Annotated in this window: 101 protein-coding genes and 3 tRNA genes (2 of these 104 cut by a window edge); 50 read left to right on the top strand and 54 right to left on the bottom strand. The window is 44.2% G+C overall.

Annotation, left to right across the window (positions count from 1 at the left end):
• The 5 genes in view from Q1A18_RS12085 to Q1A18_RS12065 are tightly spaced (at most 15 nt apart) and all read right to left on the bottom strand, a layout consistent with a single transcriptional unit that may run on beyond the window.
• Positions 1 to 198, bottom strand: partial view of a phospho-sugar mutase gene (locus Q1A18_RS12085; RefSeq protein ID WP_299580285.1) — the start only. Its footprint begins 1,551 nt before the window's first position; the window shows 198 of its 1,749 coding nt (coding positions 1–198); its start codon is at positions 196 to 198; its stop codon lies beyond the left edge, outside the window.
• A gap of 6 nt (positions 199 to 204) precedes the next feature.
• The gene (gene rfbD / locus Q1A18_RS12080; RefSeq protein ID WP_299580282.1) at positions 205 to 1,077 is read right to left on the bottom strand and encodes a dTDP-4-dehydrorhamnose reductase; all 873 of its coding nucleotides are present in this window, start codon (positions 1,075 to 1,077) and stop codon (positions 205 to 207) included.
• A 3-nt stretch (positions 1,078 to 1,080) separates the two neighbouring features.
• Entirely contained in the window at positions 1,081 to 1,629 is a 549-nt protein-coding gene (gene rfbC, locus Q1A18_RS12075; protein WP_299580278.1) for a dTDP-4-dehydrorhamnose 3,5-epimerase, read from the bottom strand.
• 15 nt (positions 1,630 to 1,644) lie between these two features.
• Complete coding sequence (gene rfbA, locus Q1A18_RS12070) at positions 1,645 to 2,526, bottom strand: glucose-1-phosphate thymidylyltransferase RfbA (protein ID WP_299580275.1); 882 nt, start codon at positions 2,524 to 2,526, stop codon at positions 1,645 to 1,647.
• Position 2,527: 1 nt separating this feature from the next.
• Positions 2,528 to 3,484 (bottom strand): UDP-glucuronic acid decarboxylase family protein, encoded by a 957-nt coding sequence (locus tag Q1A18_RS12065; protein ID WP_299580273.1) that lies wholly within the window; start codon positions 3,482 to 3,484, stop codon positions 2,528 to 2,530.
• Positions 3,485 to 3,807: 323 nt separating this feature from the next.
• On the opposite strand from Q1A18_RS12065, the gene rpsA reads away from it, so the two are divergent.
• From rpsA to Q1A18_RS12045, 4 genes are all read left to right on the top strand, one after another.
• Positions 3,808 to 5,679 (top strand): 30S ribosomal protein S1, encoded by a 1,872-nt coding sequence (gene rpsA / locus Q1A18_RS12060; RefSeq protein ID WP_299580271.1) that lies wholly within the window; start codon positions 3,808 to 3,810, stop codon positions 5,677 to 5,679.
• Positions 5,680 to 5,725: 46 nt separating this feature from the next.
• A complete protein-coding gene (locus tag Q1A18_RS12055; RefSeq protein ID WP_299580268.1) occupies positions 5,726 to 6,079 on the top strand; it encodes an STAS domain-containing protein in 354 nt (117 codons plus the stop codon).
• Positions 6,080 to 6,093: 14 nt separating this feature from the next.
• Complete coding sequence (locus Q1A18_RS12050; protein ID WP_299580265.1) at positions 6,094 to 7,026, top strand: ribonuclease Z; 933 nt, start codon at positions 6,094 to 6,096, stop codon at positions 7,024 to 7,026.
• 95 nt (positions 7,027 to 7,121) lie between these two features.
• Positions 7,122 to 8,453, top strand: a complete 1,332-nt coding sequence (locus Q1A18_RS12045) for an alpha-L-fucosidase (protein ID WP_299580262.1) — start codon at positions 7,122 to 7,124, stop codon at positions 8,451 to 8,453.
• A 50-nt stretch (positions 8,454 to 8,503) separates the two neighbouring features.
• Here Q1A18_RS12045 and Q1A18_RS12040 read toward each other — a convergent pair whose 3' ends face one another.
• The gene (locus Q1A18_RS12040) at positions 8,504 to 9,928 is read right to left on the bottom strand and encodes an AAA family ATPase (RefSeq protein ID WP_299580259.1); all 1,425 of its coding nucleotides are present in this window, start codon (positions 9,926 to 9,928) and stop codon (positions 8,504 to 8,506) included.
• Positions 9,929 to 10,018: 90 nt separating this feature from the next.
• On the opposite strand from Q1A18_RS12040, the gene Q1A18_RS12035 reads away from it, so the two are divergent.
• Genes Q1A18_RS12035 through rsmD form a run of 3 tightly spaced genes read left to right on the top strand, consistent with a single transcriptional unit; the run spans position 10,019 to position 12,032 of the window.
• The gene (locus Q1A18_RS12035; RefSeq protein WP_299580256.1) at positions 10,019 to 10,651 is read left to right on the top strand and encodes a hypothetical protein; all 633 of its coding nucleotides are present in this window, start codon (positions 10,019 to 10,021) and stop codon (positions 10,649 to 10,651) included.
• An 8-nt stretch (positions 10,652 to 10,659) separates the two neighbouring features.
• Positions 10,660 to 11,487, top strand: a complete 828-nt coding sequence (locus Q1A18_RS12030; RefSeq protein WP_299580253.1) for a DUF3822 family protein — start codon at positions 10,660 to 10,662, stop codon at positions 11,485 to 11,487.
• Positions 11,484 to 12,032, top strand: a complete 549-nt coding sequence (gene rsmD, locus Q1A18_RS12025; RefSeq protein WP_299580250.1) for a 16S rRNA (guanine(966)-N(2))-methyltransferase RsmD — start codon at positions 11,484 to 11,486, stop codon at positions 12,030 to 12,032. Before Q1A18_RS12030 ends, rsmD begins: the two co-directional genes overlap by 4 nt.
• A gap of 15 nt (positions 12,033 to 12,047) precedes the next feature.
• Here the strand turns inward: rsmD and Q1A18_RS12020 are convergent, their stop codons facing one another.
• Positions 12,048 to 12,326, bottom strand: a complete 279-nt coding sequence (locus Q1A18_RS12020) for a tetratricopeptide repeat protein (RefSeq protein ID WP_299580247.1) — start codon at positions 12,324 to 12,326, stop codon at positions 12,048 to 12,050.
• A 214-nt stretch (positions 12,327 to 12,540) separates the two neighbouring features.
• Between Q1A18_RS12020 and Q1A18_RS12015 the strand changes: the two genes are divergently transcribed.
• Entirely contained in the window at positions 12,541 to 13,131 is a 591-nt protein-coding gene (locus tag Q1A18_RS12015) for a nitroreductase (protein ID WP_299580244.1), read from the top strand.
• Here the strand turns inward: Q1A18_RS12015 and Q1A18_RS12010 are convergent.
• Entirely contained in the window at positions 13,121 to 13,618 is a 498-nt protein-coding gene (locus Q1A18_RS12010; RefSeq protein WP_299580241.1) for a glutathione peroxidase, read from the bottom strand. The two genes, Q1A18_RS12015 and Q1A18_RS12010, sit on opposite strands and share 11 nt — an antisense overlap.
• Before the next feature lie 564 nt (positions 13,619 to 14,182).
• On the opposite strand from Q1A18_RS12010, the gene Q1A18_RS12005 reads away from it, so the two are divergent.
• Both Q1A18_RS12005 and Q1A18_RS12000 read left to right on the top strand, forming a co-directional pair.
• Positions 14,183 to 14,830, top strand: a complete 648-nt coding sequence (locus Q1A18_RS12005) for a hypothetical protein (RefSeq protein ID WP_299580238.1) — start codon at positions 14,183 to 14,185, stop codon at positions 14,828 to 14,830.
• Positions 14,831 to 14,957: 127 nt separating this feature from the next.
• A complete protein-coding gene (locus Q1A18_RS12000; RefSeq protein ID WP_299580235.1) occupies positions 14,958 to 16,091 on the top strand; it encodes a 6-bladed beta-propeller in 1,134 nt (377 codons plus the stop codon).
• A 141-nt stretch (positions 16,092 to 16,232) separates the two neighbouring features.
• Here the strand turns inward: Q1A18_RS12000 and Q1A18_RS11995 are convergent, their stop codons facing one another.
• The 4 genes from Q1A18_RS11995 to Q1A18_RS11980 form a co-directional block, all read right to left on the bottom strand.
• Positions 16,233 to 18,419: a RelA/SpoT family protein gene (locus Q1A18_RS11995; protein ID WP_299580232.1), complete on the bottom strand. Its 2,187-nt coding sequence runs from the start codon at positions 18,417 to 18,419 to the stop codon at positions 16,233 to 16,235.
• A gap of 93 nt (positions 18,420 to 18,512) precedes the next feature.
• Positions 18,513 to 19,025 (bottom strand): ferritin, encoded by a 513-nt coding sequence (locus Q1A18_RS11990; protein ID WP_299580229.1) that lies wholly within the window; start codon positions 19,023 to 19,025, stop codon positions 18,513 to 18,515.
• A gap of 114 nt (positions 19,026 to 19,139) precedes the next feature.
• Positions 19,140 to 19,691, bottom strand: coding sequence for a hypothetical protein (locus tag Q1A18_RS11985; protein WP_299580226.1), 552 nt, complete (start codon positions 19,689 to 19,691; stop codon positions 19,140 to 19,142).
• A gap of 92 nt (positions 19,692 to 19,783) precedes the next feature.
• On the bottom strand, positions 19,784 to 20,887 hold the full coding sequence (locus Q1A18_RS11980; protein ID WP_299580223.1) for a DNA polymerase III subunit gamma/tau: 1,104 nt from the start codon (positions 20,885 to 20,887) through the stop codon (positions 19,784 to 19,786).
• A gap of 152 nt (positions 20,888 to 21,039) precedes the next feature.
• Between Q1A18_RS11980 and Q1A18_RS11975 the strand changes: the two genes are divergently transcribed.
• Entirely contained in the window at positions 21,040 to 21,582 is a 543-nt protein-coding gene (locus Q1A18_RS11975) for a glutathione peroxidase (RefSeq protein WP_299580220.1), read from the top strand.
• Positions 21,583 to 21,769: 187 nt separating this feature from the next.
• Here Q1A18_RS11975 and Q1A18_RS11970 read toward each other — a convergent pair whose 3' ends face one another.
• From Q1A18_RS11970 to Q1A18_RS11960, 3 genes are all read right to left on the bottom strand, one after another.
• Entirely contained in the window at positions 21,770 to 22,771 is a 1,002-nt protein-coding gene (locus Q1A18_RS11970) for a hypothetical protein (protein WP_299580217.1), read from the bottom strand.
• Between the two features lie 18 nt (positions 22,772 to 22,789).
• Complete coding sequence (locus Q1A18_RS11965; RefSeq protein WP_299580214.1) at positions 22,790 to 23,059, bottom strand: hypothetical protein; 270 nt, start codon at positions 23,057 to 23,059, stop codon at positions 22,790 to 22,792.
• A gap of 396 nt (positions 23,060 to 23,455) precedes the next feature.
• Entirely contained in the window at positions 23,456 to 24,760 is a 1,305-nt protein-coding gene (locus tag Q1A18_RS11960) for a deoxyribodipyrimidine photo-lyase (RefSeq protein ID WP_299580211.1), read from the bottom strand.
• Positions 24,761 to 24,991: 231 nt separating this feature from the next.
• On the opposite strand from Q1A18_RS11960, the gene Q1A18_RS11955 reads away from it, so the two are divergent.
• The 8 genes from Q1A18_RS11955 to Q1A18_RS11920 all read left to right on the top strand — a co-directional run bounded on the left by Q1A18_RS11955 (position 24,992) and on the right by Q1A18_RS11920 (position 30,933).
• Positions 24,992 to 26,017, top strand: a complete 1,026-nt coding sequence (locus Q1A18_RS11955) for a low specificity L-threonine aldolase (protein ID WP_299580208.1) — start codon at positions 24,992 to 24,994, stop codon at positions 26,015 to 26,017.
• On the top strand, positions 26,017 to 26,751 hold the full coding sequence (locus Q1A18_RS11950) for a rhomboid family intramembrane serine protease (protein ID WP_299580205.1): 735 nt from the start codon (positions 26,017 to 26,019) through the stop codon (positions 26,749 to 26,751). The genes Q1A18_RS11955 and Q1A18_RS11950 overlap by 1 nt, the downstream gene beginning before the upstream one ends.
• Positions 26,752 to 26,817: 66 nt before the next feature.
• A complete protein-coding gene (gene nusB, locus Q1A18_RS11945) occupies positions 26,818 to 27,783 on the top strand; it encodes a transcription antitermination factor NusB (RefSeq protein ID WP_299580202.1) in 966 nt (321 codons plus the stop codon).
• A complete protein-coding gene (locus tag Q1A18_RS11940; protein WP_299580199.1) occupies positions 27,780 to 28,214 on the top strand; it encodes a DUF1573 domain-containing protein in 435 nt (144 codons plus the stop codon). Before nusB ends, Q1A18_RS11940 begins: the two co-directional genes overlap by 4 nt.
• 8 nt (positions 28,215 to 28,222) lie before the next feature.
• Positions 28,223 to 28,540, top strand: coding sequence for a preprotein translocase subunit YajC (yajC, locus tag Q1A18_RS11935; RefSeq protein ID WP_299580196.1), 318 nt, complete (start codon positions 28,223 to 28,225; stop codon positions 28,538 to 28,540).
• A gap of 66 nt (positions 28,541 to 28,606) precedes the next feature.
• Complete coding sequence (locus Q1A18_RS11930; protein ID WP_299580193.1) at positions 28,607 to 29,608, top strand: hypothetical protein; 1,002 nt, start codon at positions 28,607 to 28,609, stop codon at positions 29,606 to 29,608.
• Positions 29,609 to 29,612: 4 nt separating this feature from the next.
• Positions 29,613 to 30,200 (top strand): dephospho-CoA kinase, encoded by a 588-nt coding sequence (gene coaE, locus Q1A18_RS11925; protein ID WP_299580190.1) that lies wholly within the window; start codon positions 29,613 to 29,615, stop codon positions 30,198 to 30,200.
• Entirely contained in the window at positions 30,193 to 30,933 is a 741-nt protein-coding gene (locus tag Q1A18_RS11920) for a TerB family tellurite resistance protein (RefSeq protein ID WP_299580187.1), read from the top strand. The genes coaE and Q1A18_RS11920 overlap by 8 nt, the downstream gene beginning before the upstream one ends.
• Before the next feature lie 61 nt (positions 30,934 to 30,994).
• Here Q1A18_RS11920 and Q1A18_RS11915 read toward each other — a convergent pair whose 3' ends face one another.
• The 6 genes from Q1A18_RS11915 to Q1A18_RS11890 form a co-directional block, all read right to left on the bottom strand.
• Positions 30,995 to 31,387 (bottom strand): DUF3276 family protein, encoded by a 393-nt coding sequence (locus tag Q1A18_RS11915; protein ID WP_299580184.1) that lies wholly within the window; start codon positions 31,385 to 31,387, stop codon positions 30,995 to 30,997.
• Between the two features lie 119 nt (positions 31,388 to 31,506).
• On the bottom strand, positions 31,507 to 32,325 hold the full coding sequence (locus Q1A18_RS11910; RefSeq protein ID WP_299580181.1) for a M48 family metallopeptidase: 819 nt from the start codon (positions 32,323 to 32,325) through the stop codon (positions 31,507 to 31,509).
• A 91-nt stretch (positions 32,326 to 32,416) separates the two neighbouring features.
• Positions 32,417 to 33,292: a bifunctional methylenetetrahydrofolate dehydrogenase/methenyltetrahydrofolate cyclohydrolase FolD gene (gene folD, locus Q1A18_RS11905; RefSeq protein WP_299580178.1), complete on the bottom strand. Its 876-nt coding sequence runs from the start codon at positions 33,290 to 33,292 to the stop codon at positions 32,417 to 32,419.
• 18 nt (positions 33,293 to 33,310) lie between these two features.
• Positions 33,311 to 34,639 (bottom strand): signal recognition particle protein, encoded by a 1,329-nt coding sequence (gene ffh / locus Q1A18_RS11900; RefSeq protein ID WP_299580175.1) that lies wholly within the window; start codon positions 34,637 to 34,639, stop codon positions 33,311 to 33,313.
• Between the two features lie 445 nt (positions 34,640 to 35,084).
• The gene (gene argS / locus Q1A18_RS11895) at positions 35,085 to 36,878 is read right to left on the bottom strand and encodes an arginine--tRNA ligase (RefSeq protein WP_299580173.1); all 1,794 of its coding nucleotides are present in this window, start codon (positions 36,876 to 36,878) and stop codon (positions 35,085 to 35,087) included.
• A gap of 116 nt (positions 36,879 to 36,994) precedes the next feature.
• Entirely contained in the window at positions 36,995 to 38,299 is a 1,305-nt protein-coding gene (locus Q1A18_RS11890) for an OmpA family protein (protein WP_299580170.1), read from the bottom strand.
• A gap of 200 nt (positions 38,300 to 38,499) precedes the next feature.
• On the opposite strand from Q1A18_RS11890, the gene Q1A18_RS11885 reads away from it, so the two are divergent.
• A complete protein-coding gene (locus Q1A18_RS11885; RefSeq protein ID WP_299580167.1) occupies positions 38,500 to 39,036 on the top strand; it encodes a 3'-5' exonuclease in 537 nt (178 codons plus the stop codon).
• 116 nt (positions 39,037 to 39,152) lie between these two features.
• Positions 39,153 to 40,151 carry a Gfo/Idh/MocA family oxidoreductase gene (locus Q1A18_RS11880; RefSeq protein WP_299580163.1) on the top strand — a complete coding sequence of 333 codons (999 nt, stop codon included), beginning with the start codon at positions 39,153 to 39,155 and terminating at the stop codon, positions 40,149 to 40,151.
• Positions 40,152 to 40,214: 63 nt separating this feature from the next.
• Here Q1A18_RS11880 and rplT read toward each other — a convergent pair whose 3' ends face one another.
• The 5 genes from rplT to Q1A18_RS11855 form a co-directional block, all read right to left on the bottom strand.
• A complete protein-coding gene (gene rplT, locus Q1A18_RS11875; protein WP_299580160.1) occupies positions 40,215 to 40,559 on the bottom strand; it encodes a 50S ribosomal protein L20 in 345 nt (114 codons plus the stop codon).
• Between the two features lie 98 nt (positions 40,560 to 40,657).
• Positions 40,658 to 40,855 carry a 50S ribosomal protein L35 gene (gene rpmI / locus Q1A18_RS11870; protein ID WP_299580157.1) on the bottom strand — a complete coding sequence of 66 codons (198 nt, stop codon included), beginning with the start codon at positions 40,853 to 40,855 and terminating at the stop codon, positions 40,658 to 40,660.
• A gap of 27 nt (positions 40,856 to 40,882) precedes the next feature.
• Complete coding sequence (gene infC, locus Q1A18_RS11865) at positions 40,883 to 41,404, bottom strand: translation initiation factor IF-3 (RefSeq protein ID WP_299580154.1); 522 nt, start codon at positions 41,402 to 41,404, stop codon at positions 40,883 to 40,885.
• 60 nt (positions 41,405 to 41,464) lie between these two features.
• Complete coding sequence (gene thrS / locus Q1A18_RS11860; RefSeq protein ID WP_299580151.1) at positions 41,465 to 43,414, bottom strand: threonine--tRNA ligase; 1,950 nt, start codon at positions 43,412 to 43,414, stop codon at positions 41,465 to 41,467.
• Between the two features lie 161 nt (positions 43,415 to 43,575).
• Complete coding sequence (locus tag Q1A18_RS11855) at positions 43,576 to 44,643, bottom strand: DUF6588 family protein (RefSeq protein ID WP_299580148.1); 1,068 nt, start codon at positions 44,641 to 44,643, stop codon at positions 43,576 to 43,578.
• 205 nt (positions 44,644 to 44,848) lie between these two features.
• On the opposite strand from Q1A18_RS11855, the gene Q1A18_RS11850 reads away from it, so the two are divergent.
• Complete coding sequence (locus Q1A18_RS11850; protein WP_299580145.1) at positions 44,849 to 47,041, top strand: S9 family peptidase; 2,193 nt, start codon at positions 44,849 to 44,851, stop codon at positions 47,039 to 47,041.
• Between the two features lie 80 nt (positions 47,042 to 47,121).
• Here Q1A18_RS11850 and Q1A18_RS11845 read toward each other — a convergent pair whose 3' ends face one another.
• Positions 47,122 to 48,363: a class 1 isoprenoid biosynthesis enzyme gene (locus Q1A18_RS11845; protein WP_299580142.1), complete on the bottom strand. Its 1,242-nt coding sequence runs from the start codon at positions 48,361 to 48,363 to the stop codon at positions 47,122 to 47,124.
• Positions 48,364 to 48,568: 205 nt separating this feature from the next.
• On the opposite strand from Q1A18_RS11845, the gene Q1A18_RS11840 reads away from it, so the two are divergent.
• The gene (locus Q1A18_RS11840) at positions 48,569 to 49,216 is read left to right on the top strand and encodes a YkgJ family cysteine cluster protein (RefSeq protein ID WP_299580139.1); all 648 of its coding nucleotides are present in this window, start codon (positions 48,569 to 48,571) and stop codon (positions 49,214 to 49,216) included.
• Here Q1A18_RS11840 and Q1A18_RS11835 read toward each other — a convergent pair.
• The 3 genes from Q1A18_RS11835 to Q1A18_RS11825 are packed head-to-tail and all read right to left on the bottom strand — an operon-like array spanning position 49,213 to position 50,244.
• On the bottom strand, positions 49,213 to 49,392 hold the full coding sequence (locus Q1A18_RS11835) for a hypothetical protein (RefSeq protein WP_299580136.1): 180 nt from the start codon (positions 49,390 to 49,392) through the stop codon (positions 49,213 to 49,215). The genes Q1A18_RS11840 and Q1A18_RS11835 overlap by 4 nt on opposite strands.
• A gap of 3 nt (positions 49,393 to 49,395) precedes the next feature.
• Complete coding sequence (locus Q1A18_RS11830) at positions 49,396 to 49,809, bottom strand: hypothetical protein (protein WP_299580133.1); 414 nt, start codon at positions 49,807 to 49,809, stop codon at positions 49,396 to 49,398.
• Between the two features lie 21 nt (positions 49,810 to 49,830).
• Positions 49,831 to 50,244: a hypothetical protein gene (locus Q1A18_RS11825; RefSeq protein WP_299580130.1), complete on the bottom strand. Its 414-nt coding sequence runs from the start codon at positions 50,242 to 50,244 to the stop codon at positions 49,831 to 49,833.
• Positions 50,245 to 50,340: 96 nt separating this feature from the next.
• Between Q1A18_RS11825 and Q1A18_RS11820 the strand changes: the two genes are divergently transcribed.
• The 10 genes from Q1A18_RS11820 (at position 50,341) to Q1A18_RS11775 (ending at position 60,170) form a co-directional block, all read left to right on the top strand.
• Positions 50,341 to 52,758: a carboxypeptidase-like regulatory domain-containing protein gene (locus tag Q1A18_RS11820; RefSeq protein ID WP_299580127.1), complete on the top strand. Its 2,418-nt coding sequence runs from the start codon at positions 50,341 to 50,343 to the stop codon at positions 52,756 to 52,758.
• A 2-nt stretch (positions 52,759 to 52,760) separates the two neighbouring features.
• Entirely contained in the window at positions 52,761 to 53,549 is a 789-nt protein-coding gene (locus Q1A18_RS11815) for a PhzF family phenazine biosynthesis protein (RefSeq protein WP_299580124.1), read from the top strand.
• A 95-nt stretch (positions 53,550 to 53,644) separates the two neighbouring features.
• Positions 53,645 to 55,669: a thioredoxin domain-containing protein gene (locus Q1A18_RS11810; RefSeq protein ID WP_299580121.1), complete on the top strand. Its 2,025-nt coding sequence runs from the start codon at positions 53,645 to 53,647 to the stop codon at positions 55,667 to 55,669.
• A gap of 158 nt (positions 55,670 to 55,827) precedes the next feature.
• The gene (locus Q1A18_RS11805) at positions 55,828 to 56,745 is read left to right on the top strand and encodes a DMT family transporter (protein ID WP_299580118.1); all 918 of its coding nucleotides are present in this window, start codon (positions 55,828 to 55,830) and stop codon (positions 56,743 to 56,745) included.
• Between the two features lie 250 nt (positions 56,746 to 56,995).
• Entirely contained in the window at positions 56,996 to 57,634 is a 639-nt protein-coding gene (locus Q1A18_RS11800; RefSeq protein WP_299580115.1) for a nitroreductase family protein, read from the top strand.
• A gap of 25 nt (positions 57,635 to 57,659) precedes the next feature.
• A complete protein-coding gene (locus tag Q1A18_RS11795; protein ID WP_299580112.1) occupies positions 57,660 to 57,977 on the top strand; it encodes a hypothetical protein in 318 nt (105 codons plus the stop codon).
• 87 nt (positions 57,978 to 58,064) lie between these two features.
• Positions 58,065 to 58,256, top strand: a complete 192-nt coding sequence (locus Q1A18_RS11790; protein ID WP_299580109.1) for a CsbD family protein — start codon at positions 58,065 to 58,067, stop codon at positions 58,254 to 58,256.
• A gap of 90 nt (positions 58,257 to 58,346) precedes the next feature.
• Complete coding sequence (locus tag Q1A18_RS11785) at positions 58,347 to 58,820, top strand: MgtC/SapB family protein (RefSeq protein WP_299580106.1); 474 nt, start codon at positions 58,347 to 58,349, stop codon at positions 58,818 to 58,820.
• A 57-nt stretch (positions 58,821 to 58,877) separates the two neighbouring features.
• A complete protein-coding gene (locus tag Q1A18_RS11780) occupies positions 58,878 to 59,885 on the top strand; it encodes a phosphotriesterase (RefSeq protein ID WP_299580103.1) in 1,008 nt (335 codons plus the stop codon).
• Between the two features lie 6 nt (positions 59,886 to 59,891).
• Complete coding sequence (locus tag Q1A18_RS11775) at positions 59,892 to 60,170, top strand: hypothetical protein (RefSeq protein ID WP_299580100.1); 279 nt, start codon at positions 59,892 to 59,894, stop codon at positions 60,168 to 60,170.
• Positions 60,171 to 60,204: 34 nt separating this feature from the next.
• Here the strand turns inward: Q1A18_RS11775 and Q1A18_RS11770 are convergent, their stop codons facing one another.
• Positions 60,205 to 61,530, bottom strand: coding sequence for a hypothetical protein (locus Q1A18_RS11770; RefSeq protein ID WP_299580097.1), 1,326 nt, complete (start codon positions 61,528 to 61,530; stop codon positions 60,205 to 60,207).
• A gap of 13 nt (positions 61,531 to 61,543) precedes the next feature.
• Positions 61,544 to 62,962 (bottom strand): porin family protein, encoded by a 1,419-nt coding sequence (locus Q1A18_RS11765; RefSeq protein ID WP_299580094.1) that lies wholly within the window; start codon positions 62,960 to 62,962, stop codon positions 61,544 to 61,546.
• 189 nt (positions 62,963 to 63,151) lie between these two features.
• On the opposite strand from Q1A18_RS11765, the gene Q1A18_RS11760 reads away from it, so the two are divergent.
• The 10 genes from Q1A18_RS11760 to Q1A18_RS11715 all read left to right on the top strand — a co-directional run bounded on the left by Q1A18_RS11760 (position 63,152) and on the right by Q1A18_RS11715 (position 73,338).
• Positions 63,152 to 64,051, top strand: coding sequence for an EamA family transporter (locus tag Q1A18_RS11760; protein WP_299580091.1), 900 nt, complete (start codon positions 63,152 to 63,154; stop codon positions 64,049 to 64,051).
• Between the two features lie 50 nt (positions 64,052 to 64,101).
• Positions 64,102 to 64,617: an O-acetyl-ADP-ribose deacetylase gene (locus Q1A18_RS11755; RefSeq protein ID WP_299580088.1), complete on the top strand. Its 516-nt coding sequence runs from the start codon at positions 64,102 to 64,104 to the stop codon at positions 64,615 to 64,617.
• A gap of 197 nt (positions 64,618 to 64,814) precedes the next feature.
• Complete coding sequence (locus tag Q1A18_RS11750) at positions 64,815 to 65,312, top strand: hypothetical protein (protein WP_299580085.1); 498 nt, start codon at positions 64,815 to 64,817, stop codon at positions 65,310 to 65,312.
• An 18-nt stretch (positions 65,313 to 65,330) separates the two neighbouring features.
• On the top strand, positions 65,331 to 67,775 hold the full coding sequence (locus Q1A18_RS11745) for a response regulator (protein WP_299580081.1): 2,445 nt from the start codon (positions 65,331 to 65,333) through the stop codon (positions 67,773 to 67,775).
• Between the two features lie 256 nt (positions 67,776 to 68,031).
• On the top strand, positions 68,032 to 69,390 hold the full coding sequence (locus Q1A18_RS11740) for a sigma-54 dependent transcriptional regulator (protein ID WP_299580078.1): 1,359 nt from the start codon (positions 68,032 to 68,034) through the stop codon (positions 69,388 to 69,390).
• A 158-nt stretch (positions 69,391 to 69,548) separates the two neighbouring features.
• Entirely contained in the window at positions 69,549 to 70,478 is a 930-nt protein-coding gene (locus Q1A18_RS11735) for a hypothetical protein (RefSeq protein ID WP_299580075.1), read from the top strand.
• A 67-nt stretch (positions 70,479 to 70,545) separates the two neighbouring features.
• Positions 70,546 to 71,457 carry a DUF4382 domain-containing protein gene (locus Q1A18_RS11730; protein WP_299580072.1) on the top strand — a complete coding sequence of 304 codons (912 nt, stop codon included), beginning with the start codon at positions 70,546 to 70,548 and terminating at the stop codon, positions 71,455 to 71,457.
• Between the two features lie 318 nt (positions 71,458 to 71,775).
• Entirely contained in the window at positions 71,776 to 72,324 is a 549-nt protein-coding gene (locus Q1A18_RS11725; RefSeq protein ID WP_299580069.1) for an RNA polymerase sigma factor, read from the top strand.
• Positions 72,275 to 72,823 (top strand): hypothetical protein, encoded by a 549-nt coding sequence (locus tag Q1A18_RS11720; RefSeq protein WP_299580066.1) that lies wholly within the window; start codon positions 72,275 to 72,277, stop codon positions 72,821 to 72,823. Before Q1A18_RS11725 ends, Q1A18_RS11720 begins: the two co-directional genes overlap by 50 nt.
• A 2-nt stretch (positions 72,824 to 72,825) precedes the next feature.
• The gene (locus tag Q1A18_RS11715) at positions 72,826 to 73,338 is read left to right on the top strand and encodes a DUF4252 domain-containing protein (protein WP_299580063.1); all 513 of its coding nucleotides are present in this window, start codon (positions 72,826 to 72,828) and stop codon (positions 73,336 to 73,338) included.
• 79 nt (positions 73,339 to 73,417) lie between these two features.
• Here the strand turns inward: Q1A18_RS11715 and Q1A18_RS11710 are convergent, their stop codons facing one another.
• The gene (locus Q1A18_RS11710; RefSeq protein ID WP_299580060.1) at positions 73,418 to 73,687 is read right to left on the bottom strand and encodes an HU family DNA-binding protein; all 270 of its coding nucleotides are present in this window, start codon (positions 73,685 to 73,687) and stop codon (positions 73,418 to 73,420) included.
• Positions 73,688 to 73,962: 275 nt separating this feature from the next.
• Here Q1A18_RS11710 and Q1A18_RS11705 point away from each other — a divergent pair.
• The 4 genes from Q1A18_RS11705 (at position 73,963) to Q1A18_RS11690 (ending at position 78,297) form a co-directional block, all read left to right on the top strand.
• Positions 73,963 to 74,047, top strand: a tRNA-Ser gene (locus tag Q1A18_RS11705).
• A gap of 260 nt (positions 74,048 to 74,307) precedes the next feature.
• Positions 74,308 to 74,392: transfer RNA gene (locus Q1A18_RS11700), tRNA-Ser, on the top strand.
• 342 nt (positions 74,393 to 74,734) lie between these two features.
• Positions 74,735 to 77,119, top strand: coding sequence for a TonB-dependent receptor (locus tag Q1A18_RS11695; RefSeq protein WP_299580057.1), 2,385 nt, complete (start codon positions 74,735 to 74,737; stop codon positions 77,117 to 77,119).
• A 65-nt stretch (positions 77,120 to 77,184) separates the two neighbouring features.
• Positions 77,185 to 78,297, top strand: a complete 1,113-nt coding sequence (locus tag Q1A18_RS11690) for a PepSY-associated TM helix domain-containing protein (protein ID WP_299580054.1) — start codon at positions 77,185 to 77,187, stop codon at positions 78,295 to 78,297.
• A gap of 233 nt (positions 78,298 to 78,530) precedes the next feature.
• On the opposite strand, the gene bglX is transcribed toward Q1A18_RS11690, so the two are convergent.
• The 8 genes from bglX to Q1A18_RS11650 form a co-directional block, all read right to left on the bottom strand.
• Positions 78,531 to 80,819: a beta-glucosidase BglX gene (gene bglX / locus Q1A18_RS11685; RefSeq protein WP_299580051.1), complete on the bottom strand. Its 2,289-nt coding sequence runs from the start codon at positions 80,817 to 80,819 to the stop codon at positions 78,531 to 78,533.
• A 30-nt stretch (positions 80,820 to 80,849) separates the two neighbouring features.
• Positions 80,850 to 81,854 (bottom strand): metallophosphoesterase, encoded by a 1,005-nt coding sequence (locus Q1A18_RS11680; protein WP_299580048.1) that lies wholly within the window; start codon positions 81,852 to 81,854, stop codon positions 80,850 to 80,852.
• Position 81,855: 1 nt separating this feature from the next.
• Positions 81,856 to 83,673: a family 43 glycosylhydrolase gene (locus Q1A18_RS11675; protein WP_299580045.1), complete on the bottom strand. Its 1,818-nt coding sequence runs from the start codon at positions 83,671 to 83,673 to the stop codon at positions 81,856 to 81,858.
• 47 nt (positions 83,674 to 83,720) lie between these two features.
• Positions 83,721 to 86,132 carry a glucoamylase family protein gene (locus Q1A18_RS11670; protein ID WP_299580042.1) on the bottom strand — a complete coding sequence of 804 codons (2,412 nt, stop codon included), beginning with the start codon at positions 86,130 to 86,132 and terminating at the stop codon, positions 83,721 to 83,723.
• Positions 86,133 to 86,310: 178 nt separating this feature from the next.
• Positions 86,311 to 87,642: a glucoamylase family protein gene (locus tag Q1A18_RS11665; protein ID WP_299580039.1), complete on the bottom strand. Its 1,332-nt coding sequence runs from the start codon at positions 87,640 to 87,642 to the stop codon at positions 86,311 to 86,313.
• A gap of 231 nt (positions 87,643 to 87,873) precedes the next feature.
• Positions 87,874 to 88,968 (bottom strand): LamG domain-containing protein, encoded by a 1,095-nt coding sequence (locus tag Q1A18_RS11660; protein ID WP_299580036.1) that lies wholly within the window; start codon positions 88,966 to 88,968, stop codon positions 87,874 to 87,876.
• Positions 88,969 to 88,992: 24 nt separating this feature from the next.
• Positions 88,993 to 90,531 carry a RagB/SusD family nutrient uptake outer membrane protein gene (locus Q1A18_RS11655; protein WP_299580033.1) on the bottom strand — a complete coding sequence of 513 codons (1,539 nt, stop codon included), beginning with the start codon at positions 90,529 to 90,531 and terminating at the stop codon, positions 88,993 to 88,995.
• Positions 90,532 to 90,552: 21 nt separating this feature from the next.
• The gene (locus Q1A18_RS11650) at positions 90,553 to 93,570 is read right to left on the bottom strand and encodes a TonB-dependent receptor (protein ID WP_299580031.1); all 3,018 of its coding nucleotides are present in this window, start codon (positions 93,568 to 93,570) and stop codon (positions 90,553 to 90,555) included.
• Between the two features lie 438 nt (positions 93,571 to 94,008).
• Between Q1A18_RS11650 and Q1A18_RS11645 the strand changes: the two genes are divergently transcribed.
• From Q1A18_RS11645 to Q1A18_RS11635, 3 genes are all read left to right on the top strand, one after another.
• On the top strand, positions 94,009 to 96,849 hold the full coding sequence (locus Q1A18_RS11645; protein WP_299580028.1) for a triple tyrosine motif-containing protein: 2,841 nt from the start codon (positions 94,009 to 94,011) through the stop codon (positions 96,847 to 96,849).
• A gap of 86 nt (positions 96,850 to 96,935) precedes the next feature.
• Positions 96,936 to 97,008 (top strand) — tRNA-Trp (locus Q1A18_RS11640).
• Positions 97,009 to 97,144: 136 nt separating this feature from the next.
• Positions 97,145 to 97,573, top strand: coding sequence for a GFA family protein (locus tag Q1A18_RS11635; RefSeq protein ID WP_299580026.1), 429 nt, complete (start codon positions 97,145 to 97,147; stop codon positions 97,571 to 97,573).
• A gap of 195 nt (positions 97,574 to 97,768) precedes the next feature.
• Here Q1A18_RS11635 and Q1A18_RS11630 read toward each other — a convergent pair whose 3' ends face one another.
• The 13 genes from Q1A18_RS11630 to Q1A18_RS11570 all read right to left on the bottom strand — a co-directional run.
• Positions 97,769 to 98,623 carry a sugar phosphate isomerase/epimerase family protein gene (locus tag Q1A18_RS11630; protein ID WP_299580023.1) on the bottom strand — a complete coding sequence of 285 codons (855 nt, stop codon included), beginning with the start codon at positions 98,621 to 98,623 and terminating at the stop codon, positions 97,769 to 97,771.
• Between the two features lie 38 nt (positions 98,624 to 98,661).
• Positions 98,662 to 100,383, bottom strand: coding sequence for an FAD-dependent oxidoreductase (locus Q1A18_RS11625; protein WP_299580020.1), 1,722 nt, complete (start codon positions 100,381 to 100,383; stop codon positions 98,662 to 98,664).
• A 119-nt stretch (positions 100,384 to 100,502) separates the two neighbouring features.
• Positions 100,503 to 101,645, bottom strand: coding sequence for an SGNH/GDSL hydrolase family protein (locus tag Q1A18_RS11620; RefSeq protein ID WP_299580017.1), 1,143 nt, complete (start codon positions 101,643 to 101,645; stop codon positions 100,503 to 100,505).
• Positions 101,642 to 102,826: an AGE family epimerase/isomerase gene (locus Q1A18_RS11615; RefSeq protein ID WP_299580015.1), complete on the bottom strand. Its 1,185-nt coding sequence runs from the start codon at positions 102,824 to 102,826 to the stop codon at positions 101,642 to 101,644. The genes Q1A18_RS11620 and Q1A18_RS11615 overlap by 4 nt, the downstream gene beginning before the upstream one ends.
• 11 nt (positions 102,827 to 102,837) lie before the next feature.
• Entirely contained in the window at positions 102,838 to 103,773 is a 936-nt protein-coding gene (locus tag Q1A18_RS11610) for a DUF4434 domain-containing protein (protein WP_299580012.1), read from the bottom strand.
• Positions 103,774 to 103,929: 156 nt separating this feature from the next.
• The gene (locus Q1A18_RS11605) at positions 103,930 to 105,762 is read right to left on the bottom strand and encodes a sodium:solute symporter family protein (RefSeq protein WP_299580009.1); all 1,833 of its coding nucleotides are present in this window, start codon (positions 105,760 to 105,762) and stop codon (positions 103,930 to 103,932) included.
• Positions 105,763 to 105,826: 64 nt separating this feature from the next.
• Positions 105,827 to 107,245 (bottom strand): DUF5009 domain-containing protein, encoded by a 1,419-nt coding sequence (locus tag Q1A18_RS11600; RefSeq protein ID WP_299580007.1) that lies wholly within the window; start codon positions 107,243 to 107,245, stop codon positions 105,827 to 105,829.
• 11 nt (positions 107,246 to 107,256) lie between these two features.
• Entirely contained in the window at positions 107,257 to 108,702 is a 1,446-nt protein-coding gene (locus tag Q1A18_RS11595; protein WP_299580004.1) for a calcineurin-like phosphoesterase family protein, read from the bottom strand.
• 67 nt (positions 108,703 to 108,769) lie between these two features.
• On the bottom strand, positions 108,770 to 110,083 hold the full coding sequence (locus tag Q1A18_RS11590; RefSeq protein ID WP_299580001.1) for an alpha amylase family protein: 1,314 nt from the start codon (positions 110,081 to 110,083) through the stop codon (positions 108,770 to 108,772).
• 10 nt (positions 110,084 to 110,093) lie between these two features.
• Complete coding sequence (locus tag Q1A18_RS11585; RefSeq protein WP_299579998.1) at positions 110,094 to 111,434, bottom strand: alpha amylase family protein; 1,341 nt, start codon at positions 111,432 to 111,434, stop codon at positions 110,094 to 110,096.
• A gap of 52 nt (positions 111,435 to 111,486) precedes the next feature.
• A complete protein-coding gene (locus tag Q1A18_RS11580; protein ID WP_299579995.1) occupies positions 111,487 to 113,157 on the bottom strand; it encodes a family 10 glycosylhydrolase in 1,671 nt (556 codons plus the stop codon).
• A gap of 122 nt (positions 113,158 to 113,279) precedes the next feature.
• Positions 113,280 to 115,010, bottom strand: coding sequence for a RagB/SusD family nutrient uptake outer membrane protein (locus Q1A18_RS11575; protein WP_299579992.1), 1,731 nt, complete (start codon positions 115,008 to 115,010; stop codon positions 113,280 to 113,282).
• Between the two features lie 108 nt (positions 115,011 to 115,118).
• A protein-coding gene (locus Q1A18_RS11570) for a TonB-dependent receptor (protein ID WP_299579989.1) crosses the window boundary here: on the bottom strand, positions 115,119 to 115,343 show its final stretch. The gene runs 2,949 nt beyond the window's last position; the window shows 225 of its 3,174 coding nt (coding positions 2,950–3,174); its start codon lies beyond the right edge, outside the window — the gene reads right to left on this strand; it ends in the stop codon at positions 115,119 to 115,121.

Here is a 115,343-nt window from a genome sequence, read left to right as displayed (position 1 = left end):
CGAGCCGGCTCCCATAATCCCCCTTAATCCACCGGTTCCAAACTCCAGATCCCGGTAAAAGGAGTCAATCAATTCGGTTTTGTCTTCCTGCTCAAGCATGCGTTTTACTTCATCCCTTGTTGCTTGGTCATACACCTCGCTTAACCAGGTTTTTGCTTTACTAACAACTGCGTCCAGAACTTCGTTATTTGTTGCCATCTCTTTCTATTTTTTTAGTTCGGTAATACATTTTTTGAGGCTGTCGCGCCAATATGGAATCTGAACCCCAAAAATACGCTTAATTTTGGATTTATTCAGCACACTGTAGGGCGGACGGGCTGCCGGCGTTGGGTATTCTTCCGTTGCAATTGGATGAACATGGCAGGAAATTCCCGCCAATTCGTGTATGGCCTTGGCAAAATCGTACCAACTACACACGCCTTCATTGGAATAGTGGTAGATTCCCGGCTTCCAGTCACAACGTTTATTTTCAGTTTTTGAAATAATTGTTAAAATCACCTCTGCCAAATCATCGGCATAAGTTGGTGTTCCTACCTGGTCGCATACCACCCGAAGTTCATCGCGCTCCTCGCCCAGCTTCACCATGGTTTTCAAAAAGTTTTTACCGTGAATGGAATACAACCACGAAGTCCGGATTACCAACGATGATGGGGCCTCCTTCAGCAATGCAATTTCCCCATTCAGTTTGCTTTTGCCATAAACCGACTCAGGGTTCACCAAATCGTTTTCGGTGTAGGGTGTATAGGAAGTTCCGTCAAACACATAGTCGGTTGAAACGTGAATCACTCTTGCCTGATGCTTCTGCCCCACTTTTCCGAGGTAAGCCGGAACTTTAGTATTAATCAACCGTGCTAAATCAGCTTCTTTCTCCGCAATATCAACAGCCGTATAAGCAGCACAATTGATGATATAAGCAGGCTTTTCCGTTTCAACAAACAGCGCCACAGCGGCCTGGTTGGTTAAATCCAACTCCTGGATGTCTGTAAACAAAAACTCAAATTCATTGTAATTGGCTGCCAGTGCTTTAATTGCTGCCCCTAACTGACCATCGGCTCCTGTAACTAGAATTTTTTTCATAGCTTAGAAATTGTATTCGGCATCCCGAAACAAGGGATTCGCCTGATCTTTTTCTGAAATTAATGCCTCTTGCTTGTCAATCCGCCAATCAATTTGCAATTCCGGGTCGTTGTATGAAATCCCCCGTTCCGACTGTGGATGATAATACCCATCACACTTATACGCAAAGACGGCTGTCTCGCTCAACACCGAAAAGCCATGCGCAAATCCGCGAGGCACATAAAATTGTTTCTTGTTTTCGCCGCTTAACTCCACGCCATACCATTGTCCAAAAGTGGGCGAATCCTTGCGCAAATCAACCGCCACATCAAATACATTACCTTCAATAACCCGAACCAGTTTGGCCTGTGCATACGGGGCCAGCTGGTAATGCAAACCACGAATAACCCCTCGCGAGGATTTCGATTCGTTATCCTGCACAAAAGGCCGGTCTATGCCTGCCTTTACGAGTTCTTTCGCGTTAAATGTTTCTAAAAAATAACCCCGTTCATCCTGAAATACGCGGGGTGTTAAGACCAATAGCCCGGCTATTGGTGTTTCTGTAATTTCCATGAATTCAAATTCTGTTTAAAACGATGCAATTTTCTTATGAGCCAAATTGTATAAATATTGACCGTATTGGTTTTTCATCAAAGGTTCGGCCAGCTTCAGCAACTGTTCTTTGTCGATATATCCCTTTTTGAATGCAATTTCTTCAAGACATGACACTTTTAAGCCTTGGCGCTGCTCAATGGTGGCGATGAAGTTGGAAGCCTGCAACAAACTATCGTGCGTACCAGTGTCCAGCCAGGCAAATCCCCGTCCAAGCAGCTGCACCTTCAGCCGTTGCTCTTCCAGGTAAAGCCGGTTAAGGTCAGTAATCTCATACTCCCCGCGGGCGGATGGTTTCAACGACTTGGCCTTTTCAACCACATCGTTGGAATAAAAGTACAAGCCGGTTACGGCATAGTTTGATTTAGGCTCTTTGGGTTTCTCCTCCACTGAAAGCACCTGTCCCTGCTCATCAAAATCAACCACGCCATAGCGCTCCGGATCGTTCACGTAATACCCAAACACCAAAGCGCCATCTTCCAGCTCACCAGCCTCAGTCAATATCTGGCTGAAATTGTATCCATAGAAGATGTTATCGCCTAAAATCAGACACACCTGGTCATCACCAATAAATTCTTCGCCAATCACAAAGGCCTGGGCCAATCCATCGGGTGAAGGCTGAACAGCATAACTTAGCTGAATACCAAACTGCGAACCATCGCCCAGCAAATCTTCATACAAAGGAATATCTTGGGGCGTTGAAATAATCAAAATTTCGCGAATACCTGCCAACATCAAAACCGACAACGGGTAATAAATCATCGGTTTATCGTAAACCGGAATAATTTGTTTTGAAATCGATTTCGTAATTGGATATAAACGTGTACCGGAACCTCCGGCCAAAATAATGCCTTTCATACTAGCTTGTCTTTAATAATTCGTCAAAATAAGCAATTGTTTTCTGCAAACCCTCTTCCAACTCCACTTTAGGCTGCCAGCCACCCAGTTTCTCCTTGGCCAGTGCAATGTCGGGCTGACGCTGAATCGGATCATCCTCCGGCAAGGGCAGATGAGTAATTCTGGAGCGGCTACCTGTCAGTGAAATAATTTTCTCAGCCAATTCCAACATGGTAAATTCATTGGGATTTCCAATATTAACCGGCCCTATAAAATCCGGGGGCGTCTGCATCAGTCTTTTCAAACCATCAACCAAATCATCTACATATTGGAAACTACGACTTTGTGTACCATCACCAAAAATGGTAATATTTTCATTGCGTAGTGCCTGAACAATGAAGTTAGAAACCACGCGTCCGTCGTCGGGCTCCATTTTAGGACCGTAGGTATTAAATATGCGAGCTATTTTTATGGCTACCTGGTTTTGTACATGATAATTTACAAATAAGGATTCCGCGCAACGCTTACCTTCATCATAGCACGAGCGGACACCAATCGGATTTACATTCCCCCAATACGATTCCGGCTGCGGATGCAGTTCCGGGTCACCATACACCTCGCTGGTCGAGGCCTGCAAAATCCTAGCATTAACACGCTTGGCCAGCCCGAGCATATTAATCGAGCCCATTACCGAAGTTTTAATGGTTTTAATGGCATTTTGCTGATAATGCACAGGCGAAGCCGGACAAGCCAGGTTGTAAATTTCGTCTACTTCAATGTAAAAAGGCATAATCACATCGTGTCGTACCAGTTCGAAGTAAGGATTCTCCAACAGGTGAACCACTTTTTGTTTCGCCCCGGTGAAAAAATTATCCAGACAAATTACCTCATTTCCTTCGGCCAACAGCTGCTCGCAAAGGTGCGAACCAATAAAACCAGCCCCCCCGGTCACCAAAATTCGTTTTTTCCGTCCGTCCATTTTTATTTATTTTTCAACGATCCTTTAAGCCGCTTAACCAGCACGCAATCAAGCACTGTGTAGCACGCCATTCGGTAAAGCACACCAAAATAAGGAATTTAATCGATCCTAACCATAAAAAACCGGATGCAAAACTAAGCAGATCATCGAATTGTTAACGAATAAAACACCGGATAATTTGAAAAAACAGCAAGATCACAAAAAACTGCCCCCAAACATCCAAAAAAGAACTGAAAACCTTTGATTTAAAGCATATAAATCCTAATTTTGCGGCGCATTTTAACAAATATAAAGTCTAACTTATTAATTAATTGATTATTAGAATGACAGAAGAAAAAAAAGAGAACCTTGAGCAAAAGGAAGAACTCGAACAACCTCAGGTTGTAGAAAACGCTCAGCAAGCTGAAGCTCCAGCCGTTGCTGAAACTGAAGAATTTGACTGGGATGCACTGGAAGCCGACGATGAAGGTTTTGCAGGTGCGAAAAAACAAGAATTAGTTGATCTTTACGACAACACTTTGAACACTGTTCAGGAAAAAGAAGTACTGGAAGGTACCGTTATTTCAATGAACAAACGCGAAGTAGTTGTTGACATCGGCTACAAATCTGACGGTATTGTAAGCTTAAACGAATTCCGCTACAACCCTGAGTTGAAAGTTGGTGATTCAGTTGAAGTTTACGTTGAAAGTCTGGAAGACAAAAAAGGACAAATGATCCTGTCGCACAAAAAAGCACGTGCAGTCCGTTCTTGGGACCGTGTTAACGCTGCGCTGGATAACGACGAAATTATTAAAGGATACATCAAATGCCGCACGAAAGGTGGTATGATCGTTGACGTATTCGGAATTGAAGCTTTCTTGCCAGGTTCTCAAATTGATGTGAAACCAATCCGCGACTACGACATGTACGTGGGTAAAAACATGGAATTCAAAGTGGTTAAAATCAACCAGGAATTCCGTAACGTGGTGGTATCACACAAAGCATTGATTGAGGCTGAACTGGAACAACAGAAAAAAGAAATCATCTCTAAACTGGAGAAAGGCCAAGTATTGGAAGGAACTGTTAAAAACGTTACTTCTTACGGTGTATTCATCGACTTGGGTGGTGTTGACGGATTGATCCACATTACTGACCTGAGCTGGGGACGTATTTCTCATCCGAACGAAATCGTAGAATTGGATCAAAAACTGAACGTTGTAATCCTTGACTTCGATGATGACAAAAAACGAATTGCACTTGGCTTGAAACAATTGACTCCTCACCCATGGGATAACTTGGATGCTGAGTTGAAAGTTGGCGACAGCGTGAAAGGAAAAGTTGTGGTTATGGCTGACTACGGTGCGTTTGTTGAAATCGCTCCTGGAGTTGAAGGTCTGATCCACGTATCAGAAATGAGCTGGTCACAGCACTTGCGCAGCGCTCAGGACTTCCTGAAAGTTGGCGACGAAGTAGAAGCTCAAATCCTGACATTGGACCGCGACGAGCGCAAGATGTCACTGGGTATCAAACAACTGAAAAAAGATCCATGGCAAGAAGTGGATACTAAATTTGGTATCGGAACAAAACACAACGCTACAGTTCGCAACTTCACCAACTTTGGTGTATTTGTTGAGATCGAAGAAGGTGTTGACGGTTTGATCCACATTTCAGACTTGAGCTGGACGAAGAAAATCAAACACCCATCTGAGTTTACTGCAATTGGTGCAGATATCGAAGTTGTTGTATTGGACATCGACAAAGACAACCGTCGCTTGAGCCTTGGCCACAAACAACTGGAAGAGAACCCATGGGATGTGTTTGAAACAATTTTCTCTGTTGATTCAATCCACGAAGGTACCGTTGTTGAGTTGTTCGACAAAGGAGCTACAATCGCTCTTCCATACGGTGTTGAAGGATTCGCAACTCCTCGCCACCTGGTAAAAGAAGACGGTTCAAAAGCCAGCCTGGAAGAAAAACTGGATTTCAAAGTAATCGAATTCTCAAAAGCTGCCAAGCGTATCATTCTTTCTCACTCACGTGTATTCGAAGATGAGAAAAAAGGCGAAGACACAGCTAAGAAGAAAGCACAAAGCAAGCAAACTGCCAAAGCAATGAAAGCAGTTAAAGATAGCCAGGAAAAAACAACTCTTGGTGACATCAGCGAGCTGGCTGCCTTGAAATCTCAGATGGAAGCTGAAGAGAACAAAGAAAAATAGGCCGAACGCTATCGATCGTTTCAACATAAATTCATAATTTCGTTCCATGGAATTTGAAATTACTAAGAAAGAAGATCACGTTGTTATCAGGGTCCTTTCAACAAAGCTTGATACCAATAATGCGCCCGAGCTGAAATCCGAGTTGGTTGTCTTAGGCAATGATGAAGTAAAAAACATCATACTGGATGTGAGTAACTGTAGTTACGTTGATTCATCTGGCTTAAGTGCAATTCTGGTTGCCAACCGACTTTGCGAAGATTCAATCGGAACCTTTATACTAAGTGGCCTTCAACCCGATGTTGAACACCTGATACGCATTTCGATGCTTCATACCGTTTTACTGATTACCAAAAACGTGGACGAAGCAGAGAAGTTACTGGTAGAAAAAGGTAAATTATAAACAGGTTTTCCTGTATGCAAATGCCTTTTCAACTGACAATTCTGGGAAGTAGTTCAGCAATGCCTACTTCCTTAAGATACCCAACCGCTCAAGTGCTCAATGTACTTGGGCGGTTCTTTTTAATCGACTGTGGCGAAGGAACCCAACACCAAATCCGCAAAAACAAAATCAGTTTTGGCCGGATCGACCACATTTTCATTTCGCATCTTCATGGCGACCATTTCTTTGGGCTGATTGGCTACATTTCAACCCAGGTTTTGCTGGGCAGAACCAAAGACCTGCATATTTATGCCCATTCCGAGCTTCAACGCTACACCCAATTTCAACAAGACTTTTTAGGGATGGGAGAACTGGGCTTTCGTTTGGTATTTCACCCGCTTAACTTTAAAAAGCCCCAGGTAATTCTGGATGATGTCAAGCTGACTGTCACCTCCTTTCCGCTGAAACATCGGATTCCTTGCTGCGGCTTTTTATTTCAGGAGAAAGAAAAAGAGCCCAACATCAGAAAAGAGCAGCTCAAATTCTACCAAATTCCAATTCGGGAAATTAAGAACATCAAGGACGGAGCTGATTTCACCACAGAGGACGGAGAAATTATTCCCAACAAAAAACTGGTTATTCCGGCTCCGAAACCACGTTCATATGCGTTTTGCTCCGACACAGCCTACACCGAAAAAATTCTTCCGGTCATTCAGCATGTCGACCTGCTCTACCATGAAGCCACCTTTGCCGAATCGGAGAAAGAAATGGCCAAAACTACCTTTCATTCTACCGGAAAAGAAGCGGCGCTAATTGCTCAAAAAGCCCAGGCAGGGCAATTGCTCATAGGCCATTTTTCGGCCCGCTACAAAGAGCCTACTTCCATTCTGAAAGAAGCTCAAAGCATTTTCCCCAACACTAAAGCCGTAAACGAAGGTGACGTTTATTCGGTGATCCGCAACCAATAGTTCTGCCTTAAAACCTGTTCTGCAAATCAACACAGATATTTATTCCCAAAACTTTGGGTTTTTGCTATATTTGACCCGGAAAATAAAGCAAAAAAATGAAAAAGAATTTACTACTTCTACTGACACTTGCGATCCTGACTCCTCAGCTGATTTTCGCTCAGGAAACCCCTCAGGAAAAGGAAGAACGAATGCAATGGTTTAAAGATGCCAAACTGGGTATTTTCATCCATTGGGGTATCTACTCCGTCAAAGGAATTGACGAAAGCTGGTCTTTCTTCAACAACTACATCTCGTATGACGATTACATGAGTCAGTTGGATGGCTTTACAGCCAGCAACTACCAACCCGAAGCGTGGGCCAGCCTGATCAAGGAAAGTGGAGCCAAGTACGCAGTGATAACAACCAAACATCATGATGGCGTGGCACTCTGGGACACCAAATGCAATGACTTAAGTGTTCCTAAAAAAACACCGGCCAAGCGTGATGTTCTTCAGCCATTGGTTAAAGCCTTCCAGAAAAATGATTTAAAAGTTGGTCTTTACTATTCGTTGCTGGACTGGTCACATCCTGACTACCCCAACAAAACACGGGTTGAAAAACGCTACACCAACGATCCCGAAAAATGGAACCGCTTTGTGGATTTCAATTTCTGCCAACTGGAAGAGCTTTCAAAACAGTTTAAACCCGACTTGTATTGGTTTGATGGCGACTGGGAACAATCAGCCGAGGCATGGAAAGCCAAAGAATTAAGTGAAAGCTTGCGCAAATGGAACAAAGGCGTGATTCTGAATTCACGGATTCAGGGGTATGGCGACTATGCCACTCCCGAACAAGGACTTCCTGTTACCAAGCCCAGCAGTCCCTGGTGGGAACTGTGCATGACCATGAACAATTCATGGGGTTATCAGCATAACGACCACGCGTATAAAACGCCGAACCAAATTATTCGCATTCTGGTTGACTGCATCAGCATGGGCGGCAACCTGCTTCTGGACATTGGCCCCAAAGCCGATGGAAGCATTCCGGAAGAGCAAGTAAACATCCTAAAAGAGCTGGGACGATGGACCAGCAAACACCAGGAAGCCATTTACGGAACACGTGCAGGAATTCCTCACGAACACTTCTATGGCCCTACGGCCTTGAATAAAGCAGGCGACATTTTGTACTTGTTTGTTCCTCACAAACCAAATGGTCCGTTAATGATTAAAGGACTGAAAAATAAAATTAACCGGATTTGGGTAGTTGGCAATGGCACAAAACTGAACTGGGAAATTGTAGGCAAACAATACTGGAGCGCAGTTCCCGGCATTGCTTACATCGATGTTCCTGAAAAGGTGCTGGACGAGCAGGTGACCGTTATTGCTGTTTTGCTTGACGGAAAAGTTGACTTGTACCGCGAAGAAGGCCAGGTGATTGAAAGCAACTAGTTCGCGGAAAAGATACACGAAATAAAAAAGGAGCCCAATGGGCTCCTTTTTTATTCTCCAAAAAATTCTTTATTGAAATTCACTAGGAACAACTCCTTTACCGGACGGGTAAAAGCGGTGTACAACCAGCGTAAATATTCAAGATCAATGCGCTCTTCCAACAGATAGCCCTGATCTACAAAAACAGCATCCCACTGCCCGCCTTGCGCTTTATGGCAGGTAACCGCGTAAGCAAACTTCACCTGCAAGGCATTGAAGTATTCATTCTCCTTGATTTTCTCCCATCGCTTTTTCTTACTCCGAATATCGGCATAATCCTCGGCCACTGATTCAAACAAGCGCTGGCTTTCCTCATAGCCTAACGAGGCTGTTTCAATATTAAGGGTTTCCAACAGAATTTTGCAGTCAATTTCCAGGTCGTCATAATCCATAAACCGAAGACAAACGTTGGCAAAGCGGAAACCATACAATTGCTCATACCCGTAAATGGACTGGATTTCAACAATGTCGCCATTGGCAATAAAATCAAGGCGCTCATCATCGCCAGGCCAGAAGTAGTTGTTTTTAACCACCATCAACAAATCACCAACCGTAATGTCGGCTTCCTTATACAGAATGGTGGAGCGAATTCCTTCATTAAACTTATTGGCGCGTTTGTTCGACCGGGTAATGACCATGGTTTGTTGTTCGCCATATTTGTCGTAACAATCCGAAATTTTCTCAATAAGGTCTCCGCCACTAATCCGCTGAATATCCTCAAAATCTTCGATTTCAATGGGGAAATAAGCCGGATGAAAATACGAATCACTGATTAACGAGCGGATATTGGTGGCATTGTGCAAAATACCGGAGTCAAATTCCTGCCTCACCACATCAACCAATTCATGATGAAACACCTGTCCGCCGTACATTTCCAACTCCGACACATCCAGTGCCGGACTGATATCCATCCCTACCGGTGGCAACTGAGCCGTGTCGCCCACCAAAATAAGCTTGCAGTTATGCCCACTGTATACATACTCATACAGGTCATCCAACAAGCGCCCGGTTCCGAAAACCGAACTATCGAGCGATGAATTGGAAATCATCGAAGCTTCATCGACAATAAAAAAACAATTTTTGTGAAAATTTTTATCCAGCGAAAAATGCCCAAATCCATCCGTTGTAGCCTGCTGCCGATAGATCTTTTTATGGATGGTGTAAGCACTTTGCCCGGCATAAGAAGTAAGCACTTTCGCTGCCCGGCCAGTGGGTGCCAGCAAGACCGTTTGGAATTTAAAAACTTTAAGTGTTTTAACCAATGCACTTAGCATACTTGTCTTCCCCGTACCGGCATATCCTTTCAGTAAAAAAAGCACATCCGAATCCGGGTGCGTAATGAATTCAGCAAACTTCTCCGAGAGCACTTTTTGCCCTTCCGTGGGTTCAAAGCCCAGCTTCTGACAAATATGTTCTATAAGGTGTTTTTTTAACATTCCTGCGAAATTAAAACTATTCCACGGATAGTAATTTAATTTTTTTTATAAATTTGCATGCAAACATAAACTAATCTTAAAAGGATACAGATGAAGACAGTAATTCAGATCGTATTAATAGTGGCTGCAATCATCCTTGCATACTTTATTTACCAAAGTATTGAGAGGCCTATTGAGTTTGAAAAGGCCAAAGACGCCAGATATGAAGTTACAGTTGAACGACTAAAAGATATTCGGAAAGCACAACTGGCATTTAAAGATGTAAATGGACATTTTACAGGTGATTGGGACTCATTGATCAACTTTGTAAAGCATGATTCACTACCATTGGTACGTAAAATTGGAATGCTTAACGACAGTATGCTTGAAGCAGGCCTGACAGAAGAAACAGCCATCAAAAAAGGCTTAATCATCCGTGATACGCTTAAAGTTAGTGTAATGGACACTTTGTTTGGCGCTTCGTATCCAATTGATCGAATTAAAATGGTGCCCGTAAAAGACACCGTTGCTGAATTTCATCTTGGAGCAACCGTCATTACAACAGGTTCAGGAATTAAAGTTCCTGTATTTGAAGCGAAGGCGCACAACAACACCATCCTGAAAAACCTGGATCGTCAAATGGTAATTAACCTGAACGACCAGCGCAGAACCAACGGCAAATACCCCGGACTAAAAGTTGGGTCATTAACTGAAACCAATAGTAATGCAGGTAACTGGGAGTAAAAAATGGTATGCAACATTTATTGCTTGTTGACGAAACCTTTGATTTAAATTTCACACAAGAATATCATTTATCCATCCAGATTAGTCTGGATGGATTTTCTTTTTGTATCCGGGATGGATTGCAAAACAAATACATCTATCTTTTTCACAAGGAATTTTCAGGCAATCCGAAGTTAATGCACCGTAAGCTGCAGGACATCTATGCGGAATTTGATATTCTGCAGGCCGATTTCAAAAGCATCCGGATTCATTATTCATCACCCGGCAAGATGACCTTGCTGCCGGAAGCTTATTTCGATGAGCAGGAAGGGCGCACAGCTTATGCCTTAAACATGGATTTAGGCAATGATGAAGCGCTTCATTACCTTCCGGTGAAAGCCTACCAGATGGTTTTGCAGTTCGCCATTCCGAAGAAAGTTAAGCATTTCCTGAGCGATAAACATCCGGGGATTCTGATTCAGAATGAACTGATTGCACAACTGGATAAAAATGCCGATCAAGCCAGTGCTCAGCCGCGCATCGACGTTCAGGTTTATCGCAACCAGCTAACGATGACTTTGGTTGACCAGTCCATCCGGTTCTGCAATTCATTCATGTACCGCAACGACACGGATTTGCTGTACTATATTCTGAACCTGGTTCAAACCGAAAAAATGGATGCCCCGCGGATACAGCTAAACGGACGGGTAAACAAACGGTCTCCGATTTACCACCAGCTTCGCCAGTATTTTAAAGACGTGAGCATTGCCCAGCGAAGCACAGAAGTGTATTACAGCTACCTGTTTGATCAACTTCCGGATGCCCGCTTTGTGAATCTTTTAAACAATTACGCATGAGAATAGTAGGAGGAATACACCGCGGACGTCAATTCAGTCCCGGGAAAAGTTTTAAGGCCCGCCCAACCACCGATATGGCCAAGGAAAGCCTGTTCAATATTTTAACCAATCAAATTGATTTTGAAGAGGTGAAGGTGCTTGACTTATTTGCCGGAACCGGAAGTATTTCATTTGAATTTTTATCGCGGGGATGCACCGACATTACAGCTATTGAGCTCAACTTTCAGCATCACCAATTTATCCGCAGCGTGATTCAAAAGCTGGATGCAGCCCAAGAAATTCGCGCCATCAAAGGCAATGTTTTCAAATTCTGTGAGCAGTGCGTTGATCAGTTTGACGTCATTTTTGCCGATCCGCCCTACGACCATCCGCAGTTTAATGAGATTCCTTCGCTGGTTCTTCAGAATAAACTCCTCAAGGAAGATGGTTTATTCATCCTGGAACATGGCAAGCAGTCCAATTTTTCCGATCAGGAACAGTTTGTAGAAACCCGCCACTACGGCAGCGTTTACTTCAGTTTCTTCAGGCCGAAGCCAGTGGTTTAAAACCGCTGGAATAGCCTAAGGGTTGAACATATCGGGATTAAAATAGCCCAAAATACTGTTGGCTAAATCAATATGTGTTTGCGCATCGGGGTGTTTCGGATCCAAAGCCAGGGCCTCGTTAAAAGCGTTGATGGCCTTGCCCCACTGCTGCTGTTTGTAATAAATCAGTCCCGATAAATAGTGAAGCTCGGCAGAATTGGCTTGCTGCCCGATTAGCCGGGTTAATTGCTGCTGCGCCTGATCAAGCTGATGGGCCTCGATTAATTCCTTTACTTGCTTTATTTCCTCTGTCATCTTTCCGTTCTTTTAGGGATGGGTTAAACCAATGCTGCAAATTTACAGAAAGTATTTCATTGCCAAAGCCGGTTGACGATAAGGAGGAGCAACTCCGCTCCTACCCGAAAGGAAACCGTGGCCTGTAAAATGAAAGTCGGAGAACTTGTTTGCAAAACCATTCAGCCCATATGTTGTTCTAGAGTTTCAGATATCAACCAGAGAAAACATGGAAATGACGGAGCAAACAGTATCCGATTGGATCAAAAAACGACAATCAACATTTGTAAATGGTTTAAAAGAAGGCAGTACAATCCCCGATTCGGTGATTGAAAAACTTTTGGAGAATGCCAGCTGGGCCCCATCGCATGGCTTGGTACAGGCCTGGAATTTTAAAGTATTTGCCGGTGAAGGCGTCAAACGCTTTTTCAAGGCGCAACAGGAAATTTACAAGCAGATTACACCACCCGACAAGTTTTTCGATTTCAAGTACGAGGCCTACAGTGAAAAGTGGAAGCGCGTGTCGCACATTGTTGTGGTTATTGCCCGGCGCGATCCGTATAAACGTTTCCCCGAGCAGGAAGACCTGGTGTCGGTGGCCTGTGCCATTGAAAATATCTACCTCAGTTTGGCGGCCTTCGGAATAGGTGGTTACCTGAGTACCGGCGACATTTGCTACTCCAACGAAATGCGCGACTTTTTAAAGCTGGAAGACGACGACACCCTCATGGGCTTTTTTGTGCTGGGTGAGCCGGATGAGTCGTTTCAACGTCCGCCACGCACCCGCATTGCTGCGGCAGATAAAACCGAGTGGATCAGGAAGTAGGCTCGGAGGAAAGCAATCGGAGAATATCCTGCTCCATTTTTTCGGGCTTGGTCATTGGAGCATAACGCTTGACGGGAGTTCCATTCCGGTCAAGCAAAAACTTCGTGAAATTCCATTTAATCCGGCCGCCCAACACGCCCGGCAACTGACGCTTTAAATAACGAAACACCGGATGTGCCTGGGCGCCATTGACGGCAACTTTGTCGAATACCTGAAACGAAACCCCATAGTTGACCAAACACCCCCGGGCAATTTCATCGGCGGTTCCGGGCTCCTGCTTGCCAAACTGGTTGCAGGGAAAAGCCAGAATGGTTAAGCCTTGGGATTGATACTTCTCATGAAGTGTCTGCAACCCTTCGTACTGTGGCGTAAAACCACATTGGCTGGCCGTATTCACCACCAACACCACCTGCCCTTGGTAAGCCGAAAAATCGATCTCTTCGCCTTGCAGCGACCGCGCTTTAAAATCATAAAAATGAGCTGTCATCTATTCCTGGTATTTGCTGTTTCATCCTTTTATCGTCGTTTTTCCAGACAGCTAAGTCGGCAAATTGTTCTCCAGGCCTTCCCTTTCCATCCCCGACTGGATGACTTTAAGCATAAACCGAATGAGTTTGAACAATGACTGCTTCAAGTGAAACAATGCCTGCTTCCCGCGATGCAATGACTGCTCAAAATCAAACAGAAAGTGATTCGAGTCGTGCAAAAGCATCTTTGGTTCGTGCAGAAAGAAGTTCTTTTGGTGCAATACATGCTTCAAGTTGTACAATAAGTACTTGAAGGGCTGCAACAACAAGTTCAATTGAAACAGCAAGCACTTGCTGCCAAACAAGCTGAAACCTGAAAGTGAAAACGGCCCAAGCACCGCCAGCAACAGCCGGTTTCGTATTGTTCCATTTTGTTAGCTATTGGGTTTTATGATTGAATATCCCCGGTCGATTGAAATCATATTTTACTGGCAGTGAACGTTTAACAATTCATGTTTTACAAAACATTCCTTGTTTTTTTAATTACATTTCATTAACTAGCAATAAATCAACACCATAAAACTATGAACAGAAGTCAAATCAACCGAAAAGAGATGTACGATGCCGTCCTCTCCTATTTCGACAATTCTCCTGAGAAATGGTCGGCCATCCCCAAAGTAGGCGAGTTTAAGAACACATTATCAGAGCTTGTCAACCAAATTAATGAAGCACAGTTGGCTCAACAAGAAGCCCAGGTGTTTTTGAGCAAGAACAAAACGCAGTTAAAAAGCATGATTGCTCAAAAAGGCGATATTCTGAATGACTGCATAGAGGCCTTTGCCTTAGTTACCGATAATGATGAACTTGCCCATAAAATGGGTGCCACCTATTCGGACCTCAACCGGGCGCGCAACGTCGATTTTATTCCTGCCATACAAGTCATTATCTCGGAAGCTGAAGCAAACAAACTGGTTTTGGAAGCAGAATACGGAGTAACTGCCGAACAGGTGGAAGATTTGAAATCAAACCTCGATGATTTTTTAGCAATCAATGGGAAACCACGGGCATACCGCATTGCATCGGTTCAGGCCACCAAAGATCTGGAACAACTTTTTGCAGACGCAGAAGCACTATTGGACAACAAGCTGGATAAAGTGATGAGTATTTTTAAACGTCGCGACCAGAACTTCTACAATGGTTACCAAGCTGCCCGGGTGGTGGTCGACAACTAGCATCAAGTATATCGACTCGTTAGAGCTGACAGCTGACAGCAGCTGAGTTAAAGAGTACTCCTAAAGATCGGATGGCTTGGAGACATCCGATCTGTTAATTTACTAACTTAAATTTTCAAAAAATGCCATGAAGAAAAAACTAATCACCTATTCGCTTCTAATATTAGGACTAGTGGGAAGTACGAAATTAGTGTATTGTCAGTCAACCTTTGACAAAATACTCAAGCTCACATATCGTTTTGAGGAAGCGGAACCACTTAAAATGTCAGAATTTATTTCAGAAATAAGTTACATTCCTTTGGAAACAAATTCCCAATGCCTTCTTGGCAATATGTGGATTTTTGCTTTTGATAAGGACATACTTATAATATCAAATGATAGTAGCGAAGGAATTTATCGTTTCAATGCTCAAGGAGAATATCTTAATAAAATTGGCAGGAAAGGACGTGGTCCTAACGAATACTATGGGTGTAGTGATATCTTTTTACAGAACGACACTGTATATGTTGTCTCAAATTTTTCAAAGGCGATATTATGCTATTCGCTTTCTGGTGAATTTCTGAAAAGATATAAATTGGATATTGAGAACCGTCCTAAACATATGGTTCAGCTTCCCAATAAGTCTTATATGATTTCGCTTAGCACAACCAGCAAATTTGGAAACCTTTTAAAAACGGATAGAAAGTTCGAGATTCAAACCGGTTTTCTAAAAGAACTTCCTATGGCAAATAGTCCTCAACCTAGCAGATTTCAGAAGACAAAAAACAGTATCTATTATTTCCATAATTTCCATGATACCATTTATGATATCACCAATGGATCTCCGATTCCATCAATTGTTATTGACTATGGGAAATACAGAATTGCTAACCAAAAGCGATCTGTTGATCCTCAAAATAACCTCATCCTTAACACTCCTAGTATTCTGGATTTTAACGCTAGTGACAATTATTTCAAACTAAACCTTTTTTACCCATATAAGGAAGGTATTTATTCAACACTATACCGGATTTCTGATGGCAAACAGTTTATATGGTCCAAACTAATAAACGACGTTGATGATGGAACACTAGACAGATGGTTTGGATTCCTGGCAGGAGATCGACTCATTTTTCATTTGATGCCTTTAACTATTCTTGAGAGGTATGGAAAGATGACAAAAGAGGAGAAACTTAATCCGGCAAACTCAGGCTTTGTAAAAATGGCATCTAAGATTTCAGCAGAATCAAATCCAGTTATTATGGTATGTAAAATTAAATAGAACTAAAATGTCTAACACTTCACCTTTTGGCAAAGGCTCAACAACGCAAATAAGATCAATAATACAGACCGGACAACTTAAAGTCATCCGGTCTGTTTATTTCTTTGCTTAAAATGGAAGGTAGGTTTCGGAGAGGCAGAATTAGGTATCGGCTCGCGATACATTAATCACGCCTTTGATGTTTTGAAGCTTATGCATCAGAAAGTCCAGATGCTCCAGGTTGTTCACAAAAATTCGCAGGGTTCCTTCAAAAGCGCCATTCACCGAATCAATATTGATGGAGCGCATCTGTACGCTCACATCCTTGGCAATCACATATGAAATTTGTCCAACAATTCCGGCCTCATCGGTTCCCGACAGGCGGATGGTTGCCTGAAAAGAGCTGCGTTTTTTAGAGTCGCGCCATTTGGCCGGAATCACCCGGTAAGGATAGCGCTCGAACAGTTGTTTGGCATTGGGACAAGTCCGGCGGTGTATTTTAATCCCGTCATTGATGGTTACAAAACCAAAGATGGCATCGCCAAAAATCGGGTTACAACACGGAGCCAGTTTGTGGTTCACGTTCTTGATGTTGTTATCAATTACCAGGTAGTCATTGCCACTCGAAAAGTCGAGGTCCTTGAGCTGATCCACTGGCAGAATTTCTTCCACCTTTTGCCGGGCTGTAGCTTCAGCTTCCTTCTCGCCCACCAACTCTTTAATGGCCAGTGGCTCAATTTTACCAACCGAAATGTTGTAGTATAAGTCCTGAGCCAATTTCAGATTGTAGTGCTTAAGCAGCATCCGGATAAGATCATCGTTGTACTCAATCTTCCAGTTTTTCAACTTCCGAAGCAGGATTTCCTTGCCATTTTCAGCCTCAATCTTGCGCTCTTCATTTACACTAACTTTAATGCGGGTTTTGGCTTTGGTGGTAATGACAAAATCCAGCCAGTCGAGTTTGGGTTTTTGTTTGACGGAAGTATCCACCGACACCTGGTCGCCGTTTTTCAGCTTGTGGCGCAAGGTCACCTTCCGCCCATCCAGCATGCCGCCCACACAATGGTCGCCCACTTCCGAGTGTATTTCATAGGCAAAATCCAGCAGCGTGGCTCCTGCCGGCAAGCGCTTCAAATCACCTTTAGGCGTGAATACAAAAATCTCATCGGTATAAATATTGGTGCTGAAATCGTCGATAAAATCCACAATATTCAAATCCGGATTCTCCAAAATCTCCCGCACATTGGCCAGCCAGTTTTCCATTTCGGAACTGGCCGACCCGCCTTTGTATTTCCAGTGAGCAGCCAGTCCCTTTTCGGCCACTTCATCCATCCGCTTGGTTCGAATCTGAATCTCCACCCATTTTTTGTGAGGCCCCAGCACCGTGGCATGCAAACTTTCATAGCCATTCGACTTGGGAACTGTAATCCAGTCGCGCATCCGCTCGGGATTCGACTGGTACTCGTCGGTAACAATCGAATAAACCTGCCAGCAATCTGATTTTTCCATCTCCAGCTCCGACTCCAGAATCACACGAATGGCAAACAAGTCATACACTTCATCGAAGCTCACCTTCTTGTTCTGCATCTTTTTCCAGATCGAGTTGATGGCTTTTGTGCGGGCCTTCATTTCAAAACGAAAACCACGCGCTTTCAGCTTCGCCTCGATGGGTTTAACAAACTCGGCAACAAAAACTTTACGTTCTTCTTTACTTTCATCCAAGCGGTCGGCCACATACTGATACGACTCCGGATTGGTATGCTTCAGGCACAAGTCCAGCAATTCGGAATTGACGTAGTACAAACCCAAACGGTGAGCCAATGGCGCGTAGAGGTGAGCCGTCTCCATGGCAATTTTATGCTGCGCTTCTAGCGTGTAGCTGCTCAAATGACGCATCACATGCAGGCGGTCAGCAATTTTCACCAAAATTACCCGAACATCGCCAGCCAAAGCCAGCATCAACTTGCGGTAGTTTTCCGAGTGCAGGTCTACGGTGTCGGTTCCCAAGGCGTTGATCTTGGCCATGCCTTCCAGAATGCCGGACACAACCGGCCCAAAAAGCGCCTCGATATCTGAAATACCCGGCCGATCCTCAATCTTTTCGTAAGTCAGGTTGTGCAACATCCCTGCAATGATTGAGCTTGTCCCCAAACCTACCTCCTGAGCCACCACCTGGGCCACTTCCAGCGAGTGAATCAGGATGATCTCTCCATTGGGCCAGGTTTGTTCTCCAAGGGTTTTCAGGGCATAATCAAACGCCTTTTCAATCCCACTCATTTCTTCTACCGACGGAGAAGCTTCACAAACTTCCCTGAGTTTTAACCATGCGTTTTCAATCTGTTTATTCATGCTGCGCTTCGTGTATAAAGTCAACCGGAATTGAGTATTAACAAAAAAAGGCTACCAAACAGGCAGCCTTTTATTCACTTATAGAGAAACATTTTATTCTGCCTGTGTTGCATCTACAAAGGTACGACCTTGCAGTTCACGGTTCAACATGAACAAGCCATTTCCTTGTCCGTCAATCAACCGCAGGTTATCAAGTAGTTCGTTTACATTGGATTCTTCTTCCACTTGCTCATCAACAAACCACTGCAGGAAACTTTGTGTTGCATGATCGCTGGCGGCTACGGCAACATCCATCAGTTCGTCAATCATTTGAGTCACTTTTTGTTCGTGTGCCAATGTTTTTTCAAAAACATCAATAATTCCACCAAAATCAGTTGGAACACCATCAATTGGCTCCAACAATACGCGACCATTGCGCTCGTTTACAAAGTCAAATATTTTTAAGGCATGTGAAAGTTCTTCTTTGTACTGAACTTTCATCCAATTGGCAAATCCACCCAGCCCTTTATCTTCAAAATAAGCTGACATGGATAAGTATAAGTAAGCAGAATGCATTTCTGCATTAATTTGTTTGTTCAGAGCTTTTAAAACTTGATCTTTAAGCATAGTGACCTCCTTTTTTTTACGTTTCAACCAAAAATACTAAAAAATTATGGACTCCTTCTTATTTAGGCATAATTTCCTTAACGATTAACAGTACCTTAAACCTTTTCGGAACCACTACTCGCCAAAATCCAGGTTAAAGCGCTGCTTCAAAAGCGCCAGCGTTGGATTTTTCTTCACCATTTCGGCCAGTTTTTCCGTTTCTGAATACGGCTTGTACTCGGTTTCCTGCACCACAATATCAGTGATCAACTCAATGCGGGTATTGCGCAATTCGCGGCGCAACCAGGAAACCAAATCGGGTTTGATTTTATTAATTTCCTCCAATTGCACCGAGTTGTCAATCGGCAAATTCAATTTATAATCCTTGTTGATTTTAATGGGCCGAGAGAGCGTGGCTTTCAGGTTGGGACGATCCTCCAGTTTAAGCAGGTACTCCTGCCATTTTACTTTAAACTGTTCTTCCGTGAAATGTTCTTCCAGCTGCTCACCCGTATAGTACTTGAGTTTTTCGGTGGCATCTTCCTCGCCTTCTTCAGTCATCTTACCCGACAAGGCATCTTTAATAGAGGGAGTATAACCACTTCCATGCCGTTTAATTCTTCGCTTAGTCGGCACTTTTACGGGAGGCTGAGGCTCCACATCCGTTTTGGGAGCTGTGGCCTGCACTTTAGCTGCTTGCGAACGTGGCTGAGGAGCCGCTGTAGCCGGGGCATGTTCGGAGAAAATAGGGGCTAAAACCGACGAATCAGCTTCGTCAACTATTTTTTTTTTACTGTAAGCTGCGCCATTTTAATCAGGCTCAACTCCACCAGCAAACGTTTGTTTTGGCTGGCCTTGTATTGCATGTCACAATCATTGCTGATGGTTAAGGCCTCCAGCAGAAAGTCCGGATTGCAAGCCGCGCCCTGCGCTTTGTATTTTTCTTTGATTTCGCCACCTACCTCAAGCAGCTGCAAAGTAACCGGATCTTTACAAACCAGCAAATCGCGGATGTGGCTGCTCAACCCGTTGATAAAGTGATGACCATCAAATCCATGGTTCAGAACCTCGTTGAAAAGCAACATGGCATTGGGCACATCATTTTTCAAAAGCAAATCGACCAGGCGGAAGTAATAATCATAGTCCAGCACATTCAGGTTTGAAATCACATCCTTGTAGCTGATTTCTTTTCCGGAGAAACTGACAATCTGGTCGAAGATGGAAAGCGCATCACGCATGGCACCATCCGCTTTATGGGCAATCACGTTCAAGGCTTCGGCCTCAATCGTTACCTGCTCACTTTGCGCCACATAGCCCAAGTGTCCCGAGATATCGCTAATCTTAATCCGGTTGAAATCGAAGATTTGGCAACGTGACAAAATCGTTGGAATAATTTTATGCTTCTCCGTAGTGGCCAAAATAAAAATGGCATGCTTGGGTGGCTCCTCCAGGGTTTTCAGGAAAGCATTAAAGGCCGCCTGCGACAACATATGAACCTCATCGATAATGTAGATGCTGTATTTCCCGATTTGTGGCGGAATGCGCACTTGGTCGGTTAAGTTCCGGATATCATCCACCGAGTTGTTGGAAGCCGCATCCAACTCATGAATATTGTAGGACCGGTTTCCGTTGAAAGCCTGACACGACTCGCAGGTGTTGCAAGGTTCGGTTTCGGCCGTCAGATTCTGGCAATTAATTGTTTTGGCGAAAATACGGGCACAGGTTGTTTTTCCCACACCACGCGGACCACAAAACAGGTAAGCATGCGCTAACTGGCTGTTTTTAATCGCGTTTTTAAGGGTCGAGGTAATCGATGCTTGTCCAACCACCGACTGAAATGTATCTGGTCTGTATTTTCGGGCGGAAACAATAAAATTCTCCATAATTTCATTTAATGAAGCTCAAAGATAAACATTTTAGGAGGAAATTAAGCGGGTTTTTATTAACAAGAATTAAGAGTCTGACGGCAAGGGCTCAACAAACATTTTCACCTCCCGACTGTTTAAAATCGTGTTAAACAAACAAAGCATAAGTCATGAAAAAAATAACATTCCTGTTTTCTTTCCTGCTGATTGCAGCCCTTGGTTTTGCACAAACCAGCTTGTACGATTTTAAGGTGAAGGATATTGAAGGTTCGGATTTTGATTTGAGCCAGTTGAAAGGGAAAAAAGTACTGATTGTCAACACCGCTTCCAAATGCGGACTAACCCCGCAGTATGAGTTGTTGCAGGAGCTTTACGAGCAATATGGCGGAGATGACTTTACCATCATTGGTTTTCCGGCCAACAATTTTGCCAACCAGGAACCCGGTTCAAACGATGACATTGCCGAGTTTTGCCAGCAAAATTATGGAGTAAGCTTTCCCATGATGTCCAAAATATCGGTTAAAGGTGATGACATGCACCCGCTTTACCAGTGGCTGACCCAAAAGGCCAAGAACGGCGTTTCGGACTCGGAAGTGAGCTGGAACTTTCAGAAATACATGATTGACAAAGAAGGTCATCTGGTAGACTATGCCAGTCCCAGAACCAAGCCCAACGATGAAAAAATAGTTAATTGGATTAAAGGCGATTCGTGAATAAACAGCAAGGGTGCCGCGGATTGGAATCCGCGGCACCCTTGCTTAAATTATAATCGTCTTGGCCGTACTGTAAATATTGTACATCCTTGTCATCCTACTAGGAATATCAAATAGAATTATAGGCTAACTACTGCACCCATGTCTCTGTTTTTAAAAGTACAATAACTAAAAAATCTGTTTTCCTTTATTCAAGATACTCAATACGAAATCTTCCATTATTTTCATTAAATATCTGACATGAACGAGGGTGCATTGCTAATTTTTTTTGCTTCATATAAATGTGTTTCACTGGTATTTCCGACGGAAAAGAAATGAAAGACAGCAGCTTATACTGATGATTGTATTTTTCAGTATCAATAACGTAATAACTTCTACTGTTTGATACTTCAACCATATTTGTTTTGTGGAAGAACTTTAGACCAAGCAAAACTTCAGAGATAGCTGACTTATAATACGTTCTTCGTCTTACTTTACCTGGAGAATCCAACATCAATGTTTCGGCTTTTAAATCTTGTAAGACAAATCGCCATTCGTATTCATTTTCCCATATTTTCTTCTTTTGCGTAGTCCATCTTAAAAACATTGGTAAAAAATCCTCATTCTCTTTAATACTATCCAAACTGAATTCATCTAACTTTGATCTTTCCAAATATTCAACTTGAAACGGTGTTCCCAAGCTTTTTCTTAAAATACAACTATCAAATTTTACTGCAAATCCCTGTTGGTTCGAATAGTACCCCCACAAGGTATCCTGACAATCATTGCTATTTAATGAAAACTCATGTAAGCAAATAATTCCCAGAGTCGCCATTCTAAATTCAAAGAAAAGATTTCGATTATGAATTGGAGACATAAAACGGTCTTCCCCGTATTTTTTAATCAAGTCTTCAAATAATGCGAAACGTTGAATATTTTCATATCTAAATGAATCAAGATTCCACAATTGAGCTGGACAATCAAAAGGATCATTGAATAACAAAGGGTTAGCAGCATACAAGTAATTATTTAATAAGGCATCAACACTGTTTGCTGAAACTGCATAGAATTTAATTAACTTATCAGGAGTTTTGACAAGCTCAGGATATTCAATTACATTTTCAATTTTAAGTGGTGATAGAGACACAATACTACACCTATGAACTCGTCCAGTATCCGATTTAAATACTTTATCTTGCCGTTTTCCCATATTGTAGTCCTTTCTATTCTATGCTTGAATTCTTTTTAACGCTTCTTCTCCTTCTGGTAAAATTCGGCCCCAATAGGTCCGCGGAGGATAAATTGGAATCTCATAGAGTAATTGTGAAAGATCATAATTTCCATCTATAAAATAGATAAAACCAAGCTCTTCCAAACGTTCAAAAGACCTTAAATATGTCTGATCTTTTCTAAAGAAATGGTTGTTAAGTTTGACATTTTGCACGCCTTGCTTTACTTCTTTTAAAAACTTTAACACCTCTACTTCTTGATCTTCCAAGTCCACCATTTTAATACTCTTTAAAGATTTAACTACTACAAGTTAACCATAAAAAAAGACTTCAAATCTTGCCTCCTTATAGTTATATATCAGACACATACAAACACAAAGCCTAAAACAAACGGAATGAAATTTCGGTCAAAACGCGTATTTCAATGCATATTCTTCAAGAAGTAATAAAAATCGCTTTTAAGCATATAATGCGTAACAGTTGGCGAAAACAACAGCGTAAAGGCCTTTTGAAAAAATCACGCTTGCTTTTACTAAAAACCACACGTGACTTTGCCTGAAATCACACGTGACTTTGATGAAAACCACACGTGACTTTGGTGGAAATCACACGTGGTTTTTTGCAGGAAGCTGAAACGCCCCATTGACAAGGCATTCAGATTGGCATCAATCCGAAGCCAGCGCCTTTTTATAGGTATCGATGGCGCGTTGCCGGGCCATTTTATGCTCAACCATGGGCTGCGGATAGCCAAACCCGTCAAACTCGGGCACCCACCGGCGGATGTAGCTGAACTTGGGATCGAACTTCTGGGTTTGCAGTGTTGGGTTAAACACCCGGAAATAAGGCGCGGCATCGCAGCCTGTTCCGGCGGCCCACTGCCAGCCCCCATTGTTCGAGGCCAACTCATAATCGAGCAGTTTGCCGGCAAAGTAAGCCTCACCCCAGCGCCAGTCAATCAATAAGTGCTTACACAAAAAGCTGGCAGTTACCATGCGAACACGGTTGTGCATGTAACCGGTTTCGTTCAACTGGCGCATACCGGCATCCACCAGCGGGTAGCCCGTAGTGCCTTCGCACCAGCGGGCAAAGTCCTTCTCCGAGTTGATCCAGGGAATGTAGTCGTAAGCCGGCTTGAAGGAGCGCTTGGCCACATGGGGGAAGTGCCACAGAATATCGGCATAAAAATTTCGCCAGATCAGCTCATTCAGAAATACCTCCGAATGCTGAACCGCCTTTTTGGTCAGACTACGGATGCTCAGGGTGCCAAAGCGCAAGTGAATGCCCAGGTGCGTGGTTCCGTTTCGGGCCGGAAAGTCACGATTGGCTGCATAGTTTTCTAAAAGTTTCGGGTCAATTTCTTTCGATGGAAACTTCAGCCCTCCCCTTCGAAATCCCAGGTCGCGCAAGGCAACAGCCTTCAAAGGTTCGGTTTTCAATAAGCCATTCAACAACTTTTGCGAGGGATACGCTTCCAGTTCCAGCTTCCCAAATTCCTCCAGCCATTTCTTTTTATAAGGAGTAAAGACCGTATAAGGCTTCCCGTCATTTTTCAAGATATCGTTTTGATGAAAAATCACCTGATCCTTGTACGCATGAAACTCAACCTGATGGGCCTTCAGGAAAGCAGCCACCTGCTCATCACGCTCACGGGCGTCCGGCTCATAATCGGTGTTGCTATAAACCGCTTCCACCTCGTACTCCACCCACAAGCGCTTAAAAGCATTAAGGGGTTTGCCATGGTAAATCCACAGGGTGCTGTTGTGGCGCTCAAACTCTTCTTGCAGGCTCTTGACCTGGTCGGTAATAAACTCAACCCGGCTGTCATCATCCTCCAGGTCGTTCAGAATGGTGGTATCGAAAATGAAAACAGGCAATACCGGTTTCCCCGCGGCCAGCGCCCGGTACAAACCATGATTGTCAGTTATTCGAAGATCGCGACGGAACCAAAACAGGTTAATTTTTTCTTTCATAAGCTGAAGTAAAACGATTCAAATTACCTTTCACTTGTTGGTTGTCCAAAAATAAAAAAACTTGTTTCCTTCTTCCCCATCCCATTTTGTTACAAGCATTTTTTTCTTTTCTTTTATAAGCCAATTTTCCTTGGCTTGCGGCAGGTTTTGCCAGGCCATTGAACAAGTAAGTTGGTTAAACTAAAACGCAGGGACCATTAATTTGTTACAACCCGATAAAAAAATCAAGAAATGAGCACCAGAGGCTTTGCCAGCGATAATAATGCCGGAGTGCATCCGGAAATTCTGAAAGCAATAGCAAGCGCCAACACCGGACACATGGTGGGCTATGGCGACGACCCGATTACCCGGGAAGCAATTCAGCTGTTTAAAAACGAGTTTGGACAGGATACCGAAGTTTTTTTTGTGTTTAACGGAACCGGTGCCAATGTGCTGGCCCTTTCCACGGTAACCCACTCGTTCAATTCAATTATTTGTGCCGACACGGCCCACATCCAGGTGGATGAATGCGGCGCTCCGGAAAAACTGACGGGATGTAAACTGCTGCCGGTTCCGAGCGAAAAAGGCAAACTAAGCCCCGAAGGCATCCAGAAGTACCTGCATGGATTCGACTTTGAGCACCACGCCCAACCCAAGGTTATTTCCATTTCGCAGGTCACTGAAATGGGCACGATTTATACCGTAGACGAAATTAAAGCCATTACCAGCCTGGCTCACCAATACGGCTTGCTGGTGCATATGGACGGTGCCCGGATTGCCAATGCTGCCGTAGCGCTTGACCTGCCTTTTCGTGCGTTTACCGTAGATGCCGGGGTGGATCTACTCTCATTTGGCGGAACAAAAAACGGCATGCTCATGGGCGAAGCCGTCCTGTTCTTCAATCCGAAACTAACGCTCAACACCAAGTACATTCGCAAGCAAAGCATGCAGTTGTTTTCCAAAATGCGTTTCGTCAGTGCGCAGTTTTTAGCCTACTTCAACCAGGAACTTTGGAAAAGCAATGCCCAACATGCCAACCAAATGGCCAAATTACTGGAGCAGGAAGTGTTAAAAACCGGCAAAGTACGATTAACCCAAAAGACCGAAGCCAACGGTGTTTTTGCCATTCTTCCGCCAGCAGTTATCCCCCGGCTTCAGGAAAAATACTTTTTCTATCTGTGGGATGAATCGGCCTCGGAAGTGCGCTGGATGACCTCATTTGATACGACTGAAGAGGATGTGTACGGATTTGTTAACCTGATTGACCAGTTACTTTAATGCCACTATTCAACTATTATCCGCCAAAACACGACACCAGTGACCCGGAGTTGGAGAAGAAAATTTTCAAGCACAGCCTGGTGTTTCCCAGCTTGTTTTTGCTGGCTTTTTGGCTGACTTTTTTAGTTGAAACCACCCTGAATTTTGACTTTGCGGTGTACGGCATTTTCCCGCTGCAGTGGGAAGGCTTGAAAGGCATTTTGTTTTCCCCCTTCATCCACAGCGGCTACAAGCACCTGGCAGCCAACTCGGCTCCCTTTTTTGTGCTTTCACTGGCCTTGTTCTATTTCTACCGGAAGCTGGCCTACCGCATTTTCCTGCTCATTTACTTTCTGTCGGGCCTGTGTGTGTGGCTGGCCGGACGCGAAGCCTGGCACATCGGAGCCAGCGGCGTGATTTACGGGCTGGCATCCTTCCTGTTCTTCAGCGGCATCTTTCGCAACGACACGCGCCTGCTGACCATCGCCATTATTGTGGTCTTCCTCTACGGGGGCATGTTCTGGGGAATGTTCCCTCTGAAGCCCGAAGTATCGTGGGAAAGCCATTTGTGGGGAGGCATCAGCGGATTAGTCCTGAGCATTTTTTACCGCAGACAAGGCCCGCAACGCCATCGCTACGACTGGGAGGAGGAAGAAGAGGACGAGGAGGAAGAAGAACCCCTCCAGCCAGGCAATTTTTACACCAGTGATCACACGGGGAATTATTTCAATCCGAAAAATGAAAAAAACGATTAGATGTTGAACAGCAGAAAAGAAATTGTGTAACTTTGCCATCTTTTAAAGAAAACTAGTTCTAAGACAATGATTAGCAGAAGAATTATTCGCATTAAAGTTTTGCAGGTTTTATACGCCTTCTATTCCTCGCCTGACAAATCGATTAACAATACCGAGAGAGAGCTTTTCTTCAGTATCCAAAAGACCTACGACCTTTACCATTATTTATTGGATTTAATAATTGAAGTCAGCAAACATGCTGAATCGGTGGTTGAGTTAAGAAAGAAAAAACACTTCCCCACAGAGGAAGATTTGCATCCCAACACCCGGTTTATCCGCAATCAGCTTATTGCCCAACTGCAAACGAACGAGAGCCTGAACAAGTACCTGGAACAATCTAAGTTAAGCTGGGTTAACGAACCCGAGCTAATCAAAAAATTGTACCTGACCTTGGTTGACAGTGACTTCTACAAGAGTTACATGAATGATGCAGAAAGCTCTTACCAATCCGACAGAAAGTTTGTTGAGCAAGTATTTACCGATATTATTCTGCAATCAGAAGACTTGATTCAACTGCTGGAAGAACAAAGTATTTACTGGAATGACGATTTGGATTTCGTGGTGAGTATGATCATCAAAACCTTTAAAAAGTTTAAAGAATACACCCGCGAAGATCAGGCCCTGCTTCCGATGTTCAAAGACGAAGAAGATCGCCAGTTTGTGAAGGACCTGTTCCGAAAAGTGGTATTAAACCACGACGAACTGAAAGAAACAGTCACTAAATACACCGTAAACTGGGATGTGGAACGCATTGCCTTTATTGATGAATTGATTCTGGAAATGGCAATTGGCGAGTTTCTATACTTCCCATCCATTCCAACCAAGGTTAGCTTGAACGAATACATCGAATTATCGAAATATTACAGCACCAAAAAGAGCCGGAACTTCATTAATGGAATTCTGGACAAAGCCCTGAAAGCCCTAAAGTCAGAAGATAAAATTATCAAGGCCGGCCGGGGGTTAATAGGAGAAGACAGCAACCTTCCCTCATGAAATATTTAGCCACCATATGTGTTTTGCTTATCGCTCTGAGCTGTCAGAACAGCAGCCGTAAAGGGGCGGTAAAAACAAGCACTAAGACGGGCACTCCAAAGTTTGAGATTCAGGAAAGATTCTATAATTTTGGTCAATTACAGGCTGGTGAGGTGGTGGCCTATAGTTTTCACTTTACCAACAGCGGAGATGGTGCTCTGCTCATTGAAAAAGTAGAAACTGATTGCGGTTGCTTAAATACGCATTTCCCAAAAGAACCTGTTGCTCCCGGAGAATCGGGTTATATTGAAGTGGTATTTAACAGCGCCGGCGAAACCGGGCGAGTGTACAAGGAGCTGCAAGTTGTGGCCAACACTCAACCCGAAATAACAAAACTGGCGGTTGCTGCAACCGTCGAAAATGAGCTAATAAATTTATACAGTAAAAACTAAAGAATAAAATGATGAACTACTTATTAATGGCTCCCCAACCCGGTGCCGAACAAAACCCAATTACAACATTTCTTCCCTTGGTCCTGATTATTGTTGTCTTCTATTTCTTTATGATCAGACCACAGGTGAAAAGGCAAAAAGAATTGAAAAAATTCCGTGAAAGCCTTAGCAAAGGGGATAAAGTAGTAACAACTGGCGGAATCTACGGAAAAGTTGCCGAGATTAAAGACAACTACATTCTGCTTCAAGTAGATGACAATGTCAAACTGCGTGTAGACAAAAGCGCTGTTGTGAAAGACATGTCAGATGTTACTCCACAAAAATAATTTTAGCATAGTAAAAGAGAGAAAGGGTCGACCGCAAGTCAACCCTTTTTTTTTATCTTTGATTTCGTGGAAAACAAATGGCTACATAAAGTAAAACAGCTTACCCAAAAGTTTCAGATTAAGAATGAACGCAGGCTCGTCATCTACTTAATGTGTGTGGGAATTGCCTCCCTTTTTTGGTTATTGAATGCGCTTGAAAAAGACTACTCCGTTGAACTGTCTTTTCCGGTTCGCTACACCAATATCCCTAAAAGCAAAACGCTGGTTAATACGCCACCCAAAAACTTTGTGTTGCAAGTGCGATCCGGAGGCTTTACTATACTGCGTTACAAGCTGAGTGTGGCCTTTTCGCCATTGGTATTTAACGTAGGTGAAATTGCCGGCGAACAGATCAATGGCACGCAAAAAAACAACTATGCGATCTCAAGCCGCTACTACCGAAAAAAGATGTCGGATCAAATCAGCAATGAATTAAACCTGATCAGTATTCAGCCAGATACCGTTTATCTTGAATTTGACCGAATACTTACCCAAAAGAAAAAAGTAGTAGCTGACGTTAGCCTGGCATTTAAGAAACAGCACTACCTGTACGATGAAATTCTAGTCACTCCCGACTCCATTGAGGTACTTGGGCCTGAATCTATTTTGGACACCTTGCCGCATGTAAAGACCAATTCGCAACACTACAAAGATTTGGAGCACCCGATTCAGCGCAATGTCTCTTTGCAGAAAATTAAAAACCTGGAGTTCAATCCCAACCGGGTAACCATACAAATTCCGGTAGAAGAGTTTACCGAAAAACAACTGGTACTACCCATCCAAATTGACAGCCTTCCCCGGAAAACACATGTTCACCTGTTTCCTGCCGAAGTAAAAGTGACGTTCCTTGTTAGCTTAAGTCGCTTTTCCGACATTCAGGCTTCCGACTTTAGGGCCTCGGTATCCTATCAGGACATCCGGGACAATCAGGATTATCTGCCGGTGCAGCTCGACCAAAGCAAGGTACCGGTTCAGTTGAAGGGGCTCACCTATGCACCAATGAAAATTGAATACCTCATCGAAAACTAACAGCATGTTTAAAGTAGGAATTACAGGTGGAATTGGAAGTGGCAAGTCAACAATATGCAATTTCTTCAGTTTAAAAGGTATTCCGGTATTCAATGCCGACCTGGAAGCCAAGCGAATCATGAACAGTTCCTCCTTGGTGCGCAGCCAAATGATGCTTCACTTTGGCAACGACATCTATCTGGCGAACCAGCAAGTGGACCGTCAAAAGTTAGCAGCGCTGATATTTAACTCCGAGCCGCTGCTGCAAAAAGTGAATGCGATTGTTCATCCCGCTGTCAGAAACTATTTTTTCGAGTGGTGCCAGAACCAACAAGCCCCTTACGTTGTTCACGAAGCCGCCATCCTTTTCGAAAGTGGTTTTTATAACATGATGGACTATACCATCTTGGTAACTGCTCCGGAGCAACAACGAATTGACCGGGTGATCCAAAGAGACCATAGCACCAGGGAACAAGTAAAGGAACGGATAGCCAAACAATGGCCGGATGAAGAGAAGATGAAACTGGCCAATACAACAATTAATAATAACAACCGGGAGTTAATACTTCCGGTATTAATCGAATTAGATCAAAAATTTAGAACACATGGGTAAATTTGCAAAATGGGTTGCCGGAGGTTTAGGATGGGCATTTTTTGGCCCGCTGGGAGGCATTCTTGGCTTTGTTGTCGGATCAATGGTTGACTCTGAAGCCGGCGCAGCTCCTCCCCCTCATCAAACAGCAACAGACGCAAGAAGAAGAACAACTACGGGTGGCTATGTCATGAGCTTACTGGTTTTGGTAGCTGCCGTGATGAAAGCGGATGGAAAGGTTTTAAAATCGGAACTAGACTACGTCAAACAGTTTTTTGTGCGCTCTTTCGGAGCCAGCTCAGCGCAAGAAGCCATCAAAATGTTGCGTGATATACTTAATCAGAATATCCCGGTAGCGGATGTTTGCCGGCAGATTCAAAAAAACATGGATTATTCTTCGCGCCTGCAACTGCTTCACTTCCTGTTTGGCATTGCTCAAGCCGACGGATCAGTTGATGAGACCGAAAAAAACATGATTCGTATGATTGCCCAAACCATGGGTATCAGTCAGAAGGATCTGGAGTCCATCCAATCCATGTTCGTTCCCAACACCGACTCAGCTTATAAGATTCTGGAAGTTGAACGATCCGCTTCAAACGACGAAATTAAAAAGGCTTACCGGAAAATGGCCATGAAATACCACCCGGATAAGGTGAGCTACTTAGGCGATGATTTTCAGAATGCCGCAAAAGAGAAGTTTCAAAAGGTAAATGAGGCCTACGAAAACATCAAAAAAGAACGAAACTTTGCCTGATATAAAAAAAGAAGGCTGCTTTAAATTAAGCAGCCTTCTTTTTTATACTTTCAATTATCAATCAGCTATTCAAGTCATCAAAGTCAACGCTGGTATAATCCTTCGTAGTCATTACCTCTTCCTCATCCTCAGAAATTGTCATTTCAATATCAATTTCTGCATCTTCAATTGACTGACTGGCTTTAATAAAGTCGATAACCTCATTTAAACCATCAGAAAACTTCTCAAAATCCTCTTTGTACAGAAAGATTTTGTGTTTCTCGAAGTGAAACTTTCCATCCTGATCGTAACGTTTCTTACTCTCAGTAATTGTTAAATAATACTCATCTTTTCGCGTTGATTTTACATCGAAAAAATAGGTTCTTTTTCCGGCTCTTACAGCTTTCGAAAAGATTTCTTCTCTAAATTTACTGTCGCCCTCTTTCATTTCATCTTTTTTATCAAAGCCTTCCATCTTGCTCGTAGTTAAGTTATTTTCCGAATTCAATGTACCAAAAATAAAAAATTATTTTGGAAATAATCGAAAACTGTTAATAAACAGCATTTTATTTTCAAGATATTGAAGCTGAAAAATTACTTACTGGCCTCATATAACCTCATGGCTTCCGGCATAATTTCGTTCAAAGCCGCAATCCGTTTGGAGTCTACAGGGTGTGTACTTAAAAACTCAGGAGGTTTTTGACCACTGTTGGCCGACATGCGTTGCCAAAAAGCAACAGCCTCTTGTGGATTATATCCGGCCATAGCCATAAAAATAAGCCCCATTTTATCCGCTTCGTATTCGTGCTGACGCGAAAAAGGCAGCATAACTCCATACTGGGAGCCCAATCCATAAGCAGCAGAAAAGATAGCCTGCGTTTCGTTGGGTTTTTGTTTAAGGGCTTCGCCCAAAGCCATTCCGCCCATTTGCACCAACATAGAGTGACTCATGCGCTCATTTCCATGACGGGCAACAGCATGGGCTATTTCATGCCCCATCACCACAGCTAACCCAGCTTCAGATTGTGTCAAAGGCAGGATTCCGGAGTAAATCACCACTTTTCCACCAGGCATACACCAGGCATTTGGCACCTCGCTTTCAACCAGGTTAAACTCCCAATCAAAGTATTGCAAATAGCTTTCGTAACCATTTTCTTTCAGGTATTTTTCTACCGCAGCTGAAATATTCCGCCCTGCCCGCTTAACCATTTCAACTTGTGGTTGATTGGTCGATACCTTATTCGAATCCAGGAACTGATCGTAGCTCGTTAAACTCATGGCTACCATATTCGACTCAGGCAATAAACTCATCTGGCTCCTTCCGGTCAAGGGCACAGTGCTGCACGACTCCATCAATACGACAAGGGCAAACAGCATAATCAAGCCGGGGATTGTAATTTTGTGTGTTCTCATCAGTACAAATATTTTTATAAAGTTAAACAATCAAATTCAAAAAAAGGTGACCGAACGAGCCACCTTTTTTAAATAATATTGTTCAAAAAAATTAGTTGTAAATTTCCTTTTTTGCCGCCAGCAGCGTGTTTTTCAACAAAGCCACACGCGTCATCGGTCCTACCCCTCCGGGCACCGGAGTAATGTATGAACACTTTGCAGCTACTTCGTCAAAAGCAACATCGCCCTTCAGCTTAAAGCCTGATTTCGTTTGGTCTGATTTTACGCGGGTTGTCCCCACATCAATAACCACCGCTCCTTCTTTAACCATATTCCCTTTAATAAACTCAGGAATACCAATAGCAGCAATCAGAATATCGGCTTTGGCACACAGGGCTTCCAAATCTTTGGTACGGCTATGAGCCACAGTTACGGTGGCGTTGATGGCTTTTTGCGACATCAGGACACTCATCGGACGTCCAACAATGTTACTCCGTCCAACAACCACACAGTCTTTCCCCGAAGTTTCAATATTGTAACGTTTCAACAATTCAACAATCCCATCGGGCGTAGCCGAAACAAAACAAGGCAAGCCAATCACCATGCGTCCAACGTTGATCGGATGAAAGCCGTCCACATCTTTCTTCGGATCGATGGCCTCAATCACTTTCTGCTCTGAAATATGTTTCGGCAGAGGAAGCTGAACGATGAATCCATCCACATCCGCATCGTTGTTCAATTCGTTTACCTTCGCCAAAAGCTGCTCTTCAGTCACATCGTCTTCGAAACGAATTAAACTTGATTTAAATCCTACCTCTTCGCAATCTTTTATCTTGAAAGCCACATAGGTCTCGCTTCCGCCATCGTGTCCAACCAGAATTGCCGCCAAGTGAGGCTTTTTAGCTCCTGCTGCAACCATTTCACGAACTTCAGCCGCGATTTCCTTCTTGATATCAGTTGCTGTTTGTTTTCCGTCAATTAATTTCATTGTATTGAATTACTGCGTTTATCTCCTTGGTAAATTCCCCATCATACGGCCCATGTTTTTCCCTTGAGACACCATCTTCATCATTTTTCGGGTCTCGGAGAATTGCTTGATCAGGCGATTGACTTCCTGTATTTCCGTTCCGGCTCCTTGGGCAATCCGTTTTCTGCGCGAACCATTCAACAAAGAAGGGTCATTACGTTCAGCCGGTGTCATGGAGTAAATAATGGCTTCAATGTGCTTAAAGGCATCATCTTCAATATCGATATTTTTAAGGGCTTTTCCCATGCCAGGAATCATCGCGGCAAGGTCTTTAATATTTCCCATTTTTTTGATTTGCTGAATCTGCTTCAGGAAATCGTCAAAACTGAATTGGTTTTTAGCCAGTTTCTTTTGAAGCTTGCGGGCTTCATCAGCATCAAATTGTTCCTGAGCTTTTTCAACCAGCGAAACAATGTCTCCCATCCCTAAGATACGATCAGCCATCCGCTCGGGGTGGAACACATCAAGGGCTTCCATTTTTTCGCCAGTACCCACAAATTTAATTGGCTTATCAACCACTGTGCGGATTGACAAGGCAGCTCCACCACGGGTATCACCATCCAGTTTGGTTAGAACAACCCCATCGAAATTTAAGCGATCGTTAAATTCTTTAGCGGTATTAACAGCATCCTGACCAGTCATGGAGTCAACAACAAACAAAATCTCGTGAGGAGAAACGGCTTTCTTCACAGCGCTGATCTCGTTCATCATTTCTTCGTCAACCGCTAAACGACCAGCGGTGTCAATGATAACAACATCGTGTCCGTTGGCTTTGGCGTGTTTAATAGCGGCCTGAGCAATTTTAACCGGCTCTTTATTGCCTTCTTCGGTATAAACCGGCACATTAATTTGCTCGCCCAATACCTTCAACTGGTCAATGGCAGCCGGACGATAAACGTCACCAGCAACCAGCAACGGGTTTTTCCCACGTTTGCTCTTGATTAACTTCGATAGTTTCCCTGAGAAAGTCGTTTTACCGGATCCTTGCAGACCAGCAATCAAAATAATGGTTGGATTTCCTGTTAAATTAATGTCAACTGACTTCCCCCCCATCAATAAGGCGAGTTCGTCATGCACAATCTTAACCATCATCTCACCTGGCTTAACAGCCGACAGGACGTCCTGCCCCAAGGCTTTTTCCTTTACTGTTTCGGTGAAAGACTTAGCGATTTTAAAATTGACATCGGCATCAAGCAATGCCCGACGCACCTCCTTTAAGGTTTCGGCTATATTAATTTCGGTGATCCGTCCCTGTCCTTTTAATAACTGAAACGACCGCTCTAATTTTTCGTTAAGATTCTCAAACATATTTTAGTAATGATAGTGATTAATTCTCAAGCTGCTGCAAAAATACAAAAATTAAATAAAGAGAAATTTTTAAAACAAAATAAAAAAAAGTGGAGTTCCCTGGGTTACCTTTTCCCCGAAAACAGGATAAAGGGGTGTAGGTTCTTATAATGGATCTTAAAGTTAAATGCTGGGATGAAAGAGGAAAACTCATATTATTACGGACTTGTATTTGGTTGCCCCATGAAGGAGGAAACAGAAACATGTGCCTACAAACATATCCGGCAATTAAGTCTTCCAGAAAGAATCGCATATCTTAATTCGCTCACTAGTTATGACCGGGCCGTTTTAATCAAAGAGCATAAAAGCTGCTTGTGTCAACGAGAAAATAAAGTCCCTTTTTCACGAATCGCAATTTTGTAAAAAGCTGGGGGTCAATTCTGACCCCCTTTTTTATTTTCGTCCTTTACATGCGCTCCGGCACGTTTATTCCCAACAGCTTCATACCCGACTCCACCACATTAGCAATGGTTTGCGAAAGCACCAAACGGAAGTTTCGAACAGCTTCATCCTCTTCACCCAAAATGGAATGATCGTGATAGAACTGATTAAACTCTTTGACCAGGCTGTAGATGTAGTTGGCAATTACTGCCGGGCTGTATGCATCGCCAGCTTCTTTGATAACGGCAGGGAACAGCGAGATCGACTTAATTAATTCCTGTTCTTTCTCTGACAGCGAGATGGATTGGGTCAGTTGTTTGTTCAATTGAATACCATTGGACTCAGCTTTCCGGATAACCGAACGAATACGGGCATAGGTATACTGGATGAATGGTCCGGTGTTTCCATTAAAGTCGATCGATTCTTCCGGATTAAACAACATGTTTTTCTTGGGGTCCACTTTCAACATGAAATATTTCAGGGCGCCCAAAGCAATGGTTTTATAGGTTTCGGCCAGTTCCGCTTCGGTATAGCCTTCAAGCTTACCAAGTTCTTCGGAAGTTTTCCGTGCCACTTCAATCATTTCAGCCATCAAGTCATCGGCATCCACCACGGTTCCTTCGCGCGATTTCATTTTTCCGTGAGGCAGTTCCACCATTCCATACGAGAAGTGATGCAGTCCTTTTCCCCAGTCAAAGCCCAGCTTATCCAGCAAAACAGATAAAACCTGAAAATGGTAATTTTGCTCGTTTCCAACAACATAAACCATTTTGTCAATTGTATAGTCGTTGAAACGTAATTTAGCCGTACCAATATCCTGGGTCATGTATACCGAAGTACCATCGCTCCGCAGAAGAATTTTCTCATCCAATCCATCAGCGGTTAAATCGGCCCAAACCGACTGATCCTCGCGCTGGTAAAAGATTCCTTCCTTTAATCCTCTTAGTACCTCCTCTTTTCCAACAAGGTAAGTGTCCGATTCGTAATAAATTTTATCAAAGTCAACGCCCAGTTCTTTGTAAGTCACATCAAATCCGTCGTACACCCACTGGTTCATCATTTCCCACAATTCGATCACCTCGGGGTCTTTGGCTTCCCACTTCAGCAACATTTCGCGCGCAGCGACAATCGAAGGCGCCTGTTGCTCGGCTTCTTCTTTGCTCAGGCCTTTTTCCTGCAGCTCACTGATTTCCTGCTTGTAGTGCTTATCAAACAACACATAAAAATCGCCTACCAGGTGATCGCCTTTAATGCCTGTATTTTCCGGTGTTTTTCCTTCACCCCATTGCTTCCAGGCATACATCGACTTGCAAATGTGGATTCCCCGGTCATTTACAATGTTAGTCTTTACTAGCTTGTTACCATTCGCTTTGATGATTTCGCCAATTGAAAAACCCAACAAGTTGTTACGAATATGACCTAAGTGCAATGGTTTATTGGTATTTGGTGAAGAATATTCAACCATTACAAGCGGCGAATTCTCATCGGCTGCCTTAAACCCGAAAGTAGGTCTATTGGCAGCATCTTCCAAAACTGATAACCAGTAGTTTTTTGAAATAAGCAGGTTTAGAAAACCTTTGATGACCGAAAAATCATCAATCAGGTCAACCTGTTCCTTGAGGTACTCGCCTAACTGCTCAGCCGTTTGCTCGGGCGATTTTTTTGAGAACCTTAAAAAAGGAAAAACGACAACCGTTACATCTCCTTCAACATCTTTCCGGGTATTTTGGAGCTGTACTGAATCGGCCTCTATTTTCTGATCATAGAGTGAATCTACAGCTTCAACAATTTTCTCTTTTATAATTTGGTCAATATGCATAGTCTATTTTTTTGAATGGCAAAGATAATAGTTTCTGCCCGAAGCTTATTCTTTAAAAAGCCAAAAAAGCCCTGCTTTCGCAAGGCTTTTTCATTCTATGTAAAACAGTTGATTGGCTATTTATCAACAACAACCTCCACACGTCGGTTTTTAGCCCGACCTTCCTCGGTGTCGTTGGGGGCAACCGGTTTTGTTTTTCCAAACCATTTCACGTCAGCAACCTGTTCCGAAGCAATTCCTTTGGCAATTAAAAACTTGCGAACAGCAATCGCCCTTCTTTCGGATAAGCCCATGTTGTAAGCTGCAGATCCAATTTCATCGGCATGTCCTGAGATGCTGATGGTCATTTCCGGATTATCTTTCATTAGCTGCGCAATGGCATCAAGTTCGTCCATCGCCGCTGCATTGATATTGCTCTTGTCAAAATCAAATAGAATGTGATTAAAGTCGGTGTTAAGCGGACAGCCATTATTTTCGGAAATGCCAGCTTCCTGCGGACATTCGTCTTCTTCATCTACAATACCGTCTCCATCCGCATCAAACGGACAACCTTTTGCGTCGACTTTATACCCTTTGGGCGTATCCGGACATTGGTCATCGGCATCGGCAACTCCATCACCATCAGCATCCGGACAACCGTTCAAGGCTTTGAGACCTTCTGTATCCGGACACTCATCATCTTTATCCGGCACACCATCCTCATCACGATCCGGACAACCATTTAAGGCAATATCACCGACCTCCGTCGGACAGTCATCCTTGTAGTCAGGCACACCATCATTGTCATTGTCAACAGGACAACCAGTTTCATCAACTGCAACCCCCTCCGGCGTATTCGGACAATCGTCTTTGCGGTCAGGCACCCCATCTCTGTCGGAGTCTTTTGACTTGCCAAAGCTAATTTCGATACCACCTGTACCTCTCCAAAAGCTTTCGGTGTAGGTTCCTTCCTCCACGGCTTTCTCTCCACGTAAGCCTTCCACAAAGCCTCCTTCAACAAACAACGACACACTGGGACTTAATGGGAATTTAAATCCTAAGCCGGCATCCCAGTTAATCCCTTCAGTTGAATTATCATAAATATATCCCGGACCAGCATAAAGATAAGGCTGTACGGCACTGTTTTCTTCAAAAATATGGCCGTTATTCAATTTGTATCTTAAATTCAAGAAGCCAGTTCCCATATCAAGCGGGTTTTTAACTTCTGAGTTGTAAAATCCAAGGTTATTCAGCAGAATCAAATCAAACGACGGGCTTAAGTACCGACTGAAGTACAGCTCAGTCATCAAGCCAATCCCTTCATTTGTATTGCCGTAATAGGCTCCGCCACCAAGGCCTACAGCCCATTTCTTTTCGGCGGTTTGAGCATGGAGCATAAGTCCAATACAAAGAAAGAAAGACATTAAAATTATCCGTTTCATAGTATAATGTAATTAATTGATTTTCGATTGAGGATGCCGCCAAAGTTCACAAAACTTATCATAACCGACCAGTTAAAGAAAGACTTTTCCCAAATTTCCCCAATGCTGTATGTATCTTGTAAACCTGAAATTGGCATTCAAATTAAAATTTTAATAAAACTAAAGCATTTTTATTATTTTCACCAAAAAAAGAGGAAAACTTGTTTAGTATTGTTGATATCGAAACAACCGGGCAGAGCGCACAACATGGAAAAATCACAGAAATTGCGATCTATGTTCATAACGGAACTGAAGTTGTCGACTCATTTGTCAGCCTGGTAAACCCGGAATGTCACATTCCTTATTTTATCACAAAACTCACCGGTATCGACAATGAGATGGTAGCGACTGCCCCCAAGTTTTACGAAATCGCCAAGAAAATTGTGGAACTCACTCAAGGTACCACTTTTGTGGCCCACAATGTGAGTTTTGACTATCGCTTTATTCAGCAAGAATACCTGCGGTTAGGCTATGAGTACAACCGCAAAACCATGTGCACCGTCAAGTTAAGCCGGAAGTATCTCCCCGGGCATCCCTCCTACTCGCTTGGTAATCTTTGCGATGATTTGGCCATCCGTATTGACGGCAGACACCGCGCGGGCGGAGATGCTCTTGCAACCGTAAAGTTGTTTGAAATCATTCTTCAAAAACACATTCAGCCCCCTGCCGGAGGAAACATCCAGCAAACGCTTTTCTAGCTTTAAAACCACAAACTCCATTCGGAAAATACTTTCATCCACATTTCTTTTTCCCTAACTTGTCAGCTGTCTGCGATGAATAATCCGACCAATGAGTATAATTTAACACCAACAGCATGACTCAAAAAATTAAATGGGGCGTTTTAAGTACGGCTAAAATTGCTTTGCAGAAAGTTATTCCCGCCCTCCAAAAAAGCCAGTATTGCGAAGTTTCAGCCATTGCTTCACGCACCCTCGAAAAGGCCAGTCAGGCAGCACATGATCTAGACATTGTCAAACACTATGGCTCGTATGAAGAACTGCTAGAGGACCCGGAAATTGAGGCCATTTACAATCCGCTGCCCAACCACATGCACGTTTACTGGACCATGAAAGCCTTGGAAGCCGGCAAGCATGTACTATGCGAAAAGCCTATTGGGATGAATACAGAAGAAGCCCAGGCACTGGCTGAAGCTCTTAAAAATTTCGCGAATTTGAAAGTGATGGAAGCATTCATGTATCGCTTTCATCCGCAATGGGAAAAAGTATTTGAACTGGTCAAAAACGGAGCTATTGGAGAGGTCAAAACCATGCAGTCATTTTTTTCCTATTTCAACATCGACCCGCAAAACATCCGCAACCAGGCTGACATTGGCGGTGGGGCTTTAATGGATATCGGCTGCTATTGCGCTTCCTTTCCCCGGTTTATCTTTGAGGAAGAGCCTGTGCAGGTGGTCGGGCACATGGAGTTTGATCCGGTTATGAAAACCGATCACCTAACCATGGGGATGCTTCAGTTCCCTTCGGGGAAAACAGCCAGCTTTACCTGCTCAACACAGCTTATCCCATTTCAGCAAACCAATATATTCGGAGACGAGGGCCACATCTGCATTCAAATTCCAGTCAATGCCCCTCCTGACGCATCTACTCAGATAACACTACGCACCAGGGAAAAAACAGAAGCGTTTACCTTTCCTCCGGTCGATCAATACACCTTGCAAGGTGATGCTTTTTCGCAGGCTATCCTTCAAAACACCACCGTTCCAACGCCTCTGACGGATGCCATTGGAAACATGAAAGTGATTGATGGGCTGGTTGAAAGCACACAAAACAGGCAATGGATTACCCTCGGTTAAGCACAAAAAAAAACCTCGCGATTTGCGAGGTTTTCCAATATTTATTGCACCTGTGATTTTTACTTACTTCACTTTATCAACTACAGCTTTGAAAGCAGCAGGTTGGTTCAGGGCTAAATCAGCTAATACCTTACGGTTAATGTCGATGTTGTTCTTTTTCAACAAACCAATTAACTGAGAGTAGCTCAAGCCTTCCTGGCGAGCTGCAGCGTTAATACGTTGAATCCACAATGCGCGGAAGTTTCTCTTTTTGGTTTTCCGGTCACGGTAAGCATAAACCAATGCTTTCTCATGAGCGTTTTTTGCTACTGTCCAAACGTTTTTACGGGCACCCCAATAACCTTTAGTTTGCTTGAGGATTTTTTTTCTACGAGCCCGAGATGCTACGTGATTTACTGATCTTGGCATAATCTTAAATTTGTGAGTGGTTAGCGTCCCAAAAGCCGGGATCTTTACAGCTAATACCCTCTGTTATAAACTCTAAATAAAATTGAAAAAGGATTTGATTACTTCATGTTAAGCATCAGCTTCACATTTTTTTCGTCAGCTTTGTCAACCGTTCCCCAGTAGGTCAGGTTTCTCTTTTGCTTCGTGCTTTTTTTAGTCAGGATGTGACTTTTATAAGCATGCTTCCTTTTCAGTTTTCCGGAGCCGGTTAATTTAAACCGTTTTTTTGCGCCGGATTTGGTCTTCATTTTTGGCATCTTTCTAAATTTTATATTCGAAGAATATTATTTCTTCTTTTTAGGTGTAATAAACATGGTCATTCTTTTCCCTTCCAGGCGAGGTAATTGTTCCACCTTTCCAAGTTCTTCCAATTCAGTGGCAAAACGCAGAAGCAAAATCTCACCTTGTTCTTTAAACAGGATCGAACGACCTTTAAAGAACACGTATGCTTTTACTTTTGCACCTTCTTTTAAGAATTTCTCAGCATGCCTTAACTTAAACTCAAAATCGTGGTCATCGGTATTCGGTCCGAACCGAATTTCTTTAACCACCACCTGCACAGCCTTGGCTTTCATTTCTTTTTGCTTCTTTTTCTGCTGATAAAGAAACTTTTTGTAGTCTATAACTTTACAAACCGGAGGATCTGCTTTCGGTGAAATTTCAACCAAGTCAAGTTCCAGTTCATCGGCAATTTTAAGCGCTTCTGACAAGGAATAAACTCCCTGGTTCTCGATATTATCACCAACTAGGCGCACCTGCTGTGCACGGATACGCTGATTGATATTATGCTGTGGAGCCGTGTCCACTCTTCGTCCTCCTCGATATGGGCGTTTTTTTATTGCGATAAGAAAAACCTCCTATTCTTTTTAGTTATAAAATGATGCTAATTGTTCTTTTACTTCTTTAGCGATGAATTCAGAAAAAGCTTCTTTGGTCATTGTTCCCTGGTCGCCTTCGCCTTGCTTGCGCACAGAAACACAACCGGTTTCAGCTTCTTTCTCACCGACTATTAATAAATACGGGATTCGTTTTAACTCGTTATCCCGGATTTTACGACCGATCTTCTCATTCCGATCGTCAATTAAGCTGCGAATATCGGAATTATTTAGAAAACTTGAAAGATTTTCGGCATATTCATTATATTTTTCACTAATTGGCAAGATGACAACCTGATCAGGTGTTAACCACAAGGGGAATTTCCCGGCCGTATGTTCAATCAGTACCGCCACAAAACGTTCCATTGATCCGAAGGGTGCACGGTGAATCATCACCGGACGATGACGGTTATCATCAGCCCCAATGTATTCAAGTTTGAATCGTTCGGGTAAGTTATAATCAACCTGAATGGTTCCCAGCTGCCAGCTTCGGCCCAAAGCATCTTTAATCATAAAATCCAGCTTGGGACCATAGAATGCAGCTTCGCCCAATTCTGTAACGGTGTTTAATCCTTTTTCCTCACAAGCCTCAATAATGGCTTGTTCGGCCTTATCCCAATTTTCAGACGAGCCGATGTACTTTTCCGGTTTTTCCGGATCGCGCAATGAAATCTGGGCCGTATAATCTTCAAAGTTCAAGGCTTTAAAAATGATGAAGATAATATCAATCACCTTTTTAAACTCATCCTTCAACTGATCCGGACGACAGTAAATATGGGCATCGTCCTGGGTGAAGCCACGCACACGAGTCAATCCATGCAACTCTCCACTTTGCTCGTAACGGTATACCGTTCCGAACTCCGCCATGCGAACCGGCAAATCCTTGTACGAGCGAGGTTTGAACTTATACAACTCACAGTGGTGGGGGCAGTTCATGGGTTTCAGCATGTACTCTTCCCCCTCAGCCGGTGTTTTTATGGTTTGAAATGAATCGGCTCCATACTTGGCATAGTGCCCCGATGTTTTATACAGGTTGATGTCTCCAATATGCGGGGTGATCACCTGTTCGTAGCCAAATTTCTTTTGCACTTTTTTCAGAAAATCTTCCAACTGCTGACGCAACATGGCACCTTTGGGCAACCACATCGGCAAGCCCTGCCCTACTTCCTGCGAAAATGTAAACAGTTCCATTTCCTTGCCAATCTTCCGGTGATCCCGTTTCTTGGCTTCTTCCAACAGTACCAGGTACTCTTCCAACAGTTTTTGTTTCGGGAAAGTTACCCCATAAACACGGGTCAGCATTTTGTTTTTCTCATCGCCGCGCCAATATGCTCCGGCAATCGATGTTAACTTAACAGCTTTGATGTAGCTGGTGTTGGGCAAGTGCGGCCCACGACACAAGTCTGTGAAGCTGCCTTGATTGTAAAGGGTAATGGTTCCGTCCTCCAGCTCGCTGATCAATTCCAGCTTCAGCTCATCATTTTTATCGGTAAACAATTTCAGGGCTTCGTCTTTTGAGATATCCGTCCGGGCAATCTCATTCTTCTGACGAGCCAGCTCAATCATTTTCTTTTCAATTTTATCCAGGTCTTTATCCGAAAGTTGTTTTCCTTCCGGCAAGTCAATGTCATAATAAAATCCGGTATCGACAGTTGGTCCAATACCAAATTTTGTTCCCGGGTAAAAACTTTCAATGGCTTCAGCCATTAAGTGAGCCGAAGAGTGCCAAAAAGTTTCTTTTCCTTCACGGTCTTCCCAGGTATGCAGTTGAATGTGGGCATCTTCTGTAATAGGTCGGTTCAAGTCCCAAACAGAACCGTTCACCGTTATTGCTAAAACGTCCTTAGCCAAACGGTTACTAATTGCCTTTGCAATCTGAAGGCCGGTAGTTCCACTTTCAAACTCCCTAACACTGTTATCTGGTAATGTTATTTTAATCATCAGTATCGAATTATGGATTTTATTTTCAGGCTGCAAAGATAAGTATTATTCGCTGACTGTGACAAGTGTTAACCAATTATTTCCATACCTGAAAACGACAAAAGGGAGGCTTTTCAGCCCCCCTTTCTTTTCTTTTACAGAAATCTAAATTTCAATATTGCTTACCGCACGCTAAGTGCAATTCCGGCATTGTAAGAAGTGTACTCTGCTTTATTAACCGACGCAAAAATATTAAAGAAAGCCAGTTTCAGACGCAAACCAGCATCCAGACTCAGGTTTGAAGACTCGAACCGCAATTTAATCGGATCGACCTGATCTTCAAAAGACAGCCCGGCATTATTAAAGTCATTAGGAACAGGATAAGTCCCCAACAAGTCCACTTTTGAACTGCTTTGGCTGTTTCCAATACTTCCGAAAATGGTTAAAATGGCAATCTTCTTGGAAACAATCAATCCAAACTTTTTCGTTTTTGTTTCAATATCTAATTCCTGATTTTCATACTGCCCTGTATTTAAGTCAGCTAAGCGACTATCGTAATCCTCAGGCGTAAACGAGATTCCGGTGTTAGCCGTAATGTTTGAGTACGAAGCAAAAACAGCAGCATCAAACGGCAGGTGTTTCAATCCCGGAATCCAATCTTTAAAACTGTGTTTTACCCCCAAACCAAACATACCAACTTTGGTTTCTTCATCACTGTCGTCTTCCAGGTTAAATTTTAGTTCGGGTACGTAGCGAACCAACACATCAGTGTGAGGCAACAAACCAATTCCTAATTGAGCAACAGGAACAGGCACAATGTCGATTTCAGTTCCGCCCGGAGCATTGAAGCTATACAGAACCTGGTTATTATTATCCGGATTCAATACATTTAACGTTGGTCCTTGAGCGTCGTTTCCCGAAATGGTTGGTGCCATGGAATTTGAAGGATCAGCCAAGGCAATGTTCTCAAAACTAAACTGACTCAAATCAAATGACTTTGCTGATCCCGGCACTTTAACCGCACTCACACTCATTGAAAAGTCAAATCCAAAGCGTTTATGTGTTTCAGCAGTATAATACCAGCCATTGTTCAAACCATCGCCCAACGACTGAGCAAATGGATTCATATAAGACTGAATTAACAGGCTGGCATCTTCCGGTCCAGCTTTCAGGTACTCCACAACATCAGACTGAGCCGAAGCCACCGAGACAAGGGCAGTCAAGCTAAGTAATACAAGTAATTTTCTCATTTTGAATAAAAATAAAATTGGTGTTAATCTTGCTATTTAAGTTTTCGTTTTTACACATCGTTCCGTCTTCACCCAATAAATTCGCAGGGAAGTCCGTTGTAATTATTCTGTAATATCGTGGACCTATTTCCCAAACTTTTATTATTATCAACTTTCTTTTTTCAAAAAAAAAACAAAGCTTTGACGGCTAAAAATAAATATTACCATGCATAAGTTTGTATTTTCTTTCTTCCTTTTTCTGACCCTTGGATTGCCTTCCATCGCGCAGAAAACATTGACGCTTGCCGATTTTTATCAGCAGCATACTTTTAACCAAAAATCAGTAAACGGACTTTATTCCTCAGCCAATGGACTTTACTGCACAGTCCTAGAGAATAATAAACAGATTGTCAAATACAACTACAAAGATGGAAAAAAAGTTGAAACAGTTTTTGATCTGGACAAGTTAGAAAACGCGCCGATCAAATATTTTTCAGCCTATTCATTCAGTCTTGACGAAACTAAAATTCTACTAACTACTGAAAGAGAAAACATTTACCGCCATTCCTACAAGGCCAATTACTATGTCTGGAATTCAGTGACTGAAGAGCTTGTGGAACTGTCGGCAAAAGGCAAGCAGCAAGAAGCCACTTTCTCGCCCGATGGCGAACGTATTGCCTTTGTGCGCGACAACAACCTGTTTATAAAAACGCTGCGTTTCGGAACAGAAAACCAGGTGACGACAGATGGTAAGAAAAATGAAATCATCAACGGAGTTCCGGACTGGGTTTATGAAGAAGAATTTAGCTTCAGCAAAGCTTTTGCCTGGTCGCCCGACAGCAAATTCCTGGCCTACATTCGTTTTGACGAAACGGAGGTCAAAGAATACAGCATGAAAAAATTTCAAGGCAAATCCCCTGCCCTGAGTGAAAATGAAACCTATCCGGGAGAATACGTTTACAAATACCCCAAAGCCGGCGAAAAAAATTCTGTGGTTTCCGTTTTTGCTTATGATATCAAGTCGAAAACCAAGGTTGAAGTTGACCTAGGAGAGGAAACCGACATCTACGTTCCCCGCATCAAATGGACCGCAGATGCCAACGATCTGGCCATTTTCCGCTTAAACAGACGGCAAAACGAAATCAACATTCTTTTTGCCAACCCATTTACCGGAGACAGCCGTTTGTTTTATTCTGAAAAGAATGAGCGCTACCTGTCGGAAGACTTTTTAGACGACTTCATTTTCCTGCCCAACAACGACTACTTTGTTGTTAACAGCGAACGCGATGGCTACTCGCACCTTTATTTATACGACCGTCAAGGTTTCGAAGTCAGACAACTTACGCAAGGCGAATTTGATGTAACCGACTTTTATGGCTTCGACCACAAGAAAAAAATATTTTACTACCAGGCTGCCAAAAAATCGCCCATGCAGCGCGAGATCTATTACACCAGCCTCGATGGTAAAAAACAAGGCATGTTAAGCCAGCAAGAAGGAACCAACAAAGCTACCTTCAGCAGTGGATTTCAGTATTTCATCAATGAATTCACCAACCTGGAAACACCCAAAACATTCAGCTTGTATGACAACAGTGGCAAGCTTGTTCGGGTGCTGGAAGACAACAACGAGCTAAAGCAAAAAGTAGCTGAATACGACATCAGCCCAAAAACTTTTTTCAGTTTTGAAACTTCGGAAGGTATCAGCCTGAACGGCTGGATGATTAAACCGTTGAATTTCGACGAATCAAAGCAATACCCAGTGGTAATGACCCAGTACAGTGGTCCTAATTCGCAGCAAGTGCGTGATGAATGGTCGGTAAGCTGGTACAATTACCTGGCCCAGGAAGGCTTCTTAGTGGTCTGTGTCGATCCTCGTGGTACGGGGGCCCGTGGTCAGGATTTCCGAAAAATTACCTACATGCAATTGGGGAAATACGAATCCGACGACCAGGTTGAAGCAGCTCGTTACCTGACAACACTTCCCTATGTTGACAAAAACAACATTTCCATTTGGGGATGGAGTTATGGCGGTTTCATGACCTTGCTTTCCATGGAAAAAGGAGGAGACCTGTTTAAAGCCGGAATTGCAGTTGCCCCGGTTTCAAACTTCAAATTTTACGACACGGTTTATACCGAACGTTTTATGCGCACCCCAATGGAAAACCCGGATGGCTATGAGGACAATGCTCCGCTAAATCACGCCGAGGACATTACCGGACACTTGCTATTGGTTCACGGATCAGCCGATGACAATGTTCATCTGCAAAACAGCATGGAAATGTCGGAAGCCTTGGTGCAGGCCAGCGTTCAATTTGACATGGCCATTTACACCAACCGCGATCACGGCATTTACGGTGGAAATACCCGCATGCATCTCTATCAACGAATGACTGATTTTCTGAAAAGAAATTTAAAATAAGCTCAAAGAAAAAAGCTGTTGCTCGTTACGAACAACAGCTTTTTTCTTTGAAATTCTTTTCTCCCTAAAACTCCAGCAGCTTACCCCTCCACGGTATTGAGTTGTGCAGCAAAAACACGTCTTTCCAACTGCGCCAACAACACATGCTTTTGCGGTATAAAGAAATTATGCCGGTCGCGCACAAAACCAAAAGACAAGGGCGACACCTCTTCCAACTGCGCCTGAAAAGACGCGCTGTAATATTGCTGATCCACAGCAACCGACTCAACAAAAAACAACAAAATACTTTTCTGCAACAACCCTTTAAAGTCAAGTTCTACCCGACTCAACAAGCTGGCAGAATCGGTCAAAACCTGTTCGCCAAAGTTGTAAGTTTTATAAATCATGGCATCCAGTTTTTGATTTCGAGCCGCTTTCGAAAAAGCGGTCATCAAACCATCCGCCGAATCTTCTTTCACGTCCTGAACATCATCCAGCAACTGCAGGTAGGCACCATAACCAAACAAGAAGTACTTTTCTTCTTCGCTTAAACTCCCGGCAATTAAATACCCATCAGCCAATACCGATGCGCCTCCTTTGGCCAGGCATATACGAATAGCCTCTTCCTCCGACATTCCTTGCCGACCAAAAAGCGCCATGCTTTGCGTTTGCGCCTGATGAATCCCTAAAAGCGAATCAAAAACCTGCGGATATTCCTGCCGGTTGTACTGGCCTTCGATCATACCTACCAAAGCATAAATTTTTTGCTCCTGTTCGTTTATTGGATCAACAGCTCTCCCTGCAAGCCGCTCGGCAAAGCGAAGGCTAAAGGCCTGCTTTTCGCTGCTTGAAATTTCAGGATCATCTACAAAATTATCGGTGTAAGGATATAACATGCTATACGCAAAAACAGAAGGTGTTAGCTCCACCAGACGTCCTAGAATAAGCTGCAGGCCGGTCATAATCCAGACATTGCGGCAGGCCTGAAAAATACTTTGAATAGGAAGTTTCGAGTCAAATTTACGGGCTTGTTTTATAAAAGCCTTCGTCGCTTTCATCATCTCGTCGGAGAACATCAAATCAATCTCCTCATGCGCATATGAAAACGCGTTTTGAAACAACTCGCGCAGCTGGCCAAGCACAAATCCATCCAAAGCATTCGATTCCGAATAGGCTTTCAGCAAGTCCCCATCCAGTTTTTTCATCGACTTAAAAAAGGCATCCACAACAACTTCTTTCCGTTGTTTCTCCTCCCGATTCACCGGAGCGCCCCAAGCCGATTGCGCTTCAGAAGTTTGATACCATAAATCGGTAAATTGATTGGTTAGCAGATTTATTTCCATTTTATTTCTTTCGTGTTTTTTCGATTTCTTTCATCAAATCAAGTGAAAATCATCAACAATTCCCTCAACTATCCGACAAACGTCAGAAATTAGTCGATAAAGCTCGGTTCCCGAAATCTGATTCCCGTTATTATTCTGAATCAGCGTTCACTCCGGGTAAGATATTCAATTTGAATGGTTAAATTGCAGCAAAATAAAATGAACTATGGATCGAGTTTTATCAGAACATGAACAGCTGTTTTTTAATGATGGTTACCAACTCGGCCAAAAGGCGGCGAAAAACGGGTACCGTGAGGAAGATTTGTTTCAGGCCTTAAAACAGCAATACAAAGCCATTGACCAATTGATTGATTCAATAGCTATGGTAGCGAAACAGCAAGACATGCCTATTCATTGCCAAAAAGGATGCAGCTACTGTTGCCATCAGGCGGTTTTTGCCAATTCTTACGAACTGCACTACCTCGGCCATTTCATGCAGCAAACACTACCGAAAGAGGAAATTCAACATGTTTACGACACGGCGCGCACCAAAAACCGGACTACCTCGAAACTGGAAGAGCAAACCATGCTGAACTACAAAAGTCCTTGCCCCTTATTAAAAGACAATGCCTGCTCGGTATATGAAGCGCGCCCCATGGCCTGCCGCATTTACCTTTCAACGAAGCTCAGTACCTGCCGGGAGTTTTATCAGAATCCGGAGAACGAAGACAACTACCCGGCCCTGTTGGATTTTCCGCTGATGGCTGGTCGCATGATGAATGAAGGATTTATGGCTGCCTTAAAAGAAAAAGACATTGAAATCGCTGAATTTCGGATGGAAGAGGGCTTGCAGAATTTACTTGCTCCCCGCTAGTCGTCTCCGGGAGGAGTTGAACCTCCCAAGCCTCGATCCACCGGTCCCGTTTTTGCCCTTCCTTCAGGTGGCGTAGTTCCACCTAAAGCCCGGTCGGTAGCTGGACTTCCTTTTAGCGAATTATCCTCATTCTCTTCAGGAACGAATGAATCATGATGCTTTTTTTGTTCTTTCATAACTTAGATGTTTAAAGTCATAAACATGACAATTGAAATAATGCCCAAGATAAGGGTGGCAATCGTTAAGCTGTTTATCCGATCAATCTGTTTCAATCGCTTAAGGGCATTGGCACGGCTGTAGTTTCCGCCATCAATTTCAGCAATGGTTTTATTGTGTTTATTTTTCGCCCATGTATGAGAAGCCAGGTTGACCAGCAAGGTAATCACCAGCAACAACCAGCCCACAACCAAAAGCAACTTAAAGCGGGAGTCTTCCAAATCGCCCGTTACATCCTTAACAAAAGCCATGGACACTCCAATCGCTCCGGCACTGAGGTATGCCAGTTGCTTTTCAAAAATCTCATTACTCCGGGTTACCAGACCCACAAGCTCGTTCCGGTATTTTTTCAAAGGTTTCGATAGTTTCTGTGCCATCGTCAAGTAAATTTTAATGGTTTAGGCATTTAACTTGGTACGAATAGTTACAATGCGTTGTTGTCGCTGCATGGAATAGCTTTGACTGTTTCGATCCACAAAGACAAGCAATTCCATGGCTTTTCGGTAATAAATCTGCTGCCGTAAAAAGGTTTCATTCTCCAGAGCCACATCTCCCAGTTGTTCCAGCAAAACGGCAAATTGCTCCATATTTTCGTCCGCCAACAACTTCTCCTGTACAAGCTCAATAAAAGCAGCATTGTCCAGAAAAAGCAAATCGTTCAACTTAAAACCAAGTTCATTCTCAAGTTCGTATGCCACCGAAGCAATTTCAGCTGATGGCTGCACCTCTTTCTTCTGAAGTCGCAAAATCAGGCGAGCCAGAAAGGCCCCCATCTCCTGAATTTGATGAATCAAGTAATCACGACGCTCCATAGCAGCAATTTACAGGTTCGATAAAATCTAAAGTTAAGTACAATTATTCAATTTGGAATAAGCTGATATAGAACAAAGAATATTATTTTTGTTTTTATGAAACCCGGAAAACCTATTCTCCTGCTACTGGCAAGCCTGCTTTTTTCAATCCAATTAGTTGCCCAACGAAACAATGCAACCCTGTGGGGAAAGGTGACCGGCGAAAATGGGCAAGCCATCGAACTGGCAAACATTGCCATTAAAAACTATCCGCTTGGAACGGTTACCGACTCTGAAGGCAACTATCTGCTGCGCATGCCTGCAGAAAAGGAACTTACCTTGATTTTTTCGTTTATGGGCTACCAAGCCATTGAAAAGGTCGTACAAGCCAAACAAGAAGAACGTTTGGAGTTGAATATCCAGCTTCGCATTCAGCCCAACACCATTGACGAGGTGCAGGTTTCGCGCCGGAAAAATGGGCACAGAACCATGACCCGCCTGAACCCGGCTTTCGCCAACCAGATGCCAGATGCCTCTTCCAGCGGTATTGAAACGCTGATCAAAACCCTGCCCGGCGTATCCTCCAACAACGAACTTACCTCACAATATTCTGTTCGCGGAGGCAATTTCGACGAAAATCTGGTGTACGTTAATGACATCGAAATCTACCGTCCTTTCCTGGTTCGCTCCGGGCAGCAGGAAGGCCTGAGCTTTATCAATCCGGACATGGTATCTAGCATCGAGTTTTCGGCAGGGGGCTTCGATGCCCGCTACGGCGACAAAATGGCTTCGGTGCTGGATATCAAATACCGAAAACCCCTTGCATTCAGCGGCAGTGCCAGCGGCAGCCTGCTGGGCGGTTCGCTGCACGTGGAAGACCTGAGCAAAAACAAAAAACTGAGCTACACCGGTGGCGTTCGCTACAAAACCAACCGCTATTTGCTGGGAAGCCTGGACGAGAAGGGAGATTACAATCCCGATTTTATTGATATTCAAACCTACATCACCTACCACTTTACCGATCACTTCGACCTGTCTTTTCTGTGGAACCTGGCAACCAACAATTACCATTTCAAACCCGAAACCCGTGCCACAAGCTTCGGAACCTTTCAAACCGTTTACAACACCAAAATCTACTTCGACGGGCAGGAAAAAGACCGCTTTGCCACCACGCTGGGCGCACTGTCAGCCAATTATCATCCCAGCAGCAAGCTCAACCTGAAGCTGATCGCCTCTGCTTTTCGAACCAAGGAAGAAGTAAACTACGATATTCTTGGACGCTATTACCTCAACGAACTTGAACAGGACATGGCTTCCGAATCTGCGGGAGACAGTGTGCTCAATCTGGGAATTGGCTCTTTTCTGAATCATGCGCGAAACAAGCTATCGGCCACAGTGGTCAGCATTGCGCACAAGGGGGCTTACAGCAGTTCCAATCATCTTTTAAACTGGGAGATCAAAGCCCAGCTGGAAAACATTGACGACCGTATCAATGAATGGGAGATGCGCGACTCAACCGGCTACTCCCTGCCCTATTCGGATGAAAAGGTAGAACTGTTTCGTGTGGTCAACACCAACAATCAGATGAACAATCTGCGATTGTCGGGTCATCTGCAAGACACCTATGCCGTACCCATAAAAAACGGTGAACTGTACCTGACCGGCGGGCTTCGATTCAATTACTGGAACTACACCAACGAATGGCTGCTGAGTCCGCGTTTTTCAGCCAGCTATTACCCCAAGGAACAATCCAGGCTTGTCTTTCGACTTGCCGGGGGAAGCTACCAGCAGCCAGCTTTTTTTAAAGAACTGAAAGACCGGGACGGCAACATCAATCCCCGGATAAAAGCGCAAAAGTCAACTCAACTGGTACTGGGAACCGACTACCTGTTTCAGGCTTGGGACCGCCCATTTAAACTAAGCTCGGAGGTGTTTTACAAATACTTTTCACACTTGATTCCTTATCAGGTTGACAATGTTCAAATCCGCTACCTGGGCGACCAGGAAGCAACGGGCTACGCTGCCGGACTTGACTTCAAGGTGAATGGCGAATTTGTGAGCGGGGTTGAATCGTGGGTGAGTGTATCGTTACTACAAACTCAGGAAGATATTATAGGCGATGGGTATGGTTGGATTCCCCGACCTACCGATCAGACACTTAACCTAAGCTTGTTTTTTCAGGATTATTTCCCCGGAAACCCCAGCTATAAAATGCACCTGGCGGCGTTTTACGGCTCACGGCTTCCTGTTGGCCCTCCCAACGGCGAACGCCATCAGGACACTTTTCGAATGCCTCCGTATCGACGGATTGATATTGGCTTTTCCAAAATTGTTATTGGTCCTCAAAACCGCAGCGCGGCCAAGCTGCTCGCTCCCATCAAAGACCTGTGGTTAAGCCTGGAAGTCCTCAACCTGCTTGGTGTTCGGAATACAGTTTCGTACTTTTGGGTATCGAGTAATAGCGGCGATCTATTTGCCGTGCCCAATTACCTGACCGACCGAAAACTAAACGTCAAATTAACCGTAAAATTCTGATCATGAAACTTCCCATTTTCCAGGTTGATGCCTTTGCTGAAAAGCTTTTTCAGGGTAACCCCGCCGCTGTTATTCCGTTGAAGGAATGGCTCAGCGATGCACTGATGCAGTCCATTGCGTTGGAAAACAACCTGTCAGAAACAGCCTTTTTTGTATCCACCAAAGCTGGCTTTGAAATTCGTTGGTTCACCCCAAAAGCCGAAGTTGACTTATGCGGACATGCCACCCTGGCCACTGCACACGTCATATTCAATGAAGCCAGCTACCCACAAGACACGCTCACCTTTAGCAGCCGAAGCGGGAAATTAACGGTGACAAAGTCAGCCAACATGCTCCAGCTCAACTTTCCGGCAGATACCATTCAGCCCATTGATGAACCGCGCGAGTTAATCCGAGCTTTAGGCAAAGCCCCCAAGGCCTGCTTCCTAGGAAAATCGGATTACCTGTTTGTGTACGACAGTCAGCACGAGCTGGAGCAAATGCAACCCGACTTCGGAACCTTAAAACATACCGGTGTTCGCGGAATCATTGTCACGGCTCCGGGCAATACCTCCGATTTTGTTAGTCGCTTTTTTGCTCCTGGCTTAGGCATTGATGAAGATCCGGTAACTGGCTCAGCTCACACCACACTGATGCCCTACTGGACCGATCGCTTACAAAAACAAGAGCTTTCAGCCCGCCAAATTTCTTCACGCGGGGGTCTACTCCAATGCGCATTGCAGGGCGACCGGGTTCTGATTGCCGGAAAAGCCAGAACCTTCCTGCGGGGCGAAATTTTCATCGATTCATAACAAAGCCCAGAACATCGCAAAAAACTTTCCTTCCCGGTCCGTGTTTCAGCTTAATAACAAAACCGGCCAGTTGGCCGCTCAGGAATGGAAAGACTATGGAAAAACACGCCTATACCAACGAACTGATTCACGAAACATCGCCCTACCTTTTGCAACATGCACACAACCCCGTGCATTGGATGCCTTGGGGCGAAAAAGCCCTGCTTCGGGCGAAGAACGAGAATAAACTTCTGCTCATCAGCATTGGTTATGCCGCCTGCCACTGGTGTCATGTCATGGAGCACGAATCATTTGAAGATCCGGATGTCGCCCAGGTCATGAATACCCATTTTGTGTGCGTCAAAGTTGACCGGGAAGAACGGCCCGATGTGGATCAAATTTACATGAGTGCCGTCCAGCTCATGACTCAACATGGAGGATGGCCATTGAATGCCATTGCCCTGCCCGACGGCCGCCCCATTTGGGGAGGGACCTATTTTCAGAAAGAAGTGTGGGTAGATGCCCTTCAGCAAATCCAGGCCTTTCATCAGCAAAACCCCGATAAAACCGAAGCCTATGCGGAGCGTCTCAGCCAGGGAATAAGGGAAAGCAACCTGATTCCCGTCAGCCAAACACCTCAGCCGTTGGACATTCATCAACTGAAACAGGCTGTTTCCCGCTGGAAACAAAACTTTGATCAGATTGAAGGAGGTCAAAAAGGAGCTCCGAAATTCATGATGCCCAACAACCTGCAATTCTTGCTACGCTGGGCACACCAGATGAACGACCACGAAACGCTTGCCTTTGTTGAAACCACTTTGAAAAAAATGGCTCGCGGGGGCCTTTACGACCAAATTGGCGGCGGATTTGCCCGCTACTCCACTGACAGCTATTGGAAAGTGCCCCATTTTGAAAAGATGCTTTACGACAACGCACAACTGTTGAGCATTTATTCGCAGGCCTTTCAAAAGACACAAAACCCGCTTTACCAGCAAGTAGTCCAGCAAACCATTGCTTTTATTGAGCGAGAGTTGCACTCGCCTGAGGGCGGCTTTTACTCGTCACTGGATGCGGACAGCGAAGGCGAAGAAGGTAAATTTTATGTGTGGCAAAAACAGGAACTTCAGGATTTACTGCAAACCGAATTTCCCTTATTTTCCGATTATTACCAGGTCAATGAAAACGGTTATTGGGAGCACGGAAATTACATCCTGCTGCGCCAACAATCCGACGAAACCTTTGCAACCAAGCACGGCTTGTCGTTGAACGAACTCAAACAACGCGTAAAAAACTGGCAACAAAAACTTCTCGCGGTGCGTGAACAACGCATCCGGCCGGGGCTTGACGATAAAATACTGACCTCGTGGAATGCCTTGACCATTTCAGGCTTAGTAGCCGCTTACCGGGCCTTTGGTGAAAATACCTACCTGCACTTAGCCGAAAGAAACCTTCAGTTTTTGAAAGCAAAACAACTGACTTCCACTGGTCTTCTGAAGCATTCCTATAAAAACGAAACCAGCAAAATTGACGGTTTTCTGGAAGACTATGCCTGTTTGATTCAGGCCTTGATTGACCTTTTTGAAACAACCGGCAACAGCAGCTACCTGAACGACGCGCAGCAGCTAACCCAAAAAACCGTTGAGTTATTTTACGATCGTGAGAAGAACATCTTCTATTTTACGGCTGAAACACAAACGGATGTCATCACCCGCAGCATTGAGGTGCATGATAATGTGATTCCAGCCTCCAACTCCGTAATGGCAAACAACTTGTTTCGACTGGGGCACTTCATCGGAGAGCAGAACTACCAGAAATTGGCAGAAGGCATGCTTGAGAAACTGGTCGAAGATTTTAAGGTTTATCCATCCGGCTATTCCAACTGGATGCAATTGGCGCTCAGCCTCACCAGCAAGCACTACGAGGTGGCGCTTGTTGGCCAACAGGCTTTAGAAAAGCTCAAGGAGCTGCAAAAACACTACTTGCCCCACTGCCTGTTTTGCGCCAGTACAGCAGCCAGCCCCCTTCCTCTGCTAAAAAACCGGTTTAGTCCTTCCAAAACCTGGCTTTATGTTTGTCAGAATAGCAGCTGCCAGCTTCCATCCGAGTTGGTTTCAGAAACATTAAAATTACTTCTACCGTAAACATGTGCTTTATATAGCAGCACAAACCCCCAAAAGGCAACGCCCTCAATCTCAAAAACAGTCTTATCTTTGCTCGGCTCTTCGCAGGCATTTTGCTTATCAAGCAATTTCTGCAGAGGACCAGCAATGATGAAGTAGTAACCGATCCGCATTCAGGCATGACAAACAATCAAAAAGGAATTCTATACGCTGTTGTAACCGCTTTCTTCTGGGGGTTTCTGGCTATTTTCCTGAAGATAGCCGTTCAGCAGGTGGCACCACAAACCATTGTTTGGTTTCGTTTTGCCATAGCCTTTGTTTTACTGGCTGGCTGGCAGTTAGCACACCAACCTCAAAGTATGCGCATACTGGCTCGTCCTCCCTGGCTGTTGGTTTTTGCCGCCATGGCCTTGTCGTGGAATTACCTAGGCTTCATGCTTGGCATTCATTATACCACTCCGAGCAATGCCCAGCTAATCATCCAAACGGGCCCGATTTTGCTGGCACTGGCCAGTGTCATTCTTTTTAAAGAAAAAATACGCAAACTCCAGCTTGTTGGCTTTATCATCGCTGCAGTCGGCTTTGTCTTCTTCTACAGTCAGCAAATTAAATTGATGATTGGACAGGAGAGCGAATACAATCTCGGCATATTACTCACCCTCAGCGGGGCCATGGCCTGGTCGGTGTATGCCATCCTTCAAAAGCGCCTGGTGCTTAGCCACTCAACGGCAAGCTTAAACTTATTTCTGTTTGGTTTTCCGGCGCTTATTTACCTGCCATTTGTCGATTTTGCCCCTTTGCTTCAGCTAAGTTGGATTTGGTGGGGCATTTTAATTTTCCTTGGGATAAACACCCTGATTGCCTATGGCAGCCTGGCACAAGCCTTAAAATACACGGAAGCCAACAAGGTAAGCATCATCATTATTCTGAATCCGATGATTACTTTTATCGTCATGGGCATACTGACCAAAATGGAAGTTACCTGGATTGAAGGAGAGCAATTTTCGCTGCTTTCGCTCCTAGGGGCCATTATTATTTTGTGTGGTGCTGTCCTTGTTGTTGGACGCAAAAAAAGAACCTCCGTTTCAAAGCGCTAAATTGGATTACCGTACAAGTACTTGCCCTGTCTGTTTCAGACTAAAATCAGAATAGCCGGATCGGGGAATTAGTTCTACATTTCCACACCTTCATCTTCAGATAACCTAAAAAAGTGACAGACTCAACTACTACCCAATCCCACACATCACACTACTAATAAGCAACCTACAGGCAACAAATAACACTTCAGACTGAGTTTGGCAAGGTTTTTTCACTTTTTAAAGTGAAACAAAAAACGAGGTACGGAGCATGAAGCGAGAGAATTCCACAAAGAAAAATATCATATCCGACGTAAATAGAGAAAGCTGCTTTCAGGAGCTAATTGAAGGTCGTTGGAGTCCACGGGCATTTTCAGATGAAGCGATTCCAAACGAAACTATTTTCAAGCTATTTGATGCCGGAAAAACCAGCATGTCCTGTTTTAATGAGCAGCCCTGGCGAGTTATTTTTGCCCACAAACAGGATGAACACTATCCTCAATTATTTGACTGTCTGGGTGAATTCAATCAGAAATGGGTACAAACGGCACCTTGTCTCGGAGTTATTCTTGGTAAAAAGCACTTTAGCCGAAATGACAAGTACAATCGCCATCATCTTTACGACTCCGGTGCATTTATGGCCACAGTCACCTTCATGGCCGCCAGCCTCAACTTGTTTGTTCACCAAATGGGTGGTTTTTCAACAGATAAAGTCATTCATCATTTTCAAGTTCCGGCTAATTACGAACCGGCAGCCATGTTTGTCATTGGCTCCCTGGGCGATCCGGATCAACTGCCAGGTGACCTTCAGGAAAAAGAACTTAAAAGATCACCCCGCCACAAAGTAGAGCAGTTTGTATTTGGCGCCCAATGGGAAGTTCCCTATTTCGCGCCTCACGAAAAAGATTAGAAAAGCACGTTAAAAACATGAAATCATGAATAAAAACAATCAATACGCCACTATGGTAGAAGCCCTGAAGGAGCTGGGCAAAAGAGGTTATACCCACAACTTCAGGGTGAACGAATACGGGCAGTTGGAAGAAAACAGAACCAGACACTACCCGCCATCCGAAGTTGAACTGCATGAATTCCATCGATTTGAAGGAGCAACCAACCCGTCAGACATGAGCATTGTATATGCCGTACAAACCAAGTCGGGAACAAAAGGAACCGTGGTAGACTCCTATGGGGCAGGCGGTTCAGCCGTAACCTCAAAATTCATGAACAGCATCGACCAAAAACAATTTGAATAAAAGAAACATCAGCACAATAACAGAAGGCTGAGCAAGCTGATGATTTCTATAAAATCTCAGCCAGAAATTTTAAAAAATTGAAACACGATGAGTGCAACAACAGACAAGATTAAAGGAAACTGGAATACCATTAAAGGAAAACTCAAGCAGAAGTATGCCGTATTAACAGAAGACGACCTGAATTATCAGGAAGGGCTGGAAGATGAACTCCTGGGCCGGATTCAACAAAAAACAGGTGAAACCAAACAGCAGATTAAAAACTTTATCGATCAGCTCTAACGATGAAAACTCCTGGCAGGAAAGAACTCTTAACTAAAGAGCCTGCCTGCCTTCGGATGACAAGGTTGAATAACCTCAAAAAGAAAGTTTATGGTGGGCTACGAAAATCAACTCTGGATTTTGCTTGACGTGCTTATTGCCGCCGTTCTTTCAAGCCTTATTGGTCTGGAAAGAGAAAAGCTTTCAAAACCGGCAGGGTTGCGCACCAACATGATTGTTGGTAGCATATCCTGCTTTTTTGTTTCGATCAGTCCCAACCTCAGCAACTTCATCCAATCGAGCATCGAAAGTGACTTAATCCGTGTTGATCCCATCCGGATTCTTCAAGCCATTATTGTGGGCATCAGCTTCATTGGTGCCGGCACTATTCTGAAATCCAAAGAAGAAAACACCGTCCAGAACTTAACTACCGCCTCCATTCTGCTTTACTCCACGGGAATAGGCATTGCCGTGGCTTTAAAAGCATACATCATCGCATTGGGCCTGGCACTAATTGGCCTACTCATCAACTCCCTTCACCATTGGCAAAGACTAAAAGCACTGTTTTCCAAACGTAAAAAATAACACGTACCGAATTGACCTACAAGAAGAATCACCTATCTTTGATTGAAAACGAAGGACATGCGACAACTCCCTTTTCTTTTTATGCTGATTTTTATGCTGGCTTGCTCCCGTCAGCCCGAAGGTAATATCATCACCGTCAATGGCATTATTCCACCCCAAGCACTTGGAAAAACACTGGAACATGAACATATCCTGGTGGACTTTTCGGGAGCCGAGAATTATCACCCCGAGAACTACAACCGACAGGAAGCTTTCAACCGAATTTTGCCTGAATTGGAAAAACTAAAACACCATGGTGTCCAATCGTTTATAGCATGCACTCCGCAATTTGTTGGCCGCGATGTGGTCTTGCTTAAGAACCTGGCTGATGCAACGGGCTTAAATATCCTAACCAACACCGGTTTTTATGGTGCTCAAAACAATAAGTTCATCCCCAAACATGTGTTTGACATGCCTGCTGAAGCTATTGCGGCCTTTTACATTGCCGAGTTTGAACAAGGTATTGAAGCCTCCGGCGTTCGTCCCGGATTTATAAAAACAGCTGTCGACAGAAAGCCGTTATCAAACTTTCACGTCAAGTTGGTGCGTGCCGCCGCCATCGCCCATAAAGCTACCGGATTGACCATCATGTCGCACACCGGACCTGCATTGCCTGCTTTTCAGCAATTGAAAATCCTTTCAGCTGAAGGCGTTGCTCCCGAAGCCTTTATCTGGACACATGCCAGTGATGAAGAAGACTGGACCAAGCTGGTAACAGCTGCCCAAATGGGGGCCTGGATTTCACTTGATAAATATGGCTGGGATGAAGAATTCTTAAAAGGTGAAGTCCTGGGTTATCTGAAAAAACAAGGGGTATTGGATAAGGTTTTAATTTCGCACGATGCCGGTTGGTACGATCCTAATCAGCCAGGCAAAACCATTCAGCCCTATACGCCGATTTTTGAAACCCTGATCCCCAACCTGAAAGCCAACGATTTTACGGCTGCTGATATTGACCAGTTGCTGATTCACAACCCGGCCAAAGCATTTACGGTTACCAAACGATTAATCTCCCAATCAAACTAAAACACCATGAAAAAAATTTTGTATCCAAGCCTTTTTCTATTGATCTCCTTGTTTCTCTTTTCGGCCTGTGCCACCCAATCAATCGGCAACGTGACCAACCCTCCCGGATTTTTACACGGCCTGCTGCATGGATTCATTATCCTGTTCAGCTTTATTGCCAGCTTGTTTACCGACTATGAAATTTATGCTTTCCCCAACACCGGTGGCTGGTACAACTTTGGGTTCCTGCTAGGGGTAATGCTGTTTTGGGGAGGCGGCGGTGCCAGCTCCAAAAAATGCCGGTAGCACTCAAACCAACCTGCCAAACCAGAAGCTTGATCTATTGCAAATAATAGTAGGCCTTATCGTGGTACCAACCTCCCATTCCAAGGAGGTTGCCGCGATGATCGGCAAACAGCTGCCTGATATCCAAAGCTGACACCTTTTCAAAGTCCATAAAATCGTGCGTACGGTAAACACCGCCTACTACAACAGCCATGTAATAATACTCTCCGACTTTCACAAAAATCTGGTTTTCCCGGTAATTGGTATGTCCGGAGTCCTGAAAAACTCGTTGCCAATTAAGTCCTGCATCCGCTGATTTATAGACATAAAAAGCGTTGTATCCCTGATCGCGCATTAACTTAATCAACTCATTTTCTTCGGTAAGGTACAACCGCTGAAGTAAAGGCGATTGCTCTATTACTTCCCAAACCGTACCTCCATTGGTTGATCTGTGTAGCGTATAATTCAACTCGACCTGCGTCAGTAAAAAGATTGTCCCGTCGGCCAGACTGCAAACGTCTACTAGCTCCTGCATAGGATCCATGCCCTCATAGTCTTCAATCCAGGTTTGCCCGCCATCAACAGAGTGTTTGATCCCCCTTTGCCAGCTAAAAGCCCACAAATAATCATTCTCACTCACATGAAAGTCAAAGGCACCATCGGCTCCATAAGGGTGGGTAAGCTCCTGCCAGCTTTCTCCCTGATCAGAACTTCGAAACAAGGGGCCCCTCCAGCCTACCCGATAGATATTGCCTTGTGAATCGATCTCCAGACTACTTACATTGCACCCTGTACCCTCCACATACACTTGACTCCAGTGGTACGGTTGTGCTCCTTGCTTATAAAGCTTACACCCTGCAACTGCGAGGGTCAATTGATTTTCAACATCAAAAATCACATCCTCAAAATCATTGTGTGGCTCAAAATCCACCTCACTCCATTCCTGCTTTTTCAAAGCATAAGCTGTTAAATCAACCTGATTCAACAATTCCCCTTGCCGACTAAACAAATGCAAACGGGCCATTTGTTTGCCCGGCGTATCTCCCAGCTTCCATCCAGTAAAAACCTGTCCTTCTGCATTAGAAAACAGCCGCTGATCGTCTAACTGCCCGCCGCCGGTAAGCACCTCCAGCTCCATCGGATAGTTGCCATGTTCCTGATGCAGTTGATCCATCAATTGCAAACCAACCTTATTATCAAGGTATTCTCCGACAAGACCAACTTGCTGATCGCCTTGCAAAACATAGTGAAGCTTAATAAGCGATTGAGTAGCTGGCCCCACATAACGGTCACAAGCCCCACCAACTATCATTAAAATACCTAAAAACAAGCACTTTCGAACGATTCTATGCCAAAATCCTTTTTCATTTAAATAGTTCATTGGTCTTGGTTTTTTAGTTTGACTGGAACAATGGAATGCACAATCCTGCTGAAAGTGTCAGAGAGCTGTTTCTGAATTTTTCACTCCCCTCATAACCTATAGAAAGCTTTTCATCCAGAATATCCAGTACCCCGTGCGTATATCGGGTTTCTAAACTCAACACCCAGGCCTGAAAAAGCTCCAGGCTGTAGCCCATCCCCACGAGCCACCCCGCATCTTTGTTGTTAAAGTTGCCCTCAACAGCATCATGCACATAAGTTCTTACATAGCGGTAGTTATTATTGTCAGCGTATTCGTAATAAATATCGCCTTTGCTTGTCGCATTCATCATAAAAGCAACATACGCGCCAAAATCAATAAAAAATCCCAACTCATCCTCATGGCCCAAACGCAGATAAACAGGCAAAGAAAGATAGTCCAAATCAACCTTAGCATCTACCTGATTGTATGCATTAGAATGATCAGCATAGGCCAAACGATAAGCATAGGGACTTTCTCCCTCAACACAATACCCCCGACGGTCAAACAAAACATCACTCATCATGGAAAGGCCATTGCCCAACTGATAGCTCAGGCTAAGTCCTGCTGAAAATCCTTGGTGCGATTCGTAGCTATGGTTGTCACTTTTATTCCGAATTGAATTCAGGTTATAGGCCAGCCGTGGCACTGCCCGCCATCGCGAAACGTGGTCTTCCGCTGCTCCTGCAACCCCATTTCCCAGCGTTGTTTTTTCGCTTTTCAATGCATAGCGAATACCAAAATTCAACTCACTTCCCTCGTTCTTTCCTTCATAACCAGATAAAAACTCATTAAGACCAACAGCATAACGTCCATCCATAAACAAGCTAAGTTGCGTAGTAAGCGGATAAGAAATTCCAGCCGAAAATAAATACCCCCAATCGTAATGATCCATCTGCTCATCCTGTATCGGGGGCAATAGATCCCGATCCTTCCCGGTAAACTCATCGTTGATCAAAAAAGAATAAAACATTCCGGCTCCCAGTTCCAACTCCAGTCTTGTTGATGTCTTATACTTCAACATCAAGGGCACACGCAAAAACTGGTAATCCCATAACTGGTTTCCCGGAACATATGTTGGCGGTCCAATAATTCCGTAGTTTGCATTGTACGACTCTGTAGGCACTGGGAAAATGTCATCCGGATAAGTCGCCTCATAACGACGAAGCTGTTTGTAGTAATAAGAAACGAAACCAACTTCGGTTTGGAGAGCTACCCGTTCATTCAACCTATAATTGAGCATTAATCCCGCTGTTGATCCGGGTTTGGCTAGCCACTTATCATGTTGTAGATTTCCATTAAGATTCGAAAAGCTGGTTCCGGAATACACCCCCACTCGTAGTTTCTGAGCCTGAAGGGAATTGCCAAAGGTTAGAAAAAATACCCCTGCAATAAGAGTTAAGATTTTTTTCATAAAGCAATGGTTTGTATAGCTGATGAATAACAAGCAGAAATAGTTGCGTCAGGAACTAGTTTTCTTGAAAATAAAACGACATCTGCACGAATTAAGGAATAATTAAACCTTGGATGTCCTTTCGTCCGGCTACAGCCTGTTCCGAAATAAGCTTATAGCTTTGCCCACTCAATAAACGATTCAGAAACTATGTGGGTACTTTTGGCCTTATTGTCGGCTTTTTTACTTGGAATTTATGATGTCTTCAAAAAGTTATCAGTCAACGGCAATGCTGTTTTCCCGGTCTTGCTAATCTCAGCCATCACCGGGGCCCTCCTGTTTCTTCCACCAACTGTTGGATCGTTCCTGTTCCCCGACTTTTTCCAATCCATCCACTTATATGTTCCTGCCATTACAGCGCGCGAACACGGTCTTATCCTTTTAAAAACACTCTTGGTCGTTTCTAGCTGGATTTTAGCTTTCAGCGCCTTAAAACACCTGCCTATCACCATCGTCACGCCCATCCGGGCAACGGGCCCCATATGGACTTTAGTTGGAGCAATCTTGCTTTTTCAGGAAAACCTGAACGCACTTCAGTGGGCTGGGGTAATTACCACCCTGATTTTTTTCTACCTGCTTTCAACCGCCGGCAAACTGGAAGGCATTCATTTTCGGAAAAACACCTGGGTGCTTTTTGTGGTTGGTGCCACATTGCTTGGTGCCTCCAGCGGATTGTACGACAAATATATCATCCGGCAAATTGACCGGCTGGCCGTGCAGGCGTGGTTTTCGTTCTACCAGGTTGTGGTTATGCTACCGGTGCTGGCCGTTGTTCGCTGGTCGCGCCCCAAAAGCAAACGTATTCCTTTTCATTGGCGCTGGAGCATTCCGGCCATCGGCGTATTCCTGCTCCTGGCTGACTTCGCCTACTTTTATGCCTTAAGCTACGAGGATTCCATGATTTCTGTCATCTCAGCTTTACGCCGAGGCGGTGTCTTGGTAGCCTTTGCCACTGGAGCTTTACTGTTTCATGAACACAATATTCGCCAAAAGGGCATCTACCTGCTTGGAATTTTAGCCGGAATTTTGTTGATTAGTCTGGGAAGTTAGTGCAGAAGGTCGTTGGACCTTTGTAAACTCATCCTCAAAACATTTGGACTATGAATCGAATTGAACTTTACCAGGGCGACATCACCGAAATGCACGTTGATGCCATAGTGAATGCTGCTAACCGAAGCCTGCTGGGCGGTGGCGGAGTTGATGGTGCCATTCACCGGGTAGCGGGTCCCAAACTGCTTGAAGAATGTAAAAAACTCAACGGCTGCGAAACCGGACAAGCCAAGATAACCATGGGCTACCGACTTCCTTCACGCTATGTGATACATACGGTAGGACCAGTGTGGCATGGGGGCGAAATCGAAGAAAAGGAATTGTTGGCCTCGGCCTACCTTTCAAGCTTAAAACTGGCCCGGGAACATCAGCTAAAAACCCTTGCTTTCCCAAATATCAGCACTGGCGTGTACGCCTTTCCTAAGCAACTGGCTGCCGAGATTGCCATCGAAACGGTTCGTAATTTTCTGGAAAACGATGATTGGTTTGAGGAAATTACCTTCTGCGTGTATGATGATGAGAATTACGAAATTTACACGAAGCTGCTCAACCAAACAGGCCATTAAAAGTTATTTAAACTGAGTCTGTGACTTCTATGCTGCTTCGGAGATAAGAAAGCTGCTTCTCAAAATGATAAAAAAGGAAATTCCGGCACAACCACAGCTATGACTCCAGAGCAGACAACAAGCGATTGACAAAACCGCATTCATTTTCGGCACAACAATTGACATTTCAAACTTAAATTCAAAATCTAAAAACTTCCATGAGAACAATTTACGTGTTACTTTTCCTTGTTTTAACTTGTTGTATTGGTTTAAAAGACAGTCAGGCCCAGCGGGACTACCGTACCGCCATTGGCTTTCGGGCCGGCCCAATGGCCGGATTAACCGTCAGGCAGTTTATCTCATCCAGCCAAGCCCTGGAGCTAAGTATTGCTTCACGCTGGAATGGCTCGCTGTACCAAGCCATGTATGAAGTACATAACGACCTGTTTAAACAAAAAAGATTCAACTGGTATTACGGCGGTGGTGCGTATATTGGGCACTGGAACTTGAAAAGTAACCTTCACCCTTGGTATAGCGAAGACGGTAAGTATACGGCTTTTGGAATCAATGCCATTGGGGGGCTCGAATACTGTATTAATGATGCACCGATTAGCTTTTCGCTCGACTGGAAGCCGATGCTGAATATGGTGAATAAATTTCATTTCAGAACCGATGACTTTGGCTTAACCATACGTGTATTTTTAGGTGAAGCCTGAATTAAACAGATCCATTAAATGAAACGAATAAAGATTGAATTCCAGGTAACTCTTTTAACGGTTTTAGTCGTTCTGGCCGTCAGCTATTCCGGTTTTCTGGTCTTCCAGAGCCTGTCGCAAATTGTGGATTCGATTCACAAGGAAGCACGGCCTGACTTCAAACTACTGCTCATTAAAGACATTGAATCGGACTTGACTGAAGTAGAAAACACCGTTCGGCTGTATACCTTAACAAGGGAAGAAAAATACTTTCATCCTTACCGGGAAATCAATCAGGAAATTCAGGACAAATTAACCAACCTGCAGGATTATGCACTCACCAGCGACGATGAAAAATTGCAAATTGATTCCATTCGATCACTGGCCAACGACAAACTTGCCATCTGGGAAAACATTTTGGCGCTGCACTACTCCAAGGTGGATGCCCATGAATCGTTTTCGGAGCTTTACAGCAAGATAGACAGCTCCATTACGGAACCCGATACCATTTTAGTGGAAGCACCAGTCGTTGAGGAGAAAGTGGGTCTTTTGAAGCGGATTTTTGGCAAAAAGAAAAAAGACAAAGACACCCTGATGGTTCAGCAGCTGCAACCGGTAGACTCCAATAAAATTGAAAAGGCAGCCATCAAACAGGAAATTGCAGAAATTGAACAACGCATAAAAACCTCCAACCAAGCACTCTCTGTTAAAGAAAAAGCCTTGCTTGAGAAAAACATTGAGCTGACGGAATTATTAAAAACACAAATCACCGAGCTTGAAACCAAGGAGCAAAAAAAGCTGCTAGTCAAAACTCAGGAAGCCGACCGGCTGGCAGCCATCACTTATAAACGACTTTCACTGTTCACGATTGGTGCTGTCATTCTCTTGCTGTTGGTGCTGTTCATCTTTTACCGCTACCTGAATAAATCACGGGCCTATCAAACGATTTTGCGCCAGGCAAAAACCGAGGCCGAAAAGCTGGCACGAGCCAAAGAGCTATTTGTTGCCACGGTAAGTCACGAAATGCGTACTCCCATCAACGCCATTTATGGCTTAGCCGAACAGCTGCTGCAAAGAACGGACTCTTCTGACCAGAAAAAGGACCTTGAAATTATCTACAATTCGACCGAACACCTGATTGCACTGGTAAACGACACGCTTGATTTTTCCAAAATAGAAAGTCAGAAGCTGCAACTCGATCAAGTGGATTTCTCACTGGACAAGCTGCTTTCAGAAGTCATTACCTTAAACCGGAGAAACGCCGAAGCCAAACAGCTGGAGCTTATTCTGGACACCCGGCAACTTCCTCCGTTGGTACTTTCCGGCGATGCTTTCCGGCTAAAACAAGTACTGATTAACCTGCTCAACAACGCCATCAAATTTACAGACCAAGGCAGCGTAAGTCTGAAGGTTTCGGCCAACGCTATGGACCATAATAACCCAGTTTGGGTGAACTTTCAGATTATTGACACCGGAATCGGAATCTCCAAGGAAAACCACCAAGTTATTTTTGATGATTTTGTACAGCTGGAAACCGATCTGACCAAAAAGCAAGGAGGCGCCGGACTTGGTCTTTCCATTGTTAAAAAGCTAATTGACATTCAAGGTGGAACCATTCAGGTTGATAGTGAATTGCACCAAGGAACCACCATCACAATCAAAATCCCCTACCGAAAAGGCAATCCGGCAAATATCAAAACTCCCGTTAAACCGGAATTAGTCATTCCGGACAGTTTCAGCCAGCTAACGGCCCTCATTGTTGATGACGAAGAGTTTAACCGATACCTGCTGAAAGGGATCCTGAAAAAATGGAACCTTCGAATCGAAGAGTCTTCCAACGGGCAAGAAGCGGTAGAGCGCTGCCGCAGCACTCATTTCGATCTGATTTTCATGGATGTTCGCATGCCCATTTTAAATGGGCTGGAAGCCAGTCAGCAGATTTTGAATCGGGATAAGAAGGTCAAAATCATTGCCCTTACAGCCACCAATAAGCCGGAAGATTTAGAAAAATGCGAACAGGCTGGCATGCATAACTTTCTAGCCAAACCATTTACTGAAAGCGACTTATTGCAAACCATAAAAGAGACCCTGCAATCTCAGCCTCATAAAGCTAAAAAAGTGGAAGAAAGCAGCGAGCAATCGACCATTGATTTGAGCGAACTGGAACGCATGGCGGACGGCAACAAAGACTTTGTACGCGAAATGGTTGAAATTTTCATTCGCTCCAGTCAGCACGGCCTAGAAGAAATACAGCGTAACATTGACCTGAAAAACTGGGACCTGGTTCGGGAATATGCGCATAAAATGGCCGCTCCTACCAAGCACTTAAAAGCGCTGAGCCTGTACAGCAAAATCAAGGAAATGGAACGTGAAGCCGACACGACTAAGAATGAGCAAAAGATTACGCAGCTATTCGGTGAAATAAAACTGGAAGTGCAAGCAGCTAACCGTCATCTAAAAGCGATCTTGAATATCGCCGGCTAACCCGTTTTCAGTTCTGCTTGAAATGTTCTCCCTATTTGGGAAGTAAGCCATTGCTTTAGCCCACCGCTATGGAGAAACCTATTTAGAAGGTCGAATCATCGGTTAACGCTAAAAGTCAACTCATTGCAATATTTAACGGATAAGTCTATTGCGTAGACATCAAATAAAATACCGGTTCAATTGCTCAAAATTCACAAATTAATTCCATACTATTGCATATCAAAAACCGAAGAAAAGATTCTTGTAAGCTTAGCATATGGACAATAACAAGCCTTTCAAAATATTTGTTGTTGAAGACGATGATTGGTACAACAGACTTCTCGTTCACAACCTGTCACTGATACCGGACTACGAAATTGAGTCTTTTACCAGTGGGCAGGAATGCTTGAAAAACCTGCACAAACAGCCAGATGTTGTGACCCTGGATTACCGTCTTCCGGACATGAAAGGCCTGGAAGTGCTGAAAGAAATAAAAGCTATCAACGATGAGATCCAGGTAATTCTGATTTCGGAACAAGACGATATTGAGGTAGTCGTTGAACTGCTAAAGCATGGCGCTTACGATTACATTGTCAAGTCGTCCGATGTAAAAGAACGCTTACTCAATACGGTCAATAACATTCGTCAGGGCAGCCGGCTAAAAAAAGAGATTGTTACCCTGCGCCAGGAAGTTAAAAAGAAATACAGCTATCAAAATACCATCATCGGAAACAGCCCGGCGGCAGAGCACATCTTCTCGCTCATTGAAAAAGCGACCAGAACCAACATTTCCGTCACCATTACCGGAGAAACAGGAACAGGGAAAGAACTGGTTGCCAAGGCTATTCACTACAACTCCAACCGGGCTAAGAAACCGTTTATCCCGGTTAACGTAGCTGCTATTCCGAAAGATTTAATTGAAAGTGAACTGTTTGGACACGAGAAAGGGGCCTTTACCGGAGCCGCTTTTCGCCGCATCGGAAAATTTGAGGAAGCCCATGGGGGCACTTTGTTTTTAGATGAAATGGCTGAACTGGACATTTCTCTCCAGGCCAAGCTATTAAGAGCCCTACAGGAAAAAGAAATTATTCGCATAGGCAGTAACGATCCGGTAAAAACCGATTGCCGAATCATTATCGCCACCAACCGGAATCTGCTTGAAGAGGTTAATGCCGGAAACTTCCGACAGGATTTGTATTACCGCCTTTTCGGCCTGCCAATTGAGCTGCCCCCATTGCGCGACCGGGGAAACGACGTGATCGTATTGGCCAAGCATTTCATTCAGGCTTTCTGCAAGGAAAACCAAATGGAGGAAAGGACGCTCACCGCCTCCGCCAGTAAAAAGCTGCTTGCTTATTCATTTCCGGGAAATATCCGCGAACTCAAATCAGTCATTGAGCTGGCTGTTACCTTGTCGGACACCACCGAAATAACGGAGGAAAGCCTCGTATTTGGTGGTCAGAACATGATGGATACCTTACTCGCGGAAGAACGCAGCATGCGCGAATACAACATCGAAATTGTGAATCGGTTCCTTGAAAAGTATGACAACAACATCAAACTGGTAGCTGAAAAACTCGACATTGGGGTGGCAACAATCTACCGGATGCTGAAAGAAGAAAAAACAAAGCTGTAACGTTTCGCTCTAAATTCTCATTTTGAGAAAAAAGCATTCAAATTGACACCTTAGCGGAAAATTCACAAAAACACACCACCCACAATACCAAACACTTAACTCATTCTCATTTTCGTGGCACATCCCTTGCCTATCCGTATCCATATAAATCTAAATGGATGGAGGATACTATCATGGATAATACACGAAAAAAACAATTAGGAATTATACTTACAGCTGTTGTTGTTGTTTTACTGGCAGCAGTTGGGTCAATCTATGTTTACACTCAGAAACAAACTGAAGTCGAAACTTTGGCTTCAGAAAACATGAACCTCAACGAACTTATTGAAGGACGCGATTCCGTCGTGAATGAGCTGGTAACTGCTTTCAACGATATTGAAAACAACTTGAAATTCATCAAGGAAAAAAGAAAGCAACTATCAATTGAGCAAAACAAAGAAGGAGGCATTGATCAAAAACAGGCCATTCTTGAAGACATCAACCTGATGAATGAAATGCTGGAAGAGAGCAGCAAGCATATAGATGATCTGGAAAAAAAACTAAAAAGCTCAGGCATTAAACTGAATAGTTTCCAGCAAAAAATTGCCTCCCTATCGCAAACAGTTAATCTTCAAACCGCCGAAATGACAGAACTTCGCAAGGTCATTGAAGAAAAAGAACAGCAAGTGGCCGACTTGAACCAGAAAGTGGAAACCATGGAGTTTGAAATTGCCAAACAAACCGACACGCTGGAAAGCAAACTCAACATTATTGACCAACAAACCTTGGAGTTAAACACCGCCCACATCGCATATGGAACCTATAAGGAACTGAAAGAAAAAGGCCTGTTAACCAAAGAGGGAGGTTTCCTATGGATTGGTCAGAATAAAACAATTCAGGAGAATTTTGACGAAGAGTATTTCACGGAATTAAATATTCAGGAGACGAAAACCATTCCGTTACATTCGAAAAAAGCAAAAATTATTTCAGAACATCCAGCTAATTCTTATACCTTAGTAGAAGAAGATGGACAGGTTGCTTACCTGCAAATTGAAGATCCCGAGGAATTTTGGAAGATTTCAAAATACGCTATAATCGAAGTTAAATAACTCATAAACAACCAGAATACAGTTTATGATTAAAAAATAAAAACCCCAAAAAGAAAGTTAGTTAATTATGAGAAATCAAAAATTAAGAAAAAACTCACTTTTCACAATTGCACTTTTAGCACTGAGCACGCTCTTTGTTGCCTGCTCACAAGATGATAACAACATTGAGAACCTGGATGGAAAAGGCCGATTGACAGTTAATATTACAGATGCGCCCTTCCCCATTGACATTGTTGATAAAACAGTAGTAACCATTGACCGGTTAAGCATCGGCTCTGCCGCAAAAGGAGAGGAAGAAGGCAATTTCCTGGTACTTTCAGAGGAAGAACGTGAAATTGACCTGCTGGACCTAACGCATGGAGTAACTCTGGAACTGGCTTCGGTTGATATCGATGCAGGAACTTACGACGAGATTAGATTACACGTTGTGGATGCCAAAGTTTTACTGAAAGATGGCACCGAGTTCGACCTGAAAATTCCGAGCGGTAGCAGCAGTGGACTGAAAATAAAGATAGCGCCTGCGGTAACGATCGAAGAAGGATTGGAATCAACCGTTCTACTGGATTTTGATGTCAGCAAATCCTTTGTTATGCAAGGCAACATGAACACGCCAGCGGGCATTAAAGGATTCCTGTTTAAACCAGTTATTCGCTGCGTATTCGAAGGCTTTACCGGACAAATTGAAGGAACAGTTACGGACACTTCAGCAGTTGTTTTACCCAACGCGCTGGTAAAAGTATGGAATCTGACTCCTGAAATGGAGCCTGACACCGTTGTCACTTCCGGCTTTACAAACGAAACCGGCTACTATAAAATAATTGGTCTTCCTGAAGGTACCTATCACCTAACCGGAGAATTGGAAAATTATGAACCCCTTCTAATCGAAGAAGTAGCTGTTGAATCCAAAGTGACCACAACCGTTGACTTCGAGCTGACACCTGTTGAACCAGAAGCGCCTGCAGAAGAAACAGGCGAATAAGTATTAAGCACACTCAAATCTTCACGTATATATTACAACACTCAAAATGCCATCCGGACAGAGGTTCGGGTGGTATTTTTGTTTTTAGGCACTGGCGATAACGCTCCACTGCTCACCTCCCCTAAAACAGCTAAGGCCAAACCATCCCTTCTAGCTTTCCCTGCTTGTTTACCCGAACAATACTTCTCCGGACACTTAGCACTTTTTACAATACAAAAATCGGCTATCACAGCTGCTGTCAGTTAAAATTCAATACCGATGTAATGAAAAGACGCCATATACGTCTTAATTTTGAATGCAGACAAGAATGAACAGCATATGTTAGCCAAAGAGTTTAAGACATTAATCCTGCCATTAAGTAGAAAACTTCATCAGTTTGCCTCCAGGCTTACTCAAAATGATGAAGTAGCCAGGGATGTTGTTCAGGATGTATTCCTGAAGCTTTGGCAAAAACGCAGCAGTCTGGGGCAAATCGAAAACATTGAAGCCTTTGCCATGCGCATGATCAGAAACAAGTGTTATGACCTGCATCGGGGGCATCGAACCTATTCGCTGGAAGAGCAACAGAGCAGCTGGCACGAAGAAGAAAAAAGTGACCTGAGAGAGGAGTTGGATTTGTCGGAAACAGCCCGGATTATCAAAAAGCTGATCAACCAACTGCCTGAGCTACAACGAAAGGTGATGCACATGCGTGACATTGACCAGTTGACTTATGATGAAATTGTTGATCAAACAGGATTAAACATCAACGCCATTCGGGTCAACCTATCGCGGGCACGAAAAAAAGTAAGAGACGAATTATCTAAATATCAAGATTATGGATTTGAAAGAAATCAAACAAATACTGCAAAAATACTGGGAAGGTGAAACGACGGAGCAGGAAGAGCGGTTATTGACCGATTACTTCAACTCCAATAACATCGCTCCGGAATTGCAACAGGAACAACCCTTTTTTGCGGGTTTAGCTGAACTGACAGAGGACAAGCGAGATGAAGCTTTGGAAGAAGACATCATGAACCATATTCTGGAGCAAGAACACCGCGAAAAGACACACTACCGATGGTTGTGGCAAACAGTAAGCGGCATTGCAGCAGCCTTGATGATTGCAATTTTGGCCGTAAACCTGACGAGCAATCAAAAACCCTGGCAAGATACATACAGCAATCCGGATCAGGCTTACGCAAAAGCTTCAAGCACCTTGCAATATGTAGCCGGGTATTACCAGAAAGGCATGAAGGGACTTGAACCGGTAAAAACCATCAATCAGGCCTCTACTCCCCTACACTCAAGCCTCAACAAGCTTGAGAAGGGATTTCAGGAAATACAAAAAGTGGAAATAATCAATGAAAAACTAAAAAAACAATAATCATGAAAAAGCTCATTTTGATACTGATTTGCCTGATCCCGCTTTTGGGGATGGCTCAGAAAAACCCTGTGGACAAATTATTTGAGAAATACGCCAATAAAAAAGGACTGACAACGGTCAACATCAGCGGAGCCCTCTTAAGCTTTGCCAGCAAAATAGATAGTGGTTCTGCCGAAGCCAATGTTCTTTCAGGCCTTGATGGCGTCCGGATTCTGGCTGTTGATGATGATGAACTTAACCGGTCGCTCGATTTCTACAAAGAACTGGAAGCCGACGGATTCTTCAAAAATCATCAATATGAGGTTTTGATGGAAGTAACTGAAGCCAATGAAGTGGTTCGCTTTTTTGCCCGGGATGCTGGAAACGGCAAATTTTCGGAATTACTCTTGGTGGTTGGCGGAGATGACAATGCCCTGATTAGCATTCGTGGCATCATTGACCCGGAAAACATCGGAAAAATTACCGGAGCATTGGATATTGACGTTCTATCCGATGATAAAAAGAAAGAGCAATAGATTCATGTCGTAGATTGAATACAAAAAAAAGGGAGGTTTTAACCTCCCTTTCTTTTGTATTATCTTTTCATCATGCGCATTACACTGCATCACTCAATTCAGCACCTGGCTTGAATTTTACGACTTTCTTTTCAGGAATTTCAATAGGAGCTCCAGATTGTGGATTTCTTCCTGTTCGTGCACTACGAGTTGAAACCGCGAAAGATCCAAATCCGATTAAGGCAACACGGTCACCGTTTTTTAAGGCGTCAGTTGTAGATTCTACGAAAGCATCCAGTGCTTTTTTAGCATCCGCTTTAGTTAGACCAGCTTTTTCAGCAATTGCGTCAATTAATTGAGCTTTGTTCATAAGAAAAACTTGTTTAGGGTTAAAAATAAACTGATTAAAATAACTTTATAATTAATACACTTTAAATCCAAGGCATAAAAAAAGAATTTAAACTTTCTAAAACCTTAGTAAAATCGGTGCTTTCGAAAGCTTAAATTTTACGTTTTATAAAATTCTAAAATATGATTCAATTTTGCAACCTTTATTGAACTTTTTTTTTTTTCTATTTCAAAGATTTTTTCTGCCTATTATTTTTGTGTTTCAAAAAATTCATATACTTTTGCCGCCATATCCACGGAGAGATGGCAGAGTGGTCGAATGCGGCGGTCTTGAAAACCGTTGATCTTCACGGATCCGGGGGTTCGAATCCCTCTCTCTCCGCAGACCACCAAAAAGCTGTAAGCAATTCGCTTACAGCTTTTTTTTATTCATACCACCCTCAAAATCCATTTAACAAATTGCATATAAAGTCCAATGAAAAGGGGAAAGGGCTAGTCCCTCATACCAATTCACCAGGTTTTAGCCTACTCCAAAAGCAGCAAAGACCATTATTATCTTTGCTAGGAATGCTTTTTTAAAAATACAATCCTAAAAATCCATTGTGTTTCAAAAAATTCATATACTTTTGCCGCCACATCCACGGAGAGATGGCAGAGTGGTCGAATGCGGCGGTCTTGAAAACCGTTGATCTTCACGGATCCGGGGGTTCGAATCCCTCTCTCTCCGCAGACCACCAAAAAGCTGTAAGCATTTCGCTTACAGCTTTTTTTATTTATACACTCGTAAATTCCGTTTAACAAATAGCATCTAAAGTCGCATAAAAAGAAAAAAGACTATCCTCCCCGACTAATTCTGGAAGGCAGTAAGGCATTTTTCCCAAGATTCTGCGAGTGTATTTCGGTATAACTCCCCTTCACAAAGCACAAAAACCACCAAAATCCATTAATCTGAATCATAATTCCGCTTCACAAATACCCATTTCTGGTGATTGTAAGGTCCTCCTCTGCCCGCTTACTTTGTACCTCACAATACATAAACACATAGTATCAATTCTTAACCTTATTTACAATGTTAAAACTATCAACATCTCTAGCTATTTTCATATTTATAGTCAACCTAAATACCACATTTGCTCAAACAGCTAAAGGAATTGTTTACGATGAAAACAATAATCCGCTACCCTATGCCAGTGTAATGATCGAAAATTCAAGACAAGGAACCATCACCAATGTATCGGGTCATTTTTCCATCCCCAAAATGCCACTTGGGCGCCAAACCCTTGTTGTAAGCTTCATCGGCTACCGAAAAACAAGCAAAGAAGTTGTCATTAAAGCGAATTCGACTGTTGATGTAAACTTCCACCTGGAAATGGATCCCAATTCAATTAATGAAGTTGAAGTATTTGGCAGCCGCTACAAACAACCCGAAAAAATTGCAACTATTACGCGTATGCCCTTACGCCCAAGTGAGCAAATTCAAAGTATTTCCGTTATTTCAGAAAAAATGATTGCTCAACAAGGCGTTCAAACTATTACGGAAGCAGTACAGAACATTCCGGGTGTAACCCTTTTTGGATCCTACGGAGGAGTGCGCGAAAGTATGAGTATTCGTGGCTACCGGGGCGTACCAGTCCTCAAAAATGGCGTTCGTATTGATTCGGACTTCCGCACAGGCTCAGCACTATCCGAAATGCAGGGTGTAGAAAGCGTTCAGGTAATCAAAGGTTCTGCAGCCATTACTCAAGGATTGGGTAATGATTTAGGAAGCCCCGGCGGTATTATCAATATTGTAACCAAAACTCCCAAGTTTGAAAACTCAGGAGAAGCTTCCCTCCGACTAGGTAGCTGGGGCTATGTGCGTCCCGCCTTCGATGTGCAGGGAATTTTGAATGAGCAAAAGACAGTGGCCTTCCGCCTGAATGGAGTCTTCCAACGGGCCGATAATTACCGTCCTGTGATAAACAGCAACCGCGTTTACATCAACCCATCAATGGAATTTAAGCCCAATGACAAAACCAAAATCACCGTTGAGCTGGACTATTTGAATGATAACCGGACACCACATACCAGCACGGTAAATTTGGCGCCAAATGACACCGAAAACTTTTACGACCTGCCTTTTGACCAATTTCTAGGTTTTGATAAGGACAATGCCAATAACAAAACCTTAACCTATGCAGCAAGAGCCAACCGAATCCTGACCGATCATTTCAGCCTACGCGCAGCTTATTTTCACTCTTCTTACCAAGTGGACAATACTTCAAGTTCTGTTTCAACGGTTGTTGATGGCGACTATTCCAAACGCGCCCGAAGTCTTTCCAGATCGTTGAGAGATGACCAAAATTCCACTTTTCAACTCGACTTTATTGGTCAAGATATCTACACGGGTGACTTCAAACACACCTTCCAGTTCGGGTTTGACTATAAAACGACCAAGCTAAGCACCACAAGCTTTGGCTCCGCTTTTATCGATACAATCAATGTCACCCAGCCAGTCATTAACAACACCTTGGGCGATGTCAATCTAACGAAACAAAGCCCCGTTGAATCAGAGAGCTCTTCCTATGGCTTTCTAGCTCAAGAAGTCTTAAGCTACAAGGAGTTCATTCGAGCCATTTTAGCTTTACGATACAGCTATTCGAGTGCCATCAATACAAGAAGCGTAGGCCCGATTCCGGGCGACGCCTGGAATCCGATGCTTGGATTAATGATCAGTCCCATTAAAAACATCAACCTGTTTGGCTCTTATTCAACCACTACCAGTTTACGTTCTGCTGCAAGGTTGATGGCCGATGGCGGCGAAATTGGCCCATCAAATACCAAGCAGTTTGAGGTAGGTTTAAAATCTGATTGGCTGGATAATAAGCTGCGTTTCAACTTTACCTATTTCGATATTATTACCGAAAACCTTTCAAACACCGAATACATTGAAGGCACCAACCAACCCACTGGTTATTACTTTAAAGCCGGTGATTTAAAACGCAATGGAATTGAAACAGAGCTAAGTGGACGGTTAACTGATGACCTTCAGGTAATTTTAGGGTATGCCTACCTGGATGCCCGCTATGAAAACAGTCCATCCTATGTTGATGGGTCTGTTCCTATGAATGCGCCAGAGCACACAGCCAATGGCTGGGTTTATTACTCCTTCAACAAGAATGCCTTGCAAGGCCTGTCATTGGGCTTAGGAGCCTATTACGTTGGAGAGAAACCTTCCAATGAATATTTGGTCAAACCAGACGGACATGGTACACCGGTAGGAACCAAGCCATTTAATATGCCGGCTTACACAACCGTAAATGCACAAGTGGCTTATGCTACAGGAGACTTTACAATCCGCGCTTTTCTCAATAATCTCTTCGATCAAGTAGGATATAATGCCTACTTCCGGGGTGGTTACATCAACCAAATTGATCCTCGAAATTTTGCAGTAACGCTATCCTACCAGTTCTAATAGCAACAAGCAAAGTCCCCGCCCTCCCATGGCGGGGACTTTCATCCAAACATACAAGATCATTCATGAGAAACTTTATCGAAAAAATCCATTTATGGCTGGCTCTTCCTGCAGGCTTGATTGCCACCATTGTTTGCCTGACCGGAGCAATACTTGTTTTTGAGCAAGAACTATTGGAATGGTATTATCCCGAACGGTATTTTGTTGAAGAACAGACTATCGGTACTCCGCTTCCGCTTCACGAGCTGGTTGAGAAGGTAAACGAGCAGTTGGAAGAAAATTCGGTAGCCAGTGTAAAAATTACTCCCGATCCTGATCGAACATACACCATGGGTTTACAAGAAGGATTTCGCGTGAGTGCCTTTGTCAATCCCTACACCGGAGAAATTAAAGGCTACCATTATTTTCTGGAAAGTTTCTTTTATAAAATGATGGCCCTCCACCGCTGGCTCATAGATGGAAGCCGGGAACTGGGAAAAGTAACTGTAGGAATCACCACCATCATTTTTGTCATTCTATTAATTACCGGCATGGTTTTATGGGTTCCTGTCAATAAGAAAAAGTGGCGCCAGCAATTCACCGTGAATGTTCGTTCGGGTTATAACCGGTTTTGGCGTGACCTTCACATCACCGTAGGCATGTACGCCTTTTTACTGCTGCTCATCTGCTCCCTCACCGGGCTGATGTGGTCGTTTGGTTGGTACCGGAATACGGTTTTCAGCTGGTTTGGCATTGAACAGCAACAAGGACAAGGGAAGAAAGGAAAATCATCGTCACCCAAAGAGGCAATAAACAGCTTGCATTGGGGTCAGGCTTTTCTGGAGTTGGCTCAGAAAAATCCGGGCTACCAATACATCCGAATTCAAGATCAGGCAGCAACAGTACTTGCCAAGGATGCTGTTCATAAGCGGGCAGCAGACAAATACACTTTTGATAAAAGCAGCGGGCAAATAAACTCCGTAAAGAAGTACCAGGAAGATATGAGCTCTTCCAAAATTATGACTTGGGCTTATGCGCTCCATGTTGGAGATTATGGAGGCTATTGGGGACGCGTGCTCACCTTTTTAGCATCGCTTGTTGGGGCCAGCTTGCCACTAACAGGCTACTACATGCTTTATATCCGAAAGCGCAAAGCGTACAAAAGCAAACGAGCACTCAAAAAACAGCTTGAGTTCTGAGGGGTTGTCAAAACAAAAACCACGGAGCTTGGAAATAAAAAACGGAGGCGCAATTTTTACATTGGCCTCCGTTAGCACTACTCTCTAATCAATCCTCGTTCTCTGCATTTTTGAATAAACTTCTGATTGTTTTCCTCTGAATACTGACACGTAGCCAACATTCTCACCAACCGATGCTTATCTGTTCTTTCCATTTTGTATTGAAAGACGGGAAATGCATTCCGTCATCAACACTATTTCTCCCAGCTCACAACGGCTGACTGCACATTGTCAGAGCTTGAGCCAACCATGATTTCAAAATCTCCGGGTTCCCACCCAAATTCCAGGTTGAAATTGTAAAACGCCAGATCATTAGCTGTTAATTCAAACGTAACAGTTTTGGTTTCACCTCTTTTTAAGGCTACTTTTTGGAACCCTTTCAACTCTTTTACCGGACGGGTTACAGAAGCCACCACATCGCGCGTGTACAACTGAACCACTTCTTCGCCATCAAAATTTCCGGTATTGGTAATATCAACCGATACTTTCAGGCTTTCATTTCCTTTCAATTTGGTTTGGCTAAACACCGGTTTGCCATACTCGAAATCGGTGTAGCTCAAGCCATAACCAAATGGGAACAGCGGGCTGTTAGGCGCATCCAGGTAGTTCGATTTGAACTTCATAAACGTATCTCCATCCTGAGGACGTCCGGTAGTCGTCATCCGGTAGTGAATTGGGATTTGACCAACGTTGTGTGGGAAGGTAGCTGTTAACTTACCTGAAGGGTTATAAGCTCCGAAAAGCACATCAGCAATCGCATTTCCAGCCTCAACACCAGGGTGCCAAACATGCAGCAAAGAAGTCGCCAACTCATACTCCTCACCAATTGCCATTGGGCGTCCACTCATCATCACCAACACCAAAGGCTTGCCAGTTTTTGCCAAAGCACGAACCAGTTTCTTTTGGCTTTCGGGTAACGAAATATCTGTCCGGTTAGCCGACTCACCGCTCATTTCAGTAGCTTCACCAATCACAGCAACGACCACATCTGATTGTGCAGCCAAGTCCAAGGCTTCGTTCAACATTTCCTCGGCACTACGTTTATCAATATCGATACGTGTTCCGAATACATTCACTTTTTTAGCAAACTCAACATCATCCGAAATGTTAGCTCCTTTGGCGTAACGAACTTTCACCTTGCGACCACCAACATTCTCCATTCCCTCCAAAATGGGAATTGAAAGTTGTGGATTCCCTGTTGGAGCCCATGTTCCAAGCATGTTATTTTTGTTGTTTGCCAATGGTCCAACCAAGGCAATTGATCCGCTTTGAGATAACGGAAGTGTATTCATTTCGTTTTTCAGAAGGACAAAAGAACGAGCAGCAGCTTCGCGTGCCACCTGGCGGTTCGCCTTCGTCAGAATGTCTTTTTTCGGACGTGAATCATCAGCATAACGGTAAGGATCTTCAAACAAGCCTAACTTATACTTGGCTTCCAATACCCGGCGACAAGCCAATTCGATTTCATCCAGGGTAATTTTGCCTTCGTCCAGTGATTTCTCCAGGGTAGTCAGGAAGCCTTCACCAACCATATCCATGTCCAAGCCTGCTTTTAGCGACAAAGCAGAAACAGCTTGCAAATCACCCATTCCATGAGCAATCATCTCGTTAACAGAAGTATAGTCTGAAACGACAAAGCCATCAAATCCCCACTGATCACGCAACAAGTCAGTCAACAACCACTTGTTTCCAGTGGCAGGAATTCCATCCACGTCATTGAATGAAGACATCACTGATCCCACTCCAGCATCAATCGCAGCTTTGTACGGAGGCAGGTATTCGTTGAACATGCGAATACGGCTCATGTCTGTTATGTTGTAGTCGCGACCCGCTTCCGATGCACCGTACAAAGCAAAGTGCTTCACGGTAGCCATCATAGTATAAGGGCTGGTTAGATCATCGCCCTGGTATCCACGAACCATGGCTTTGGCAATTTCTGACCCCAGGAAAGGATCTTCACCAGCACCTTCAGCAATACGTCCCCAACGAGGATCGCGTGCAATATCAACCATCGGTGAAAAGTTCCAGAAGATACCGTCTGCAGTTGCTTCTTTTGCAGCCACGCGTGCTGTTTTTTCAATCAACTCCATATCCCAGCTCGAAGCTAAGCCAAGTGGAATTGGGAACGTTGTTTTGTACCCATGAATCACGTCTGACCCAACAAGTACAGGAATTCCCAAGCGGCTTTCTTCCACAGCCAACTCTTGTGTTTGACGAACTTTCTCGGGGCTGCTCACCCCAAAAATTCCACCTACCAAACCATCCTTCAGTTTGGATTCAACCCCGGTGCTCACTGCTGAACCTGTTGGAATTCCTCCTCCTGGAGTAATCAAGTTCAACTGACCGATTTTTTCCTGAAGTGTCATTCGCCCCATCAATTCATTAATGTAGGCATCCATCTCAGCTTTATCCGTGTTTTGTGCCTGCACCTGCACTCCCAATAAGACCCAAAGGGCCGCAAAAATTAATCGATTCACCTTCATCTTCTAACTATTTATTTTCTGTTCTAAAATCTATTCGTGTGTTAAAACAACATCCCTCACAGTGAAATCATGTCCATCCTTCACCAGGTATTCATCCGTATAGGGCGAGTAGCTTCGTACCCGAAGCGTGTTGTTTTTGGTATTCAGCTTCAGAATTCTCAGGAACCCACTTCCTCCTTCTTTCGATCCTTTCACGCCTTCCTGATAATTGGCCAGGAATTGATACACCGAGAAGCCAGCATCATTGATGCTAACCAGGTTGCCAACTCCTCCATTCAGGATATGCCCTGAAAAGACAAAGCGGATATTAGCATGCCTTCGGATTAACTGATCCCAAAGTTGCTCGCCATCGTGAACCGCATCAGCTCCAACTCCAGCTCCTACCCCATAGCCCTGCGGACGCCAGTAATCCCCTTCCCCCTGACGGGTACTGTCTGAATACATGTAACAATGCGTATTGACGATGACATTGTAGCTGGGATGCTGCTCCACCAGTTCGTTGGCCCAGTCAACAACAGCCTGCCGGGGACCAAATTCCAAACTAAGCACCATCCAACGAAGGTCGCCATGTTCCATCAAGTAGAAGGCATTGTCCATTTTCCCCGGTTCAAACGTTCCGGCAAAAGCAGGAAGTTTTTTCATGGTGGAAACCGGAAAAAAGGAGTTGAACAAGTCCGAATTCCGAGTATCGGCAAACTTGCCGGGCATACTCCCCATGTCATGGTTACCAAGCGCCAACACATAAGGAACCTTTTCATCCAAACGGCTAAAAGCTTCCCGGACAATGGTCCATTCCTGTTCGTTGTTATTCTGCGTTAAATCACCTTGCTGCAACACCAAATCGATGCTGTCAGCATTGGCTGCGATCCAGTCAATCTGGCTAGACAAAATATGCGGGGACTTCTCAGCATAAGTTTGTGTATCCGGCAACAACACAATGGTCATCTCATCGCCACCATCATTGCTGCACGATCCTACAAACAAGCCTAGCAACACGACAAGCCAATATCCAATATGATTATTCGCTAATTTCATCTTAATCAATTTTAATGACCTTGGTTGATTCTGAAATTCCATTTTCATTGAATGCTTCAATGCTCATGTAGTAGGTTGTATTCTTATCAAAGCAGCGCATCAGCAACTCAGTATCTTCGTACACAAGCCATGAGTGGTACAATTTGTCCGGAGCAATCCCCCAACGAATATTGTAACCCTGCGCTCCAGCCACTTCCTTCCAGCTGGTTGAAACATCACGACGATCCTCGTGACGCTGAACCTCAAAGTCTTTTACTTTGCCGGGCTTTTTACCAAAGCCGGTTCCAAACACCCGGATTTCAGACATGGCCAAGTTCTTTCCAGGAACTTCAATGTTTTTATACCGAATGAAACGAGCTTTTTGAGGCTGGGTTAGCACGATGTAAGCGTTGGGCGAGTCCTTGTAGCTTTTGCTTCGATCCACCACCGTCTTCCAGTCTTCGCCATTTTCTGACACTTCAATCGTGAAGCAATGGCGTAAACCTTCGGTACGTGTGTAAATTCCAGACTCATGATCATGAAAATTCAGTTGAATGGCATTCACCATTCCGGGCTGAAGCATTTCGATTTTTATCCATTGCTGATCGTCGTTGGCATCCGCTACCCAGTAGGACTTCGGACTTTCATCAGTCAACACTTCTGAGGTAATTTCCCCTGCACTGTTTTTCACCAACGGCATATTCGTGATGTCAAAATCATTATCGGTCGATGTACTTTTTCGGATCTGCATCTGCGAAGAAGAAACCGTCGTTTTTCCGCGATAGGACAACAGCATCCAACCACAATGCTGGCCGGCTTTCGTCGGATGATCCGGCCCAAACCGCGGATAATCACCGTAATGCGTATTGGAATGCATCAAGCCTTCGTCATCAAAATAAGTTGGGAACATGCATAACCGGCGCTCCCAGTGCGAGTTCGACGCCAGCGCCATGGTTCCAAAGTGCCAATACTGCCCATTGGTTTGTTTCACGGTTATCCCATGTCCGGCACCATTGGTAAAGCCTCCGGGTTTAAAACTCATCGGGTTGTTTTTCATGTAAGTGAATGGCCCCAGTGGAGAATCGCCAACATAAACACCATCACCATACACATTGAACTGCGTTCCCGGAGCCGCATACTGCAAGTAATATTTGCCGTTGTGTTTGGTCATTGAAGCCCCTTCCATATACCCTTCTTTTAGGGTTGGATGGAAGTTATTTTCGCCGAACCGCTCCCAACCATGCTCTTCTTCATTCAGGTTGATCAAGTCTTTTTTCACCCCTGTTTCCAACATGCGGTCGTTTTTATTCAACTCTTTCACCCGTATCGGGTGCACATTAGAAGATCCCCAATACAAATAGGTTTTCCCGTCATCATCGATAAATAATTCAGAATCCTGAATGTTATTGGAAATCGATGCTGTTGGGGTCCATTTTCCACTTTTGGGATCGTCTGAGTACAGAATACTTCCATAACCCGCAGGATCGCCCGCAAAGTAAATCACTGAATCTTTGTAGTTGAAAGCTGTGGGGGCATTGCACCCTTCAAAAAACCACTGTGCTGGCTTGATGAAATCCCAATTCACCAAGTCCGTTGAATGCCAATAACCAAACGAACGGGTGACAAATAGGTAATACTCTCCCCGAAACTCGACAACCGCCGGGTCGGCCCCTGAACGATAGGAAATGTTCTTGCTGGAATTATAAACCATATAGGTATAATCAATATCCAAAGGGTTACAATACGTATTGCATACCGACTGTGCGTTTCCCATTCCCGGGATTGCCGCGAAAAGCAGAGTCGCTAAAGCTAAACGTTGAAATACTCTTTTAATCTTCATTTTATCTCTTTATTTAATATCTGAAACCTTACAAACCCACCAGCTACTCAGCGTTTGATTAATAGTTTGGCTTGTTTTATCGCTTTGTCATTCTGAATTCGGAGCAGGTACAATCCTTCGGCCCAGGCTCCACAATTCAGTTCCAGGTTGGTCCCGGTTAGTTGCAACTGCTCACTCCAAACCATTCGTCCGTCCATAGTATACGCCTCCAGCAACCAGTGGTCATTTGATTGAAAGTCACCAACCAGGTAAACCCGGTTAGCAGCCGGATTGGGATAAACCTGAAAGCTTCTCGTTGTCAGTGATTCATCCACATCGGTAGCCAATTGATAGTCAAACCCAAGCTTATCCAGGCCGGCCTGCACATCGTCATCTTGCATCACCAAATCCCATAAAAGTCCGGTCCGGTAATTTTCCAGCATCACCACAATTGGCCCTTGATCAATACCAATGTAGGACTCCTGAACCCAGTTCCGCTCATCGTTAAAAGCGTCGTACGGACCATATTCTCCGAATAATTCCTGTCCGCGCTCGCGATAGAAATACTTCAAGGCCCGTAAAGACTCTTCCGGAGTATAGGGCATGCTGGACAAAGCGGCCGTTGGGCTTATCGTTCCATTATCGTTCGAGTAAGGTTGATGCGCCGAATAACCGCCTGGATCATCGCTGGCTGTTAGTCCCCAGCACCTTTCGCTGTAATTTTTAAAGCCCATTGGGTTAGCCACAGCATACGCATGATGAATACGCGCTGTGTTAACATGCTCCGTCCAATAGTCAGCATACTGATCTTTCAATCCCTTCGGATCTAATCCGAGATGGGCATAATGAATCCAGAAAAGTGGACCGCCCCAATCCGGCGCCAAGCTGATGGGATAATTGTAAAAAGTCCGGGGCCTGACCATGTTACCATTCCGTGCCCAACCTTGTTCGTACACTTCTTTGTTGATGCCATAGGTCGGCGACGAAGCAGCCATGACGTAGGTGACTAAACTTTCATTCCAACCACTCACCTGCAGGTTCTTTTCAAAACCAATTCGTGGTGACCAGTGCCAATACAGCACTTGCTGACCATCTTGTTGATACCAGCTCCATTCAATTTCTTTCCACAATTGGGTCGCTTTCTCACGTATTTGTACCGATTTAGTGTCTCCATCCTGAAAGTAGTTTCTCAAGGCAATCAGCGCCTGAGCCACAAAACTTGTTTCCACGAGATCGCCACCATCATCATCGGGTGTAAAAGCCTGAGTTTTTAGTGTATTGCCATCGTACCAGTGCGACCAGGCGCCATGGTGACGTTCACAGTTTTCCAGAAAATCGAGAATCATCAAAATCCGGTCTTTTACCTGCTCTTTTGGCCGATACTCCCGTTCGTGAGCAACAATCATGGCCATTAATCCCATGCCGGTTGCTCCGGAAGCCACCGTCCGGCCATTGCCGTTGGAGCGCTCCAAAGCCATTCCACTTGCTTGATGTGCCCCTTCCCAGAAATAACGGAAAGCATACTCCTGCGTCATATCAAGCAGCTGATCATCGGTATAATCCTCCAGCTCAACCGACTTATCCACCGAAGAAGATTCAGCGCCCTGATAAACCGAGCTTACCCGGTAATGCAGAGTCGCATTTTTACCTTCTTCGGGGACAAAGTCGAGGCAATTGTTCTCTGTTGTTTCCTGACGTAATGTATAGTTTTCACCGCCATCAAATGAGGCATAAATTTTATAGGTCAATCCTGCTTGAGGAGCGGTCCAGTTCAGCTCTACATGGCTGTCGTAACCAGCCACCTGCAGGTCTTCAACCGGAGGAATTTGCTCCAGGCTTTTAAACGCACTGATTTCGTCGACCAGTAACAGGCGCGAAAGCCCGTTTTTTTCAGATTGGCCAAAAACAATGGCCTTAACCCGGGTAAAATCCAATGCGCTATTCTCCGGGTCACTTGTAATTTCTTTTATCGGAAACGTAATACGTGTCCACTTTTGTGCGGGAATGGAAGGATTAAATGCACCTAAGGCATAGCGTCTGGAATCATCGTCAGCACCCGTTGATTTGGCAACCCGCAGGCCAATCAGCGGTAAAGCCGATGATGGAAGTTCATTTTCAGAATAAATATAGCAAGCGATCGAGTCCAGGGCTGTGAGGTCAGCATTTTCCCACCCGGGACGATGAATCCGAACGATCCAGTTGCCGGATTCGGAAGAAGTGTAATTAAATTTCAAGGCCGATTGTCCCTGAAAGGCTGTTTCGGAGCAAGGAAGCTTATCATTGTATTGCGGTGCCCCCGGCGGAAATGTGTATTCAAATTGACTTTCTCCGAGACTGCTCAAATCAACCAGTCCCTGATCATAGTAGCCGTTGGTAGTTCCTTCTGCAAAGAAATACACTTGCTGAGCCATGCCAGGCATGCACAGCATCAAACCGAAAAGCATTAAAAGCCCTACCGGGATTGTTCGATTGTTTATCATTTCAAGGGTATTTTCTGTGCGATTTGGAACTTATTGGGGAATAGTATCTCAGGCTAAGCTAAGTAGAGCAAAGTCACTATAGTCATCGTTGCTGCAGCATTCTCGTCTCCTGCCAACGATCTGTCAGGCATAAAAACCTGCGAAGACCATTACCAGCCTTCGCAGGGGCAGATTGTTATTAATAGCTGAATCCTAAGCGATCCAGCCCACGTTGCACGTCTTCATTTTTCATGAATAAATTCCACAACAAGCCGCTCCGGTAATTTTCAATCATTACCGGGATTGGGCCCTGATCAATTGCCAGATAGCGCGGCAACGACCAATCAGCAGTAACGCTGTATGCATCGTAAGGGCCGAATTTGCCAACAAGCGAATCAGCTTCGGCATACAAGTATCTCAGCATTTGCATGGATTCTTTGGGGGTATACGGAAAAGAAGACAAGGCTGCCGTTGGGCTAATAACCCCCAGATCGCCGTTACCCGGACGATGCCCTGAGTAACCATCCACCGAATAGCTCGAGGTGAAACCCCACTGCTTTTCGCCATAGCCTTCGAAGCCCTTCGGGTTGTCTACCGCATATTTGTAATGAATCATGGCCTGATTCTGGTTCAGTTGCCAATAGTCTCCGTACTTGTCAGACAAGCCTTTGGGGTTCAATCCCAAGTAGGAATAATGTGCCCAGAACATTGGTCCGGTAGGTTCATTCACATTTCCATAGAAATTCAGAACCGTATTTAATCCATAGTAAACGGTATCGTTGGAAATAGCGCCGTCCTGCGCCCAGCCTTTATGGTAAGCTTCGGGCTGAATGGCATGTGTTGGAGAAGCTGCTGCCAGTACATACATGATCAGGCATTCGTTATAGCCACTGACTGGCATGTTCATATCCCAACCATAATTGGGTGACCAGTGCCAGTAAAGCACATCTTCGCCACCTTTGGTGTACCAATCCCACTCAACTTCTTCCCACAGTTGATTGATGTCGGCTACCAACTGCATCTCGGCGTCGTTTCCGCCTTCAAAATATTCAGCTACCGTTAAAAGTCCCTGAATCATAAACGCAGTTTCAACCAGGTCACCCCCATCATCTTTTTTACTGAATGGCTTTACTTTACCGGTTTTACCTTCGAGCCAGTGTGGCCACACCCCATGAAAACGATCAGCTTTTCCCAGGAAATCCACAATTCGCTGATAGCGCTCCAAGGCTTGTTCGCGCGTAATATAACCACGCTCAACACCAACCAAAATTGCCATCACTCCAAAACCAGAGCCCCCCAAAGTAATCACATCCTGATCGTTTTGCGGATAAACGCCATCCATATGAATGCGCTCGCGAGCCATCCCGGAGTTGGGTTCAGCTCCCTCCCAGAAATACTGGAAAGTCTGGTATTGAATGGTGTCCAACAGTTGCGTATCTGACAAATCAGCATAGGAGGATCCCTTCTGGGGTGCATGGGTGCATGACACTCCCATCAACAACAGTAAGCCACCTAATATTAAATGTTTCATTGCACGTATTTTATTTGGTAGTCTGATTTTCTGAATTCAATGAGTTTGAAAAAGAAAACCAACCATATTTTGCGAAAAAAGAACACCTTTATTTCACCAGTATATTTTATGGGGAGGAGAAACAAGGTTCACCTTCTGGTAGAAATTAACTTTTAAGATGAAGGCCGCCCGGAATTCCAAGCAGCCTTCCATACTTAAAAGAAACCTAACTAAACTATTTCTTCTTTCTCCTTATTTCTCGTTCCCCATAATGTTCTGGATCTGCGCCTGGCTTAAAGCCTTGTTGAACAAACGAAGTTCATCCATCGCACTCTCGTCAGAGTTGTGGCCCCATTCGTTAAACCTTGGCGCGCCCGACATGATTGAAAGCACGTCGCATCCAGTCCAGTCAATTCCTGTAAACGCTACTTGTTTAGCAACTTCACCATTGATATAAATTGCACATTCTGTATCTGAAATGGTAAAGGCCAGGTGTACCCACTCTCCGGTTGTTGGGTCAACATCAGCTGCCGAGGCACCATCCACCCAAAGATCAGCTTCGCCATTTCCTACATTCAGTTTAAAGCGTTGCTTGCCAGCAGCATCTTCTCTGAAAAAACGGAACCCACTTTTACGGTTGTTCTGTTTGTCCGGATAACCCGCGTTGGCCGTATCCTCTGGCCCCATCGTCAAAATTCCGGCGCGGTCTGGTGTGGCATTCACCTTCATCCAGAACACAGCAGTGAATTCATTCGAATGAAACTCCTCACCCGGCAAAGTCAGGTAAGCAGCTGAGTCGCCCACATAAGCCTGACCGATTTTTCCTTCAGCAAAAGCTGGAGTCCCAACAACTGTTGCCTCCGTTTCTGTCAACAGGTTCATGTAAAACCCGCCTTCGAAAGGCATGTACAAGATTTCGTCCGCATACCTGGCAATGTATTTATTGGTCACCACAAAATCCAGGTTTTCAGTTGTTGTTTTGCCTGACAGGTCAGTTGCTGTTACAACCAATGAGTAGTCGCCAATGGTAACGGCTGTTTGTGACAGGGTTTCCAACACCCGGCGGTAATCTTTAAAATCGCTGTATTCACCGATAACCTGCTCATTCAGCGTTACCGTGAATTGTTGCACTTCAATATCATCAGTTACTTCAAATTTGAAGTCGATGTCCGTTTGCTCATCGGTAAACGGGATGGTGATATCTCCGGTTGGGTAATTAATCTTCACAACCGGGGCTTCCGTATCTTCGCCGGGAGCAACAGGCGTTATCGAGTCAATTCCCTCATTGCATGCAACAGCAAACAAACCGGCCACCGCTGCAGTGAATATGTATTTTAATGCTTTCATTTTCATTCAATTTTTAGTGATTGGTTACTTTTGAGCTGCCCCCAGGTTTGGCAACAAATCCACTTGGTTTTGCGGGTAAGGCAGGAACGTCAGTTTTTCAGAAAACGAACGTCCTTCATAACTTAGCTCATCATATTTGCCCAAGCGAACCATATCGCTGTAGCGAATTCCCCACTCCATACCTAATTCGGCAAATTTCTCATCCATCACTTGCTCAAGTGTCACACCGCTCAGGTTGCTCAATCCGGCACGTGCGCGAACCGTATTAACCGCTGCATCGGCAGTCATGGCAGAGCTGCTTGCTCCCTGAACCAAAGCCTCGGCATGCATCAACAGGATTTCAGCATATCGAATTGCGATCATGTTTTTGTTTGACCCATAACGCGTACGTCCTGGTGTTAACTGATCTGAAGGCAGGTAATGCTTCCCACTTGAGAACATGGCCCGTGAAAAGTCATTAATCACATCACCCGAAGGCGTTGTATTGGAAATCCAAGCTGGCAAAGAGGTGTATTTGGGATCTTTTTTAATCTCGGCAATACCTCTGTCTGTAAACAGGACACTGGTTTCCAAGCGAGTTTCCTCGCCACGGTCCAACATAAACTTGATCCATTTCAGGCTAGGCTCATAAAAGCCCCAACCGCCATCGGCACCTTTTACTTTAGGTGACCAACCTTGTGGTCCTAAAGCGGCAAACTCGTAATAAACCATGTCACCTGAGCTTTGGCCAAAATCAGAAGCTTGCAGCTCCAATAGGTTTTCGCTGCTCAGTTTTCCGGGAATCTTGAACAAGTTGTAAAAATCAGCTTCCAACGAAAATTTACCGGAGCTAATAATTTGAGAAGTCGCATCAGCAACCCCCTGGTAGTTTTTCAATTCCTGATTAGCCAAGGCTTTAATGGCTAAGGCAGTGTATTTAGTAACTCCACCAGGAATATCTACACGCTCATTGGGGCGTAGGGCTGGCAAATAAGGAAGCGCTTCATCCATTTGATCTGAAAGGTGTTGCATCACCTCATCTTTGCTGGCCACATCCAAAACCAGTAAGTCAGACGGGTCAGAGCTTGTTGTGATAAACACATCACCCCAAACACGTGACAACTGAAGCAACAACCATCCGCGAAGTACTTTGGCTTCAGCAATGTACTGATCGGCCTTAGCGGTATTGCTGGCAAACTCTTTATACAGCTCAATTTGCTCCATGGCTGAATGCGTGTCAAAAATATCCGCATACAGGTTTTGCCAGGTTGAGTTGTACATCCAAAAGTCCTTATTGTAGTTGAACTTGTCCATTTCTGCAAAATCCTGCTGATCACCCAATCCTCCGGCATTCACATCGTCACCACGAACCGACATCAAGGGGAAATCTTCCCAGCCTCGTGAGTTGAATTCAGCGTAAGCACCGATCAAAGGCAAAATCATGTCCTCTGTTTTGGTGTAGTCCGTTTCTTCGGTGAAAGAAGTATTCTCTTTCGGTTCGTCCAGTAAATCATGACAGGCTGAGGCTCCGAACAATACAGCGCCCAAAGCAACCATCTTGATTGTATATTTTCTTAATTTCATAATTCTTCCTTTTTAAATCGATTAAAATTTAACATTCAGCCCAATCGTGTAAGTCGCAGGGATTGGGTAGGTTTGACGATCAATTCCATTAGCAACTTCCGGGTTGAATCCGTTGTAGTTAAATACCGTTAACGGACGATCAGCCGTGAAAGTGATTTTGGTATTTAGAATTTTTGTTCCGAAGAAATCCTTGCCATTCAGATTATAAGCCAACTGAATGTTTTGAATGCGCCAGAACGATCCGTCTTCAACAAAGAATGAACTTAGTTTTTGGTTCCATCCTTTTCTCAATGCTGCAGAAGAAGGGTATGAATTGGTTGTTCCTTCACCATGCCAACGGTTAACGGCCAGGTCAGCATCCATATTCAAATCAGGTGTCCAGATTACTTCACCTCGTTTGCGGTTCAGAATCTTGTTTCCGGACTGCCCTACCAGGCTGGCTGAGAATTCGAAATTTTTATAGTTAAGCCCCAGGTTGGCGCCATACATGAAGTTCGGAAAGTAAGAACCCAACACCACGCGGTCGTCATCATTAATTTGGTTATCACCGTTTTGGTCACGGTAGATAAAGTCTCCGGGAACCAGGTTGTTGGCTACGGCAACAGGATCAGCCTGAATTTGCTCTTCATTCTGATAAACACCAGCTACTTCGTATCCGAAGAATGCCATTAAAGGCTCACCCACCATTGAACGCTGGCGGAATTCAGCTGAACCACCATCAATGTATGGCTGTCCGTACAAGTCGCGAACCTCGTTTTTCAAGGTTGAAATATTGGCTCCAATGGAGTAGCTCAAATCTTTAGTAATTTCATCATTCCAGTTCAAGGCTAACTCAAAACCAGAGTTACGAATAACTCCTACGTTACGCAACACACTGCTTCCTGTTGAAGGAATTTTTACGCGAATTGCGGCGTTCTCCGTGTCACGGATATAATAATCTGCTTCAACAGACAAGCGACTGTTAAACAGACGAGAAGACAATCCAACGTTAGTTTCCTCCGTTACTTCCCATTTCAAAGAAGAGAAGGTACTGGCAGTGGTTGTTCCACTGTATAGAATATCGCCCAAAGAGGTTGTTACAACATTGGTAGTTGAAGCACCATCGCTGGCCTGAATTTTATCGTTTCCAAGCCGTCCCCAGCTGGCACGCACTTTCAGGAAGTCGATCACATCAATTTCTTCCATGAAATTTTCTTCAGACACAACCCATCCGGCACCAACCGTTGGAAAGTAACCCCATTTTTCCTGGTATTTTGAGCTACCGTCGGCACGCATGGTACCGTAAACCAGGTAGCGGTCGTTAAAGTTGTAAGAAATACGGCTGAAGTAAGAGATTCCGTATTGTCTGCTTCCACCGTCACGTACAGCGGTAGTCGGAATGTTCGCTAAATCAGACTGACTAATGTACCAGGCTTCTTCCTGATCAACCGGAAAATTCACGCCTTGAGCAGTCAGCATGTCATAAGCCTCGTCGCGGTATGAAGTACCGGCCATAACGGTCCATTTGTGTTTACCGTAGCTATCGTCGTAAGTCAAAACATTGTCCCAAATCTGGTTTGAATAGGTTTCGCTTCGCTTAGTCAGCGTGGCATCAACCCGCTTAAAGTTGGTACTAATGAAATAAGGTAAAGCCACATCCCGGTTATTCAGAGACGTAAAGTTGTGGTTGTAGCTTGTTTTAAACGACAGTTTTTCGGGAATCACATCTACCTTGGCATAGAAATTAGCCAGGACTTTACGAATCTTCATCCGACGATTATTGTAGTCAATGGCGGCAAAAGGGTTCTGTCCTCCGCGATACCCAATGTGCTCTGCACTCGCGTATTTTGTTGGCCAGGCATCGGTGTTCAATTCATCATACACCGGCATAATTGGTACGGCCCAGTAAGCCATACTCCACGCACTTGACTCCTGGCTGTATTTGGTTGCATTACTGAAAATCATGTTACCACCAATGGTAAACCAATCAGTTGCTTTGAAATCAACTTTTGAACGAAGGTTAAAACGCTCATACTCGTTTTTCATATCCAGAATACCTTCTTGCCCAAAATAGCTGGTTCCTAATGAGTAAGTTGCCTTGTCGCTTCCACCGGCTACACTCAAACTATGGTTTTGGATCGGAGCAACACGCATAATCTCATCGTACCAATCGGTATTTACGTCTGGCACGTTAGGATTAATCCGGCTTCGACCGTAACGCTGCATGGCTTTGTAAATATTATCAATAGCAGTTTGAGAGCCAGACTCCATAGCCATCGTTGTAAATTGCTCTGCATTGGCCATCTTCAGCACATTTTGAGCCACCTGCATTCCGTAGTAGCCATCGTAGGTAATCTCTGATTTTTGATTGGTTTTTCCCGATTTGGTTTCAATCAAAACAACCCCATTGGCTGCACGCACACCATAAATAGCAGCGGCCGAGGCATCTTTCAAAACAGAGATTGAAGCAATATCCGACGTATTCAGGAAGTCGATATTGTCAAAGAACATTCCATCAACCACATAAAGCGGCGCTTCATTATTACTTCCAGGATAAGACCCGATTCCACGTACACGAATGGTCGGTGAATCGCCGGGAGCACCACTGCTCACCACCTGCATTCCAGCCACCTTGCCCTGCAAAGCCTGCATGGCCTGCCCGGCCGGAGTCTTCTGGAGCTCATCAGAGTTTACTGTAGAAATAGAAGAAGTAAGGTCCTTCACTTTCAGCTGGCCATAGCCAACCACAACGACTTCATCCACCAACTCAGTCGACTCTTCCAGTTGTACATTAATAACAGTCCGGTTACTTACCGCAACTTCCTTAGAACTTAAACCAACAAAGCTAAATACAAGCACATCTGTATTGGCTGCTTTAATGGTATAATTTCCGTCAAAATCAGTGATTGTTCCGGACGTTGTGCCTTTAATAATAACACTAACCCCTGGAATAGGCTCTCCAGTTGAAGCTTCAGTTACATTTCCCGTTATCGCATTTTGTTGCGAAAAAACCGAGGTAACCGAAAAAATAAAGCAAAATAGAAACATTAGTTTTTTCATCGTACACCTTTTTGATTCAGTTTGTGCAGCTAATCTACACTCCCCACAATATTTTAAGAAAAATTCACATACACTTCTAATTCTCTTAACATGGTGAAGTGAGTATCACACCTCATCAGTACCTCACACCTTAATACAATAAATCCTGCAACCAGCTGTCTATCAAACATGAATTACCTCATCACTTCTCACTTTTTTAAACTTTAAACGAATATGATATAAAACATGTTTTTCACAAAAAGTAACAAATATCAGCTTTCAAAAGCCGCAATCAATTGCTCCATGAACCAACTAACTGTAGACATAACCCCTAGAATTGCTATTTTTGACATCCTGGCATTGGTGGAATCCCCCTTTTTAGGGGATGATCGCAATCAATCGGCAGTTTACTTTTTTTTTGACTTTGCGGCTTGTGGTTAATATTTAACGAAAAAGAGGATGAATCGAAATAAAGCAACTCATTTAATTTATGCGCTATTGTTTTTGCTACAGCTTGTTCTGCCCGGTGCAAAGCTACAAGCAAAAACACCCGTTTTCAACATTAAGAACTTTTCAAAGAACAATTACCACGCTTCCAAGCAAAACTGGGCAGTTGACCGCAGCCCCAACGGTTTTCTATACTTTGCCAACCATGGCGGTCTGCTGGAGTTTGATGGTGTAGACTGGAAACTCTACCGGCTTCCGAATGAAACCAACCTGCGCTCGGTTCTAGCCCTGTCCGATTCCCTGATCTACACCAGTGGCTACCGTGAGCTGGGCTATTGGCTGGCTGATGAAAACGGATTTCTGCAATACCATTCCCTGAATGAACTTGCCGCTCCGTATTTCTCCGACAACGAAGAATTTTGGAACATCGCCATTTTGGATGACGCCGTCTATTTCCATTCATTCAACAGTGTTTTGATTTACCGCAACAAGGAGATCAAACCGATCAAACTCCCCGGATTCTCGAATACCATGCACCGGGTAAATAATGATATTCTACTGGCAGTAAGCGACCAAGGGATTTTCAAAATAAAACAAGACGGGCAGACACAGCCTTATATCCAATCGTCCTTCTTTAATGGTCTCACGATTCGGTTCATCCTTCCTTACGGAAACAATCAAATCATGTTTGGAACCAATTCCAATGGCATTTTCATTAGCGATGGTCAATCCATACGTGAGTGGAATCCTACATGGACAGACTATTTCAAGAAAAATGAAGTAAACCGCGGATTCTTTGATCAACAAGGACGTTTAATTATCGGAACGCTGATTGATGGCATTCTCATTTTTGAAAAAGACGGCTCGCTGGTCTCCCGATGCAATACCGATCATGGGCTCCAAAACAACACGGTACTTGGAATTACGACCGATCAGTTCAACAATATCTGGCTGGCCCTGGATAACGGCATCGATTTTATCTCCAATGATCGAAACCTGGGGTTTGAAATTGAAACACTCCCGGAAATTGGCGCTGTTTATGATGCGGCTGTTTTTGAAAACCAATTGTACCTGGGAACCAATCAAGGCTTGTTCAGGCGAGCGATCAATGACAACCAGGGCGACTTCCAACTCGTTCCTTCCACGCAGAATCAGGTATGGGAACTTCAGATTTACAACAACCACCTTTTTGCCGGACACAACGATGGCACCCTGTTGATAAAAGACGGTAAACACCAATTTATTTCGAGACAATCGGGTGGTTTTTCCATTCGTGAGGACCCAATGAAAGCAGACTACCTGCTGGAATCCACGTATTCAAACATCATTCGCATAAAGCAGGAAGAAAACACCTACCGGCAGGATGGTGTAATAAAAGGATTTTTTGACCTGATTCGCTACATTGAAATTGATCACCTGGGCGACATTTGGGCCAGCCACATGCGACGAGGCATCTACCGGCTTCAGTTGAACAACAAACGCGACAGTGTGCTTAACCGCATCTACTATGGCAAAGAGTCGGTGTTTAAAAAAGACCATTCGGTGCATGTTTTTAAGGTTGAAAACCGAATTGTTTTCACCACCGAAGAACTCTTGTACACCTATAATGATTTAACGGACTCCATCCTCCCCTACGATTTATTCAATGAGCAGCTGGGGCCTTTTATAGCCTCTAAGCGAATTATTGCTGGGCCCGACCATCATTATTGGTTTATTACGGGAGAGCAAATTGGCTTGTTCAAAATTTTCAACAACACCATTGAGCAGATAAAAACCTATCCTCGATCGCTGTTTGCGGGCACTGAGCTCATTGAGGATTATGAAAATATTTTGCCCTTAACAGAAACCAAAGCCATTGTATGTCTTGAAAACGGAATTGCACGAATTGATGCTGCAATAAGCGACACGAGTTCTGTTATTGAAAGCTTTCAGCCCAAGCTCCGCGATTTGGAACTGACCTCCAGCCGTGGCGAAACCGTCCGAGAGGCCATTTCCGGACAGGATGTTCATATAAAATACAAATACCATAACCTGCATTTGCGGTATTCTTTTCCGTACTACACGCATAATCCGATTTATTTCCAGTCGTACTTAAAAGGACTGGATCAGGACTGGTCTGAAAAATCAACCGAACCGCGTTTTGTTTTTGACCGCTTGCCCGCCGGCAACTACACCTTGCTGGTTAAGGCCATTGACCAGTGGGGCAATGAAAGCCAGGTCGACTCGCTATCGTTTAAAGTGGCGCCGCCCTGGTACCTCACCAATTACGCCCGGGCAATCTACCTGCTTCTTTTTGTTGCGGGCTTACTGGGCTTCCGCACCTGGGGAATTCAGCAAACACGCAAAAAAGAACGCCTGGAACACGATAAAAAGGAAAAAGAGCTGATTCGCTTGCGTAATGAGAAGCTCCGGGACGAGATTCAGCATAAAAGCAAGGAGTTGGCCAACTCCACCATGTCCATCATCAAAAAGAATGAGTTTCTTTTGGAGATAAAAGAACTTGTATCGAAGCAAAAAGAACAGCTGGGATCGCGCTTTCCGGACAAGTATTACAATCATTTGAACCGAAAAATTGATGAAAACATGTCAAGTGATGATGACTGGCAATTATTTGAAACCAACTTCGAGCGGGCCCACGAGCAGTTCCTTACCAAGATCAAATTGCGGTACCCGGAACTGACTGCCAAAGACCTGCGCTTATGCGCCTTTCTTCGTATGAACCTGTCGTCCAAAGAAATCGCTCCCCTGTTGGGGATCTCTGTTCGTGGAGTAGAGAATCACCGTTATCGTCTGCGTAAGAAAATGAACCTTGACCATGATGAAAAATTGACGGATCTGATTTTAGAGCTTTAGAAAAAAAAAGAACTATTTTTTCACGAAATAGCCATATTTGTTAGGTAGTTTTTCAAGATTTACTATATTTGCACTCGCATTCAAATACGGGTGTAGCTCAGTTGGTAGAGCACTGGTCTCCAAAACCAGGTGTCGGGCGTTCGAGTCGCTCCTCCCGTGCAAAAGAGCTGTTCTTCGGAGCAGCTCTTTTTTTATTTTCGTCCATTTTTTGCCACATTATTCCCCTCCCTTTCGCTTGTATTTTTTATATTTATCAGAATCAACTTGTTCCATCCAAGTGAACAGGAAAATGACCATGAAAAAAACAGGAATAATTATGTCGATGAAACATACCGGTTCATGCCTTTGTGGTGAAATTACTTTCGAAATTGAGGGAGATTTTGAGCATTTCTTTCTTTGCCATTGCAAACGTTGTCAAAAAGACACCGGCTCGGCCCATGCGGCAAATTTATTTTCTACTTCGGCAAAACTGCGCTGGCTGTCGGGAGCGCATCAAGTCAAAACCTTTCGTTTAAGCGCAACCAGGCACGCTAAAAGCTTCTGCCCCTCTTGCGGATCAGCGCTTCCCATTCTTCAGCAAAACGGCTCACTGTTGGTTGTTCCGGCAGGCTGTCTTGACACCAAGGTGCCCATGACACCCAAAGGACATATTTTCATAGCTAGCAAAGCCAATTGGGACAACAAGCTGGATGAAGTTCCCTGCTTTGATCAACTCCCCCAATAAGGGCTCTCAAGCCCGCTTCCGGCTGCACCTCGTGCTGGCTTGCTGAAACTGCCTGGTTCACACTACAACCAGGCATAAAAAAAGCTGCTCCAAAATTATCGTTCGATAATCCCGAAGCAGCCTGACTATTCAAAACTCGACTAATGAGTATTTTCAAAGCTTCAGTTGTCGATCACCTGAAGCTCTATGTATCTTTTACAGCACTTGCTCAGCCAGCTCGTTGAAATAGCTGATGTTTTCCTGAATATCCGGAACTGAATTCTCCCAGTTATGCTCGTATTCAATGGAGAACAAGCCTTCAAAACCTTGTTTCTTCAGCTCTACCAGCATGCCGTTCATGTCCAGAATACCAGTTCCCCAAATCACATCGTGTTGCTCGGCTTCGCCTTCCACCTTTTCCTTGATATCCTTAAAGTGAAGCGCTTTCAGGCGTCCTTCATATTTTTTCAATCCTTCTACCGGATCAACACCCATGCGTTTCCAATGGCCCACATCGGCACAAGCTCCAATACGGTTACTCAAGCCATCAACCGCCTCCAGGAACAAGTCCGGATTCCAGTAATTCGATGGCTTTGGGTGATTATGAATGGCCACGTCAATCCCAAATTGGTTTGCCAGCTCATCAACATATTTCAGGTGTTTGTATTCGGGCTCACTCGTGATTAGTTTAATTCCCATCTGATTGGCAAACTCGAAGAGTTGTTTCCACTCGGCCTCGTCTTTGCAAATAACCACGCCGCAGGCAACAATTTTCACCTCTTTCGAACGGGCATATTCCAGCACTTGATGTTGGGTTTTCTTATCCATCCGGAAGTCCATGGAACCTTCCATACCTTCTCCCAGAGGCTGACCAAAGTACACTTCAATAGCTCCCAACCCAAGCTGATTCACTTTATCAACAGCTTCCTTGAAGGTAAATTTATGAAAGGTGTAGCTCTGAACGCCCATTTCCCAGCCGGCCTTTTCCAACTTTCCCTGTTGGGTTGAAGGCTTACAAGCCGCGGTCAATACAAGCAAGAGCAATACGCATTTGTAGATCATTTTTCTCATGATTATTCGATTTATGGGTTCATTCTTAAAGGTTTAAGCTATACCGGCCATTTAATTTCCACGCCCTGGCTCTGGATGAATTGCTGAAAATCGGCCAACAGTTCTCTATTTTCGCGCACCTCGCGTGGCTTAACCTGCTTTTTCGAAGCAAAGTGAACCAACATGCCCACCACTTCGCCAATGTTCCACTCAACCGGGTGCAACCTGTAGCAACCGTTGGTAATGTGTGTTGTTCCGATATTTTTAGAGGCTGGAAGTAAGTTATCCATTCGCTGTGGAATCAATGATCCTAAAGGCACTTCAAAAGGAAGAGAAGGCAAATCGATGTAGTTATCGCCTTTGGTTGAAGGGTGCAAATCCAGGTAGTAGGATCCGACACCAATGCTGTCATAAAAACTTTCGCATTTAGTAGCGGCTTCCTTGCCTTTTACCAGGGTCCGGTTTTCAACACCTACGTGTTCTTCCAGCACGGTAAATAAGGATTTGATTCGTCGCCCTTCACGAATGTACGGGTATTTGGCCATGCCATCATCGGTTCCCATTACATCCTTGCGTAAACGAATTCCGGGCCAACCAGCACCACCATCCGGCCGCTCCACTTCAGTTTGAAGCCAGTAAATCAAAGATAAATTCAGTTGACGGGCGCCTTCCACATGCTTTTGAAACTCTTTCTCGCTAACATCTACCAAACGCCCCAACAGGTAATCATTCTGAGGCCAGTTAACAACAGTCATATCACCGGCATAAGTGCCCGGCGTGAAATTATGACGGTTAATAATTTTCCGGTAATTCCACAGATTCATCACATCCCCCGTGCGCCCTCCTTCGGGGTGAAAGCCCAAGGTTTTTGGCTTCAGGGTCGATGGCGATGAATAGGTCAAGTCAAGCAAACGTCCGGGCCATTTGGGCTCCATTTGGGGCACAAAAGAACGCCAGAAATCATAGTTCGCAGGTTTATCAATCACATGGTTTTCACCCGGACGGTAATCCAAGGCAAAACACAAAGTAAAAGCTTGTTCGTTTTCAGGATCACCCACTTCCGGCGCATGCAGTTCCCCGGTTTCCTTTTTCGATTCAGTTCCGGTTACATATTCGGTTCCGGTCATCGGCAGCAAATCGCCCATTTCCGTGGCGTCAACAAAATAAGGGGCCGCAAGAACAAGGGCTTCATCCCTGCGCATATTCAAAACTTCCAGCCCTTTAACACGGCTTCCATCCACATCCGCTGCCGTCGCTTTATGTTCCAGCAAAAGCGTCAGTTGGCCAGAACTAACAAAGGGAGCAAACATGCTGTTCAGAACGGCAAGAGCAACTTTGGGTTCCACACACAAGCGGGAAACGGCACCATCACCGGGGTTCAGGTTTTCCTTAGCGGCAGCAGCTTCCGTCAAGGGATAATTACGTCTGTAGTAATCCCGCAATCCCTTCCGGAACTCCCGAAACAGCTGAGTTGCCCCATGGGTTTCAATCCAACGGTGTTCATCCAGCGGCACCCCTTGCTGAGTTATTTGTCCACCAATCCAATCGGTTTCTTCCGTCATAATTACTGAAAGTCCGTTGCGCAAAGCCCCCAAAGCACATGCACAACCTCCCATTCCGCCACCTGCAATGACCAGATCCGCTTTCATTTCCTTTCCAGCTTTCCGTCTATTGCGTTTTGCCGTTTGACCCGGTTTTCCGGCCGGACTTGCGATCAGCGGAGCAGTAGCCAGCAACCCTCCTGTTGCTCCGAGCATTCCAATAAAATTACGTCTTTTCATATCTATTTTGTTTTAGCCAATCAAGTGGTCAAGCCGCATCCCATTGGCTTCCTGATTTATATTAGTTACTTCTTTAATCTCGTTGATAATTATTCACAAAACCAGCATTCGGTCTTAGCTCAATGACTTTTTAAGACCGGTAACATTTCATCCATAGAAAAATCCCAATTCAATACCGTTCCCATCACCTGCAAAATCATGCCTGCGGTTTTCAGTTGTCCCCGGTAAGAAGGGTGTGAATCAGAACCCAAATCTGTCTCCGGATTCAGCAGTTGGCGCGGTACTCCCACGAAAACCACATCTCCTGAATTTATTTCAACTCGCACCTCATGCACCATGCGTTTGGTATAGGTAAAGGCAGGCTCATCCATCATGGGGCCCGTAATGCAAAAGATTTTCACCCCCGGGTAAAGCCCCAGCAGTTTATGCAACAGTGCTTTTCCTGCTTCCACAAAATCGGCTTCATCCGGAAATGGCTGAGTAGAAAAATCGTTGGTTCCAAGGTTAACCACAATCGCGTCAGGCTGGTAGTTCGTCAGCTCGTAACGCCTTGTTGAATCATTGTCCAACAAGTAATCCAAGCGTGCCGGCATGGGCTGAAGTTTCACAGACACCTTTTCCGGATCGCCATAATTTCGAACCATTCCGAGTCCCGAATGCGATATTAAGTGATACTGCGCCTCAAAAGCCCTTGCAATTATCGGTGCGTACGATTTTTCACAGTTCTCCGTGGAAGGTTTAAACCGTTCTGTTCGGTTTTGTCCTTCGGTGCCGTAGCCACAAGTGATGGAGTTCCCGATGAACATCAGTTTTCTGGCTGGTAAAGCCTCTGGCTCAATCAGGCTTTCTTTCTCACCCAGGTAAAGCCCATAAAACACGGCAGTGCCCATATCTGCTTCCGTCCGTTTTACCAGTCGCAACTGGTGTGTCCCTCGTGCAAGGCGTTCCGGAAACCACCAAACCGTGTCGTTAACGGCATGTACTACCTGCACCGGATAATCGTCCACCCAAACATTGAAATAATTCCGTTCGCCGCCTTTCAAGCGAATGCCAAGCACCTTGCCTGAAAAGCCGACAGTAACCGTTACCCCGGGCCAGTTGTAAGTGGCTTCACCCTGCTCTACAGCCACCCGCCCCATGTATTGAAATTCCGGGCTATTGGCAGCAAAAAACCTGTTTTTACCGGCTCCCCAACTGCTGCTGGAGAACCAAACCAATACAACCAACAGCAGGCCAATTTTCAAGAAGTAGCTTCTTTTCATTTCAACGAAGCATTAATTGTCTCCAGGGTTTGCCAGCACTGATACAGCCCGCGTGGCACATGGAAACACCCTTTCCACTTTCCACCCTTCAGCGGAAGCAATACCTCGCCTTGACGATTCAGGTAGCCAAACCACTCCGAATGTTCTTCATCTTTAAAGTGCGACCAGGTGTAGTCGTGTACTTTTTTAAACCATTCCAGGCTTTTCTCAGAACCGGTCAGTTGGTAACCTTTCAGCATGGTGATCAAGGTTTCAATATGAACCCACCAAAGCTTTTGATCCCATTCCAGCTGCTGCGTTGGATGTCCCAAACGATCCATGAAATAGAAAATACCGCCATGTTCCTGATCCCAACCATATTCAACCATTTGAATGGCTATTTCGTTAGCTTTCGTAATCAAATCCGGACGATTAAGTCGAACGCCCAGGTCCATAATAAACCACATGGCTTCAATGGCATGCCCTGGGTTAAGCAAACGCCCGTCAAAGGTATCCGACAAGGTCTCATCTGCATTCAGATTTTCAACCACCAGCCCAAGCTCCGGCCGATAGAACACCTCCATCACTTCATGAATACAGGTTTCCATCGTTTCCTTCAGAAAATCTTCGTCCAGCAAGTGCTCAATTTCCAAAGCCAGGTTGCACAAAATCATGGGCAAGGCAAAGTTTTTCAGGTTTCGGGTACCCGGATAGGCCTTGTTCCACTGCCCTTTGGGATTGCTGGTTTTCGCCAAAACAAGCTCAAATGTTTTTTTGGCGATATCAGCATACTCTTGGTTTCCGGTGGCTTTGCTAAGCTGTCCAAATGCCATGCTGGCAAAAGTGTAGGAGAAAATATTGTAGGGTTCTACCAAGGGTTTCCCATCCTGCGTAAGCGAAAAGTACCAGTTCAAATTCCCGTCATGCCCGTATTTCTTCAGGAATTCAGCTCCTTGAATAGCTGCATCCAACCATTCCTGTTTTTGTTCTACCTGGTTGTACAACATTGAGAACAGCCAGACTTCGCGTCCCTGCAACCAAATAAATTTATCGGTATCAAACACGTTTCCTTCCCGATCAAGACATGTAAAATATCCGCCGAATTCTTTGTCCTGCGAACAGTTCAACCAGAAAGGAACGACATTTTCCAACAGTTCCTTCTGGTATTTCTCGGCCAGTTGTTTAAAATCTGTTTTTTCCATTGCTTCAGCAATTATTTAAATTGAGCCAGGTATTCCTGATAACGATTATACAAATGTCCGGCCTGCAAGTATGCCGACTGCGGACTCATAAAGTGCGAAAATTCAAAGGTGATGGCTTGCTCCATTCCGGCGCGCTCAGCAGCTTGCAGTTTCATCAGCAATTTCTCCCATTTGATGGGTAAAAATTTAATGGGCATATCGCGGTCAAAGGTTTCTGAGTTGGTCCAGCTGCGAATGCCATATTTATCAGCCATTTGCTTGTTGACTTGGAGAAAGTCATCCAGCTCATCAAACTCGATGTGTCCATCCTGAAAAGCGACAATGTCCACCGAATCCTTGATGCCGTCAAAAATCTCGCTCCAATCCTCTTCATGACGTTTCAGGCTCACTCCTTCACCACGACTTGTTTCGGCCTGGTACTGGCTAATGTTTTTAATGCCATCAATGTAAGGCGAAATCAAAGTGGTTAGTTGTCCTGAAACCGCTTTACAGTGCTCGCCAAGGCCCGAGTACATTTTAATGATCGAACCGGTTTTGCGGCTGCATTCCTGCGAGATATACCAGCCTTTAAAAGCTGGCATATGGCCGTATTTAGCCCAGACCTCTTCAATCAGTGCTTTGTTTAAGTCCAGTTCCGACTGGAAATCGCCATTCACCCAGTAACGTCCGGAATCGTACAAACCGAAATAAAAATCCATTCCATGCTTGTCGCTTAATTCCAGAAACATCTGCACAAGATCAACCGATGGTTGATAGGCCCTTTCCTGCTCCATCAATATTTTTGACGGATAAGTCAGCCATTTACGATAACCGCTGCGTATTAAAATAACCGCATTGATGCCAACCTGTTTCATGTAGGCAAAATCCAGATCCCATTCCTTTCGGCCCCAATTCTGGTGCGGAATGTCATGACTGATTTCGTCCAAAAAAGTTCCTTTTATCTTCATTCCTGTATGCGTTTATGTCTTTTAAATTCTTTATTTTTTTTTTACAACTTAATGCCTTCTTCGTTAAATACATTTCGCCAAGATCTAGAGCTTTGCCAGCGGCAGCTGCCTGCCTGAAATAATCCCTTGACAAGCCAAAGCAACATCCGTGTGTTATTAAAATTCTTCATAGTCCTTGATCTTATCCAACCAATTATATTTCAGCACAATTGAAGTTACAACAAAAACCCCTAATGCGATATATAAGCCATTATAATGTCTGATTACCAAATAAATTGGCGCCACGATGAGGGTCATCTGCCAAATAATACCAATCAAAACATTGAAACTATCACGTGCCAAATCTTTATTCTTGGTCAGGTTGGGATAAACCTTTTGTGCTTTTTCATGAACAGCTCCCCACCATCCCCACGGACGAACGTTCTTATAAAACTCAATCAGGGTTTCATCATCGACTGGCTTAGAGAGTAAACATCCCAAGAAACTACCGGTAGAAGCCACTAACAAAATGAGTGGGAATAGGTAAATATCCGGCGTGTCGGGGAAGAACAGGAACTTGATGGTTGATGCCAGGAGGCCACCGACCATTCCCCAGAAATACCCGTAACCGTTAAATCGCCACCACACCCATTTCAGTACGTTGGCTGCCACATAACCGCCATAAAGCGATGAAGTGATCCACAAGGTGAGTGAATTAATTGATGCCGAGAAAAACCCAAAAACAATCCCGATTGCCACAATGCTAATTGAAGCGATGTAGCTAATGCGAATGTATTTCTTGTTCGAAGCATTGGGATTGATGTATTTCTTATACAAATCGTTGACAATATAAGCCGGAGCCGAGTTGACAAAGGCCGAAAAAGTTGACATAAAAGCAGCCAGCAAACCAGCAAGAATAATTCCTTTCAGACCTACAGGAAGCAGGTTATTGATAACAAAAGGCAGAATTTTCTCAAAATCCACTTCTCCTCCACTGGCTTTCATCATCGGCACTACCAAAGTCAGTCCCAACACGCCTAAGCCAGCCACCATTAAATAGCGCGGAGGGTAAAGTACCAAGGAGGTTAAACCACTCATTTTTGCGGCATCACGCGGCGTTTGAGTTGATAGAACCCGCTGCATATCGTAACCAGGAACAGGGCCGGCCAAACTGGAAAAAATGCCTTTAAAAAACATCATCATAACCAGAGCCCCCAACATGCCAAATCCATCTTCAGCTATTTTATCATTCACCTGGTCGAAAATACCAGACCAGTCAAGACCGGTATTCCATGTGGGCATAATGTCGAACCAGCCATTGGGCACAGCCGCATTAATTTGCTCGGGAGTAACATTAACCATGGCAAACCAAGCTACAGCCACACAGGCAATCGTCATCACAAAAAACTGCATCACTTCGGTAGCCACCACACTGTACATCCCCCCTTTAATTACATAAAGCGTGGTTAACGAAAGCAGGATTGTGGCATATACATATTCCGAAATCAGGTGTATTGAACCAATCGTGATTGATAAATCCCATGGGAAAATGGTGACAGCAAACTTTCCGATGCCGACAAAGAAGTAAGCAATAAAACCAATCGCACTGATGATCGCAAAAACCACCACAATGATGTGTGAAAGTTTCCCGCCCTTATCATTTCCAAAGCGTGTGGTAATCCATTCGGCGCCGGTCATCACATTGGATCGACGCAACCAAATGGACATAAACACCATAATAAAAATCTGATTCCACACCGGCCACAGCCACGGAATCCAAATACTCTTCACTCCATACACAAAAAAGATGGTCACCGTCCAGGCTGTCCCGGAAATATCAAACATACCCGATCCGTTGGAAAGTCCCAGGTAATACCATTTTAACTGGTTCCCTCCCAGGAAATAGTTTTGAAGATTTTTATTCGCTTTCCTCGAAATCCAAAAGCCAATAAAAATGCTCAGGATAATGTAGCTGACAATGATCGATATGTCAATTAGTTCAAATTTCATTCTTTCAATAATTAGTAATTCATATTTTCTATCAGGTTACGAACCCGATTTCCCCTCTTTCGTTTTAAACCCGCCAAATAATTTTCTTCCCGGTCATCCAGTAAACCAAGCTCATAGCCCCAATAACCAAGGCCACAGCGCGCAAGGCTCCCAGCCAAGGTAATCCGGCAGGATACAAGGCCTCGTAAACACCATACAAAAACGTGACTTTCAGAAATGGAAACACAAACCAGCTGGTTACCACATAGGCCATCAAGGGGTTGCATCCCGCTCCGGCCAACAACTTAACCACAGCTGATTCTTTCCAGCGATCAACGACATAATCAAAAAACATCAGCAGACACAGGGCCATGCCTGAAGTCAAAATCATGTAAGATGCCGTCGCGTAATCTTTTTTTATTCCTCCCTCGACAGGTTCTATTATCAAGCCAATAACAATCAGGTAAGCTGCAAGCCCAAACAGCTGTTGATAATTTGGCAAATGCTTTTTCACCAATCCATACAAGCCCACAAGCATCAAAGGCGTTACGATAAACGTAGCCAATATCCATCGTTGAAAAAGCGCTGTAGTTAACCACACAACCAGCACAAGCAAACCCGGAAAAAACAAATTTTTCCATGGCGAAGTGCCAGTCAAAAGCTGGTTTTCGGTTGACATTTTTAAGCGCTCTACCAGCATGTCACCCACAGCTGTTGCCGGAATGATGAGCAGCATATAGTGACTCATCCGGAATAAGAAGAACCAGGAAGTAGGCTGAAATCCATCGACAACAGCATCGAAACCGGTGTACTTACAGGCCAGCTGAACAGCCCCCCAAAACACAAACAAAGCAGCCCGCGCTACCCAGCTGTTTCGGGTAAAATACCAGCCAACAGCCCCCAACAGATACACATTAGCCAACAACAGGATGATGATATTGCTGCGGTGTAAGGAAAACTCCTGTCCGTAAACCAGGCGCAAAACCAGCAATAGGGCAACCGCTCCTCCCCAGCCAACAATGCGCCACAGACGTTTTCGCTTTTGATCCTTTATTATTCTGAACATAGGAAACATCAGGCCAAAACCAACCAAAGTCAGCCATTGCAGGTCGTACCCCTGAATCGATTGTTCGCCCAGCATAAATGAAAACAGGCTTTCGCCGATGGCATAAGGCAAAATATGTGCAATGTAAATGGCAAAAACCACCAAGGAAAAAAAACGGCTCGCAACAGATTTTCCGAGCGCTAAGGTGCTCGCACCGCTGGTTATTTTCTTGGTTAAAGCCAAAGGGATAGCCGCTCCCATACAAAATATGAAGACAGGCAACACCAGGTCAACCCAAGTTATCCCGGCTACCTGCGGATTGAAAGCATGGGTCGGTGGCGGACATTGCGCGTGATACATCCATGCCGGCAACGCACCTCCAAAAGGAATGGTGGCAGCAAGGACCATCCCGAAAATGGATAGTCCACGCAAAACGTCCAATGATAAAGCTCTTTTCATGGTCTGGCTACTTAATCCAGGTCTTGTTTGTAGCGATTACCAAAGCGGTCAACCACTTCTACCGTTATTTGGGCTGACGGCACCTGAGGTTTTGCCCGGAACATATGGTTGTTTTTGCGGGCATCAACCCACTTGTAAGCAAGTTTATCTTTATCAGCGTAAGCTTTAGCTGTTTCCGGATCTTTGCCACTGTAAAGCTCCATCTCTCCCATGCGCTGGCCATCTTCGTACCAATACACTTTCCACTCCGGATCATAGTTCCAGACATTCGCGGTTACAAAATCAGGCTGCTCGGGATTAGTTCCCACAGCATAAGCCCGAAATTGGTAGTCTTTGTCGTAACCCGAACTTTTAAAATACCAAGTCAGCTCCGAACCATTCGCCTCAAAAACAGCATAACCTTTTGGTGTTCCGTCTTCGGCATAAGGCCCTTGCCACCATGCCCCACAAACCGCCGACACATTGTGCTCAATCAAGCGTGGAGAAATGATGGTATTGCTGTTTTGATGGATGTGTCCCGAAATAATATGTCCCTGATAGGGTTTCAGAAGTTCATATAAGGCATGCTTATTCGCAACCGACTGCGATATGGTTGAATACGAAAACTGTTTCAAATCCTGCTCATTCAGCGTGGTTGGAATATGAAGGTTAACGACCACGGTTGAACCCGCTTCAACATGCGACAAATCCTGCTCAAGCCACGCCAGCTGCTCTTCGGTCAGGTATCCAATGTAGAAGTAATCGCGTCCGAGGTAAAAAACATTATTCAGCACTACGTAATGGATCTCCCCGCGATTAAACGAATAATAAGCCGGTCCAAAATATTTTTCAAAAGTTTGTTCAGCCTTTTTGTTTGAACGTTTAGTGAAATACATGTCGTGATTCCCCATGGACTGATAAAACGGAATACCTGAGAGGCTCAATAGACTTTTAATGCTATCGTACAGCGCAGGAACGTCGCCTACAATGTCACCAGCTCCTAGGCCATGAAAAGGGCGTGGCGCATAATCGTCCACCAGTTTTTTCAAATCGGATGCTACTTCGCGCGCCAACAGTGCTTCCTCGCTGGTTTTAAGCTGCGGATCAGCCCAAACCACAAACCCATGTTGGCTATCATCGACATCCATTCTTTGCAATTGAAAATCAATAGCTTTCATCTTCTCACCAGAAGAAACTGGCTGAAAAAACTGAGGCACTGAGTTTTTCACAGGTACCGTATACCCGGATGGCGAAGAAATATATACGAAGCTACTCTCTTTGGATACCGGCAGCGTGTAATTTCCTTTTTTATTGGTTACTACCGTGTTCACCCCATCGGTAACCACCACCCCAGCTAAGCCTTTTCCAGCAGCTGAAACTTTTCCTTTTGCAACCCGACTATCATTTTTTGCGCTTCCCGAAAGGGAAAACAGAAAAAAACCGATCAGAATTGCTGCTATTTTTAATTTCAAGTTCATAATTAATCCTTTCTCATTTCTATACTTCCACACGTTTCATGACAACCTAACAGCAAGGAGATATTGTTTAATCCTCTGTACCTGAACTCACTATTCCTTTTTTGATTTCATCCCACAAATCATAGTGAATCACCTGAACGATATCAAAAATCATTAACCCGTCAGACAATGTCAGGCAAAGTTTGACGGCATCAATCAGATCACTGCCATTCATTTGATACAAGTCAGCATACAAACTACCTATAACCGGCACCTCTTTTTTGGTTAAGACCTTTGCTTTCCACAGTCCTCCTTCAATCGTGTACCAACCTGGTCCGTACACCTGGTTATAGTAAACTCCGGTCATGTAGGTATCCAGCAAATCAGCATAACCGAAATTTTTATAGTTATCGGTAAACATCCAGTTGGTATAATCATCGTCCTGAGGATTGTACTCTTTGCTAGCCCAGTTTACCCCAAATTCAAAATAAGAAGGATACCAAGCGCCAGTATAGGTACCAAAGTCTATTTCTGGCCTCAGTTTTTTTACACGTTCGCGAGCCAAGGCAAAAAAATCATGAATTAGCTTAGCTCGCCATTCCAACCACTGAGGGTAAAACGGCCCCGGCTCACGGCCCCAGTTGCCATTATCCAATTGCTTCCATCGAAAAATATCATCTGGAAAGCGAACAAGCGTTTGGCCAATATAAGTTTCGAACAACTGCCGCGAGAGGGAACTAAAATCACTGTCAATCCCATCAAAGCGACAGCGATCCAGAATAATTCCATCCAGTTCATACCCGGCAACCAATTCTTCAATAATGCTTAAGCAATAGGCCTGCACTTTGGGATTAGCCGGATTGAAGAAAGCAGCATACTGCGACTTTTGCGTTTTAATGTCCACTAATCCTTCCGGCTTATTCAGCAGGGTAGTCAATTCGGCAAACTCAGGATCGCGATAAACAACGCCGGCGTCAAAATAGTTGTGCCCGCCCGAGAAAACATTAACAGAAGCATGAACACGCAAATTCCGCTTACGACCTTCCTGAATAAACACCTCCAGGTAGTCCCAGTCGTTTTCGCGCTGGTAACCTTTCCAACTTACTAGTTGGTCAACAAAATTACTGTCGAAAAGTACGTCGCCACTTACCGGCCGCACATCAACAACCAAGTCGGTTATTCCAACCTCAAGACATTTATCCAGGTAATACTGAATAGAATCAATGTAACTGAAGCGTTGAAAATTGGCAGAAGCGTCAAACCATAAATACTTAGGCTTTTGAATGGCCGGATGGTCCGACTCCGTTTCCGGAACCGATTCACTCTTATCCTGACAGGCCTGGATAATACAGACCAGGGCGACAAAAAAAAGGCCCAGTAAACGTATGACACTTCTACTCATAACCCAGCCTTTATTGTTTTAAGGTTTCAGAAAGTAAATCCCACCAATTGCGATCGATGATATGCACAATATCAAAAAGCATCAGACCATCCGATTTATCCAAGGCCATTTTCAATGCCCGCGCAAACTGTTCTTCATCGCCTTCGTACTGATCAACATAGATGCTGCCACAAAATGTAGTTGCTCCCTGGATCAACTCATTGGTCATATCCGCACAACCTTCCACGGAGTACCAGTATTCACGGCCTTTTCCCATCGCAGCTTCAGTGCGGTTAGCCATCATTTCTTCATTCATTTTCTCAACTTCCTCTATCGTTACCTCTTTAAAATAAAGGCCGCCCATAAACAAGTCGAGCAATTCGGCATACCCGGTATTCCGGTAGTTTTTTGTCGCCCAATCATACTTCACCGATTGGTTGTACTTTTTACTGGCCCAGTTTACCCCCAGCTCATAATAAACCGGATACCAGGCACCAGCATAAATTCCAAAATCAATATCCGAATCGATATCTTTAATCGTTTTTCTGGCATCGGCACAAAAATCATGAATGATGGTTGCACGCCACTCAATCCATTGGTTAAAGTGCTTGCCACGCTTCCATACATCGGCTCCGTTTTCATCCTTTGCCCAGTAGATAATATCTTCGGGGAATTTTTCAACTTTAATGCCGGCATAGTCCTCAAACATAGCTTTTGACTGCGGACTGAAATCCGAAGTAATTCCATCGTAACGCATTCGGTCGAGAATAATCCCTTTGATGGATGGATACATTTTTACGAACTCACGGATTATGCTGAGTTGGTATTCCTGAACTTCGGGCAAGGCCGGATTTAACATCCCGTTGTAGTTCCATTTCATTTCTGAAATTGGCCGCAAACCATCTATCCAGTAATTGATGGATTGCCAATCGGCATGGTCGCCATAAATAATTCCACGGTCGAAAAAGTTATGTCCGCCGCTAAACACATTCAACGAGGCATAAACGCCCAATTTGTGTTTCCGAGCCTTTTTCAGAATTACTTTGACCATGTCGTATTTATCGGGACGAACCACTCCCTTCCACTCATCCATGTATGGCGCATACTTGCTTTTGAATAAGGTTTCCCCCATGATGGATTTAACATCCACCACCAAGTCTGTAAATCCAACTTGTTTTACCTTTTCCAGGTAAATGTCCACCGAATCAGGATAACTTAAGCGCTCAAAGTTGGCTTCACAGTCCAACCACATGTAAAGAGGTTTATCTTGCTTTCTTTCACCTGCCAAAACAGTGTTGCCTTCTGTCAGACACCAACTCCCCAGCCATAGGCTGAGGAGCAGAAGTGATTTCAAAAATAGTGTTGTATTCATCTTCTTTGTTCTCTTAAAATTACCGTCCTGAATTGTCTGTTTCTCCTGTGGGTTAAAGGCTACGGAATGGCCCGTTTTTCAATGCTTCAAGCTGTTGTTCACTCAGTCCGTTAAATGAGAACAGACATACGCCATCAGCTCCGCCTTCTCTTGAAACTTCAATTTGTTCCAGGAGGGTTTCAGGAGTAAAACCCAGGTAGGGTCCTAAGCCCACAATCGAGCTAACCTCAGTTCCTTCAACAATATCCATCAAGCTTTGCGTTTCGCTTCTCACCACCTCGTTGTCAATGGCATAACTCATAATATAAACGGCATCCACTTGATCATTCTTCACCCATGATCCCCAGTTCTGGAATTTCAACCTTGTACTTTCAATTGGGTTGGGCACCACATCCACCGAAAGTTTTACTTCTTTATGTTTGGTTTGTAAAAGGTCATTCACTTGATTGACAAAACCAGTAACATTATTTATGCGGTAATCATTCCACTGTTCCCATTCCTTTTTGTTTTCAGGAGAAATGGCCATAATGTCGAAATTCAACTGATTACGAACTTGCTTGCGACAGTAATCGCAATAGCAGAATCCTTTCTCCCAAGGCTCACTTAACGAATAGCGGATATAGTCCAATTGAACTTCCTTAATAGCATATCTTTCCAACATGGTATCTACTGTTTTCAGCAGAAAGTCGGCCACTTCAGGACGTGAAGGACAGAAATAATGAAAGCCAGGCTCCAATTCAGCAAAAATTTCTCCATGTCTGAATTTTCCGACCCATTCCGGTTTCTGTTTTACCAACGGAGAGTTGGCGCCTCCAACAAAAAACATTTCGCACCAAGGGATCACCTGCATGTTGTATTTTTCACATTCCTCCATCATAACCTGCATCGGATCCCAGCCTTCAAATTGGGGAAGCTGAGGCAGTAAAGCATGGGCATTGGGGTAGATGGCATAACCATCGTAGATTGTTTCGGGCAGTATGGCATTGATACCAGCGTCAGCCATGCGTTTGATGGTCGCTTTTAATTTATCAGGAGTTTTATCTCTTAGGCGAACCCAAACGCCTCTAAACTCATTTTCACGTGGTTCGAACGAGTTATAATACAATTTCTTTGCGCTTTCCAGCAGCTTTTTACCATGTGCCAGAGCCGAGTCGGTATCTTGTTCCTTTTTGGCTTTTTCAAACGCTTCAAAATCGGCTTGCCCATTTTTTACAAACAGGTCAATAGCCTGTGTATTGGTCATTTTACCAGCTTCAGCACGTTGCAAGGCCTTCTTATACAATTCACGTGCCTGGTAGATGAAGGTATTTTCGGTTGTGGCAAAATGAACAACATCGCCTTCCAATTCAATTTCCATCCCAACATTCAGGGCTTGGTTTATCCAGCGGCTTGCACTTTCATTGCCCGAAAGCACCAGTCCGTCTGCAGGAATATCAGAATTATTTCCACCAATATTCATCACGCGTCCATGTTGAATAACGGCTTCACTCCCCCATTCATTCGTTCCGGTTTTTTCACCAAAAGCATTGGTGTATGCTACCAAATGATGTGAGCCTCGCCCTCCCGGAAAATCCTTGTTCTCAGGATTCACAGAAGTTAATTTTTTTGTCCCTTTCTCATGATAAATGGCTGGCTCCAAAGAAGTGTCCAGCCAGGATGTTTTTGTTTGACATCCCATTAAGCCTAACATGCAAAACAATCCGATTAAAAAGTAATGCTTCATTGCTAAATTATTTTCGATAAACAAATTCAATCTTTCTTTAACCTTTTTCTAAAAACCAAACAAGCAGTGTATTTATAAAGAAAGTACTTAAGGATATGCAATCCTTAAGTACTTCTTTCTAATTATCGTTCCCAACCGGGGTTTTGAGCAAGATCCGGATTGATCGTAATTTCCTGAGTCGGAATTGGCATCAGGTAATCACGGTTCGGATCGAAACCAAACCCTTGAGGTAAGGACTCCTGATAAGGATCCAGGAAGCCGTTTTCGTCTACCAATGGGTAGAATCCGGTAAATGAATTCTCAAGGTCTGATCCATAATATTTCATTCCTTTGAATCGTTTGCCCGCAAAAGTACTGTGGGCACGCCAGCGCATTAAATCTTCAAACCTGAAGTTCTCCAATGCCAACTCCACACGACGTTCACGACGCACTTCGTAAATCAGGTCTGATACACCCAACGTGTTATTGGGGTCAGAAGGAACATTGCTCACATTAAGCGGCGCCATACCTACGCGGTTTCTAAGTTTATTGATTGATTTATCGGCAGCAGCCTGAGTCAGCTCGCCCAATTCGGCACAAGCTTCAGCATAATTCAACAAGGCTTCAGCATATCTGAAAATAACAGATGCTGTGATACCAATACCTTCCTGATTTTTTTGTTGAGCCGGATCCGGATCCAGTCCTTTGTAAAGCATGAATCCGGTAGTGTTGCGGTAAGTTCCTGACTGATCAATATATGGAGTGGTAAACACACGCTGCACGGTTGTTTCGTAACCAACATTAGTCAGCACATCGCCCGGAAGCAAAATAGTTTGAGCTAAACGAGGATCCCGGTCTGCAGCCACGGCAGATAAAGAAGAGTAGTCTGTATCCAACGCCAAAGTTCCATCTTTCTTCAGGTACGACTCAACAAGTGATAAAGAGATACCCGTACCATCACCACGCCAGGGAAGCATCCGCTGCAGGTTGTGAGAGATTCCTTCAGCAAGATCAAATTTCCGCCACAACATCACTTCCGGATTGTTGCTCAAGTCAGTTTGGTTAAACAACTTCCAGTAAGATTGGTTCGGGTTACCCGAATTATACAAGCTGTATTTCTGTCCATCAATTAACTCCTCAGCAGCTTCTTTAGCCAGACGTAAAAATTTTGAGCCATCGCTTCCAGCTACACCAAACGGAGTTCCACTGTGGTATTTTTCCCAGGTTCCTTCGTAAAGGCAGATGCGCGATTTAATCAACAAAGCAATTTCACGATTAATACGAAACTCTGGCGCTTCACCTTTAGGTTTCAACAAAGCCAAAGCACGATCCATCGTTGCTACAATGGAGTCAGTCACTTGGTTACGTGGCATTCTTGGCTGATACAAGGCTTCGTCGCGAGGTCCGTGTACTTCATTAAACCATGGCAAGTCTCCAAAACTTTTCAACAAGGTAAAATAGTAGTAAGCCTTAAAGAAATAAGCTTCTCCAACATACTGGTCAATATCAGCCTGAACTCCTTCGGCCGTATGATAATTAGAAAGGAAATAGTTTACATTACGGATAGCACCCCATCCCCAACCGCCTCCGGTTGTTGGAAGTGTTCCTGTGCCATTCAGGCGGGTTCTTGGAATTTCAGGCACCAAATTATCACTGTTATTTTCGCCGTAAAAAGAAGTACTCCATCCTCCATGAATGTAAAAGCTTCCTCCTGAATAATACTGATTACAATAAAGTTCCAGATCACTGGCTGATTTCCAGAATTGGTTTTTAGTGAATCTATCGGTTGGATAAAGATCCAGGTAGTCATTATCACAGGAAACAAAACCTGTCATGATAGCTGCCAATAGGACTAATATTTTAAAATTTCTCATTTGTTTGTAATTTATTCAATGTATATCTTAAACTTGAGTTTGAAAGAGAAACTGCCAGACTACATCCTTGCTGCAATCCAGCAATTCCTTCTTTCTCATACATGACGGTTAGAAAGTTAAATTCACTCCTACAGAGAATGTCCGTTGTATAGGATACGTTTTTCCGGCAGTACCACTATTAATAGCACCTAAAGCTTCCGGATCAAAAATGTCACTCAGTTTGGTGAATGTTAACAAGTTTTCACCTGATACATAAACATTAATCTTCTTCAACCAGAATTTCTCAAGCATCTCATCAGGCAACGAGTAGCCAATTTGAGCATTCTTCAAACG

The sequence above is a fragment of the uncultured Sunxiuqinia sp. genome (assembly GCF_947495665.1).
GTDB classification, from domain to species: domain Bacteria; phylum Bacteroidota; class Bacteroidia; order Bacteroidales; family Prolixibacteraceae; genus Sunxiuqinia; species Sunxiuqinia rutila.
The sequence above is the reverse complement of the archived record's forward strand: the minus strand, read 5'-3'. Positions and strand labels throughout refer to the sequence as shown.

Coding starts and splice junctions, on each gene's coding strand:
- Q1A18_RS11710 (WP_299580060.1), bottom strand. CDS start 73,687: ATGAACAAAGCTCAATTAATTGACGCAATTGCTGAAAAAGCTGGTCTA.
- Q1A18_RS11680 (WP_299580048.1), bottom strand. CDS start 81,854: ATGAAATTAGCGAATAATCATATTGGATATTGGCTTGTCGTGTTGCTA.
- Q1A18_RS11585 (WP_299579998.1), bottom strand. CDS start 111,434: ATGAATACAACACTATTTTTGAAATCACTTCTGCTCCTCAGCCTATGG.
- Q1A18_RS12035 (WP_299580256.1), top strand. CDS start 10,019: ATGAAGACAGTAATTCAGATCGTATTAATAGTGGCTGCAATCATCCTT.
- Q1A18_RS12055 (WP_299580268.1), top strand. CDS start 5,726: ATGGAATTTGAAATTACTAAGAAAGAAGATCACGTTGTTATCAGGGTC.
- Q1A18_RS11655 (WP_299580033.1), bottom strand. CDS start 90,531: ATGAAATTAAGAAAATATACAATCAAGATGGTTGCTTTGGGCGCTGTA.
- Q1A18_RS11810 (WP_299580121.1), top strand. CDS start 53,645: ATGGAAAAACACGCCTATACCAACGAACTGATTCACGAAACATCGCCC.
- Q1A18_RS11840 (WP_299580139.1), top strand. CDS start 48,569: ATGGATCGAGTTTTATCAGAACATGAACAGCTGTTTTTTAATGATGGT.
- Q1A18_RS11605 (WP_299580009.1), bottom strand. CDS start 105,762: ATGAAATTTGAACTAATTGACATATCGATCATTGTCAGCTACATTATC.
- Q1A18_RS12015 (WP_299580244.1), top strand. CDS start 12,541: ATGACGGAGCAAACAGTATCCGATTGGATCAAAAAACGACAATCAACA.
- Q1A18_RS11940 (WP_299580199.1), top strand. CDS start 27,780: ATGAAATATTTAGCCACCATATGTGTTTTGCTTATCGCTCTGAGCTGT.
- Q1A18_RS11675 (WP_299580045.1), bottom strand. CDS start 83,673: ATGAAGATTAAAAGAGTATTTCAACGTTTAGCTTTAGCGACTCTGCTT.
- Q1A18_RS11760 (WP_299580091.1), top strand. CDS start 63,152: ATGTGGGTACTTTTGGCCTTATTGTCGGCTTTTTTACTTGGAATTTAT.
- Q1A18_RS11625 (WP_299580020.1), bottom strand. CDS start 100,383: ATGAAAAGACGTAATTTTATTGGAATGCTCGGAGCAACAGGAGGGTTG.
- Q1A18_RS11955 (WP_299580208.1), top strand. CDS start 24,992: ATGAGCACCAGAGGCTTTGCCAGCGATAATAATGCCGGAGTGCATCCG.
- Q1A18_RS11750 (WP_299580085.1), top strand. CDS start 64,815: ATGAGAACAATTTACGTGTTACTTTTCCTTGTTTTAACTTGTTGTATT.
- Q1A18_RS11970 (WP_299580217.1), bottom strand. CDS start 22,771: ATGGGAAAACGGCAAGATAAAGTATTTAAATCGGATACTGGACGAGTT.
- Q1A18_RS11775 (WP_299580100.1), top strand. CDS start 59,892: ATGAAAAAAATTTTGTATCCAAGCCTTTTTCTATTGATCTCCTTGTTT.
- Q1A18_RS12050 (WP_299580265.1), top strand. CDS start 6,094: ATGCAAATGCCTTTTCAACTGACAATTCTGGGAAGTAGTTCAGCAATG.
- nusB (WP_299580202.1), top strand. CDS start 26,818: ATGATTAGCAGAAGAATTATTCGCATTAAAGTTTTGCAGGTTTTATAC.
- Q1A18_RS11820 (WP_299580127.1), top strand. CDS start 50,341: ATGAAACCCGGAAAACCTATTCTCCTGCTACTGGCAAGCCTGCTTTTT.
- rfbC (WP_299580278.1), bottom strand. CDS start 1,629: ATGGAAATTACAGAAACACCAATAGCCGGGCTATTGGTCTTAACACCC.
- Q1A18_RS11915 (WP_299580184.1), bottom strand. CDS start 31,387: ATGGAAGGCTTTGATAAAAAAGATGAAATGAAAGAGGGCGACAGTAAA.
- coaE (WP_299580190.1), top strand. CDS start 29,613: ATGTTTAAAGTAGGAATTACAGGTGGAATTGGAAGTGGCAAGTCAACA.
- Q1A18_RS12065 (WP_299580273.1), bottom strand. CDS start 3,484: ATGGACGGACGGAAAAAACGAATTTTGGTGACCGGGGGGGCTGGTTTT.
- Q1A18_RS11815 (WP_299580124.1), top strand. CDS start 52,761: ATGAAACTTCCCATTTTCCAGGTTGATGCCTTTGCTGAAAAGCTTTTT.
- yajC (WP_299580196.1), top strand. CDS start 28,223: ATGATGAACTACTTATTAATGGCTCCCCAACCCGGTGCCGAACAAAAC.
- Q1A18_RS11995 (WP_299580232.1), bottom strand. CDS start 18,419: ATGAATAAACAGATTGAAAACGCATGGTTAAAACTCAGGGAAGTTTGT.
- Q1A18_RS11740 (WP_299580078.1), top strand. CDS start 68,032: ATGGACAATAACAAGCCTTTCAAAATATTTGTTGTTGAAGACGATGAT.
- Q1A18_RS11690 (WP_299580054.1), top strand. CDS start 77,185: ATGAGAAACTTTATCGAAAAAATCCATTTATGGCTGGCTCTTCCTGCA.
- Q1A18_RS11615 (WP_299580015.1), bottom strand. CDS start 102,826: ATGGAAAAAACAGATTTTAAACAACTGGCCGAGAAATACCAGAAGGAA.
- Q1A18_RS12020 (WP_299580247.1), bottom strand. CDS start 12,326: ATGACAGAGGAAATAAAGCAAGTAAAGGAATTAATCGAGGCCCATCAG.
- Q1A18_RS11920 (WP_299580187.1), top strand. CDS start 30,193: ATGGGTAAATTTGCAAAATGGGTTGCCGGAGGTTTAGGATGGGCATTT.
- Q1A18_RS11755 (WP_299580088.1), top strand. CDS start 64,102: ATGAATCGAATTGAACTTTACCAGGGCGACATCACCGAAATGCACGTT.
- Q1A18_RS11590 (WP_299580001.1), bottom strand. CDS start 110,083: ATGAGTAGAAGTGTCATACGTTTACTGGGCCTTTTTTTTGTCGCCCTG.
- folD (WP_299580178.1), bottom strand. CDS start 33,292: ATGAAATTAATTGACGGAAAACAAACAGCAACTGATATCAAGAAGGAA.
- Q1A18_RS11990 (WP_299580229.1), bottom strand. CDS start 19,025: ATGCTTAAAGATCAAGTTTTAAAAGCTCTGAACAAACAAATTAATGCA.
- rfbA (WP_299580275.1), bottom strand. CDS start 2,526: ATGAAAGGCATTATTTTGGCCGGAGGTTCCGGTACACGTTTATATCCA.
- Q1A18_RS11795 (WP_299580112.1), top strand. CDS start 57,660: ATGAATAAAAACAATCAATACGCCACTATGGTAGAAGCCCTGAAGGAG.
- argS (WP_299580173.1), bottom strand. CDS start 36,878: ATGCATATTGACCAAATTATAAAAGAGAAAATTGTTGAAGCTGTAGAT.
- Q1A18_RS12030 (WP_299580253.1), top strand. CDS start 10,660: ATGCAACATTTATTGCTTGTTGACGAAACCTTTGATTTAAATTTCACA.
- Q1A18_RS11805 (WP_299580118.1), top strand. CDS start 55,828: ATGACAAACAATCAAAAAGGAATTCTATACGCTGTTGTAACCGCTTTC.
- Q1A18_RS11980 (WP_299580223.1), bottom strand. CDS start 20,887: ATGGAGAATTTTATTGTTTCCGCCCGAAAATACAGACCAGATACATTT.
- Q1A18_RS11635 (WP_299580026.1), top strand. CDS start 97,145: ATGAAAAAAACAGGAATAATTATGTCGATGAAACATACCGGTTCATGC.
- bglX (WP_299580051.1), bottom strand. CDS start 80,819: ATGAAGGTGAATCGATTAATTTTTGCGGCCCTTTGGGTCTTATTGGGA.
- rpmI (WP_299580157.1), bottom strand. CDS start 40,855: ATGCCAAAAATGAAGACCAAATCCGGCGCAAAAAAACGGTTTAAATTA.
- Q1A18_RS11745 (WP_299580081.1), top strand. CDS start 65,331: ATGAAACGAATAAAGATTGAATTCCAGGTAACTCTTTTAACGGTTTTA.
- thrS (WP_299580151.1), bottom strand. CDS start 43,414: ATGATTAAAATAACATTACCAGATAACAGTGTTAGGGAGTTTGAAAGT.
- Q1A18_RS11890 (WP_299580170.1), bottom strand. CDS start 38,299: ATGAAACGGATAATTTTAATGTCTTTCTTTCTTTGTATTGGACTTATG.
- Q1A18_RS11850 (WP_299580145.1), top strand. CDS start 44,849: ATGCATAAGTTTGTATTTTCTTTCTTCCTTTTTCTGACCCTTGGATTG.
- Q1A18_RS11665 (WP_299580039.1), bottom strand. CDS start 87,642: ATGAAACATTTAATATTAGGTGGCTTACTGTTGTTGATGGGAGTGTCA.
- Q1A18_RS11715 (WP_299580063.1), top strand. CDS start 72,826: ATGAAAAAGCTCATTTTGATACTGATTTGCCTGATCCCGCTTTTGGGG.
- Q1A18_RS11650 (WP_299580031.1), bottom strand. CDS start 93,570: ATGAAAAAACTAATGTTTCTATTTTGCTTTATTTTTTCGGTTACCTCG.
- Q1A18_RS11880 (WP_299580163.1), top strand. CDS start 39,153: ATGACTCAAAAAATTAAATGGGGCGTTTTAAGTACGGCTAAAATTGCT.
- Q1A18_RS11730 (WP_299580072.1), top strand. CDS start 70,546: ATGAGAAATCAAAAATTAAGAAAAAACTCACTTTTCACAATTGCACTT.
- Q1A18_RS11695 (WP_299580057.1), top strand. CDS start 74,735: ATGTTAAAACTATCAACATCTCTAGCTATTTTCATATTTATAGTCAAC.
- Q1A18_RS11610 (WP_299580012.1), bottom strand. CDS start 103,773: ATGAAGATAAAAGGAACTTTTTTGGACGAAATCAGTCATGACATTCCG.
- Q1A18_RS11950 (WP_299580205.1), top strand. CDS start 26,017: ATGCCACTATTCAACTATTATCCGCCAAAACACGACACCAGTGACCCG.
- Q1A18_RS11620 (WP_299580017.1), bottom strand. CDS start 101,645: ATGAAAAGAAGCTACTTCTTGAAAATTGGCCTGCTGTTGGTTGTATTG.
- Q1A18_RS11770 (WP_299580097.1), bottom strand. CDS start 61,530: ATGAACTATTTAAATGAAAAAGGATTTTGGCATAGAATCGTTCGAAAG.
- Q1A18_RS11910 (WP_299580181.1), bottom strand. CDS start 32,325: ATGAGAACACACAAAATTACAATCCCCGGCTTGATTATGCTGTTTGCC.
- Q1A18_RS11790 (WP_299580109.1), top strand. CDS start 58,065: ATGAGTGCAACAACAGACAAGATTAAAGGAAACTGGAATACCATTAAA.
- Q1A18_RS11835 (WP_299580136.1), bottom strand. CDS start 49,392: ATGAAAGAACAAAAAAAGCATCATGATTCATTCGTTCCTGAAGAGAAT.
- Q1A18_RS11720 (WP_299580066.1), top strand. CDS start 72,275: ATGGATTTGAAAGAAATCAAACAAATACTGCAAAAATACTGGGAAGGT.
- Q1A18_RS12045 (WP_299580262.1), top strand. CDS start 7,122: ATGAAAAAGAATTTACTACTTCTACTGACACTTGCGATCCTGACTCCT.
- rfbD (WP_299580282.1), bottom strand. CDS start 1,077: ATGAAAAAAATTCTAGTTACAGGAGCCGATGGTCAGTTAGGGGCAGCA.
- rsmD (WP_299580250.1), top strand. CDS start 11,484: ATGAGAATAGTAGGAGGAATACACCGCGGACGTCAATTCAGTCCCGGG.
- Q1A18_RS11580 (WP_299579995.1), bottom strand. CDS start 113,157: ATGAAGCATTACTTTTTAATCGGATTGTTTTGCATGTTAGGCTTAATG.
- Q1A18_RS11660 (WP_299580036.1), bottom strand. CDS start 88,968: ATGAAAGCATTAAAATACATATTCACTGCAGCGGTGGCCGGTTTGTTT.
- Q1A18_RS11630 (WP_299580023.1), bottom strand. CDS start 98,623: ATGAGAAAAATGATCTACAAATGCGTATTGCTCTTGCTTGTATTGACC.
- Q1A18_RS11600 (WP_299580007.1), bottom strand. CDS start 107,245: ATGAAAAGAGCTTTATCATTGGACGTTTTGCGTGGACTATCCATTTTC.
- Q1A18_RS11575 (WP_299579992.1), bottom strand. CDS start 115,010: ATGAGAAATTTTAAAATATTAGTCCTATTGGCAGCTATCATGACAGGT.
- Q1A18_RS11595 (WP_299580004.1), bottom strand. CDS start 108,702: ATGAACTTGAAATTAAAAATAGCAGCAATTCTGATCGGTTTTTTTCTG.
- Q1A18_RS12040 (WP_299580259.1), bottom strand. CDS start 9,928: ATGTTAAAAAAACACCTTATAGAACATATTTGTCAGAAGCTGGGCTTT.
- ffh (WP_299580175.1), bottom strand. CDS start 34,639: ATGTTTGAGAATCTTAACGAAAAATTAGAGCGGTCGTTTCAGTTATTA.
- Q1A18_RS11735 (WP_299580075.1), top strand. CDS start 69,549: ATGGAGGATACTATCATGGATAATACACGAAAAAAACAATTAGGAATT.
- Q1A18_RS11765 (WP_299580094.1), bottom strand. CDS start 62,962: ATGAAAAAAATCTTAACTCTTATTGCAGGGGTATTTTTTCTAACCTTT.
- Q1A18_RS11670 (WP_299580042.1), bottom strand. CDS start 86,132: ATGATAAACAATCGAACAATCCCGGTAGGGCTTTTAATGCTTTTCGGT.
- Q1A18_RS11845 (WP_299580142.1), bottom strand. CDS start 48,363: ATGGAAATAAATCTGCTAACCAATCAATTTACCGATTTATGGTATCAA.
- Q1A18_RS12005 (WP_299580238.1), top strand. CDS start 14,183: ATGAACAGAAGTCAAATCAACCGAAAAGAGATGTACGATGCCGTCCTC.
- Q1A18_RS11960 (WP_299580211.1), bottom strand. CDS start 24,760: ATGAAAGAAAAAATTAACCTGTTTTGGTTCCGTCGCGATCTTCGAATA.
- Q1A18_RS11975 (WP_299580220.1), top strand. CDS start 21,040: ATGAAAAAAATAACATTCCTGTTTTCTTTCCTGCTGATTGCAGCCCTT.
- Q1A18_RS11855 (WP_299580148.1), bottom strand. CDS start 44,643: ATGAGAAAATTACTTGTATTACTTAGCTTGACTGCCCTTGTCTCGGTG.
- rpsA (WP_299580271.1), top strand. CDS start 3,808: ATGACAGAAGAAAAAAAAGAGAACCTTGAGCAAAAGGAAGAACTCGAA.
- Q1A18_RS11830 (WP_299580133.1), bottom strand. CDS start 49,809: ATGGCACAGAAACTATCGAAACCTTTGAAAAAATACCGGAACGAGCTT.
- Q1A18_RS11785 (WP_299580106.1), top strand. CDS start 58,347: ATGGTGGGCTACGAAAATCAACTCTGGATTTTGCTTGACGTGCTTATT.
- Q1A18_RS12000 (WP_299580235.1), top strand. CDS start 14,958: ATGAAGAAAAAACTAATCACCTATTCGCTTCTAATATTAGGACTAGTG.
- Q1A18_RS11825 (WP_299580130.1), bottom strand. CDS start 50,244: ATGGAGCGTCGTGATTACTTGATTCATCAAATTCAGGAGATGGGGGCC.
- Q1A18_RS11645 (WP_299580028.1), top strand. CDS start 94,009: ATGAATCGAAATAAAGCAACTCATTTAATTTATGCGCTATTGTTTTTG.
- rplT (WP_299580160.1), bottom strand. CDS start 40,559: ATGCCAAGATCAGTAAATCACGTAGCATCTCGGGCTCGTAGAAAAAAA.
- Q1A18_RS11780 (WP_299580103.1), top strand. CDS start 58,878: ATGCGACAACTCCCTTTTCTTTTTATGCTGATTTTTATGCTGGCTTGC.
- Q1A18_RS11725 (WP_299580069.1), top strand. CDS start 71,776: ATGTTAGCCAAAGAGTTTAAGACATTAATCCTGCCATTAAGTAGAAAA.
- Q1A18_RS12010 (WP_299580241.1), bottom strand. CDS start 13,618: ATGACAGCTCATTTTTATGATTTTAAAGCGCGGTCGCTGCAAGGCGAA.
- Q1A18_RS11800 (WP_299580115.1), top strand. CDS start 56,996: ATGAAGCGAGAGAATTCCACAAAGAAAAATATCATATCCGACGTAAAT.